The organism is Mucilaginibacter paludis DSM 18603 (assembly GCF_000166195.2).
Taxonomy (GTDB): domain Bacteria; phylum Bacteroidota; class Bacteroidia; order Sphingobacteriales; family Sphingobacteriaceae; genus Mucilaginibacter; species Mucilaginibacter paludis.
In genome coordinates this window covers 3,146,467-3,261,809 of the sequence record NZ_CM001403.1, presented here as the reverse complement: position 1 = coordinate 3,261,809, position 115,343 = coordinate 3,146,467, and the positions used below count along the sequence as shown (strand labels likewise).

The 115,343-nt window shown below is 42.4% G+C and carries 99 protein-coding genes and 1 riboswitch (2 of these 100 only partly in view); of the genes, 44 read left to right on the top strand and 55 right to left on the bottom strand.

Annotated features, from left to right (window positions below; translation table 11 throughout):
* From MUCPA_RS13665 to MUCPA_RS13645, 5 genes are all read right to left on the bottom strand, one after another.
* Nucleotides 1–524, bottom strand: partial view of a hypothetical protein gene (locus MUCPA_RS13665; protein WP_157543899.1) — the 5' portion only. The gene continues 487 nt to the left of window position 1, outside the view; the window shows 524 of its 1,011 coding nt (coding positions 1–524); its start codon is at nucleotides 522–524; its stop codon lies off the left edge, out of view.
* Nucleotides 525–670: 146 nt separating this feature from the next.
* Nucleotides 671–2,254, bottom strand: coding sequence for a hypothetical protein (locus MUCPA_RS13660; RefSeq protein ID WP_008507112.1), 1,584 nt, complete (start codon nucleotides 2,252–2,254; stop codon nucleotides 671–673).
* An 8-nt stretch (nucleotides 2,255–2,262) separates the two neighbouring features.
* Nucleotides 2,263–3,618 (bottom strand): hypothetical protein, encoded by a 1,356-nt coding sequence (locus MUCPA_RS13655; RefSeq protein ID WP_008507110.1) that lies wholly within the window; start codon nucleotides 3,616–3,618, stop codon nucleotides 2,263–2,265.
* A gap of 30 nt (nucleotides 3,619–3,648) precedes the next feature.
* Complete coding sequence (locus tag MUCPA_RS13650) at nucleotides 3,649–4,536, bottom strand: hypothetical protein (protein ID WP_008507107.1); 888 nt, start codon at nucleotides 4,534–4,536, stop codon at nucleotides 3,649–3,651.
* A 22-nt stretch (nucleotides 4,537–4,558) separates the two neighbouring features.
* Nucleotides 4,559–7,915, bottom strand: coding sequence for a hypothetical protein (locus MUCPA_RS13645; RefSeq protein WP_008507105.1), 3,357 nt, complete (start codon nucleotides 7,913–7,915; stop codon nucleotides 4,559–4,561).
* 2,207 nt (nucleotides 7,916–10,122) lie between these two features.
* Here MUCPA_RS13645 and MUCPA_RS39550 point away from each other — a divergent pair.
* The 3 genes from MUCPA_RS39550 to MUCPA_RS13635 all read left to right on the top strand — a co-directional run bounded on the left by MUCPA_RS39550 (nucleotide 10,123) and on the right by MUCPA_RS13635 (nucleotide 16,689).
* The gene (locus tag MUCPA_RS39550; RefSeq protein ID WP_083839334.1) at nucleotides 10,123–10,467 is read left to right on the top strand and encodes a transposase; all 345 of its coding nucleotides are present in this window, start codon (nucleotides 10,123–10,125) and stop codon (nucleotides 10,465–10,467) included.
* 556 nt (nucleotides 10,468–11,023) lie between these two features.
* Nucleotides 11,024–15,994, top strand: a complete 4,971-nt coding sequence (locus MUCPA_RS13640; protein WP_040625931.1) for a YCF48-related protein — start codon at nucleotides 11,024–11,026, stop codon at nucleotides 15,992–15,994.
* Nucleotides 15,991–16,689 carry a hypothetical protein gene (locus tag MUCPA_RS13635; RefSeq protein ID WP_008507101.1) on the top strand — a complete coding sequence of 233 codons (699 nt, stop codon included), beginning with the start codon at nucleotides 15,991–15,993 and terminating at the stop codon, nucleotides 16,687–16,689. The genes MUCPA_RS13640 and MUCPA_RS13635 overlap by 4 nt, the downstream gene beginning before the upstream one ends.
* Nucleotides 16,690–17,141: 452 nt before the next feature.
* Here MUCPA_RS13635 and MUCPA_RS13630 read toward each other — a convergent pair whose 3' ends face one another.
* From MUCPA_RS13630 to MUCPA_RS13540, 21 genes are all read right to left on the bottom strand, one after another.
* Nucleotides 17,142–18,716 (bottom strand): right-handed parallel beta-helix repeat-containing protein, encoded by a 1,575-nt coding sequence (locus tag MUCPA_RS13630; protein ID WP_008507098.1) that lies wholly within the window; start codon nucleotides 18,714–18,716, stop codon nucleotides 17,142–17,144.
* A gap of 159 nt (nucleotides 18,717–18,875) precedes the next feature.
* Nucleotides 18,876–19,889, bottom strand: a complete 1,014-nt coding sequence (locus tag MUCPA_RS13625) for a LacI family DNA-binding transcriptional regulator (protein ID WP_008507096.1) — start codon at nucleotides 19,887–19,889, stop codon at nucleotides 18,876–18,878.
* A gap of 139 nt (nucleotides 19,890–20,028) precedes the next feature.
* Entirely contained in the window at nucleotides 20,029–21,636 is a 1,608-nt protein-coding gene (locus tag MUCPA_RS13620; RefSeq protein ID WP_008507095.1) for a glycoside hydrolase family 31 protein, read from the bottom strand.
* A gap of 37 nt (nucleotides 21,637–21,673) precedes the next feature.
* Complete coding sequence (glmM, locus tag MUCPA_RS13615) at nucleotides 21,674–23,059, bottom strand: phosphoglucosamine mutase (protein ID WP_008507094.1); 1,386 nt, start codon at nucleotides 23,057–23,059, stop codon at nucleotides 21,674–21,676.
* 4 nt (nucleotides 23,060–23,063) lie between these two features.
* Nucleotides 23,064–24,992, bottom strand: coding sequence for a glucosamine-6-phosphate deaminase (locus tag MUCPA_RS13610; protein ID WP_040625929.1), 1,929 nt, complete (start codon nucleotides 24,990–24,992; stop codon nucleotides 23,064–23,066).
* Nucleotides 24,993–25,035: 43 nt separating this feature from the next.
* The gene (locus MUCPA_RS13605; protein WP_233276873.1) at nucleotides 25,036–26,187 is read right to left on the bottom strand and encodes a phosphotransferase enzyme family protein; all 1,152 of its coding nucleotides are present in this window, start codon (nucleotides 26,185–26,187) and stop codon (nucleotides 25,036–25,038) included.
* A gap of 140 nt (nucleotides 26,188–26,327) precedes the next feature.
* A complete protein-coding gene (locus MUCPA_RS13600) occupies nucleotides 26,328–28,340 on the bottom strand; it encodes a hypothetical protein (RefSeq protein ID WP_008507089.1) in 2,013 nt (670 codons plus the stop codon).
* Between the two features lie 11 nt (nucleotides 28,341–28,351).
* Complete coding sequence (locus MUCPA_RS39235) at nucleotides 28,352–28,477, bottom strand: hypothetical protein (protein ID WP_008507087.1); 126 nt, start codon at nucleotides 28,475–28,477, stop codon at nucleotides 28,352–28,354.
* Nucleotides 28,478–28,479: 2 nt separating this feature from the next.
* Complete coding sequence (locus MUCPA_RS13595) at nucleotides 28,480–30,006, bottom strand: DUF4832 domain-containing protein (RefSeq protein WP_157543898.1); 1,527 nt, start codon at nucleotides 30,004–30,006, stop codon at nucleotides 28,480–28,482.
* A gap of 44 nt (nucleotides 30,007–30,050) precedes the next feature.
* On the bottom strand, nucleotides 30,051–31,163 hold the full coding sequence (locus MUCPA_RS13590) for an acyltransferase family protein (RefSeq protein WP_008507083.1): 1,113 nt from the start codon (nucleotides 31,161–31,163) through the stop codon (nucleotides 30,051–30,053).
* A gap of 43 nt (nucleotides 31,164–31,206) precedes the next feature.
* Nucleotides 31,207–32,079, bottom strand: a complete 873-nt coding sequence (locus MUCPA_RS13585) for a PKD domain-containing protein (protein ID WP_008507081.1) — start codon at nucleotides 32,077–32,079, stop codon at nucleotides 31,207–31,209.
* Nucleotides 32,080–32,113: 34 nt separating this feature from the next.
* Nucleotides 32,114–33,634: a RagB/SusD family nutrient uptake outer membrane protein gene (locus tag MUCPA_RS13580; RefSeq protein WP_008507079.1), complete on the bottom strand. Its 1,521-nt coding sequence runs from the start codon at nucleotides 33,632–33,634 to the stop codon at nucleotides 32,114–32,116.
* A gap of 11 nt (nucleotides 33,635–33,645) precedes the next feature.
* Nucleotides 33,646–36,654: a SusC/RagA family TonB-linked outer membrane protein gene (locus MUCPA_RS13575; protein WP_008507077.1), complete on the bottom strand. Its 3,009-nt coding sequence runs from the start codon at nucleotides 36,652–36,654 to the stop codon at nucleotides 33,646–33,648.
* Between the two features lie 667 nt (nucleotides 36,655–37,321).
* Nucleotides 37,322–38,086, bottom strand: coding sequence for an SDR family NAD(P)-dependent oxidoreductase (locus MUCPA_RS13570; protein WP_008507075.1), 765 nt, complete (start codon nucleotides 38,084–38,086; stop codon nucleotides 37,322–37,324).
* 25 nt (nucleotides 38,087–38,111) lie between these two features.
* Nucleotides 38,112–38,261 (bottom strand): hypothetical protein, encoded by a 150-nt coding sequence (locus MUCPA_RS37725; protein ID WP_157543897.1) that lies wholly within the window; start codon nucleotides 38,259–38,261, stop codon nucleotides 38,112–38,114.
* Between the two features lie 130 nt (nucleotides 38,262–38,391).
* The gene (gene efp, locus MUCPA_RS13565) at nucleotides 38,392–38,955 is read right to left on the bottom strand and encodes an elongation factor P (RefSeq protein WP_008507072.1); all 564 of its coding nucleotides are present in this window, start codon (nucleotides 38,953–38,955) and stop codon (nucleotides 38,392–38,394) included.
* 112 nt (nucleotides 38,956–39,067) lie between these two features.
* Nucleotides 39,068–39,715, bottom strand: a complete 648-nt coding sequence (locus MUCPA_RS13560) for an ABC transporter ATP-binding protein (protein WP_008507071.1) — start codon at nucleotides 39,713–39,715, stop codon at nucleotides 39,068–39,070.
* Nucleotides 39,716–39,798: 83 nt separating this feature from the next.
* Complete coding sequence (gene lpxA, locus MUCPA_RS13555) at nucleotides 39,799–40,581, bottom strand: acyl-ACP--UDP-N-acetylglucosamine O-acyltransferase (RefSeq protein ID WP_008507070.1); 783 nt, start codon at nucleotides 40,579–40,581, stop codon at nucleotides 39,799–39,801.
* Between the two features lie 3 nt (nucleotides 40,582–40,584).
* Nucleotides 40,585–41,979: a bifunctional UDP-3-O-[3-hydroxymyristoyl] N-acetylglucosamine deacetylase/3-hydroxyacyl-ACP dehydratase gene (locus MUCPA_RS13550; RefSeq protein WP_040625927.1), complete on the bottom strand. Its 1,395-nt coding sequence runs from the start codon at nucleotides 41,977–41,979 to the stop codon at nucleotides 40,585–40,587.
* 24 nt (nucleotides 41,980–42,003) lie between these two features.
* Nucleotides 42,004–43,047 (bottom strand): UDP-3-O-(3-hydroxymyristoyl)glucosamine N-acyltransferase, encoded by a 1,044-nt coding sequence (gene lpxD, locus MUCPA_RS13545; RefSeq protein ID WP_008507068.1) that lies wholly within the window; start codon nucleotides 43,045–43,047, stop codon nucleotides 42,004–42,006.
* A 60-nt stretch (nucleotides 43,048–43,107) separates the two neighbouring features.
* Nucleotides 43,108–44,334 (bottom strand): HD domain-containing protein, encoded by a 1,227-nt coding sequence (locus tag MUCPA_RS13540; protein WP_008507067.1) that lies wholly within the window; start codon nucleotides 44,332–44,334, stop codon nucleotides 43,108–43,110.
* 134 nt (nucleotides 44,335–44,468) lie between these two features.
* Here MUCPA_RS13540 and porX point away from each other — a divergent pair, with 134 nt between their 5' ends.
* From porX to MUCPA_RS13500, 9 genes are all read left to right on the top strand, one after another.
* Entirely contained in the window at nucleotides 44,469–46,022 is a 1,554-nt protein-coding gene (porX, locus tag MUCPA_RS13535; RefSeq protein ID WP_008507066.1) for a T9SS response regulator signal transducer PorX, read from the top strand.
* A gap of 218 nt (nucleotides 46,023–46,240) precedes the next feature.
* The gene (locus MUCPA_RS37720; protein ID WP_157543896.1) at nucleotides 46,241–46,405 is read left to right on the top strand and encodes a hypothetical protein; all 165 of its coding nucleotides are present in this window, start codon (nucleotides 46,241–46,243) and stop codon (nucleotides 46,403–46,405) included.
* On the top strand, nucleotides 46,392–46,772 hold the full coding sequence (locus MUCPA_RS13530; protein WP_008507064.1) for a type II toxin-antitoxin system VapC family toxin: 381 nt from the start codon (nucleotides 46,392–46,394) through the stop codon (nucleotides 46,770–46,772). Before MUCPA_RS37720 ends, MUCPA_RS13530 begins: the two co-directional genes overlap by 14 nt.
* Nucleotide 46,773: 1 nt before the next feature.
* The gene (gene tsaE / locus MUCPA_RS13525; protein WP_008507063.1) at nucleotides 46,774–47,184 is read left to right on the top strand and encodes a tRNA (adenosine(37)-N6)-threonylcarbamoyltransferase complex ATPase subunit type 1 TsaE; all 411 of its coding nucleotides are present in this window, start codon (nucleotides 46,774–46,776) and stop codon (nucleotides 47,182–47,184) included.
* 54 nt (nucleotides 47,185–47,238) lie between these two features.
* The gene (locus MUCPA_RS13520; protein WP_008507062.1) at nucleotides 47,239–48,465 is read left to right on the top strand and encodes an alanine dehydrogenase; all 1,227 of its coding nucleotides are present in this window, start codon (nucleotides 47,239–47,241) and stop codon (nucleotides 48,463–48,465) included.
* A gap of 17 nt (nucleotides 48,466–48,482) precedes the next feature.
* The gene (locus MUCPA_RS13515; protein WP_008507061.1) at nucleotides 48,483–49,154 is read left to right on the top strand and encodes a M15 family metallopeptidase; all 672 of its coding nucleotides are present in this window, start codon (nucleotides 48,483–48,485) and stop codon (nucleotides 49,152–49,154) included.
* A gap of 100 nt (nucleotides 49,155–49,254) precedes the next feature.
* Entirely contained in the window at nucleotides 49,255–50,208 is a 954-nt protein-coding gene (locus MUCPA_RS13510; RefSeq protein WP_008507060.1) for a YihY/virulence factor BrkB family protein, read from the top strand.
* A 22-nt stretch (nucleotides 50,209–50,230) separates the two neighbouring features.
* Nucleotides 50,231–52,033 (top strand): N-acetylmuramoyl-L-alanine amidase, encoded by a 1,803-nt coding sequence (locus tag MUCPA_RS36115; RefSeq protein ID WP_008507059.1) that lies wholly within the window; start codon nucleotides 50,231–50,233, stop codon nucleotides 52,031–52,033.
* A 451-nt stretch (nucleotides 52,034–52,484) separates the two neighbouring features.
* Nucleotides 52,485–53,609, top strand: coding sequence for an aspartyl protease family protein (locus MUCPA_RS13500; RefSeq protein ID WP_169316170.1), 1,125 nt, complete (start codon nucleotides 52,485–52,487; stop codon nucleotides 53,607–53,609).
* A gap of 21 nt (nucleotides 53,610–53,630) precedes the next feature.
* Here MUCPA_RS13500 and MUCPA_RS13495 read toward each other — a convergent pair whose 3' ends face one another.
* A complete protein-coding gene (locus MUCPA_RS13495) occupies nucleotides 53,631–53,903 on the bottom strand; it encodes a hypothetical protein (protein WP_008507055.1) in 273 nt (90 codons plus the stop codon).
* A gap of 293 nt (nucleotides 53,904–54,196) precedes the next feature.
* Here MUCPA_RS13495 and MUCPA_RS36110 point away from each other — a divergent pair, with 293 nt between their 5' ends.
* Both MUCPA_RS36110 and MUCPA_RS13485 read left to right on the top strand, forming a co-directional pair.
* The gene (locus tag MUCPA_RS36110) at nucleotides 54,197–57,034 is read left to right on the top strand and encodes a TonB-dependent receptor (protein ID WP_008507053.1); all 2,838 of its coding nucleotides are present in this window, start codon (nucleotides 54,197–54,199) and stop codon (nucleotides 57,032–57,034) included.
* Nucleotides 57,035–57,114: 80 nt separating this feature from the next.
* Nucleotides 57,115–58,098 carry an alpha/beta fold hydrolase gene (locus MUCPA_RS13485; protein ID WP_040625923.1) on the top strand — a complete coding sequence of 328 codons (984 nt, stop codon included), beginning with the start codon at nucleotides 57,115–57,117 and terminating at the stop codon, nucleotides 58,096–58,098.
* Nucleotides 58,099–58,721: 623 nt separating this feature from the next.
* Here MUCPA_RS13485 and hisS read toward each other — a convergent pair.
* Nucleotides 58,722–60,098: a histidine--tRNA ligase gene (gene hisS, locus MUCPA_RS13480; protein WP_008507051.1), complete on the bottom strand. Its 1,377-nt coding sequence runs from the start codon at nucleotides 60,096–60,098 to the stop codon at nucleotides 58,722–58,724.
* Nucleotides 60,099–60,585: 487 nt separating this feature from the next.
* Between hisS and MUCPA_RS36105 the strand changes: the two genes are divergently transcribed.
* Nucleotides 60,586–61,116 (top strand): GNAT family N-acetyltransferase, encoded by a 531-nt coding sequence (locus tag MUCPA_RS36105; protein ID WP_157543895.1) that lies wholly within the window; start codon nucleotides 60,586–60,588, stop codon nucleotides 61,114–61,116.
* Nucleotides 61,117–61,121: 5 nt separating this feature from the next.
* Here MUCPA_RS36105 and MUCPA_RS13470 read toward each other — a convergent pair whose 3' ends face one another.
* The gene (locus MUCPA_RS13470; RefSeq protein WP_008507049.1) at nucleotides 61,122–61,565 is read right to left on the bottom strand and encodes a low molecular weight protein-tyrosine-phosphatase; all 444 of its coding nucleotides are present in this window, start codon (nucleotides 61,563–61,565) and stop codon (nucleotides 61,122–61,124) included.
* A gap of 28 nt (nucleotides 61,566–61,593) precedes the next feature.
* Nucleotides 61,594–63,114: a glutamate--tRNA ligase gene (gene gltX / locus MUCPA_RS13465; RefSeq protein ID WP_008507048.1), complete on the bottom strand. Its 1,521-nt coding sequence runs from the start codon at nucleotides 63,112–63,114 to the stop codon at nucleotides 61,594–61,596.
* Nucleotides 63,115–63,457: 343 nt separating this feature from the next.
* On the opposite strand from gltX, the gene MUCPA_RS13460 reads away from it, so the two are divergent.
* From MUCPA_RS13460 to MUCPA_RS13450, 3 genes are read left to right on the top strand one after another with little or no spacing between them, the layout of a single operon-like run.
* Nucleotides 63,458–64,666: a sensor histidine kinase gene (locus MUCPA_RS13460; protein WP_040625921.1), complete on the top strand. Its 1,209-nt coding sequence runs from the start codon at nucleotides 63,458–63,460 to the stop codon at nucleotides 64,664–64,666.
* On the top strand, nucleotides 64,659–65,165 hold the full coding sequence (locus tag MUCPA_RS13455) for a DinB family protein (protein WP_008507046.1): 507 nt from the start codon (nucleotides 64,659–64,661) through the stop codon (nucleotides 65,163–65,165). The genes MUCPA_RS13460 and MUCPA_RS13455 overlap by 8 nt, the downstream gene beginning before the upstream one ends.
* Nucleotides 65,165–65,593 (top strand): hotdog fold thioesterase, encoded by a 429-nt coding sequence (locus MUCPA_RS13450; protein ID WP_008507045.1) that lies wholly within the window; start codon nucleotides 65,165–65,167, stop codon nucleotides 65,591–65,593. The genes MUCPA_RS13455 and MUCPA_RS13450 overlap by 1 nt, the downstream gene beginning before the upstream one ends.
* A 276-nt stretch (nucleotides 65,594–65,869) precedes the next feature.
* Here MUCPA_RS13450 and MUCPA_RS13445 read toward each other — a convergent pair whose 3' ends face one another.
* A complete protein-coding gene (locus tag MUCPA_RS13445; protein ID WP_008507043.1) occupies nucleotides 65,870–66,235 on the bottom strand; it encodes a DUF6249 domain-containing protein in 366 nt (121 codons plus the stop codon).
* 291 nt (nucleotides 66,236–66,526) lie between these two features.
* Between MUCPA_RS13445 and MUCPA_RS13440 the strand changes: the two genes are divergently transcribed.
* The 5 genes from MUCPA_RS13440 (at nucleotide 66,527) to MUCPA_RS13420 (ending at nucleotide 71,304) form a co-directional block, all read left to right on the top strand.
* Complete coding sequence (locus MUCPA_RS13440; protein ID WP_008507042.1) at nucleotides 66,527–67,108, top strand: RNA polymerase sigma factor; 582 nt, start codon at nucleotides 66,527–66,529, stop codon at nucleotides 67,106–67,108.
* Nucleotides 67,105–67,605 (top strand): hypothetical protein, encoded by a 501-nt coding sequence (locus tag MUCPA_RS13435; protein ID WP_008507040.1) that lies wholly within the window; start codon nucleotides 67,105–67,107, stop codon nucleotides 67,603–67,605. Before MUCPA_RS13440 ends, MUCPA_RS13435 begins: the two co-directional genes overlap by 4 nt.
* Nucleotides 67,606–68,015: 410 nt before the next feature.
* The gene (locus MUCPA_RS13430; RefSeq protein ID WP_008507038.1) at nucleotides 68,016–68,630 is read left to right on the top strand and encodes a porin family protein; all 615 of its coding nucleotides are present in this window, start codon (nucleotides 68,016–68,018) and stop codon (nucleotides 68,628–68,630) included.
* 661 nt (nucleotides 68,631–69,291) lie between these two features.
* Nucleotides 69,292–70,473, top strand: coding sequence for a copper amine oxidase (locus MUCPA_RS13425; protein WP_157543894.1), 1,182 nt, complete (start codon nucleotides 69,292–69,294; stop codon nucleotides 70,471–70,473).
* Nucleotides 70,474–70,506: 33 nt separating this feature from the next.
* Complete coding sequence (locus tag MUCPA_RS13420; RefSeq protein ID WP_008507035.1) at nucleotides 70,507–71,304, top strand: alpha/beta hydrolase; 798 nt, start codon at nucleotides 70,507–70,509, stop codon at nucleotides 71,302–71,304.
* Between the two features lie 39 nt (nucleotides 71,305–71,343).
* Here MUCPA_RS13420 and MUCPA_RS13415 read toward each other — a convergent pair whose 3' ends face one another.
* Nucleotides 71,344–72,567: an ROK family transcriptional regulator gene (locus tag MUCPA_RS13415; RefSeq protein WP_008507034.1), complete on the bottom strand. Its 1,224-nt coding sequence runs from the start codon at nucleotides 72,565–72,567 to the stop codon at nucleotides 71,344–71,346.
* A gap of 222 nt (nucleotides 72,568–72,789) precedes the next feature.
* Between MUCPA_RS13415 and MUCPA_RS13410 the strand changes: the two genes are divergently transcribed.
* From MUCPA_RS13410 to MUCPA_RS13355, 12 genes are all read left to right on the top strand, one after another.
* Nucleotides 72,790–73,803, top strand: coding sequence for a phosphodiester glycosidase family protein (locus MUCPA_RS13410; RefSeq protein ID WP_008507031.1), 1,014 nt, complete (start codon nucleotides 72,790–72,792; stop codon nucleotides 73,801–73,803).
* Between the two features lie 14 nt (nucleotides 73,804–73,817).
* Nucleotides 73,818–75,686 carry an FAD-dependent oxidoreductase gene (locus MUCPA_RS13405; protein WP_008507030.1) on the top strand — a complete coding sequence of 623 codons (1,869 nt, stop codon included), beginning with the start codon at nucleotides 73,818–73,820 and terminating at the stop codon, nucleotides 75,684–75,686.
* 35 nt (nucleotides 75,687–75,721) lie between these two features.
* A complete protein-coding gene (locus tag MUCPA_RS13400; RefSeq protein WP_008507029.1) occupies nucleotides 75,722–78,877 on the top strand; it encodes a SusC/RagA family TonB-linked outer membrane protein in 3,156 nt (1,051 codons plus the stop codon).
* Nucleotides 78,878–78,894: 17 nt separating this feature from the next.
* Nucleotides 78,895–80,463, top strand: coding sequence for a RagB/SusD family nutrient uptake outer membrane protein (locus MUCPA_RS13395; RefSeq protein WP_008507028.1), 1,569 nt, complete (start codon nucleotides 78,895–78,897; stop codon nucleotides 80,461–80,463).
* Nucleotides 80,464–80,490: 27 nt separating this feature from the next.
* Nucleotides 80,491–81,402 (top strand): DUF5017 domain-containing protein, encoded by a 912-nt coding sequence (locus MUCPA_RS13390; protein ID WP_008507026.1) that lies wholly within the window; start codon nucleotides 80,491–80,493, stop codon nucleotides 81,400–81,402.
* Nucleotides 81,403–81,415: 13 nt separating this feature from the next.
* Nucleotides 81,416–82,837 carry a DUF5009 domain-containing protein gene (locus tag MUCPA_RS13385; RefSeq protein WP_008507024.1) on the top strand — a complete coding sequence of 474 codons (1,422 nt, stop codon included), beginning with the start codon at nucleotides 81,416–81,418 and terminating at the stop codon, nucleotides 82,835–82,837.
* A 37-nt stretch (nucleotides 82,838–82,874) separates the two neighbouring features.
* Nucleotides 82,875–84,707 (top strand): sodium:solute symporter family protein, encoded by a 1,833-nt coding sequence (locus tag MUCPA_RS13380; protein WP_008507022.1) that lies wholly within the window; start codon nucleotides 82,875–82,877, stop codon nucleotides 84,705–84,707.
* Complete coding sequence (locus MUCPA_RS13375) at nucleotides 84,704–85,390, top strand: GDSL-type esterase/lipase family protein (protein WP_008507020.1); 687 nt, start codon at nucleotides 84,704–84,706, stop codon at nucleotides 85,388–85,390. The genes MUCPA_RS13380 and MUCPA_RS13375 overlap by 4 nt, the downstream gene beginning before the upstream one ends.
* Nucleotides 85,391–85,392: 2 nt before the next feature.
* Nucleotides 85,393–86,076: a GDSL-type esterase/lipase family protein gene (locus tag MUCPA_RS13370; protein ID WP_008507017.1), complete on the top strand. Its 684-nt coding sequence runs from the start codon at nucleotides 85,393–85,395 to the stop codon at nucleotides 86,074–86,076.
* Nucleotides 86,073–87,005, top strand: coding sequence for a DUF4434 domain-containing protein (locus MUCPA_RS13365; RefSeq protein ID WP_008507015.1), 933 nt, complete (start codon nucleotides 86,073–86,075; stop codon nucleotides 87,003–87,005). Before MUCPA_RS13370 ends, MUCPA_RS13365 begins: the two co-directional genes overlap by 4 nt.
* Nucleotide 87,006: 1 nt before the next feature.
* A complete protein-coding gene (locus MUCPA_RS13360; RefSeq protein WP_008507014.1) occupies nucleotides 87,007–88,194 on the top strand; it encodes an AGE family epimerase/isomerase in 1,188 nt (395 codons plus the stop codon).
* Nucleotides 88,195–88,422: 228 nt separating this feature from the next.
* Nucleotides 88,423–89,256: an Rpn family recombination-promoting nuclease/putative transposase gene (locus tag MUCPA_RS13355; protein ID WP_008507013.1), complete on the top strand. Its 834-nt coding sequence runs from the start codon at nucleotides 88,423–88,425 to the stop codon at nucleotides 89,254–89,256.
* A 71-nt stretch (nucleotides 89,257–89,327) separates the two neighbouring features.
* Here MUCPA_RS13355 and MUCPA_RS37715 read toward each other — a convergent pair whose 3' ends face one another.
* Both MUCPA_RS37715 and MUCPA_RS13350 read right to left on the bottom strand, forming a co-directional pair.
* A complete protein-coding gene (locus MUCPA_RS37715; protein ID WP_008507012.1) occupies nucleotides 89,328–89,489 on the bottom strand; it encodes a hypothetical protein in 162 nt (53 codons plus the stop codon).
* Nucleotides 89,479–89,685: a hypothetical protein gene (locus MUCPA_RS13350; protein ID WP_008507011.1), complete on the bottom strand. Its 207-nt coding sequence runs from the start codon at nucleotides 89,683–89,685 to the stop codon at nucleotides 89,479–89,481. The genes MUCPA_RS37715 and MUCPA_RS13350 overlap by 11 nt, the downstream gene beginning before the upstream one ends.
* A gap of 106 nt (nucleotides 89,686–89,791) precedes the next feature.
* Between MUCPA_RS13350 and MUCPA_RS13345 the strand changes: the two genes are divergently transcribed.
* The 3 genes from MUCPA_RS13345 (at nucleotide 89,792) to MUCPA_RS13335 (ending at nucleotide 92,485) form a co-directional block, all read left to right on the top strand.
* The gene (locus tag MUCPA_RS13345) at nucleotides 89,792–90,049 is read left to right on the top strand and encodes a hypothetical protein (RefSeq protein ID WP_233276871.1); all 258 of its coding nucleotides are present in this window, start codon (nucleotides 89,792–89,794) and stop codon (nucleotides 90,047–90,049) included.
* A gap of 412 nt (nucleotides 90,050–90,461) precedes the next feature.
* Nucleotides 90,462–91,352 (top strand): universal stress protein, encoded by an 891-nt coding sequence (locus tag MUCPA_RS13340; protein WP_008507009.1) that lies wholly within the window; start codon nucleotides 90,462–90,464, stop codon nucleotides 91,350–91,352.
* Nucleotides 91,353–92,101: 749 nt separating this feature from the next.
* Nucleotides 92,102–92,485, top strand: a complete 384-nt coding sequence (locus tag MUCPA_RS13335; protein WP_008507007.1) for a single-stranded DNA-binding protein — start codon at nucleotides 92,102–92,104, stop codon at nucleotides 92,483–92,485.
* Nucleotides 92,486–92,617: 132 nt separating this feature from the next.
* Here MUCPA_RS13335 and rpiB read toward each other — a convergent pair whose 3' ends face one another.
* The 10 genes from rpiB to MUCPA_RS37015 form a co-directional block, all read right to left on the bottom strand.
* The gene (gene rpiB / locus MUCPA_RS13330; RefSeq protein WP_040625919.1) at nucleotides 92,618–93,049 is read right to left on the bottom strand and encodes a ribose 5-phosphate isomerase B; all 432 of its coding nucleotides are present in this window, start codon (nucleotides 93,047–93,049) and stop codon (nucleotides 92,618–92,620) included.
* A 13-nt stretch (nucleotides 93,050–93,062) separates the two neighbouring features.
* The gene (tatC, locus tag MUCPA_RS13325; RefSeq protein ID WP_008507005.1) at nucleotides 93,063–93,929 is read right to left on the bottom strand and encodes a twin-arginine translocase subunit TatC; all 867 of its coding nucleotides are present in this window, start codon (nucleotides 93,927–93,929) and stop codon (nucleotides 93,063–93,065) included.
* Nucleotides 93,930–94,013: 84 nt separating this feature from the next.
* The gene (gene accC / locus MUCPA_RS13320) at nucleotides 94,014–95,357 is read right to left on the bottom strand and encodes an acetyl-CoA carboxylase biotin carboxylase subunit (protein ID WP_040627453.1); all 1,344 of its coding nucleotides are present in this window, start codon (nucleotides 95,355–95,357) and stop codon (nucleotides 94,014–94,016) included.
* A gap of 139 nt (nucleotides 95,358–95,496) precedes the next feature.
* On the bottom strand, nucleotides 95,497–95,964 hold the full coding sequence (gene accB, locus MUCPA_RS13315) for an acetyl-CoA carboxylase biotin carboxyl carrier protein (RefSeq protein WP_008507003.1): 468 nt from the start codon (nucleotides 95,962–95,964) through the stop codon (nucleotides 95,497–95,499).
* A gap of 196 nt (nucleotides 95,965–96,160) precedes the next feature.
* Nucleotides 96,161–97,150 (bottom strand): beta-ketoacyl-ACP synthase III, encoded by a 990-nt coding sequence (locus MUCPA_RS13310; protein ID WP_008507002.1) that lies wholly within the window; start codon nucleotides 97,148–97,150, stop codon nucleotides 96,161–96,163.
* Between the two features lie 11 nt (nucleotides 97,151–97,161).
* Nucleotides 97,162–98,100, bottom strand: a complete 939-nt coding sequence (gene plsX, locus MUCPA_RS13305; RefSeq protein ID WP_008507001.1) for a phosphate acyltransferase PlsX — start codon at nucleotides 98,098–98,100, stop codon at nucleotides 97,162–97,164.
* Between the two features lie 14 nt (nucleotides 98,101–98,114).
* Entirely contained in the window at nucleotides 98,115–98,306 is a 192-nt protein-coding gene (gene rpmF, locus MUCPA_RS37025; RefSeq protein WP_008507000.1) for a 50S ribosomal protein L32, read from the bottom strand.
* A 21-nt stretch (nucleotides 98,307–98,327) separates the two neighbouring features.
* The gene (locus MUCPA_RS13300) at nucleotides 98,328–98,852 is read right to left on the bottom strand and encodes a YceD family protein (protein ID WP_008506999.1); all 525 of its coding nucleotides are present in this window, start codon (nucleotides 98,850–98,852) and stop codon (nucleotides 98,328–98,330) included.
* 147 nt (nucleotides 98,853–98,999) lie between these two features.
* Nucleotides 99,000–99,296, bottom strand: coding sequence for a M20/M25/M40 family metallo-hydrolase (locus MUCPA_RS37020; protein ID WP_262493007.1), 297 nt, complete (start codon nucleotides 99,294–99,296; stop codon nucleotides 99,000–99,002).
* 45 nt (nucleotides 99,297–99,341) lie between these two features.
* Nucleotides 99,342–100,148 carry a M20/M25/M40 family metallo-hydrolase gene (locus MUCPA_RS37015; protein ID WP_050982105.1) on the bottom strand — a complete coding sequence of 269 codons (807 nt, stop codon included), beginning with the start codon at nucleotides 100,146–100,148 and terminating at the stop codon, nucleotides 99,342–99,344.
* Between the two features lie 402 nt (nucleotides 100,149–100,550).
* On the opposite strand from MUCPA_RS37015, the gene MUCPA_RS13290 reads away from it, so the two are divergent.
* On the top strand, nucleotides 100,551–101,132 hold the full coding sequence (locus MUCPA_RS13290; RefSeq protein WP_008506998.1) for a 5-formyltetrahydrofolate cyclo-ligase: 582 nt from the start codon (nucleotides 100,551–100,553) through the stop codon (nucleotides 101,130–101,132).
* A 101-nt stretch (nucleotides 101,133–101,233) separates the two neighbouring features.
* Here the strand turns inward: MUCPA_RS13290 and MUCPA_RS13285 are convergent, their stop codons facing one another.
* Complete coding sequence (locus tag MUCPA_RS13285) at nucleotides 101,234–101,809, bottom strand: DUF922 domain-containing protein (RefSeq protein WP_008506997.1); 576 nt, start codon at nucleotides 101,807–101,809, stop codon at nucleotides 101,234–101,236.
* A gap of 160 nt (nucleotides 101,810–101,969) precedes the next feature.
* Nucleotides 101,970–102,911 carry an SPFH domain-containing protein gene (locus MUCPA_RS13280; RefSeq protein ID WP_008506996.1) on the bottom strand — a complete coding sequence of 314 codons (942 nt, stop codon included), beginning with the start codon at nucleotides 102,909–102,911 and terminating at the stop codon, nucleotides 101,970–101,972.
* 86 nt (nucleotides 102,912–102,997) lie between these two features.
* On the opposite strand from MUCPA_RS13280, the gene MUCPA_RS13275 reads away from it, so the two are divergent.
* Nucleotides 102,998–103,183 (top strand): hypothetical protein, encoded by a 186-nt coding sequence (locus MUCPA_RS13275; protein WP_008506995.1) that lies wholly within the window; start codon nucleotides 102,998–103,000, stop codon nucleotides 103,181–103,183.
* Nucleotides 103,184–103,460: 277 nt separating this feature from the next.
* On the opposite strand, the gene MUCPA_RS13270 is transcribed toward MUCPA_RS13275, so the two are convergent.
* The 3 genes from MUCPA_RS13270 to MUCPA_RS13260 all read right to left on the bottom strand — a co-directional run bounded on the left by MUCPA_RS13270 (nucleotide 103,461) and on the right by MUCPA_RS13260 (nucleotide 106,076).
* Nucleotides 103,461–103,628: a hypothetical protein gene (locus MUCPA_RS13270; RefSeq protein ID WP_008506994.1), complete on the bottom strand. Its 168-nt coding sequence runs from the start codon at nucleotides 103,626–103,628 to the stop codon at nucleotides 103,461–103,463.
* Nucleotides 103,629–104,322: 694 nt separating this feature from the next.
* Nucleotides 104,323–105,429 carry a CapA family protein gene (locus MUCPA_RS13265; protein ID WP_008506993.1) on the bottom strand — a complete coding sequence of 369 codons (1,107 nt, stop codon included), beginning with the start codon at nucleotides 105,427–105,429 and terminating at the stop codon, nucleotides 104,323–104,325.
* Between the two features lie 56 nt (nucleotides 105,430–105,485).
* The gene (locus tag MUCPA_RS13260) at nucleotides 105,486–106,076 is read right to left on the bottom strand and encodes a C40 family peptidase (protein WP_008506991.1); all 591 of its coding nucleotides are present in this window, start codon (nucleotides 106,074–106,076) and stop codon (nucleotides 105,486–105,488) included.
* Nucleotides 106,077–106,317: 241 nt separating this feature from the next.
* On the opposite strand from MUCPA_RS13260, the gene pdhA reads away from it, so the two are divergent.
* Together pdhA and MUCPA_RS13250 are read left to right on the top strand one after the other, a co-directional pair.
* Complete coding sequence (gene pdhA, locus MUCPA_RS13255) at nucleotides 106,318–107,313, top strand: pyruvate dehydrogenase (acetyl-transferring) E1 component subunit alpha (RefSeq protein ID WP_008506990.1); 996 nt, start codon at nucleotides 106,318–106,320, stop codon at nucleotides 107,311–107,313.
* Nucleotides 107,314–107,360: 47 nt separating this feature from the next.
* On the top strand, nucleotides 107,361–109,001 hold the full coding sequence (locus tag MUCPA_RS13250; RefSeq protein WP_008506989.1) for a pyruvate dehydrogenase complex dihydrolipoamide acetyltransferase: 1,641 nt from the start codon (nucleotides 107,361–107,363) through the stop codon (nucleotides 108,999–109,001).
* Nucleotides 109,002–109,193: 192 nt separating this feature from the next.
* Here MUCPA_RS13250 and MUCPA_RS13245 read toward each other — a convergent pair whose 3' ends face one another.
* The 6 genes from MUCPA_RS13245 to MUCPA_RS13220 form a co-directional block, all read right to left on the bottom strand.
* Nucleotides 109,194–110,006, bottom strand: coding sequence for a HipA domain-containing protein (locus MUCPA_RS13245; protein ID WP_233276870.1), 813 nt, complete (start codon nucleotides 110,004–110,006; stop codon nucleotides 109,194–109,196).
* A gap of 117 nt (nucleotides 110,007–110,123) precedes the next feature.
* Nucleotides 110,124–110,447 carry a HipA N-terminal domain-containing protein gene (locus MUCPA_RS13240; protein WP_040625915.1) on the bottom strand — a complete coding sequence of 108 codons (324 nt, stop codon included), beginning with the start codon at nucleotides 110,445–110,447 and terminating at the stop codon, nucleotides 110,124–110,126.
* Nucleotides 110,440–110,643, bottom strand: a complete 204-nt coding sequence (locus tag MUCPA_RS13235; RefSeq protein WP_008506986.1) for a helix-turn-helix transcriptional regulator — start codon at nucleotides 110,641–110,643, stop codon at nucleotides 110,440–110,442. The genes MUCPA_RS13240 and MUCPA_RS13235 overlap by 8 nt, the downstream gene beginning before the upstream one ends.
* A gap of 210 nt (nucleotides 110,644–110,853) precedes the next feature.
* Nucleotides 110,854–111,918 (bottom strand): branched-chain amino acid aminotransferase, encoded by a 1,065-nt coding sequence (locus tag MUCPA_RS13230; RefSeq protein ID WP_008506985.1) that lies wholly within the window; start codon nucleotides 111,916–111,918, stop codon nucleotides 110,854–110,856.
* Nucleotides 111,919–112,087: 169 nt separating this feature from the next.
* Nucleotides 112,088–112,624: a hypothetical protein gene (locus tag MUCPA_RS13225; RefSeq protein ID WP_008506984.1), complete on the bottom strand. Its 537-nt coding sequence runs from the start codon at nucleotides 112,622–112,624 to the stop codon at nucleotides 112,088–112,090.
* 5 nt (nucleotides 112,625–112,629) lie between these two features.
* Complete coding sequence (locus MUCPA_RS13220; protein WP_008506983.1) at nucleotides 112,630–113,583, bottom strand: tryptophan 2,3-dioxygenase family protein; 954 nt, start codon at nucleotides 113,581–113,583, stop codon at nucleotides 112,630–112,632.
* Between the two features lie 84 nt (nucleotides 113,584–113,667).
* On the opposite strand from MUCPA_RS13220, the gene MUCPA_RS13215 reads away from it, so the two are divergent.
* On the top strand, nucleotides 113,668–114,165 hold the full coding sequence (locus tag MUCPA_RS13215) for an NDR1/HIN1-like protein (protein WP_008506982.1): 498 nt from the start codon (nucleotides 113,668–113,670) through the stop codon (nucleotides 114,163–114,165).
* Nucleotides 114,166–114,184: 19 nt separating this feature from the next.
* Nucleotides 114,185–114,249, top strand: a riboswitch (Fluoride riboswitch).
* A 26-nt stretch (nucleotides 114,250–114,275) separates the two neighbouring features.
* On the top strand, nucleotides 114,276–115,343 hold the 5' portion of the coding sequence (locus MUCPA_RS13210; RefSeq protein ID WP_008506981.1) for a voltage-gated chloride channel family protein. Its footprint extends 270 nt past the window's final position; 1,068 of the gene's 1,338 nt are visible here — the first part of the coding sequence; its start codon is at nucleotides 114,276–114,278; its stop codon lies beyond the right edge, outside the window.

The following is a 115,343-nucleotide window of genomic DNA, read 5'->3' as shown; positions in this document are numbered from 1 at the left end:
AACTGATAGCAGCTTCTAAAAAAGGTAGATAGAGGCATAAATGGATAGTTATATACGATATTTTTTAGAAAAATTTCAGCATCCCTGTTTGGATTTTTTTTAACTAATTTCCGAAGTGCCTCTCTAATTGGCCAGGTCCATGCCTGCCATTGCTCCGACGGGAAATTAAACGACGATAAGCTGTAAATAAATGGCGGTGAAATTATTTCTGGATCTCGCTCTTGAGTTAATTTATATCGGCCTAAATAAAGCCGGTTATCAAACAACTGCGGGGTTTGTTTATCCGGATTGGGGACAATTGTTTTTATAAGGCTGTATTTTTCGTCATTCTCATTAACGTTCGCCTCATTCAGCGGGTGGAGGTCCTCTATATAAATGTCGCAAACAATTGCTGACCCTAAATCTACTAGATAAGGCAATTTTAGTTTAGGACGTTTACTTGTGGCTTCAAAATCAATTGGCCTGCCTGCTGGCGTAATACCGGTTACTTTGCTGACTAAAAAAAACGGCTGCTTATCTACCACTGTACTTTCAGTTTTATCGCCATTGTTAAATAAGGAAACAACACCGTGGTCGGGACTGATAATGTTTGTTCTCGAAAATGCGTAATCCTCTAAATTAATAAGGTCAGCCGCATTAAGCTTTTTGCCGGGATAAAATATAGGTTGGTTCATCCTAAAATAAAATTATTATTTAAAGCATTGGGAAAATCCAAAATAGATGAAAAACCAGATTTGACATGGGCGGAAGGCGGGAGCCACAAACGTAGCGCAAATACTTGTTTCTCGTTTAAAGCGTCATTGTAATAAACATATCCATCTTCATAAGTCAGAGATGGAGCGGGCCTTTTGGAGATTACATTTACTGTTGCAGCGATATCCAAAAAAGCAAATTTGTTCCATTCATCACAATACTCATGAGCATTGCTTTTCATTTGCCGATCTGCATATGATTGCACATATCTGAAAGGAAATTTGCATAGATTTTCGCAAAACAGGTTCAACGCCTGGTCATGGTCCGGAGGAAGGCCTCCTTGCCCGGCCGATTGGTCAAGGACTACCATTTCAATAAATTTAGATAGCAACGCTACTTCCTTATTGGTAACAGCGTCGATATCAAACTTCTTTTCTGAAAGCTTCTTGATTTCAGTCCAAAAGCCATCAACGGCGCGTGCTTTTTTACTGGTATCGTAACTATCTACCTTAATTTTATCCCACTTACCGGGAAACGCCCGCTTTGCACGGCCTATTTGGGTATACATGCCCGGAATAGCCCGCTTAATATCATTTGCTAGGGCTTCTTTAATAGCCGTAACCTCGTACGGGCCGTCTGCATCGGTATCTAAAAGATCGGCATGCCACTCTATTCTCGCAGGTTGCTTTTCTTGATTATATACCGCAATGGTAGGATAATTAAAGCAAATAAGGGTTGGCCCATCTGTTTCCTGCGCTTCAACGCTATTTTTTTTATGGGGTAATGTACCATGAAGTGATAAATAAACGCCCTCTTTTAAATATGACGCAATCACCGGATGATCTGTCATTTTCCACAATGATAGAAAAAGGTTGTCCGGTTTACCCTCTTCCACACTCTTGGCCTGCACAATTTTTCTTAATATCTCTCTAGCTTTATACCCCTGTAACTGACCATCGCTCTCATTATTCTTTGAATAATAACTTGAACTATCAGCGTCCTTGCTGCCCGGCAACGCAATGGGGAAAGTTGTCCTACCTTTAAAAAATTGATAATAGAAGGCTTCAATCTGAACTTCCTCTATGTTTTCCAATATAATAGGAGCAAAGTAAGCCTTATAGGCATCGCCGTAATCTTTATTATCGTTTATAATCGCAGTGAGTGTTTCAGGATGCACATTTGTATCATCTTGTGCGTATAAAGAGAATTCCATAAATCTTCCCGAGTACATCGGGAAATCTTTATGACTTTCAAAAAGCGAACATTTTATCCTTATACGGGTGGTTTCATTCAAAAAATACTGCCCATTAAACTGTTCCATTTTGCTTGTCGGCATACCGGTAAATACCAGAACATTACGCCTGGCAACATTATCGAAAAAAAGATTACGGTCTTCTTTCGAAACAAAATACAACGCTGGCACATCGCCGTTTCCCCGTTCAACATTGAGATATAAAGGATGATTTCTTGCCCTAAGCAGAGCTCCGTGACCAAGTTTTCTCAAAAACGCTTCATCTTCCGAGCCTATACCGGTTTCATCGTGCAGAATTAATATTTTCATAGTATCAATTATGAAATTTCCATCTTAGTACTATCCATTTTTGTTGTTACACCTTTAGTTTTCCAGGTAATGGTATCTAGCGCAGTAATATTCATGTCTTTTACCTCTTTATGCAGGCTTTGGAAATCCCATTTGGCGGCATCTTCCAATTTCCAGAAAGGGGCTTTCTCTACTACTTCTTTTGAACGGATGTTGTGCAGGAGCGTTATTGGCGCAAGCCAGTCGGCGCTTTTAAGTATCTCCACCTCTGTGTTTTTCTCAGGCACAAGGTGCAGGCCCGCATTGCCGCTATGACCGCTATATGATGATGTTATCCTTACGTCGGCTTTATCAGCGCTGCTTTCAAACCCAGGCAATTGCACTTCTATCCAAAAATTGGTGGGCGTTCTGTTAACTACGATGCCGGTGCCTACCCATACCTTGTTCTGCATTGGCACAACATCTTGCATTACACTTTTCGGCAGGACATATATACTTGTTTCCCAAGATAATATTTTGTCTTTAGTGTCAAGAAAGGTATCCCTTATAAAATACGCGTGATGATTATTATAATACGCGGGGAGTTCAATTACTTTCCATTTCTTCCATTCGTCGACATCAAATCGCCTTCGGTTTATGGTATAGCAAATGTTTTGCACCGTAACCTGCTTTTTGTAAACCAAAGGTGTTAAGGCGTCTTTAACGCCGGGTCTTACGATTGATTCAAATTCACTATAGATTGCATTGTTGAGGTTTCTTTGTTCGGGGTATTGCAGGTCCCTGCCTTTTTTTTCCTGTAGCCAGGCTAATTGATACCTGTTATCTGCCGCGGATCCTGTAACAGTCAATGCGTCTTCTGTATTTGCATTATAGTTATACCAGCTCAAAAGTTGCTGTAACATTTCGTAATCAGTTTGCTGGTACTGGATAAGATTATTTTTCTCTTTGTCTTTAAACTTTATTTTTTCCAATTCAAATTCAATGTTATCATCTATTTTTACCAGGTGCGAGAAATATTTTTGAAACATCTTTAGCAGGTTTTCCGCCTTTAACACTCTTTTCCGAGGTACAAATGGCCCCGGCTGATAATCCTCGAACATATTCTGGACGTATTTTACCATTACCCTCGTTTCCGAGGGGTGCTCTATATGTACACATTCAGACAGATCAACCATAGGAAGAATGATTTCACCGTCGAAAGACAAAGAAAACCTGTTTTTTTCCTGGCCTAATATTTTAACTATTTCCTCCAACCGTTTGTCGTTGTGATAATTAAACACCAGGGTAACACCATATTCAATAGGAAAGCCCATCCTTTTATCGCAATAAAAGGATGAGCACAGAAATGGTTCTGCAATACAATCAAATTGAACCTTCAATGACATAGTTTAAATTATTTAACTGTAAGCGCTTAACTATACCATCTCTTTTGAATGGTCAAGATACACGCCGTTACTAAATACCAATATTGCTGTTTCAATACTTGTAGTTAAGGAATTGTCAATAATGCTTTGGTTGGGGGGCGTTTCCGCATGTTCCAAATATTGAAAAGGAGTTAACGGATTATACTCGATAGCCAGCAAATCACCGTAAGATGTAGATTTCGCAACAACATCTAGGTTTGGTAAACCATATTTAAGAAAAGAACCATATGTTTCGTCAACTATTAAGGCCTGAAGTCTTTGTCGATCAATAGTGGTTTGTATTCCTTTGTATGTTACAGTTCTTGGAGTAAAGCCCGTTTTTTCTGAATCCAATTCCAGCGCTAGTTTCATAAATGAGTTTTGCTTGTTCCTGACGGTACCAAGGCGAATATATTCTTTTTCCCTTCGTTCAAATTTTGATGAAACCGATAACAACGATTCAGAAAAACCTTGTCCTTGAATGCTGTATTGATAATCGGCCGCAAATTGATTTCTAAATTCATCTGCTGCTTTACTTTGTTGATTGTTATTTAAAGTGCAAAACTGCCCAGCATCAGTTACTTTCTTGTCATATCTGAAGGTTAGTAGCCTTACTTTGCGATAGTGTGAGAAATGTATTTGATATTGGATAAGATCAATTTCACTAAAATGGTAGTCAATTTCACCAAAATTGTCTTTCAAAGACAAATTGCCTCGTTTTGTTCCTTGCGCAGGAACGCCCATATCTAATGCACTAAATTTTGTTTGCGGAGATATGACTTGTTCGATATACACGTAGAAGCTTTCTTGAATACCACTTCTTGTTTCGTAACCACAAGCTATTCTATAACCTGTGATGTTTTCATACTTAACTCCACCAAAGTCTGCTGTTATTGCCATGTTTTTTTAATTATTTGTTAACTTAATATAGCTGTAGTACTTCCGATAGATTATTAAACCATTGGATATTTTCAAATTTCTGAGCTGTTTCCGGATCTCTTCTGTTTTTAAATAAAAATACACTTTGAAGTGTCTTGTCCATAGCTACGTTGTTTGATAAAGACCAATTAGTCATGCCCTTAAATAGAGAAACATTATCAAGTAACTTGGATTGTTGATGGTTATTAGCATCATCAAAGAAAAAGAAACTATAAAAGGTTTGCCAATGTCGATCTATTAACGGCCTGCCTGCATAATTCGTAGCACTGGCTAGCAAGGCAATAATATAGAGGTAGAAATCCATGGCGTAGGCATAGTCTTGGTTTGAGCGATCTGAGCCTTCTATTAAATTTTGGATTGTTGTTGTTGCACCAAAAGCACCATTGCCAATATTTCTGAAACGCCCCTGTGGTTTGGCGTTTACCCCAAAGAAATTAAGCCGCTGTTCTATGCCATTTGTAAGCAAATGTGTGCAGAACAAATACCCCGATGACAAAACGGTTTTAAATAAGCTATCGTTAATATTATTTAATGGCAGTGAAGGACCTAAAATTAATATCGGCGAATAGCTACTGGCGCACTCCGTCTGTAACTGTGAACCTTCAAAAATCCATCGCTCGTTTTTATCGGCAGTAGATGTGGCAATACAAATAGGGGGCAATATCGCTTTATTGGCACCCTCCCTTATTGCCTCATCAAAAGAGCTAAGCTTGTTTAAAAAACTCCTTTTTTCAGAACTTGTGTCATCGCCCCCATATTTATTAAATGCCAGATCCGTCATGAAAGCCGTTACCGGAAATTGCGGCTGAGTAGCATTATTATTGGCTAGCCCCGATGGGTTGAACAAATTCATATCGACGTTGTTGATATTGTTAATCACCCATTCCAGAAATTCATCTGCGTGTGCATTTACTACAATAATTTCGCTATCCTTATTGCTTTTACTTACCATATCAAAAAGATATTTCACGCCGTGCAATTCGGAAACATATTGAACAACGTTGGTTAGGCTGGTATCGGTTTGGTTTTTTAATATTGCTTTGAGCGCTGTAAAACCCTTGCCGCCATGGCTAAAATGTTTTCTTGAAATATACTTGGTAAGACTATGTTCTGAGAAAAACTTTTTAATGTCTGGTGGCCCAGGCTGGTCAATTTTTTCAACCATATCCAACAGTAAATCGTATAGGTTGGTTCCAGGCTTATCCAGATTCAGGTCATCTTGGTGAATAAGCAACATTTGCGATAATGTCATTGCTTCCACCTTGTTTTTAAATTCGTGCAGTTGGTTAGGTTGCGCATATCGTTGGTAAATTTTACTTAAACCAAAATGATAAGTTTTTATATCTTCTTTTACAATGTTCTCGATCTCGGTTTTGATCAGAGCTTTGTTTCCGCCGTTAACAAATTTGTTTAATGCTACTAAAAGATTTTTGTTGTCGTTTTCAACAACAGCAATTTCCATGTTTTTAATAGTGGAGACATCCTTTTCACCCTCGCCCAACAATAACAGTGGGGCTATATTTTTATCCTCTTTGGCTGTTTCAAGCAGGTGTTGTATTTTTGCATTAGTTTGTGGTGTTTCCAACTCCATATCACGGTATACAGCTTTGGATTCGGTTATTATTATGTTTTTGCCATACGCGTTGCTTTCTCTATTATCATAGGGAGGCAAAAATCCTCCAATACCACCCGCCCCTAATGCTGTTTGTGTTTTGCTTGATAACTGGCGGACGATGCTGAAGTTTCTGATGGTTTGGGCGGTGCGTTGTATGCCGGCAACTACATCTTTATGCACCAAAAAATCCACCATTTTGTTTATGGCAAAAGTTAAACGATCTTCACTGTTTTCACTGCTGCCCTTTTCATCAATATCAAATATGCCTTCAACTTCTTTGTTGTCGGATACTTCCAACATGCTTGAGGCCTGGAAAAGCTCGCGCTCATAGCTTTCAAATCTTTTTGTAAGCTCTTTAAGGTCCATTCCCGGCTCCTTATACATTTTAGGTATAAGCACATCGGTAAAATGCGTTTCTATTGCAGATAGCGTCGCGTTTCTTTGTTCCGACTCCATATTCAATACCAGTTTTAGGTTTTGAACCTTAAGTGGGTCCTTTAAAATACTATTACCTATATTTTGTAAAAAATCCGGCAGCTTTAAAAAGTCGGCTTTAAATTTGGGTATTTCATCGCCCTCTATAGGAGTGTCGTAGTAATCTATATAATCCAGTATTATTGGGAAATAAGTCTTGAAGTCCGTTATCATTTCAGTAACCGGTTTATCACCTGCTTTTTCGGGTTTCGGTAAACCATCTGTTCCGTTGATAATGGCATTTGCAGCTGCTTCATCCTTGTCGTAATCACCAGTAGCGTGCCTTACCGATTCAAGATTCTTAAACGTATCCTCGATAGCCCATTGAAGCACCATTGAAAGTAACACTTTACTTTTAATGATCTGTTGCAGAATGTTATATGATTCGCGCGATAAGTTAAACTGATCGCGCAAAGGCTCATCTACAATCTTAGGCAGGCTACTTAAGTCGATCCCATCAATCCATTCTCTGTTAAGTCCTTTTGGATCTATCAAATAGTTTTTGAATGCCGTAACAACTTTAGGGAAGTTGGTGTAAAATAACTCTTTCTTAGACCCGGATATTCCAGTTTGCCAAACCGGATGAGATTCAAAATCAACTAATGAAAGTGTAAATGGTTCAACGCCTTCCTTATAAAGAAAGCTAATGAACAGAGGAATAAAATTTACCGGCAATTCTTCGCCGTCTGCATAGTTATTAGGAATCCCCCCCCGGCCACTATTAGCAGCTAACAACCGTGCAAATGCCCTTATGATATCGTAATTTCTCGCCTGAAAACTACAAAATTCTCTTAATCGCTTCCTGATTTGTTTGTAGATAGTTTCACCAGGAGTGTCGACAAGTAAATTGTCTGGCAGGCCGTTTGTTATACTGTCTTTAAAATAAGGGTGATCTGACGAACTGATTGCCCTTGTAAAAAAGTAATTGTATGGATCAATAATATAGGAAGAATCGCCTTTATTTGCGTCCATTTTTTGAGGTGAGAGCTCAAAAGAAGGAAGTGACTCACCCGGTGCTGTGGCTTCGGGCTTGAAATTCTCGGTTAAGGTAGGCCTGATTACCTCAATGAAGCTAGCGTAACTTAGGTCTTTGGAAGCTTTGTAACGGTTGTCAATCCTCCGGCTTTTTGAAAACAAATAGGCCGATACATCCTGATCAGCTGTATTAAAACGGCCCACCACAAAAACGCGTTTTTTGATATCTTGTAAGGTAGAGGTTTTTATCCCGTAGTGATTAAGGAATTCTTGCATAATTTATAGATTTAATACTTTTTTAATAAGTGAACAATGACAGCTTTACAACGTAATAGTTAATCGCGCCTATTATAGAGCACTATTAAGCTAATTAAAAATAAGTGTGAATTAATCCCTTTATAAAAAACTAATTTTTAATATTTTGTCAGACAATCTGTAGGTTTGGCTAATTGCAAGGATAATAATCCAAAATTGCCTTGGATGCATCAATGGGGACATGGTTGATAAAGTTTATGTTAGTTGAATGCTTAAAATTAAATATTAAAAACGATAAAAAAAACATGGAAATGATAATAATATTAAAATTTAGACAACCTCATTAAAATCGGATGTAGTGTGAAATCTAAAAATTGCAAATTGTATAAAATTTAATAATCGACTAATTATCAATTGTTTCTATTTTTGATAAATAATTAATAGAAAGTTTAGCTTCTAAAGCACAGGGCTTATTATTTTAACTTTTATGATTTTTTTTTTAATATTCTTTATCTTTTTGTCAAACAGGCTTATGGCCCGATCATGATCCTGTTTGACAAAAAGCAACCGAGTAATTTCAAAGTGGATAAACTATAGGTAACTGCCGCCTGTTGCCGCTTTTATACTGACCAACTTCAATGCTCATCCTAAGGTAGTTAGGCGAATAAAGCAAATTTGGCGAAGAGGGGCAACGAAACTAGTTTTTGCGTAACGCTTTATTAAGATTATATCAAAACAGACCTAATTGCGTAACGCATGAAATCATTGAGGGGAGGATTTTTTTAGCTGACGGGTATTTACTCATGAAGGTTTTCAGCAGGAGCAGGAAAAGGAGAAACCCACCAACAGGAAAGTCATTTTCAGCCCGGAAAACATGGTTTCGGATCTGCCCGTGGACCCTGACATATTTCTTCTAAAATAGAAAATATGATTCCCATCAAAGATGCTCCTGTAACAGACCTGTATTGCGGACAAATTCAGGATACTCAAAATAATGCCCCTTGTTTTTCTCCCCAGCAGTCCTCACCGAAGTATTGTTGCCCGCCTGGAACAATTGGTATCCCGATGTGAGCAATACAAGGATGGATTATAAATACCATATTTGGTGAAAAAAATTAAGCGCGGTTAAGCCTAACGTTCTCTCAAACAATTTTTTAAAAGACCTAAATCCAGAAATTAAAAGAGGCAATCTTACTCATAAAGACTTACTGAATGCAGGTGTTTCATTTATGCACACACAACGAATTTACCACATCGTAATCCTGAAATGCAGGTAGGAAAAAATCAATTTGATGAAACGAAAATAAGATATGCAAAAGCTGGTGAAATCTTATATCAAGGGAAAGATCTCTATGGTTAAAAGCGGTAAAATTCCAATTATAGAAAAATTGTTTGGACTTCAATGATATCGCTGAGTGGGAAAGAATATTTTGCGGCGCATTCTCATGGGGTTTGTGCTAAAGTTATAAGTAAAGCTGATTTATCCAATTTTGAATATATAAACACTTTGACGTTCATCTCACCAGCAGATTCACTTAGAGTAATAAGTGAAGAATATATACTCCTATCATTAAAATTGATTGTTTTATTTTTCAAACGAAGAACTATTTATTATCAATGAAAATACCATCAGTTTCAGGTTTCGGAAGAAAAGCACAAATTAGGCCTTCTGGCAGATAACATCAACCTCAATACAGATAACCGGAAATAGCGCTGAAACTTAAACGCCCGAGGGGCTCATAACAGCTATATAAAGACTTAGGATATTCCAATCACTTACTTATTTAAATTTACTGGATTGAGCAGCGCCGATCGCCGTGGTCTTACAGGGAGTTTCAGAATATAGATTAAATTACCTGCAATAGCATATTGCATCAATCGTTATTTATGCTTATCTTTAGGTAAGTCAATTACAGTCAAGGAGTTGCAAAAAAATGGTGAGCATGTGGTGAGCATTGCAAATCAAATTAAGCTAAAGTATTAATTATCAAAGATATATGGGATTAATTCATGTCCCGTCCATTCCGCCAAAATTAATGCAAAAACAACTAAAAGCCTGTAAATTAAATATTTACAGGCTTTTAGTTTGCTCAAAACACCAAATTATTCATCTTTTCGCAAAAAAATGGTGAGCAAGCACAATTCTTGTGGGTATAAAGTTTACGCATAGATATTAGCGAGTCTGAACAAGAAGAATGTAGTAGTAGTCCGGAAAGGAAAATAAAGCTATAGAGGAGGCTAAAAAGAACAAGCAAAGCTATCAGCCGGAGGTATTTACCAAGAGAGACGCTTTAAAACAATTACTGGCCAGGAGCCGCTACCTGCTCTTCAAGCATCAATCCAAATGGACGGTATCACAGAAAGAAAGAGCTGATCTGCTTTTTCCACGGTATCCATTATTGGTTAAAGCTTACAACCTGTCTATTCGTTTAGGACAGATTTTCACCGTCTGTAAAGACAAGAAACAGGGTTTCAAGAGATTGGCAATCTGGTATAATGATGTAGAATCTTCAGGAATTGATGCTTTTAAAACTGCGCAAGGTCCGTTCAAACACATTATGAATCGTTCCTGAACTTCTTTAACAATAGGAGTACAAATGCATCAGCAGAATAATTCAACGCCAAAATCAAAGCTTAATAACTCATTTTACGTTATCATATTTACTCATAGTTTACTCGGTTAGCTTATTGCATTTGTCCCTGTTGTGCTTTCAGAAGAAATGCTAAATCGCGAAAAATAATGAGTTTTTGAGAGTAATCTGGTTACGTCTACCCCCACTCCAATTAATAACAAATTTAACAGAGAGCCCAGCTTTAATTCAATATTCTTATCGCATTATTAACTTGTTAAGCACAGCGTCCCCCCAAGGAGATCGTTATCCATAAACAGAGGTCAGCCGCTTATTGAATGCGCAGTATCGTTAGCCAAATCTCAAAAAGATAGTTGGTCGCCGGTTTGAAGTAAGCTGAACACTGGCAAGAATATTTCCGTATCGTATTATTTAAAAATTTTGTGTAACGGATATTAATATCGATTAATTGTTGAAAAAATAATGTTATATCCCTTAATTGTTATATTTTTATTTCAGTAATTCACACCGAAATAAGGCTTTTTCACTTAATATATATATGATAAAAAGAATAACCTGTTTAATGGCCATTTTTTGGTGCATTGGTCTGTCTGGTTTATATGGTCAAACTTTCATCAAAAACTTTTCGGCAGCAACTTCTTTTGTGAAACTTGGCACTATGATGTATTTTGCTGGTGGTGATGTTAAGCAAGGCTATGGTTTATGGAAAACTGACGGCACCGCTGAAGGTACCGTTCTTGTCAAAAACATTGCACCAGGGCAAGTGTCTTATCCTATCGCCAATCTTTTAGTGTACAATAATAAAATATATTTTGCCGGTAATGATTCTGTAAACGGGCAGGAGTTATGGGTAAGCGATGGCACTGCTGATGGTACAAGTATGTTAAAGGATATAAATCAATACCACACTGGTGATAATGGTTCGCAGCCCAGCCAGTTCACCATTTGTAATGGCATGTTATTTTTTACGGCATCAACAGGCAGTGGCTTTATTACCTTGTGGAAAACGGATGGCACAGCATCAGGAACCGTACAGTTGACAACGCAATCTATGTCGGGTTTGGCACAGTTGACAGCTGCAGGTAATACATTATATTTTACAACAGGAAATAACCGCTCGCTTTGGAGGTCTGACGGCACTGCGGCGGGTACTAAAATGGTGAAAGTTGACGACTATGATGTAGTTGATCATTTACATGCGGTAAATGATCAACTCATTATGATCTCTGCCTATAATTATGATCACCCTAAAATCAGGCTCTATAAAATTGAGCCTGCCAATGATGCTGCTACCTTACTACAAACCTATAATGCAGTTACTTATGGCGATATTGACATTGATAACATTACGGGCGCTGCTGGGTCTACCTTTTTCTATAGTATAAGAACAGTAGATGCCAATGATAAAGCATTAGATGCCTTGTGGACAAGCGACGGCACCCCTGGCGGAACACATTTAGTTAAATCTTACGCGTGGTCTTCGCATCAAAGCAACTCATATATGCAGAACTTCACCTTTTACAACAACAAGTTCTACTTTGCTTTAACATCAAGTTTTTTAATGTATACCAGCGATGGTACAGATGCCGGTACTACAAAAATATCGACCACGCCAATGACGCCGAGCCGGTTGCCAGTATTTTCTAATCAAAAGCTATTTTTTACAGGTAACGGAGGTCTGTCGAGTTTTGATGGTAACTCCGTTAAGCAGGAAACCACCCAACCCACAAGCCCCGACCAGTTATTTGATGTTAATGGTACGCTATATTTTACATCAGCCAATCAATATTCTATAGACCTTTGGAGTAATGCCCCCATGGGGCAAATGCAAGTGACAGGGAATTACGGTTACCTGGCATCCGGTGGTAACATCAGTTTCAATTCAAAGGTAGACAGCATACTAACTACTGCTATCAATATCAAAAACATTGGCAATAAAGATCTTATTTTAAGCGAGGTAAGCGTTAGCGGTAATTCTTTTTATGTAAATGGCAAACCTACCCAAACAATACAGCCTGGTAAAACTACTACACTTAATTTACTTTACGACCCAACTAAAGAGGAGCAAAGTACTGGTGCCTTTGTTATCAAAAACAACGACAGTGCCAACGGCCTATTCAAAGTAAGCCTAAACGGCACGGCAGCAGGCACAGCAAAAAACAGGAATAATATACCGGCGGCAGGCTTGCTAAAGGCCATCGTGTTTAGTGCCGATAGTTTGCCGAAATTTGCTATCAGCAACAATTCCATTTTAGAGAATGCTCCATCGAACACGCTTATCGGATCGTTTAGTATGGGCAGCCAGGCCACCGGATATCAGTATACCTTAACCAGTGGTATCGGCGACGGTGATAATGCCAGCTTTAACATAACGAACGGGCAGCTCAAATCTCTCAGGTCATTCGATTTTGAAACTAAAAATACTTTTACCCTCAGGGTAAAGGCTACCAAGGATACATCGGTTTTTCAAAAAAACTTCGTTATTGCGGTGACAGATGTACAGGAAGACCTCGTTTCGCCGGTATGTGGAATAACCGGGCAAGATCTGGCATATACTTTAGACGATGTAGCTTATACCAATAATCGCATCATAGCTGTGGGGGCTCAAGGAAAGATCTTAACATCTGTTAATGATGGTGTAGACTGGAACCTAATCAACACCGGCACAAGCGAATCATTCGGCAACATACAAATGCTTAATGATAACACGGGATATGTATTAGGTTACTATGGCTCTATGGTTAAAACAGAAGACGGCGGCGCCAGCTGGTTCCCGATCGAATCACCTGACTTGAGTTATCCTTATCTTAACCGGTTCTATTTTTATTCGGCCCTTGTTGGTTATTGGTTCGGCGATTATAAACTATATAAAACCATCGATGGCGGTAAATCATGGAAAAAGCTCTCTTTTTCAGGTAGTAGTTTGTCGGCAGGCTGGTTCGTGGATGAGGATAATGGCTTCATATGCGGTAATGGGCAACTGCTTATGCGTACCAGTGATGGTGGTGCTACCTGGGTAAATGTTACTACACCAAGCCAAGGCTTTAATATCGGTTTTAGTTCCATTGCATTTTCAAATGCTAACAATGGTTTTATAGGTTGTTCAAACGGTGTTATTCTGCAAACAAAAGATGGTGGTGCTACCTGGACAAAGGCCGGTACTGCCCCGGGCTCGTACATAAACCGGATGAAGGTTTACGATGAAAAAACTTTTTATATTTTATTGGGCTTTAATGGCGGCGGGGTATACAAAACTATAGATGGGGGTGCCACCTGGACTACTGAATTAAATACCGCAAATTCCCTTTTAGGTATTGGCTTTAATGCGGCAAAAAACAAATATTGTTTAGTAGGCCACGCCTTAGGTTTGGGTTCTACAGCCAGCCAGGGCCGTTGTATTTATTTGAAGAATGGCTCTGATCCGTGGGCCGTTAAATCATCAATTGGCGGCGATAATTATTATACAGAGAATGTGTTAGATGCCAATACAGTTTATATATTCGGCTCGGGAAATGCTAAAACAACTGATGGGGGTATTACGTGGAAAAAGCTCAACGTTGCCAGCGATACTTACAACGCAATAAGAGCAAGCTGGTTTACCAGTAAAGATGTTGGCTACTACGGTAATTTGAACTACGTATATAAAACAATAAATGGCGGCGATACATGGACACAACTTAACGTGCCTGGTTACAACAACAACGCCCTGACTATCAAATTTATAAACGATAACGTTGGCTTTGTTTCAACCTATGCAGGTATTTTCAAAACGGTTGATGCCGGAGCCACCTGGACAAAGCCTCTTACCCTTAGCTCTTTAGGTGGTGTTAATGATATTTGTTTTGTAGATCAACAAACGGCTTATGCTGTTGGCTTTGGAAGTAATTTGTATAAAACTACTGACCAGGGAAGTACCTGGACGAGCTCAACTATAGCAGGAGATCTCTTTTTAATGTCGTGTTATTTTTTTGATAGCCAAACCGGGATTGCCGGTGGTCAGAAAGGTACTTTAATACGCACAACGGATGGGGGCAAAACCTGGACTAATATTTACACGCCTGCAATACTTACCTTTTATGGATTTACCTTTTACGATAAGATGCACGGTTATGCCACTACAAACAACAATAATAGTGGATCAAGCGAGATTTATGAGACCTTTGATGCCGGCTTAAGCTGGAGTCGGTTTCTACAAACTGGCGCAGGCATTTTCCAAACCAAAATAGCGGAAGGAGCGGCCATAGCTGTAGGTGATGGAGGGACTATTACAAAGTATAGTTCCGTTGGTTTACCACCAGTAAACGCCGGGTACATAAAGGGTGATACGGTTGTAGTATCGGGGAATACGTATGTTTATTCGTTACCTGCTGTATCAAATTCATACTATCGTTGGGCTATTCAAGGCCCGGCATCAGTCACTTATCAAAATAACAGCGTAAACGTCGCCTGGAAACAAGGAGGTACCTATACCATACAGGCAACCCCTTATAATAGTTGTAATAACGGTACGCCTCGTACCATCACGGTTGTGGTTCAGGATATTCCCGATCCGGTCATTAGCGGACCTGACACGGTGTTCAGCAAAACATCGAATATCAATTATACCGCAACTAACCATAATAGCAGCAACTATACGTGGGCGGTAACCGGCGGAACAGCAGTGTCAAACAATAATCAAACCAGCGTTAACTGGGGCAACCCTGGTGCAGGCTTGGTAACTGTTGTAGAAACCAATACAACATTAAACGTTAAAAAGTCGGCATCTAAGAGTATTTCCATCCTACCGGTACCATTCACTTTACCGGCCAATAACTTTACGGTTTCAACAACAGGTAGTAGTTGTAAAGGGACTAACAACGGTTCGATAAGTGTAAAAGCTGTACAAAAGCTTAATTATATAGCTACGCTAACAAGTCCGGATAATTCAGTGAAAACCATTGGCTTTGCCGATAGCTTAAGTGTAACTAACCTTGTACCCGGCAACTATAATATCTGTTTTACCATCACAGGCAACAACACTTACCAAAAATGTTTTAATGCTGTGATTGCCGAGCCTAAAGACCTTTCGGTTTACTCAACAGTTAGTGTAAATAAGCAAATCGCTACGCTAAATATGTCGGGTGCAGAAGTTTACTATGTTAGGGTAAATGATAGCGAATACCAAACCAACGGTACCCAGATAGACATACCCTTAAAACGGGGAATAAACCACGTTAAAGTTTATACGGATAAGCAATGCCAAGGTGTTTTTGAGAAGAGCATCAACCTGGATCTGGTGAGTTTATATCCAAATCCTGTAGTTGATAAATTAACTATTGATCTTGGCGGTAACAATGTACCGCAAGCCAATGTCGAGATCAGGAATATTTTCGGAAAGCTGATGTTTTCAAAAACATTTGTCAACAACGGAGTTCTGAATGTTGATGTAAGTAGTTTACAATCAGGGCTTTATGTAGTGAACTTGCTGCTCGGAACTACTCAAACAGATTATAAGATCATAAAGAAATGAAAAAACTGTTATTTGTTTCGCTCGTATTTATATTATTGCTAGCCGGATGTGGTAAAAAAGATGTTTCGGATAACACGCCAACCGGTTTACCCCCGTTGACATCAACCCTTGTGTTCCCTGCTCAAAACGCCCTCTGCATTTCTGGCAGTGTTATATCTGCCGGGCAAAGCAGTATAGCATTTAAATGGACAGCGGCCGAAAATGCCGATAGCTATGATATAACAATCAAAAATTTATTGACCGGTCTAATAACAACCCAAACGGTTAATCAACCCCAGGCAGATGTCGTTTTATTACGAAACACACCCTATTCCTGGTTCATTACGTCAAAATCGACTAAAAGCAGTAGCACTGCCAAAAGCGATGTATGGAAGTTTTACAATTCGGGTTCAGGAGTTATAGCTTATGCACCTTTCCCTGCAGATAATCTTATTCCAGCGTTAGGGCAAACTATAAGTTCAACAAATAACAAAGTGACGCTTAGCTGGACGGGAAGCGATATAGATAACGATATAGCGAGCTACGATGTTTATTTTGGCACTTTATCAGTACCTACTTTGTATAAAAAGGATATAACAACTGCCAGTGTAGATGTTTCGGTAACCCCGGCAACAAAATATTACTGGAAGGTGATCACTAAAGATGCGGTCGGAAATACTTCTGAGTCTGATGTGATACAATTTACAGTTAACTAAGCTGCACTATCTCCAATGTAGATAGTTATAGCGAGGTAGCAAGGTATTACGCTGGGTAACATTCAATTGAAATGGTGAGCTTTTAGTGAAGTATATAGCCGGAAACCAAATGCCTAATCAATAGAAAGTTAGATAAGGGAACAAATACTTACCCAGCATACATTAACAGAAAATACTTTGTTGCCTGTTTATTTAACAAACGGAATTCGTTTGTTATCACTTGTGGTAGCGTAGGCTGACTTGGATTTTTTCGCTCCTTTTCCGGGTAACATCTATTTCTAACACCATAAGGTTAATAGCTTGGCCAGCGAACTTAAATTTTCTGTTTAACTCAGCATTAATTGGGTATCGATACTTTTTATCAGAAATTTTAATTGATATTCTGTAAAGCGATTAAATAACCTAATCCTTGCTAACATACAAGGATTAGGTTATAACGAATAATGTAGCTGTTAATAGGCTGTTTCGTCTGCACCTATATCAACTCTTGAGTTTTGAACACGCGCCTGCGAATCAATATCAAGCTCACCAGATGCTGCTGTGTAACCCGGTAAACCACGATTTAAACAAGCCGAGGTGCTGGTTAAATGGAGATTAGGCGTTGGCAGGCTTGCAGTTATAAAGCCGGGGATATTGTAAAGGCCGTTTGCTTCTAAACCTGTTCCTGACTGGAAGTTTGCAAATGAGTAATAGCCACCTGAGTTAATTCCGCCCCAGTCAAAAGTAATTGTTCCTGATGATCCGCTTGATGTATAATAATCATCATAGTTCATGGTTAAATTTGTTGAAGTATAGCCTGATAAAGCGATAACCACCACATTGCTCCTTGACTGGATGATATTATCGAAAACATTCAAATGATCTGTATTTTGATATTCAACCTCGCCGCCATAGCCACCTTGCGAAAAGTTATTGTAAAATGTATTGCCTGACAAGGTTGAATAGGTCACCTTACTGTTCGCCTGGTTGGAACCGTATATAATGCCGGCAGTAACATTATTATAAATAAAATTATCACGTACATTGATTTGAGTAGCAGTGTAATTATTGTTTTCGCAGCCTACAGTGATACCGGCACCGTTGGCATAGCATGTATTGCCCTGTATATTAATATAAGAACCGCCATCTACATAGATACCTCCGGAGGTTGCTACTGGAGATACACAATTGTATACGGTATTGTAATTAACATTACCTCCCCTGGCAAAGTTTACGCTATCGGGCGCCGTTGTATAGCTGTAATGGCCCGACATATCAATACCAATATTGGTGATGTCGTGTACAACATTGTGTTCAATCAAGAAATCCTTTACGTTACCAGTCAGGGACAGAGCTTCGCTGTATCCTGTTGCGCAACTATAAATTGTATTGTAACCAATGTATACATTGCTGTATGCTGTCGATGAGGTACCTTCAACAAAAAGTGCATGTGCATTATTTGATGATGTTGGAACGGCCGTCATACTGGTTGTCCAGCCTACATTGTGTATGGAACAGGCATTTATTTGAACATCAGTACCGGAGCCTGTTACCGCGATACCGTTGGCAAAGGACATGATATCATTTTGAATGGTGATACCGTTTAACCGAACATGGCTTTTGCTCGCAATAGTTACCATATTAGTATTACTACCAGAATTAGTGCTGGTACCATCAAGATATACCGCTGCTCCGGAATAGTTTGTCACCGCGATTGGCGCAGCAGACGAGGCTCCCGAATGGGGGAACGATATCCGTTCTGAATAGGTACCTGCAAGTACGTTTATTGTTGCAGCTGCACCTTCGGTAGTTTTGTTTAACGCAGCCTGGATGGTTTTTAACGGGACTGATGTGGAAAGGCCGGTGTTTGTATCACTACCGGTAGCGCCGTTAACAAAATAATTGGTGCCTGGGCCGTTAGTTAAAGCCTTCGATGATTTGCCCACAGACAAAGTTGGGTTAGCTTCTGACGCAGTAGGCTGAAGAGCAGTTTTTGAACAACTACTCATGATAGCCATCGAGATCATAATTAAAGATAATTTTTTCATAATTTGTTTTTATAGATTAATTAACTCCAATTTCTACCTTTTTTAGCTACAGAACAATCTAACAGTCAAGTACATTGCTTAAATTCTGATAAAACAGCCCATTTTCGCTACGCAACCGTTTGTGTAATTTACATTTATATGAAGCAGGGGGGCGTCCCTTTAGAAAACCATTAAGCTTGACTCTATCGAAACATGCTGATAGATGACATCATTATTGTTTTTACTTTTCTCAATCAGATCCAAAGCCATTCGGATAGATGCCTTACCTTGTTCTGACGGAAATTGTTCAACTGATGCAAATGGTTTGTTTTCAGAAAAGCTCCATTGCGGTAAATTTGAAAAACCTACCAAACAAATTTCCTTTGGTGAATAGCCTTTTGATTTTAAAAAATCTCTGCAATCCAGTAGAACATAGTCATTAAAAACAATAATTGCTGTAGGGGCATTTTCTAAATTAATCAGTTTATTTAATGCAGCTATATTGGCTTTGGGGGTTAAATCTGTATGAACAACATAATCAGATATAAGTGGTAGTCCATTTTCTCTAAGACCTTTTGCATAGAGCGCTAACCTGTCTTTTGCTGCAATAAGGTTGCCCGGCCCGTTGATTAAACCGATAGAACGATGACTATTCACCACAAGTAAATCCATTGCTTTGAGAACACCTGGTGCAAGATTTGACACAACAAAATGCACATCTTTTCTATCAGGTATCCGGTCAAAAAAAACAATGGGTATATGAACATTTTCAAGCTGCTCAATACTTGAATAATTATGAGTATCCTTGGATATAGATATAATAATTGCATCCACCCTGTATTCCATCATCTTTTTGATTAAATCCAGTTCATGATCTGCATTTTCATGCGATTGACCAATCATAATATTGTAATCGCTGATAAAGGCTTCGCTTTCTATTGTATTTAACGCGTTACAGAAGAATGGTTCCGACAGGGAGGGAACGATCACACCAATTGTATAGGACCTGTTTTTATTAAAAAATATAGCCGATTTATTAGGAACATAATTTAAGGCCTTAGCTAAATCTTTAACCCTTTGTATAGTAACGCTCCCAATACTTGGATGACCTTGAAGTGCTCTTGAAACGGTTGACGCCGAGACTTTTAAATCCTTGGCAATCTCTTTTATCGTAGTAATTTTTTTTTGATTCATTTCAATTAAAAATTTATAATAAAAACAAGATTACTTCCCTCAGTGCTAATATTTTAAAACATGATTTTTTTATAAGATGGTTAATAATGGCGCCATTACATAAACGGCGGTTTGGATTTATAAAATTAGCTGTCGCTAACTAATCTAATTTATCAAAAGCCGGCAGGTCTCCAATAGATGCCTCTATCTTCACATTTAATGGCCCTTTAAATACTTTCCCATCCTGGCCCTTCCATTTTCCTTTTGGAAAATAAACCATCCTGGCAGAAGTTTTGTCGAGAACAGGAGCAACCAACAGGCGATTGCCCAACATAAATTGATCTTTAACTTCCGCAAGGGCCTGGCCCGGGAAAACGTATTCCAGGTTCCTTATTACAGGTTCACCGCTTTGTGCTGATGCTACTACGCATTGCAGAATATAAGATTTGTATTTTTTACGTAACAGCACTGCTTTTTTAACGGCCGCCAAGTGCTCTTTGTCCAGAATGCGCCACGGTGCTACCGAAAACTGCATCATGGGCATCAATGCACTGCACTCGGCAGACCGTACCACCAGGTCCTGATCAAACTTAGCCAGGCCGATAAACGAGCCGTACTCGCCACCGCCTATCATATCCGGGCAGGTAAACTGATAGCCCAACAAACCGGCGGCGGTTATATTGGGTATTAGTTTTTTAAGATCGTTCCAATTATGCTTTTTGTCGCGAAGGCGCTCGGCAATAGGTTGGCCGCCCCGTTTCCACATGGCGCGGTATTCGTTTAATTTATAACGCGTTCCAAAAACTCCCCAAAGTTCGCTTTGTTCGTTCGCATTCTTTTTTTGAAAAGTTACCATGTTCCCTGTATAAAACTCGATATCCCCGGCATCAAACTTAAACCCGTCTACGCCGTAAGCGGACATCATTCCATCAAGTTGCTGTTTATACCAGGTCTGAGCGGCATCATTGGTAAAGTCAAGGCATGCGCTATAACCGTTCCACCAGCTGATAATTGCGGGTTTGGTTGCATCCTGCCATTTCAGGGTTTTATCGCCGTTGTTATCCATGATTAACAATCGCTTATCATTCAGGTCGCGAAAGATTTGCGTATCCGGCGAGATAAACGGACTAACCCATATCATTACCCTGAAACCCAGCTGATGCAATTCTGTGATCATTTGCCTGGCATCCGGAAACCTGTCTTTCCGGAAAGCGAATTTGCCGTAATAATCGGCCCAGTTGTCATCAATCATCAAAACACCCGGCGGGAAACCGTTATCAATGATAGCGTGGGCATATTTCAGAATATCGGCTTGGTTTTGGTTGTAAACCAACTCTATCCAGGTGTTATACTGTGGTTGTGCAAACAGCAAGCTATCGGGCATCAAGGCGCTTGCCTTAAAATGCGCGCTGCTGGCGGCCTTAAAAGCCTCCGCGAGTGTTTTTCCACTATTGTGAATGTTGACGCTGTCGAGATTATCCGAAATGAGTAACTCGTTTTCAGAGAATGTAAACTTAAAGGGTTGATTGCTCCAGATATATCTGCCGGATGATGATAATAACAGCGGCGCCGATTGATTATCATTATTGTTCCCAAACAAATCGAAAGTATAGCCTGGATGGTATGGAGCCATAATACCCTCATCAACCGTACCGCCATACCATTTTTCGCCCTTTAAAATTTTAAAATGCTGCTGTGCTGCCGAAAACAATGGCAGTATAGTTAGCAAAAAGAAAACGAACTGCCTTGTTGATTTTTTAGTGGTCATGGCGATATGGCGTTTATTTTAATGGATAACCTATGGGTTAAATATTGGCAATACTTGCTATCTCTGCCATCATTTTTTTCGCCAAGTTATCGGCCTGCTCTATAGATCCGGCTTCTGCATATATCCTGATCACCGGCTCGGTATTTGATTTGCGTAGGTGTACCCATTGTTTATCAAATTCTATTTTTAAGCCATCAATGGTACTATAAGGCTGGTGCTGATATAATAATTCTACCTGCCTCAACAAACTATCAATATCAAAACCATCTGTTAAAGTGATTTTATTTTTTGAGATATGATAAGCGGGATAGCTACCTCTTAAAGCGGATACGGATATACCGGTTTTTGCCAAATGCGTTAAAAACAAGGCGATACCAACCAAAGCATCACGGCCATAATGAGAGGCTGGGTAGATGATCCCTCCGTTGCCTTCGCCACCAATTACGGCATTGGTTTCTTTCATTTTGTTCACCACGTTAACCTCGCCCACTGCCGATGCATTGTAAATGCCTTTATGCAATTCTGTAACATCGGCCAGAGCGCGGGTTGATGACAGGTTTGATACTGTGTTGCCTGGCGTATGTTGTAAAACATAATCAGCAACGGCAACAAGTGTATATTCTTCGCCAAACATGGCACCGTTCTCATCAACAAAACACAGGCGGTCTACATCCGGATCAACCGCTATGCCCAAACCGGCACCCGTTTCTATTACCCTGGCCGATAGCGCAAGCAAATTCTCGGGCAAAGGTTCCGGGTTATGCGGAAATTCGCCGTTGGGTGTACAATATAATTCTTCAACCTGGTTAACGCCAAGCGCTTTTAACAGCGGCGGTAAAAACAAGCCTCCGGTTGAGTTTACACAATCAATCACCACCTTAAAGTCAGCCTTTCTTATCGCTTCCACATCAACCAGCGGCAGAGCCAATATGCTGTCAATATGTTTTTGCAGATAACTATCATTACCGGTTAATTTTCCGATCTGATCAATTCTGGCAAATTCCAGTTCGGTATCTTCTGCTATTTCCAATACCTTTTTACCTTCTTCATCGTTAATAAACTCGCCGTAGGCATTCAATAACTTAAGCGCGTTCCACTGTTTAGGGTTATGGCTCGCGGTTATAATGATACCACCCCCGGCATGCTCCGCGGGAACGGCAATCTCCACAGTTGGCGTTGTTGATAGGCCTATATCTACCACATCAATGCCAATACTCATTAACGTGCCTACCACCAGGTTTTTAACCATCTCGCCTGATATACGGGCATCACGCCCTATTACAACTTTGCTTTTACCTGTAGTCTGAATTACCCAACGGCCATAGGCGGCCGTGTATTTAACAATATCGTTCGGGGTGAGGCCATTGCCCGGCTTGCCGCCGATAGTACCCCTGATGCCGGAAATTGATTTAATTAATGTCATTTGATCAATGGTTAAAATCCCACTTAATAAAGGCTTCCATGGCTTCATATTCTGCCAGGCCAAGCTGGTTATAAACATTAGCTGTTTCACTGGTACGGTCCTCGGCGCGTACCCAAAATTCACGGGCATCATCGCCCGGAAAAACCGGCCTGTCTTTTTGCGACTGGTGCTTGAAGATAGCCAGGCGCTTACGCTCAACTTCTTTGGGTGACAGGGGTACGCACATTTCTATCTCAAAGGTTTCAAACTCGTGCCATGCGCCACGGTATAACCATAACCAGCAGTCTTTCACCCAGGCTTCGGTTTGCGCAAGGCGTTTTAACGATTCGAGAATGATATTAAAGCAGGTTTCGTGTGTGCCATGCGGATCGGCAAAATCGCCGGCGGCATAAACCTGGTGCGGTTTTACCTGCTGTAAAAGCTGCATCGTTTGTTGTATATCATCATCGTACGATACATTTTTACTCAGCTTCCTTCTGTCGTAAAACGGCAGATCCTGAAAGTGAATGTGGTCGTCTTGCAAACCTACAAACCTCGCCCCTGCAAAAGCCTCTCCCTTACGTATCAGCCCCTTAATAGTTTGTAACTCGGCAGTATCTGTTTGGTTGGGCTGTTTGGTGTCGATAAAAGAACGGGTGGTTTTATACAGATGCTGCAATGTAGGCCGGTCTGTATTGGATGAGCCGGAAAGATCAACGGCAAACTCAATATAACGCAACGCATCATCATCCCAAACGGCACTGTTGCCCGAAGTTTGATAGGCTACGTGCACATCATGACCCTGATCGGCCAAACGGATAAACGTGCCACCCATTGATATTACATCATCATCCGGATGTGGCGAAAACACGATCACCCGTTTTTGGGCCGGTTCTGCCCGTTCAGGCCGCTGGCTGTCGTCGGCATTAGGTTTGCCGCCGGGCCAACCTGTTATGGTACGTTGCAACAGGTTAAATATGTTGATATTGATATGATAAACCGGCCCTTTCTCGGTAGCCAACTGGGCCATGCCATGGTTATTATAATCGTCTTCGGTTAATTTCAATACCGGTTTGTTAAGCGTTTTAGCCAGCCATATAACGGCCTTTTTGACCAGTTGCGGATTGCTCCAGTCACAATCCTTAACCAGCCAGGGCGTGTTAAAACGGGTAAGCTCCGAAGCTGCCGCCTGATCAACAATAAACTCTACCTGATCCGACAGTTGCAGGTAAGTTGCCGGTACATCTGCCGAAATTTCACCTTCAACAGCTTTTTTAAGTATGGGTGCCTTTTTAATTCCCCATGCCATTAAAATAATTTCGCGGGCTTTAAATATGGTGCCTATACCCATAGTAATGGCCTTTGCAGGCACGTTGCTTTTGCCGCCGAAATCATGGGCGGCATCGTTACGTGTTAAATCATCTAACGAAACAAGGCGGGTGCCTGAATTTGGAGCCGAGCCCGGTTCATTAAACCCAATGTGCCCGGTGCGGCCTATACCTAATATTTGCAGATCGAGGCCGCCTAAGGCCGAAATTTTTTGCTCGTACGCTAAACAGTATTCAGCTATTTCTTCCACATCAAGCCTGCCATCCGGAACGTGTACATTAGCCATATCAATATCCACATGGCTAAACAAATGATCAAGCATAAAGGCTTTATAGCTTTGTATAGCTGTTGGCTGCATGGGGTAATACTCATCCAGGTTAAAAGTGATCACATTTTTAAAGCTCAACCCTTCTTCCCGGTGCAGCCTTACCAGTTCCTGGTAAACAGCAATTGGCGTTACACCTGTGGCAAGGCCAAGTACGGTATTTTCACTTTTGGCGGCTTTAGCAGTAATGATAGCAGCAATGCGTTTTGCTACTATTTTGGAAGCCGTAAGCCTGTCGGCATATACGGTAACGGGTAGTTTTTCAAACCTGGTTTCCTCTAAAAGATTTAAACGTGGCATATATGATTGTTTTTTAAAGACGCGGGGAGGCAAATGGCGATCATCATTCTGTGGCAGATACTTTTTCAACACTTGGGTTTTGCTTTAATTGAGCCCATTCTGTATTAACGATATCGCTTAGTTTGTTTCTGTTTAAATCCAGCATTTTAAGGAGCTGCATTTGGGCACGCGTGCGCTGCAGGTTATGCTCTGCAAAATGTGTTTTGTAATAGAGGTCGCCATCTAAATAATCGGTTAAAAACCTAACAGACTGCATATATGGTAACAGCAACACACCTGTAATTAATGATTTTAATTCAGCTTCGGTTAAAAAGGATTGGGTTTGGCTCAGGTACCCCTTGGTAAACTCGGCAAATAGCGGAATGTTGAGCTGTATAGCATCCAGATCTTTTTCGTCCTCAACGGCGGTATTTATAATACTGCGGATAGCATCGCCAAAATCATAAGCAACATAACCCGGCATCACCGTATCCAGATCAATCACACATTGTATGTTGTTGTTTTTATCGAGCAATATATTGTTGAATTTGGTATCGTTATGGGTGATTCGCAACGGCAGTACCCCGGCTTTACCCTGTTCCAGTATATCGCTCATGGCTGTTGACCAGCTGTTTAAATACTCCACTTCGGAAACAACACCGCTAAGCCGGCTGGCTTTGTTGGCAGCAATAGCGATGTTAAAATCCTTAAGGCGTTTCTCAATATTCAAAAAATCGGGAATAACATCAACGATCAGCGCCGGATCAAGATCAGAAAGCATATATTGGAAGCGGCCGAAAGCCACTCCACCCTGGTAAGCTTGCTTTTGGGTGGTTACCAGGTCATAACTTTGGGTATCTTCTAAAAAGTAAGTCAAGCGCCAGTAATTTCCGTCTTCGTATTTATAATACTTTCCATCGTTACAGGCCACCAGGGTTAAAACTTCCTTCTCGGGATTACCTTGACTTTGCTTTGTTTTTTCTTTTAAATGATGAATAACACAAACCATATTGTTCATCAGTCCATCTATATCCTTAAAAACAAAATGGTTAATTTTTTGCAACAGGTAACAGGTGCATTCACCGATAGTACTCTTAACTAAAAAAGTATCGTTGATATGGCCCGACCCGAAAGGTGTAACCTCAAAATCGCCCCCGCGTGTATTAAAAAATGATATAATGTTTTTAAAATTATAACTCATCGGTTTGTTATTCATGTATCTTCAATAACCGTATTTGTAAGCGCGCTATATGTTTTTTGCTTTACTTATTAAGCACCTTACAAAGGTAAATAAAATTTGCGTGTCCGAACACACAGAGATTAGCATTTGCACACATTTCCCATCAGTATATTTTTTTACTGATTAGCACTCATTACTTTTACCTCAAACGGAGCCAGTTTTACAGTAAAGCTCTCGCCCTGGTAAGCCGCTTGTTCACCCCCGGTTTTAGCATTATAAAATTTATAGCTCTTGTTATAACCAGCAGGTATATCCAGCATGTTGGCAACATTCACCACAAAAGTTTGCGGCCGTGGTGATGGGTTTCGTAAGCTTAACACGCCATTTTTGTCGCTCCATCCGGCATAGCCGTAAACTTCCCCTTTGGCCGGATCGCCACCAACCCAATGAACGTCATCAAGTGCTTTGGCATTGGCTTTGGACCAGTTGGATGCATTTTTAATGCAATCCCAATCTGCTGTATTTAGCTTATGCGGATTAACATAAAGCTCTTGCAGGCTGGTGCCCGAACCAAAAAACATCCACACTTCATCGCTTATGTTTTTATCATCCATTTCAAGCTGACCCGGCAAGCCGTTATCGGCAATGCAAATACCATGGTACATTACCGAGTTTAAAGGGTACAAAGGAGCGCGTTTAACAATGTTTTTGTAGGCCTGCGCATCTTTATAAGTAATCCATTGTTGCCTTTTAGGGCCGTCTCCTTCCACACCTGTATCTTCACCAGCGCGCCAAATTGCATCGCCATATTTTAACCAATAAACCGATGGCCATGTACCAACTGTTAAACTGAGGTACAGATCAGGCTTTTCTTCTCTCAAGCCGTTGATCAGCTTTAAAAACGCTTCGATATCTTTTTGATAGGTGATATTTGCACCGCTGGCTCCATTGCCGGCTCCTACACCGTCAAATTTGAACATGCTGATGTCGTAGTTCTTGATAAAATTGGTAGTTACCGCCCTAAAACGATCGTAATAAACAGGGCCTGTTAATGAGAAACCATTCTCGTTAGTTTCAAAGGGCGGAGATTGTTTTTTGCCATAAGCTATACGCTGTTCTTTTGGCTCATTGTACCCGCCCCAGGGCGATATCCAAACACCCAATGTAGAATGAGCAGCTTTGGCGGCCGTCTTGATATTGCCGAACCCATCGGGGAAACCCGCGTTAAACTTCCACAAGGTTTTGTTATCATCCCAGCCATCATCAAACAAAAAGGCTTTTAGCTGCACCTTTCGCTTATCAATCAGGCTATCTTTAAATACTTTGATCCTGTCGAGGCAAACGCTGTCGTTCAGCTTGCGGTTGTCCCATGATATGTCAAACCATGAATTATAGTGCAGCATCTGATGATAGGGTTGTGCCCGCTCGCGCTCCACATAGTATAAAAAACCACGGCGCAACTGCCCTGTGGGTGTAGTTCCCCATACCGACGACAGGGTTAAAGGTGCATCATGGTCTACCGGGTTTAAACGTGGTAAAAAAATCGAATTATTGATTTTACCGCCGCCAGTTTGGCTCATGGGATGCTCCAAAGCAAAAAATAGGGTGTTGTGTACCAAAGGCGAGCCATCTACTGTGCCTTTCTTTATGGCATTCGCAGTTGCCGGTAATTGCACCAGCGTAATTTTGGAGACATTTACCGAATATGAGGCTACGAAAGTAAAAACCTGGCGAACATAATTTGCACCATTGAGTAAGCTGGCTTCCCAATGTACTTTTAAGCCCAGTTGTTTATTTTCCAGATCGGCAGTTATCTTTTTCCCGGGTAATTTATCGGCAGCTTTGGTAGCTTCTGTATAACCGCCGAGGGTTGAAACAACGGCGTCGCCTATCAACGTAAATTCGTTTGAGGTAATAAGCTTTTGCCCTACCGATATCGAAAACAAAACGCCCTTACCGATAGCCAAATGTTCGTGACTTTGTTTATCATCAAACCCGGTAATAGTTAAATGCTTGCCCGCTGTTGAAAAACTCATGGTTAATGCATTGTTGGTAAACACCACGCTGCCGGTAGTCTTTTTGATAAGCGCCGGGCCAGGCTCCTTGCCCGGGTAATCAACCTGGGCAACAGAGTGCGTACTCCCGGCCACTAACAAACAAATCAAACTCAACAAAAATCTTCTGTTCATTTTTATCACTATTAAAAAGGATTGTTACCAATATAATTTTCGCAGGCCCAGGCAAATGCCATCATCACATCTAAACCGTTCGTTGCTTTCCAGTACAGCTTGTTGTTGGCTTTTTCTGTAACCAATATCTTTCCCATAATTATTTTACGGTTATAGTTACTTTTAAATTATTGTAGCCGGTAGCCGTTTCCCAGGTACCGCTGTTTGCTAACTGAATACTGTAGTTGGGGTTTGCGGAGAGCGTTGCCGAATTATCCGGCATGTTCAGCAATACATCGTAAGTGCCTGCAACAACATCGGCAGGTAACGCTAACGTCTGCTGTAAGTTTATTGTGCCTGTATACCATTTGCGGATATCGGTATCAAAAGCTATGGTTGATACCTTACCGCTGCTTTGGCTGCGCAGCAGCAATTGTACAGGCCGCGGGTTAAACGGCGATGCGTACCCTGCGTTATTGATGGTAAGCGCAATATTTATTTTGTTGCCAACACTGGCAGCTGTTGGTATTTTAGCTGTTTTTAATATCAGTCGATACCCAAGCTTTAGCCTGATGCTATCCATACAGCCACCGCTAACCCACTTATTGTTCACGCTTAAGTTATACCCTGCGTTTAAAAAACTGTAATGAAAAGCAGCAAATTCAGATTTGGCTATACCTGTAGGTTCACAGGCATTTTGTGGCGTGTAGGAGTCGTCGCAGGTTTCGCCTCCCACAGCTACATATTTGGTATCAAATTTTTCAAAGTTTCTTAAAGCCGTGGTTGCATCGGCTGCCGGGCTTGATGAGTTGCCATAATCAAAATAAGTACCTTCGTCGTTGGCGCTTGCCAAAAAGCAATCGTTATGGAATCCTATCCTGGCTTTATCAGTCCCGGTAAATGCTTCGGCATCCGTTAGCGCGGCCGAATTAACATTAGCCTTAATACCGTAAACATATCTTTCTTTTAACTGGGGAATGCGTACCTGTACCATACGGTCAGTGGGTACTGCGGCCAGCATGGCTTTTAATACATCAATCCGATCCTGCCAGTTTTGATCGAGTAGTTTACCCTGCCCGTTTGATGAAGCATCGCCAAAGTAGTCGGTATAATAATTTTCGCCGTAGATGCCTATAAAGCCCAGCTGCATTACGGCAATCACATCTTCGTTAGTCTGCAAATGTGGTGCGAGCTGGCCAATATGTTGCAATACAATTGCTTTATTGGCATCGCCGTAAACAGGACAAACCGATTGTGAAGCACAGCTACCTGTATGGGTGGTATTGGTATAAATAAAACGCGGGATCAGTTTAACGCCAGCCTTGCGCGCCGTAGCGCAATCCTGATCAAATTTGGTTAAAAAATCTGCCGATATAGGCGTACTAACAAAACTATCGAGTACGTATTCTACAAATACCAAGCTACAGGCTACCGTATATGTGGCCCCGCTTATACTTTGCGTGTTACGGTAACCGGCAAGCGTAGTTAAGCTTAACGGAATATAATTGCTGGCGTGAACTTCGGCATACTGAAAGAAACCCCGTTCCGGATTTACAATATCCGCGTTATTTTCGGTGTAGCTTGTAGTGGTTGTGGTTTTATCAGTACCCTGATCAGCAGAGTTATTCTTTTTACTGCATGCCGACATTGCCAGCAATATTAAAGCGGCCATTATTGTGTTTTTCATGCTTATGAGATATCTTGATTTAATAACCGGCTATTAATGCACAGTTATATCTTAATGAATACTTTATGTTTACTCAAAAAATAGCACAGGTACCACTCGGCAAACAAAGTAACGAGTGAAGAAATAACCGCTATGATTGGCATAGGCAATGCACTAAAACCTAAAAAGCCTTTTATAAAAATACCGATTGCGCCGTTAAACCATTGCGCACCCACGGTTTCAAAAAACAGGTAAATAAATATCGAATTCATCCCCACCACCACACATACCCACGCGTACTTATTTACCTGTTTAATATCAACAAGCCAATACATAAAAGCCAATATGAGCAGTACCCATCCGCCCGAAGCCAATGCAAATGAACTGGTGCTGATACGCTTGATAATTGGAGTTATATTGGCCAGGTCGAGCCCGAAACCGGCAACCAGGGCAATTACACCAGCGATAAGCAGCAGTTTAATTTTTTTGCCCGGCGTTTGCCCGGATATCAACAACCTGCCTGCCAGTACTCCCCATATTGTATGGGCCGCGGTAGGTATTATGTTAATGGCTACCCACCCATCGGTATTGATTTTACCCATTAACAGGGTATCCATATAAGCTCCAAAGTTGTGAAACTCTACAAAAGGCTGATTAAAGCCGGGCACAAGTATGGTTCGGTACAATACATCGGTAACAATTAATAAAGCTACAGAGACCCCAACCTGGAACCAAAACGACCTGTTGATGATCAAATAGGCAATAAGCGTGGTAACTGATAGTTGTGTTAACACATTCCAAAGCTCGAACACCAGCTTACCGGCATAAATACAATGCAAGCCTGTGCCCAATACAAATAATTTTACCGAACGAATGGCGATGTGCTTAAAGTTCTGTTTCCATGTTACTCCCTTTTGCAATTTTGAATAGTAGGAGATATACATGGCCGCGCCAGCCATCAGCATAAAGCCGGGTTGCACACAATCCCAAAAGTGAAGGCCCCGCCATTGGGCATGGAAAAATTGCTCAATAAAACCATCGGCAACACCTCCTAAATGCAGTGCATGCAAGTTTTCGTACAGCAGGCAGCTTTCGCCGGCCAGCAGTATCATAATTAACCCACGCATTACATCTAAGGAGATGAGCCTGTTTGATGATTTAGGAATAACGTTTTCCATTAGTGCTTTATCATTATAGCTTTAACCTTGCTTGTCGCGATAATTACTGACTGATATTCAATGTAATTGGCGCCAGATTCTGGCCTGGCAAATAGCCTATCGGAGAATAACCCGATGTACTGACGATGATACCCAATTTCATGCCTGTACCTATTAAACCACTTATTTTGCTGCGCGATAAAGACATTTCAACAGTGGTAATTCCATTTGCTTCCTGTATGGTGCCCATGGTGTAAAATCCTGAAATACTCAGCTGGTTCCATGCCCAGGCAGCCTGGCCGCCGGTATCCAAATGCTGGAATTGCGCAAGGCTATTGGGGTCTGAAAGAATGTTACCTTCCATTAAGAAATCGTATCCGCCACCGGGTATAGATCCGGTGGTATAACCGGTTGCCGAATTATTATCACTATCCAGGTAAAAGTCGAACACGTTTGCATCGGCAACTTTTACCGCCAGCTTCATATAGATATATACATTCTGGCTATCGTAATCAAATTTAGCTTGTTTTACTACGCCTCCAAGCGCGGTGGTTGGTGTAAATACGGTTGATATGGTATCCCAATCGGCAAATGAGTTATCAGTTAACACAATTGGCGAACTTTTGGATACATTGATAATAGTTGAACCATTAATTACCTGCCCGTTAGTTAAGGTAGCATACAGGGTAACTAAAAACTTTCCCTTTTTAGTATAAGTATGCTTTGGGCTTTGTAGTGTTGAAGTTGTACCGTCGCCAAAATCCCATTTAAAAGATGATGCATCCGTTGTGGTATTGGTAAAGGTAACATCATAACTTTTTACCACATCAGTAAAAACAACATCCTTTACTTCAACATCCTTATTTTTTTTGCACGAATAAAGGGTAACCGCACCCAACAGTAACATGCTGCCCAGTATATATTTTAATTTTTTCATATCATTTCCTTTTTTAAGTGAGCTGTAACTATACTTATGGATTTTGAGTAGCTAAGGAGTTCGACAAAATCTCTTGCTGAGGTATATAATAAATAATTTTTGTGCTGGTATACGGAATAGTCATGTTGGGGTAATTAGCCGGGGCAACACTCAAATCAATATCACTTGCCTGTAAACCCTGCAAATGGTAACCCCAATAGGTTTTATCCATTGTCATTTTATTACGGTATACGGTAAAGGTACGGTCGGCCTCAAAGGCTAATTCCAATCTTCTTTCCTGCAATACGGTATTCAGCAATGTTTGTCCGGCAGGTACAACACCATTATAAAGCGCAGCGGTTAAGCCCCGGTTTTTCCTGATCATGTCTACATCGGTAAGGGCCGCAGCAGTTTGGCTAAGGTTAGCTTCTGATTCTGCCCGGTTCAAATACATTTCTGATAAACGGAACATCACCGGCGAGCTTAGGGTAGGGCTCCCTCCCTGGAAAGAAAACTTGGTTACGTAATAAATAGGGATGCCATTTTTATATTGCTGTGCACCGCTTGCATCAACCAGGTCGACGATGTATGAGGTACGTACATCTGCCGGATTCTTCGCATACAGGTCGCGTAAAGGTTGCGAAGCATATTCTTCGCCCCAACCGGAGTTACCGTCCGAATAATATTGTGACGCAATAGAACCTAATTTACCGTAATCATCAAGCGTGGTAAAAGCGATGCAAAATATAGTTTCGGGATTTGAAGGCGCGTTAGCAAATAACGAAGTGTACTGGCTTGCGGTACTTTCGGTAAATTTGCCCGAATTGATCACCATATTGGAGTAATTGATACAGTTGGTATAATCGGCCTTGTATAAATATACTCGCGAAAGCAATGCCCACGCCGCTTCTTTGGTGGCATATTGCACCCCGCGCGACTGGTTCATTAACGATGCTCCTTGTACAGCATCGGCAATGATCTGATTATAGGTATCCTGAACGGATGAGCGTGCTTTAACAGGATTATCTGTAGTTGATGTACGTAAAATAATACCGGGTGCAGATGGATTGATGGTATAAGGTTCTGCAAAAAAACGAGCCAGGTTAAAATGGCAAAATGCCCTTAAAAAGTAACACTCGCCAATAAGTTGCTGCTGTGCCGCTGTAGGATTGGATATTTTGCCGCCCTGGTCAATCACCGTATTGGCATCGCTGATTATTTTGTAGGAGATATACCAAAAATAACTTGCATTTTGCTGATTAGGAACGAAGTTTAACGAAAACGAAAGAAACAGGGGATCCGTAGTTACCTGCCCGCATACCACATCATCTGATGCAAAATCAGCCATCTGGAAATACTGGCGCAGGTACATGTTATTTAAATCTGTTGTACCCTGAAATACTTCATGATCCTTAAATAAAGCATAAGCGCCGTTTACCGCGTTCAATAAACCATCCGAAGTGGATGTTAGCGATGCCGTTGTTACCGCATTGGTCGGGTTGTCTTCAAGCTTACAACCTGAGTATATAATGGTTAGCATTGATAATGCTATGGTGGTTAATAATTTACTTTTCATCACCTGATGTGTTAAAACTTAACATTTATGTTCAATAAAAACTGGCGGTTATTAGGGTACTTAAAATCAGCCACACCTGGTGTTGCAAAGTTACCCGGGGTAATATTGGTTGAAGGATCCTGGCCAATGTAATGAGTAAAGGTATAGATGTTATCACCGCTTACAGATACATTGATATCATTCAGTTTTAACCGTTTGGCCAATGGCTTAGGGAAAGAGTAGCCCAGGGCCACGTTCCGTAAGCTGATGTAATTACCATCTTGTAAATACCGGGTTGATACGCTGGTTGAGTTGGCATTATTTTGCGGGCTCGGGTCGGTAGCTATCTCGCCGGGGTGGGTCCATATCACAGTCCCCTTAGTTGCTACCATCTGGTTGAGGTAAGGTTCGCTTCCATCGTTCTGCACCTGCGACAGATTAGCATTGTAAATTTTATTGCCAACCACATAATACATGTTTACCCGCAGCGATAGGCTTTTGTATTTAAACTCGTTATTAAAGCCGCCCTGGTATTTAGGTAAGGCCGAACCAACTTCCTGCAACGTTGCCGAGGCATAATTAGATGTTACCGAGGTTGAGGTTACATTACCCTTAGCATCTTTGGTTTGCACTTCCCACTGTGGCGCTCCGGTTTGGGCGTTTACGCCTGCCCATTTGGGCATGTAAAACTCGTACAAATCGCCGCCGTTACGGTAAATCTGTGAAACATTATCCTGACCAGTTGAGATGGTTGTTGCCGGGAAACCGCCAATTTTATTATTGTTAAAACTGATATTGAAATCGGTGTTCCACTGAAAGTTTTTACTGCGGATGTTAATACTGTTGATGGCAAACTCCAAACCGTTATTGGTTACCTGGCCGGCATTTTCCCATTTGGTTTCAAAACCTACCGATGGTGGTTGCGATACCTGCAGCAGTAAGTTTTTAGTAACGTTATGGTAGGCATCAACAGTTATATTGATACGTTTAAATAAGCCTATATCAAAACCTGCATCTGTCTGGTATTTGCTTTCCCACGTCAGGTCAGGATTTTCAAGCTGTGAAGGTGTTGCCCCTACTGACCCATTATACTGTGACGACAACGAATATAAGCCAAGGTATTTACCCGCTCCAATACTTTGCGTACCTGTTACGCCATAGCTTAAACGTAATTTGAGGGTATTGATGGTGTGATTATCTTTTAAAAATGCCTCGTTACTGGCTAACCAGGCTGCTGATACCGATGGGAATGAACCGTATTTATGCTCGGGCGAGAAAGCAGATGAACCATCTACCCTGTACGAACCGCTTAAGAAATAGGTGTTTTTGTAGCTGTAATTTACCTGCGATAAGTAAGAAGCGATAGTAGGGCTTTCAGTATAACCGTTTACGGCCTGGCTATTGGCCACAACATCAAGCACTTGCAAGCCTATAGGCAACCCTTTGCCGGAAGCTCCCATCACATTAGTCTGGCTTCCTTCAAATTCGGCACCTGCTAAACCATTAATTTCATGATCGCCCAGCTTAAAGTTGAATTTTAATAAGTTGGTTGATATGCCACCATAAACAAAAGTGCTTTGATTATTTAAATAACCGGTGCCGTGGTATACCCCTTCTACCGCGGGGCTGTAGTAAGTTGATGAGTAATTGTAACTGGCTGAAAGGCGGTTATTAGTGGTAAATGTTAACCAGTTGGTTATGGGCAGGTTTAATATTAAATCATAATTAACATCAAAGCCCTTATACGGATGGTCAGAATTATCTATGGTATTGATGGGGTTGGTTTTATCTCTGGACCACCATTTAAATTTAGAGTTCCCGTCAACATACTTAGCATTGCCGCTGGCATCATAAGGGTTATCCCAGGGCAAATTAAGGTAAGCGTAATAAATATCATTATAATCATAGCTCTTACCCTGAATGCCACTAATGTTGATATTATTGGTCAGGGTAATTTTGTCGGTAAAATGATAGGTGGAATTAGCTCTTAAATTGATCCGTTTGTAATTGGTATTTAAAAAGGTACCATCTTCGTTGTAGTAAGTAGCGCCAAAATAATAGTCATTCTTGGCTGTTTTCCCCATTGCCGAAAAGTAATAGTTTTGCATGGGTGCCGTTTTAAACATGGTTGTTAACCAGTTGGTATTGGTGTTTAATATAGACGCCGGGCGTTGCGACTGGAATTGCACCAGGTCTACCGCGTAGGTATTCCCCGTAGCACCGGGAATATAATCGCGGAAGAGTTCTTTTTGGTTTTGATACAACTGACTGCTGTTCATCATGGTCATGCTGCCAAAATCGGGAGTTCTAAAACCTGTTACAGCCTTAAACTCATATTGAGTTTGGTCGCTTTTGGCTTTTTTGGTAGTTACAATAATAACCCCGCCATTGGCCTGCGATCCGTAAATAGCCGTTGCACCCGCGTCTTTTAACACACTTATGCTTTCAACATCGTTAGGGTCGTAATTTCCGCCAATAATACCGTCAACCACAAACAAGGGGCTTTGTGTAGCGTTTACAGAAGATACCCCCCTCAACCTGATCTCGGATGAGCTACCGGGCACACCTGATGAATTAACAACATTTAAACCGGATACTTTACCTTGCAGTAACGCGCCGATATCGTTAGATGTAACATCCTTCAGCTTGTCGGCAGATACTGTTGTAATGGCGCTGGTGAGGTTACTCTTTTTTTGGTTTGAATAACCGGTTACAACAACCTCACCCAGTTGTTTGTTATCCTCGTCCAAAACAATGGTGATTTTGCTTTGACCGGCAGCTATTGTTAACTCTTTAGTAACATAACCAATGGAGTGCGCCTGGATAGTTGCCCCTCCCGCGGGGATATTTAACGAAAAGAAACCGTCCGGGCCCGATGCTACCGCACCTTTGGTAGTCCCCTTTAATTCAATAACTACTCCGGGCAGTACGGAGCCGTCTTTGGCTGTAACTTTACCTTTAAGTACCCTAACCTGGGCATAAAGGCCACTACAGCTAACTACCAAGAAAATAAACAGTAAGATTTTTTTCAAATTAAACATAGTTGATAAGTTAATAGACTGTTAGTAGATAATTGCATTGTTTTTAATGTTATTTAAGTAGAAGAGTGAAATTATTTTAGATTAATGAATAAAATTATGTGCTCGGATACGCATGGCATAAACATAACGATATGTAGATTTGTACTTATTGTTAAAGTTTGTTTATCATTAAATCAAATATAAAGAAAATTAATGCGTGCTCGAACACACGCAATCGAATTATTTTCAATAATTACTTATTTTTATAAAAACATCAATAAAACCGTCATTTCTTATTAAAATTCAAAACTAAATGCTGCAAAAAAATTCATTATTAGCAATAAATTTGAATTTTTGCTGCTTTGAGAAGCATATACACCAAACAACACACTCCAAAACAAAAAATACCTACCCTTTTTTTAAAACAGGGTAGGTATTTTCAATTAAAAAGAGAGGTAGGATGGAATAGAAAAATAAATTGTACTTAAGCCTGCTTTATTTGTGTTTTATACCCGCTTATCAGCCTGGCGTGCGGAGATAGATCAATCAGCGGGGCCGTAGGATAAAAGCAGCAATGCGCCACCTGTGATACTCCTAATTAATAGTAAAACGATGTTAAATTACAAAAAGCAGCAGCAATTTTTGTAATAAAATTGCCGCAACCTGGCTTGGTAAATTGCTTTGTTTATTATAGTGCCATCCCTCCTGCGACCTCTATTCGCTGCCCATTAACCCAACGTGCATCTTCGGTGCACAAAAAAGCAACTACGCCGCCAATATCTTCAGCCACACCAGGCCGGCCCAATGCAGTTACATTACTTATATACTTTTGCAGGTTTTCATCTGCCCTGAGGTGGCCGCCTCCAAAATCTGTCATTACAGCTCCCGGGGCAATAATATTGGCCCTTATCCCTCGCGGTCCAAGCTCTTTAGCCAGATAGCGGGTAAAGATTTCAATAGCGCCCTTCATTGATGCATAGGCAGATGATCCAGGTACCGTTACCCGGGTTAAACCGCTTGATACATTAACAATACCACCACCATCATTTATTAGCGGGATTAATTTTTGCGTTAAAAAGTAAACTCCTTTATAGTGTATGTTCAATAAATTGTCAAAAAAATCCTCTGTTACTTCGCTGATGGGTGAATACCCGCCAACACCCGCATTATTTATTAAAAAATCAATATGGCTGGTGCCGAACTTGACAATCAACATTTCCTTCAATTTGCCAATAAAGGAATCAAAGCTTTTTATATCACCAGTATCGAGTTGTAATGTAGCAGCTTGCGCACCATTTTGTTCAATTTGCGTCACTACATCCTGAGCTTCCTGTGCTTTGCTATGGTAAGTTACAACAACATCGATACCCTTTTCTGCAAGCCTTAAAGCCATGTCTTTGCCCAGCCCGCGGCTACCACCGGTAACTAAAGCTATTTTATTTTTCCCTTCCATTTTGTTTTTTTATGCAAATATAGCCTCACAAAGAAAGCGCGTGTTTGTACAAATCAATCCATTTTTTGTAGAAATCAAATATTGAACTATAGCCTATGTGATCATCGTTCTTGTTGTTACCGTCTATTTCCAGTGCGAATGTATTGATATCGCCTGGCAGCGTGATCAACATCATTGAGTTTGCCAAACCTGATATCGAAATTCAACATAAAAAAATCATGACAAGGAAATTAATTCTTAGAAATCTGGGCTTACTACCCATAAAAAAAGCCCCTTGCGGAGCTTTTTATTATAAACAATATTTTTTATCCTTTAACCCGTTCCACATAGTTTCCGGTAGAGGTATCAACCTTCACCTTATCGCCAATATTTACAAACAACGGAACTTTAATTTCGGCACCAGTTTCAACGGTAGCGTTTTTTAGGGCACCGGTTGATGTATCGCCTTTTACTGCAGGTTCGGTATAGGTTATTTCCAGTTCGGCAGAGCTTGGCATCTGGCCCATAATGGGCTCATCGCTTTCAAAAGCTACAATCACGTTGGTGCCTTCTTTTAAAAACTTCACGGCCGTGCCAAATAAGGTTTTAGGTACGTTAAACTGGTCGTAGGTGGTATTATCCATCACCACCAATTGGTCGCCATCTTCATATAAAAACTGGTAATCGTTGGTTTCAACGCGGGCAATCTCCACTTCTTCGTCCGTACGGAAACGATACTCTACCAATTTGCCACTTTTAATATTACGCATGCGGGCCTGGTAAAAGGCACGCAGATTGCCCGGTGTACGGTGAATAAATTCTTCTACCTGTATCAACTCGCCATTAAAGCGAAGTATACTACCGTTTTTAATTTCTGACGCTTTAGACATAAAATTTTTTCAAAATTCTGGACCGCAAACTTAACTACTTGAATTGAAACATACAAGCTTCAAATAGGATGTGGTAAACAAGTCGGCGTGTGCTTTACTACACGTGGCCATGTCAGCTTTTGTAATCGGCTATGTTAACTAACTGGTTGCAAAACCCATATTCGTGCTGCTGGTTTGAGCAGATGATGGTAAGCCGGTTAGCTGTAAATTGTCCGGCAAGGCTAAGGTACCAATCAATGCCTTGGTTATCCAGGTTGGATGTAGGTTCGTCAAGCATCAGCATGGGCGTATCTGCGCAAAAAGCCAAGGCTAATTTGGTACGCTGCTTCATTCCCGACGAGAAATACCTGATAGGCTTATGCCTGCTGCTATGTAAACCCAACAGCTCGGTTATGGCCTGCTTATCCAGTCCGGGCCCGTATTTTTTAAAACGGAAATGAAAATCGATCATCTCGTCCAAAGTAAACTCTTCTATCAATTCCTGGTAGGGGGCGGCAAAACTTAAATGTTTATATACCGATTCCGCATCTACCGGCCCCCCGTTCAACGAATAATTGATTTTGCCTGCCGAGGGGCTAAGACTGCCGGTGAGTATCTGCAACAAGGTTGATTTTCCCGAACCATTTGGCCCGAGTATACCATAGCTTTGATGATCGTCAAATACATAACTGAGCCCTCGGAAAATCCAATCGCGGTTAAAACGGCGGCCAATGTTTTCGAGGGAGATTTTTAAGCCGATAGTCAAAAGTCCATGGTTCATAACTGTTGATTTGAGATGATTGGATAGTTCTATTGCCATTAATGTTCAGCTATGCACTATCAACCATGGGCCATGCACTCAATTTACTGATTCCCAAATCCCTTCATAATACCCCGGTTGGAGTTACGGATAAAATCCAATATCTCGTCGCGTATTTCAGTCGGCTGGCTTTCAGCTTCGATAATATCCAGCGCTTTGGTAAAGTTATGTTTCTTGATGAAGATTGTACGATAAATATCCTGGATCTCGTTGATCTGTTCGGACGAGTAACCCCTGCGGCGCAAGCCCACAGAATTGATACCCACGTAGGATAACGGCTCGCGAGCGGCCTTAACATAGGGAGGCACATCTTTACGTACCAGCGAGCCGCCTGTTACAAAGGCATGCGAGCCTACGTGGCAAAACTGGTGGATGGCAACCATCCCTGCCAGTACCACATAATCATCAATGGTAACGTGGCCTGCTAAGGTGGTATTATTGGAGAAGATGCAATTATTACCTACAATACAATCGTGGCCAATGTGGCAGTAAGCCATAATAAGGCAATTGTTGCCTACTACGGTTTTCCAGCGGTCTTTGGTACCGCGGTTAATGGTTACGCATTCGCGGATGGTTGTATTATCTCCAATCTCAACAGTGGTATCTTCACCGGCAAATTTCAGATCCTGCGGGATACCCGATATTACAGCACCTGGAAAAATACGGCAGTTTTTACCGATGCGGGCGCCGTTCATGATAGACACATTGGGGCCTATCCAGGTACCCTCGCCTATTACAACATCCTTATCAATAGTTACAAAGGGTTCAATAACCACATTACCGGCAATTTTTGCCTGTGGATGTATATATGCCAGCGGTTGGATCATGCTTTATTTATATCTAACAATTTGCGCCATCAATTCTGCCTCAACCACTATTTTTTCTCCAACCATGCCGATACCTTTCATTTGTGCAATGCCGCGCCTGATAGGGGCCAGCAGATCACAACGGAAAATCAGGGTATCACCCGGCAGAACTTTATCTTTAAAGCGGGCATTCTCTATTTTGAGGAACAAAGTAAGCCAATTTTCCGGATCGGGAACGGTATTTAAAACCAATATTCCGCCGGTTTGCGCCATCGCTTCAATTTGCAACACACCGGGCATTACCGGGGCGCCTGGAAAATGACCGATAAAAAACGGCTCGTTCATGGTTACGCTTTTCACACCTACCACATGGGTTTTGCTCAACTCCATTATTTTATCAACCAATAACATCGGCGGCCGGTGCGGCAGAATGTTCATAATCTGCACTGTATCGTATACAGGCTTGGCATTGGGGTTGTAAACGTGGATATGTTTTCGGCTACGTTCCTTTTTAATTAACGATTTTATTTTTTTAGCAAAAGCAACATTGGCTGCATGGCCCGGGCGGGCTGCCATAATATGCCCCTTAATAGGTACGCCAACCAAGGCAAGGTCGCCTATCATGTCCAGCAGTTTATGGCGGGCCGGCTCATTCTGGTGCCTTAACTCAATATTGTTCAATATCCCCTGCGGGGCAACATCAATATCTTTACGGTTAAACAGTTTTGCTAAATGGTCAAGCTCGTCAGGGCTTACATGTTTATCAACCACCACAATGGCGTTGTTTAAATCGCCGCCTTTAATCAGGTCGTGCTTTAACAACATTTCCAGTTCGTGTAAAAAGCAAAAGGTACGGCACGAGGCTATCTCTTTTTTAAACTCGGATATGGTTGATATACTGGCATGCTGGCTGCCCAATACCGGCGAGTTATAATCAACCATGCAGGTAAAGCGGTAATCATCCAAAGGCATGGCTACCATCTCAACCTTACGGTCGGGTTCAGAGTAGTGGATGTTATAAGGGATGTGATAGTATTCGCGGTCGGCATCTTGTTCCTTAAAACCGGCCTCAATCAGCGCGTTAACAAAAAAGATAGAGCTGCCATCCATTATCGGGGTTTCGGGCCCGGTCAGGTCTATCATCAAATTATCTATCTCCAGGCCAACCAGGGCAGCTAAAACGTGCTCAACAGTGCTTACGCTTGCGCCATTTTGCGATATAGTGGTACCGCGTGACGTATCGGTTACGTTATCCACATCGGCATCAATCACTGGCGATCCTTCAAGGTCAACCCTTCTAAATTTGTATCCGTGGTTTTCCGCTGCCGGCCTAAAGGTCATGGTAACGCTTTCGCCTGTATGCAATCCTGTGCCCGAAACAGACACCTCGGTCATTATAGTTCTTTGTTTTGCGTTCATACTGTTTGTACTTGCAAGCGCCGTTTATCTAAGCCCTTTGCGTAGTTCAGCAATTATTTTTTCTAATTCGTCAATCTTTTTTTCAAGTTCGGGTAAACGTGCCAACACCACCTGCGACCGCATATGGTCCTGATAGAAACTGGCAGGCGCACCGGCCCATTTTTTTCCCTCTACCTCGATAGAACGGCTGATGCCCGATTTGGCCTGCACCTGTGAGCCTTTGGCTATATTGATATGGCCAACAATACCTACCTGCCCGCCTATAATGCAGTTCTCGCCTATTTTAGCGCTTCCCGAAATGCCGGTTTGCGCAGCAACTACGGTATCGGCGCCAATTTCAACGTTATGGGCTACCTGTATCAGGTTATCCAACTTTACCCCGCGGCGAATAATGGTTGAGCCCAGCGTGGCCCTGTCAATAGTTGTATTGGCTCCTATTTCCACATCATCTTCCAGTATCACATTCCCTATCTGGCTTACTTTGGCATAACTGCCGTTACTTTGCGGCGCAAAACCAAAACCATCGCCACCAATTACAGTACCCGAGTGGATAATTACCCGGTTGCCGATATGGCAATCGAAATAAATTTTTACACCGGCATAAAGGGTAACATTATCGCCAATAATTACGCCATCGGCGATGTAGGTATTAGGGAAAATTTTACAGTTATCGCCAATTTTTACATCCGGGCCTATGTAGGCAAATGCACCTATATAGGCATTTTGGCCAATTTGGGCGCTGGGATGGATAAAGCTTGGCTGCTCAATACCGGTTTTATTCAGCTTGATGGTATTGTATTTTTCGAGCAATACGGTAAATGCGCTGTAGGCGTTTTCAACCCGTACAAGTGTGGGCTTCACATCCTCGGTTAAAACAAGGTCGTTATTAACAATAACAACCGAGGCGTTGGTGGTGTACAAATAGTGCTCATACTTAGGATTAGCCAAAAATGACAACGAACCAGGGCGTGCCTCCTCGATTTTAGCCAGTTGATTAACCGACACATTAAGGTCACCTTCAACGGTTCCATTAAGCATTAAACTTATTTGCTGTGCGGTAAATTGCATCGGACAAATTTAAACGTTAAAATTAAAGCAACAAATTATTATCAAATAGCTTATTACGATTTACAACAAACCTTTGATACAGCATAATACATATTTTTTTACTGTTTTGGCCAATGCCTCTAAATTAGAATTATCACTTGCCGTTGTAATGTCCTGCACACTGCCGTCTTTCATTAGTATCCGGATATTTCCGTCTCCTACTTTATAAGCCTTGTTGGTAATACTATCAGTAAAAACAAAATACGATGCCTCGTCTTCGGTGATACCATATTCTTCTACAACCCTTTCTACCAGTTGATTAACAGTATCTACCGATGGCGCCACATTGGTAACTTCTACATGGTATAAATTACGGGTAATCAGGTTTTGACAAAGTGTTGATAATATAAAATCATCATGCGATGCCCAAACTTTAATGGCCGACATGATATCCGTATCATCCAGGCTGGCAAAGGTATCCAAATCATGGTTACTATTGATAAAGGCAGATATGGTAATATTATTGGTTAAAAAATAATTTAACGCCGGTGTAGCAAATAAATTTTCGCCCAGTAAAGCCAGCTCGCGGCTGCGTTCCAATATTTTCCCAAGCAATAATTCGGCGGCAATTACGGTTTTATGCAGGTACACCTGCCAGTACATTAACCTGCGCGCCACCAAAAATTTCTCTATCGAGTAAATTCCTTTTTCTTCAATCACCACGTAGTCGTCGCGCACGTTGAGCATCTTGATAATCCTGTCAAAACTAATTACCCCTTCTGATACTCCCGTAAAAAAGCTGTCGCGGGTAAGGTAGTCCATCCGGTCCATATCCAGTTGGCTGGATACTAACTGGTGCAGAAACTTTTTATGATAGGTGCCGTTAAAAACATCAATGGCTGTAGTAAGCCTGCCCTTAAACAGGATGTTGAGCCTGTCCATCAGCACCAGTGAAATATCCTCGTGCGAGATGCCCTCTACAATGGTTTGTTCTAACGCGTGCGAAAAGGGGCCATGCCCTATATCATGCAGCAATATGGCAATAGTTACGGCTTCCTGCTCTTCAGGAGTAATTTCGTGACCTTTGCTGCAGAGGGTTTCGATGGCCATTTTCATCAGGTGCATGGCGCCCAATGCATGGTGAAAACGGGTATGCAGAGCGCCGGGGTAAACCAGGTGGGTCATCCCCAATTGCTTGATATAACGCAAGCGCTGGAAGTACGGGTGCTCTATCAGATCAAATATCAGTTCTGATGATATATTAATGAACCCGTATACCGGATCATTGATGATTTTATTCTTGTTCAATGTGTATATTATGCTACAAAAATGTTAAATTATGGTTAAAAGCAACATTTTATTTTAGTTAATTTTTGTTAATAACATTTATATCGGCAACAAAACCTATGTTTATAGGTTTATAGCTATATACTAAAAACGCCATGCAAGATACTACCATTTTATGGGCCGACGATGAAATTGACCTGCTAAAACCACATATTCTTTTTTTAAAAGAAAAAGGCTACATTATAAAGACAGTAACTAACGGAAACGACGCGGTTGATCTGTTTAAAAGTGAATATTTCGACCTTGTTTTTCTGGATGAAAATATGCCCGGCTTAACCGGATTGGAAACCCTGGCTCAAATAAAAAATATTAACGCCGATGTGCCTATCGTGCTGATAACCAAGAACGAGGAAGAATACCTGATGGAGGATGCCATCGGTTCGAAAATTGATGATTACCTGATTAAGCCGGTTAACCCCAAGCAAATACTGTTAACTATTAAAAAGTTTACCGAGAACAAACGCCTGGTTACCGAAAAAACCACCATGGCCTATCAACAGGATTTCAGGACACTCGGAATGACGCTGAATGATAATTTAAGCTACCAGGAATGGGTTGATGTTTATAAAAAACTCATTTATTGGGAGTTGGAGCTGGAACAGCTGGAAGATGCTGGCATGCACGAGATTTTAACTTTGCAAAAAGCCGAAGCCAACGTACAGTTCTCTAAATTTATAGAAAAGAATTACCTCGACTGGATCAAGAACCCAGATACCGCACCCATTATCTCTCCGCAGTTATTTAAAAAGAAGGTTTTCCCTCAATTGGATGGTAAGATGCCGGTGTTTTTTATCCTGATAGATAACTTAAGGTATGACCAGTACAGGATGATCCATCCTATTATCTCGGAATATTTCCGTTTAGAAGAAGAGGATACTTATTTCAGTATCCTGCCAACGGCTACGCAATATGCACGTAATGCCATCTTCTCTGGCCTGATGCCCCTGGATATGGAAAAACGCTACCCGGATATGTGGCAGAATGATGAGGATGAAGGCGGCAAAAACCTGCACGAAGCTGATTTTATTGCCGACCAGATTAAACGGGTGGTACGCAAAGACTGCAAGTTTTCGTACACCAAGATATTGAATATTGATGAAGGCCGTGCCCTGAACGAGAGTGTAAGCAACCTGATGAAGAACGACTTAAATGTGGTTGTTTATAACTTTGTGGATATGCTGTCGCATGCCCGTACCGATATGCAGATGATCCGCGAGCTGGCCAGCGACGATGCGGCATATCGTTCTTTAACCATCTCCTGGTTTGAGCATTCGCCTTTGTATGACCTGTTGAAGTTTTTAGCACAGAAACAAGTAAAGGTAATTATCACTACCGACCATGGTACCATCCGGGTTAAAAACCCAAGCAAAATCATAGGCGACCGTAACACCAACACCAACTTGAGGTATAAACAAGGTAAAAACCTGAATTATAACCCTAAAGAGGTGTTCCACATCCGTAACCCGCACGACGCTATGTTGCCCAAATTGCACGTAAGCTCGAGCTTTGTTTTTGCCAAGGTTGATAACTACTTTGTTTACCCGAACAACTACAATCATTTTGTTAACTTTTATAACGAAACGTTTCAGCATGGGGGCATCTCGTTAGAAGAGATGATTATCCCGATTGCTACCTACGGACCGAAATAACCAATATTGATGATAAAAAATCCCGTTTTTACAATGGGATTTTTTATTTAAATTTGGGTATGGTAGTAATTAAGGTTTTCGACAGAAAAAATAGGAGCGAAAAAACTTTTTGAACGTTTTATAGGTGTAATTAAACTGAATGAAAATCCTGTTGATGTAAAGGCGATGGAGAGATGATGAGTAGTTTGTTCTTTAAAAAAGTTTCTTTAAATTTGAGTATGGTAGTTATTTTAAATAAAGATACCGACCTGCAAAACTTGAAAAAGTTATTGGCAGAAAGAAAGCCTCAAAAAAAATTTGATGCTAAAAGATTCTGTGGTGCGCTAAAAACTGAAGAAGACGGATTGAAAATACAACAGCAATTCCGGGATGAATGGCGGTGAGATCTTTTTAGATACTAATATTTGTATTTATTTACTCAATGGCGATCAAATCTTGTCTGACTTTTTACAGGACCAAAAAGTATACATATCGATAATAACGGAGATAGAATTGTATTCATTTCACGGAAATACTGATGGCTCGATAGCCGTTTTGGATGCCTTTGCCGATTCGGTTGCTATTGTGGATATCAATAAAGAAATAAAGGCTTTGACTATAGCGTTACGCAAAAAGTATAAGTTAAAAATACCTGATACGATAATAGCCGCATCGGCTTTGTCGCTTTCAATGCCTTTCATTACTGCCGATAAAGGCTTTCAAAGAATCGATAGTTTAGATTTAATTTTACACGAAAATATATCCCGATAAGATGGTTTTCGAACTTCAATCCCTCGCTGATCTGCCTCAAGCCGCAGAGCAAGTTATAGCTTCCGCTTCCAACAAAAAAATCTTCCTCTTCCACGGAGAAATGGGTGCTGGTAAAACCACGCTGATCAAAGCTTTATGCAAAGAGTTAGGCGTTACCGATAATGTGGCCAGCCCTACGTTTTCCATTGTTAACGAGTACAGGATACCCACAGGTAAAATTTATCATTTTGATTTTTACCGCCTTAAAAACCAAACCGAGGCTCTGGATATGGGCTGCGAAGAATATTTTTATTCGGGCGATTATTGTTTTATAGAATGGCCCGAAATGATACCCGACCTGTTACCCGATCAGCATATCAACATTCATATTAAAGTATTATCAGGTGATAATCGCGAAATCTGCATCGGGTGATTTTTAATATGTTTATCTTTTTGCGTACCTTCATCAACTGGATATTAGAGTAATATGAGTTCAGGGATATTAAGTGGTTTTTCCGACGTCGCCAAGCAAGCAATGATGCAGCCTCAGGAGTCGATGCTCGAAGTAAAGAATAAAAAAAACAAACTTTATATCGGTATACCCCGCGAAGTTTCTTTCCAGGAAAACCGCATCGCTTTAACCCCGCTTTCTGTTGCCCTGCTGATTAATAACGGGCACCAGGTTATTTTAGAAAGCAACGCGGGTAAAGCCGCTAACTTTTTGGATAAGGATTACAGTGAGCAGGGCGCCCTTATTGTTTATGATACCAAATCGGTTTACGAGGCCGATATCATCATTAAAATAGCCCCGCCTACGGCCGAAGAGATTGAGTTGATGAAGCCTAACCAAACGCTCATATCGGCATTGCAGCTTTCCACTTTAAGGCCCGAATATATACAGGCGCTTCAGCGTAAAAAAATAACCGCGCTTTGCTTTGAGGATATTTTAGACGAAGGCGGATCGTTAACCGTGGTAAGGGCCATGAGCGAAATTGTTGGCGCTACTTCCATTTTAATAGCCGCCGAGTATTTAAGCAATGTTTTTGAGGGCAAGGGCCTGATGCTGGGTGGCATTACCGGCGTGCCCCCTACCGAGATTGTGATATTGGGAGCCGGTACCGTGGGCGAATATGCCGCCCGTACCGCTATCTCTTTAGGGGCGCAGGTTAAAGTGTTCGATCCGTCCATCTATAAACTGCGCCGCTTGCAAAACAATATCGGCAGCCGGGTTTTTACCTCGGTGGTACAGCCCATTGTTTTAGAAAAAGCCATTACCACCTGTGATGTGGCCATTGGCGCCATGCGCGCCCAAACCGGCAGAAGCCCCTGTATAGTAAGCGAGTCTACCGTAAGTAAAATGAAGCCGAACTCGGTTATTATTGATGTAAGTATTGATCAGGGCGGTTGCTTTGAAACATCGGAGGTTACCAACCATACTCACCCGGTTTTCCGTAAATACGATGTGATCCATTATTGCGTGCCTAATATCGCTTCGCGGGTAGCCCGCACCGCTACTTACGCCTTAACCAATATTTTTGCGCCTATACTTTTAGATATTGGCGAACAGGGAGGGTTAAAAAATGTGATCTGGCAAAATACAGGGGTGCGCAACGCGGTATATATTTACCAGGGGCATTTAACCAACAAGCACATTGGCGACAGGTTTAATTTGCCCTGTAAAGATCTTGACCTGCTCATTGTTTCAAACAGGTAAAACGCTAACCAACCACAATGAGGTACCCCGCGCTGATCCTTCTTCTTTTTACTGTATGGCAGCTATCAGCCCAAAACTACCGCGATTCGTTACATGTTGCCGGTAAGGCCCAGTATCTGGCCCAGGTAAGCAAAGATCATAATAAGGCCCTTGTTGAAATAAAAAAATACATTCCCGCTATTCAGCTGGATATACGCTATGCTACCACCGATAACTTTATGCATCAGCGCATGTATACCCAGGCCAGGGCATTTACCCGCCTGCCGGTTGCCAAAGCCTTAATGCTGGTAATGGCAGATTTAAAAGAAAAAGGCCTTGGCATAAAAGTTTACGATGGCTACAGGCCTTATGCCGTAACCGAAAAGTTTTACGAAAAAGCAAGCGACAAGCATTTTGTTGCCGACCCGAAAAAGGGATCAAAGCATAATCGCGGCTGCGCGCTCGATTTGAGTTTGATTGATTTGAAAACCGGTAAAGAACTGGAGATGCCTACCTCGTTTGATAGTTTTAGCCCCAAAGCTGCCGCTGATTATACTGCTCTGCCGCAACAGGTGATTCAGAACAGGGAACTGTTAAAATCGGTAATGCAAAGCCATGGTTTTAAAGTATTGAGTAACGAGTGGTGGCACTTTGATTTTAACGGCTGGCAAAACTTTGAGTTGCTCGATGTTCCGTTTAACCAGCTTTAGAAAAAACAACGCGCCGGCAAACTTTAAGGCATTAAAATTGCTTTGGTTTAAACAAAACAAATTGTTGTTAAAATAACAACCAAACTTTAAAACATTGCCAATGAAGTATGTAACCAAAAAATCCTTACTGTCCGTTTGGAAAGTAGCAAGCGCTACCTTTAATGGGTTTTTAGATGATAAAGGCCTTAAACTTAGTGCTTCATTAGCCTATTATACTGTATTTTCAATTGCCCCGTTATTAATATTGTTAATATCGCTGGCCAGTTTTTTTTACGGTCAGGATGCTATCCAGGGCAAAGTATTTTCGCAGGTAAATGCCTTCGTGGGCAACCAGGCAGCGGCCCAAATCCAATCTATGATTAAAAGCGTATCCCTTTCGGGCAAAACAGGCGTTGCCGTAGTTACGGGTATCATCACCCTCATTTTGGGTGCCTCTGGAGTATTTTTGGAAATACAGGAATCGTTAAACATTATTTGGCGGGTAAAAGCCAAGCCTAAGCGTGGTTGGGTTAAAATGATAACCAATAGATTATTATCTTTTTCGTTAATTATCGGATTGGGTTTTTTGCTGATCGTATCCCTTATTATCAATGGGGTGATTATTGCTTTAAGTGATCATTTAACTCATTATTTCCCTAACGCTACCTTGCTGGTTCTTAATGTAATTAACCTTGGCCTAACCTTTATTGTTATCTCGGCACTTTTTGGCATCATCTTCAAATTTTTGCCCGATGTTAATATTAGCTGGAAAGAAGTACGCATGGGTGCGTTTTTTACAGCGTTGCTGTTTATGCTGGGTAAATATTTAATCGGCATCTACATCACAACCACAGGTACCGGTTCCACCTACGGCGCCGCAGGATCCTTAATCGTGATACTGGTGTGGATTTATTATACTTCGGCTATATTGTACTTCGGTGCCGAGTTTACTCAGGTTTATGCCGAGTTTACTGGCTGTAAAATACAACCGGCAGAATATGCTGTTGCTGTTATTCAAAAAGAGGTAGAAAAAGAAGTAGCCACACTACCGCCGCAAAATCCTGATCTGAAATAAATGATTTTTGTTAGATTAGGGCATGAAATTGCTCATCCTCTTTATTTCGATAGCGCTATGCTTTGTTCTTAACGCGGTAAATGCCCAGGATCAAGCCCATAATTTTATCAGGCTGGTTAATCCTGTAAAAGAAACAACGGTTGTTAACTCGCCCAAATTTTATATTACAGGGCAAACAACTGCTGGTGCCCAACTGATGCTGGATACCTTACCGGTTAAAGTTTACACTACCGGAACATTTGCCCAGCCGCTTAGCCTAAACGAAGGGAACAACACATTTAAGCTCACATCCATCCTGCAAACAGATACTCTTGTAAAAACATTTACAGTTACCTATAACAAACCTTTGCAAGCCCAGCCAACCCGGGGCTTTGCTATCGAGTATGTTAAAACCATACCAGCAATCAACCAATGGTTACAACCCGGAGACCGCCTTCAAGTGGTAATGAAGGCTACACCCAATATGAGGGCCTCGTTTTTAAAGGGCATTGAGATGACAGAAGTTGATTCGGCCGAGGTGGGAGTGAGTGGTATTTACCGCGGAGAATATTTAATTAAGCAAGGCGATACTTTGGCTGAGGCCCCCATTCAATTTAGGTTAAGTGATAACAAGAATATTCTGCATGCCGAAACAGCCAGCAAGCTTACCATACTCAGCGGCGAACGAACCATCATTGGATTAACTACCGGCGACCGCCCATATCTGGACTACGGCCTGGGAACCGACCGGCTTGGAGGGGCTAAACTTGTTTACATTGACACCCTGGTACAACTCAACATTACCGGGAAATTTGGTGATAGCTACCGCGTTAAACTCGCTGCCGACCAACAAGCCTATGTACCTAAACAAAATGTGGTTTTGCTTAGCGGCGTACACTTTGCGCCGGTATCGTTAACCGGTAACTGGACGGCAAGCGGCGACGATCAGTACGACTATTTATCAATTGGCCTGGATAAAAAGCTACCTTATTCATCATCAACTTTGTTAAACCCTAACCGCATTGTGATTAACATTTACGGCGCCACATCAAACACCAACTGGATTATCCAGAAACAAAGCCTGAAAGAGATTAAAAATACCTGGTACGAACAGGTGAGCAAAGATGTGCTACAGGTTAACATCGATTTGCAACATGCCCAGTTATGGGGATATGATATTTATTACCGGGGCAGCATTTTAATTATTAAAATAAAACATCAGCCGGAAAGTTTTAGCCTGGCTAAATTAACCATAGGGATAGATGCCGGGCATGGAGGGAGCAACCCCGGGGCGGATGGTTTAACAGGTGTGTTAGAAAAAAACATAACGCTTGCTATGGCGCTTAAACTAAAAGCCGAACTTGAAAAAGCAGGTACAAAAGTTGTGATGACCCGCACTACCGACAGTTCTTTTAACAACAGCGCCAGGATCAGGTATATGAAGGCCCAAAATCCCGATCTGCTGGTGAGCATCCACTGTAACTCGGCAGATAACCCTACTGTCCAGGGCAATTCTACGTACTACAAACATTTAGCCTTCAGGCCGCTTAGCCAGCCTATCCATGATGAAATCATCAAAATGGGCATGGCAGACTATGGTAACATAGGTAGCTTTAACTTTGTATTTAATACGCCTACCGAATATCCTAACGTATTAGTAGAAACTGCTTTTTTATCAAACCCCGAAGACGAGGAAAAGATATTGCAAGATAACTTTCAGCAAAAAATGGTTGAAGCCATTGTAAAAGGGATTAAAAACTTCTTACAAGCCCAGGCGCCGGATAGTATTCAACCGCCGCCGCCGATAGAAGAACCTTCTGGCAAAAAGAAAAAGCATTTGGGCTAATATCAGATGCCGGTGCCGGCAGGCGAAGCCCAAAAGCATCGCCTGCAGATTATTAAAGATTGGCTTCCTTCCTAAATAGTATTTTACCCCAGTACCTTAATGCCATGCGTTTTGTTTGTCAGGCACCCGTATCATTTTGAGTATCTTGCTTAAGTCTACATCCTGGAAAAAACTTTTTTTTGCAGGAATTACAAAAAACACTGCCTGTAGATAATGAGATAAAAGCATTTTAGCCCATGTAATGTTTATATTACTAAATTATGAACCCGGTGTTAAATTCATGATTTAACCCTCATTTTATTTGTAAATTTAATTAACCAATTAAACGTTACAGATGCTCCGGCTTTTCACTATAATAAAGTATATTAACATTTGTATGTTGTTGCTTTGGCTGTTTTTGCCCCAGGCAAATGCCCAACAATATTTTCGGTTGGAACAGAAACGGGTAACCATGCACTTCAATTTCATCCGGAACATGATTGTGGTACCGCTTACCATTAATGATAAAGGCCCCTATAATTTTATATTAGATACAGGTGTAGATTTAATGATTATTACCGACCCTGCACTTGTTGATTCATTGAACATTACAAACAAACGGTTGATCAGGGTGACCGGCATGGGCGAAGGCAATGACTTTGAAGCTTATTTAACCTCTGCCCTAAAAGTAAGTATGCCTAATGTGATTGGTGAACACATATCAGCAGCCATTTTAAAAAAGGATGAATTCGGCCTGTCAAACTATGCCGGCATCAATATTCACGGCTTATTGGGGTACGAGTTTTTCAGCAGTTTCTCGGTTCGTGTTAATTTTATGGACAGCACCATAACTATGGCCTCACCTCGGGATATGCGTTTGTTTAAACGTGGCGATAAGATACAAATGAGTATTGAAGATCATAAGCCCTACATCACAAGCAGGATCAGCATCAGCGGCAAAACTCCCGAAAAAGAGAATAAACTCATCCTTGACCTGGGTGCGGGCCATCCCTTATCTCTGGAAAATTTAATAGGCGAAAACAAAGGCTTGCCCGAAAAATTTATCGCTTCTAATTTAGGCATCAGTTTAACCGGACCGATTAACGGTTTTTTAAGCCGGATTGATCAAATTGAAATTGGTAAGTATCGAATAACTAATGTAATCACCTCGTTTCCGGATTATGACACTGTCAAAAAAAATTTGATTGCTGTAAAACGAAATGGCAATTTGGGGATGGAGATCCTTAAAAAATTCAACCTCATTATAGACTACCAAAATGGCATATTATATTTAAAACCCAATTTATCGTTTAAAGATCAGTTTGAGCATGATATGAGCGGCATGGAGTATTTTGCAGACGGGCCCGGCCTTACTCACATCATTATCAACAATGTTGAACGTGGTTCCGCCGCCGCCGAAATAGGCTTAAAAAAAGGAGATGAATTAGTAAAGATCAATTTTGTGCCCGTTGAGCGAATGGGAATTGAACAAATAGACCATGTATTCCGCTCGCGCGAAAACCGCTCCGTGCTCCTCGAAGTTTTTCACGACAATATATACGAAAAATTTATCCTCACTTTAAAAAGAAGAATTTAGCAGGCTCAAATTGTAGTCAGCTTAGCGTAACTCACTCAGATTTTCGTAAAATGCACTTTGCAGGTCGAGTAAAGAGCGTACCTTCATTTTCTCGCCATAGGTATCAAAACATACAAATTCTGATTTTCCGGTCGAATCCGCCTTTCGCTGTTCAATAAAATTGAAGGTTTTGAAAAAATAATGGTCAATGGTAAGGTTGTTTTTTTTAACAACGTTTGACGAATTTAATCTAAAACCCACCATCTTCATCCAGGTATGAATTTTGGAATGAAGGGATTCTCTGATATTAGCCATAAGTTAATGTTTTAAAGTTTAACAAAACCTTAAAGTCAATGTTTCAATAAATTTACAATTGAGTTTAACACAAATGTTTATAAATAAAGTGGAAAAAAGATATGATAATAAAATTAACTCCTTGTTTTTAAGATTGATAGCAATCTTCGCTGCCCAGATTTAATAATATGTAACAATCATATGATTAATAACCAATTCTCATAAAGAAAGTGAACTTTTGTAATGTTAAAATGTCTTTAGTGTAACTATAGATAAATACACCTAAACCAGCACTAAAGAGATATATATCGTATATGAAAAAGCTTTTTACATTTTTTGTTTTTTTTGCACTTGTAGTTTTTAAAGGTTACTCGCAGACGGCGCGGCAGGTACACGGTATAGTAGCCGATTCAACCGGGGTAACCATACCGGGGGCTGTTGTTAAATTAACCTCGGCCACTGATAGTTTAAATGTGGTTACCGATATTAATGGCGTATTCACCTTTGCATCAATTAAGGCAAAAAAATTCTCACTAACCATATTATCCATAGGTTTTCAAGGCTTAAAACGTAATTATACGTTTGACGACGATACCAAACCAGCCAATATCGGGATGATTAAACTCAAAGCCGAATCGAAATTGCTGAATGTGGTTAACATCACCGATGTAAACTCGGTTAAAGTAAGTGTAGATACTACCGAATATAAGGCGAGCGCTTATCCCGTAAGGGCAAATGCGCCGGTAGAGGACGTATTGAAAAAACTTCCCGGTGTTGATGTAGATAAGGACGGTAACGTAACGGCCGAAGGTAAATCGGTAACCAAAGTTAGGATTAACGGAAAAGATTTTTTTGGAGGTGATGTAAAAACAGCTACTAAAAATTTACCGGCTGATGTAATTGAAAGCATCCAGATGATTGATGATTATGGAGACCAGGCTAATTTAACCGGTTTAAAAACCGGCGAGCCAAACAAAATTATGAACATCGTGATCCGGAAGGATAAAAATTATGGCTATTCGCTATCTGCCACTGGTGGAGATGGGGCCGATGCCTTGCCATCTAAACCGGGTATATCAAATGATAACAGGTACCTGGGATCAATTAACTCCTTTAAATTTAATGGCGATCAGCAAATCGCTTTGTTGGGGACCATCAATAACACCAATGTCAACACCTTTTCGTTTGGTGGTGGCGGTGGCGGTGGTGGCGGCGGCCGTGCTGCCAGGCTTGGTGGTGGTGGTACAACCCCATCAAACGGCATAACCGATGCTAAATCAATAGGTTTGAATTTTCGCGACCAGTGGGGGCCAAACTTATCAGTTTACGGTAGCTATAGCTTTGCCGATAACTCGGTTTATACCCTAAATACATCCATTCAAAAAAACAGTAATGGCTCTTTTGTTAATAACTCAAACAGTGTTAATACAGATGGTACCCTAAATCACCGGGTAACCTGGAATATGGAATGGAAACCCGACACGGTAAATTATCTTAAATTTACGCCAACATTCTCTTACTCAAGCACCACGGCTGATGACTTCAGCCAAAACAGTATTTTAAATAGCAATGTACAGACCTTGCTTTACAACTCCAAAACGCTTGGAAATTCAAACTCCCCTAACTACGGTGGTACGTTGTTATATAATCACCACTTTCATAGCGGGCGTAACTTCAGCTTAAATTTAACAGCGAGTACCGGTCCAACCAACCAATTTTCAAACCCGATCACCACTTACATTGTGGGCAGGCCGCCTGTTGATAGCCTTGCTGTTCCGGCTAATCAATTAATTAACACCCATACTGCTACCAATACTGAGGGCATTACCGCATCATATCTTGAACCATTAAGTAAAGTATCCTTTTTAGAAGCTAATTATACGTTTAACCGAAACGCTACCAATACCAGCAGACTGAATGATACAGTAACCGTTAGCGGCCAGCAAAACTACTACGACCTGTTAAGCAATAACTATAATTCTACCTTTACAACACACCGTTTTGGCTTAAATTACCGTTTAATTGAGGCCAAATACAACCTTACCTTGGGCGCAGGCGCTCAGCCGGGTGTGTTAGACGGTAATTCGCCGGCAACAAGCACGTATCCGAGCGTTGTTACGCATGTAAATACCTTTAACTTTATACCGACCGCGCGCTTTGTTTATAATTTTTCGCGCAGCCAGGCATTGAGCTTTAATTACAATGGCGCAAGCAACCAACCTTCCTATTCGCAATTGAACCCACGTCCCGACAAATCCGACCCTACCTATATCGTAACAGGTAACCCTAATCTCGAGCCGGAGTTTAACAACAACTTTTCTATCCGTTACAATAAGTTCAGCTTTGGTACAGGCGATATTTTGTTCACCAATTTATCGTTTACCCAAACCAACAATAAAATTGTAACCAACGTAATTAATAATAATAACGGCACACAGTCTGTCGACTACCGCAACGCCGATGGTTATTACACCGCCAATGGTTTTTTTACCTTTGCTAAACCCTGGTCGCAACGCAAGTACACACTTATATTAAATGGAAATATCAATTATACCAACAATATCGGTTTTTCAAACAATATCAAAAATATCGCTAAGCAATTAACTTATACGCCAGGCGCGCGGTTCAGACTTGATATTACCGACGTGGTGGATGCGCAGGCAAGTGTAAATTACGCAGTGACCACAACCAATAATACAACCTCATCGTTAGATAATCACACGTATCAAACAACTACTTTAGGTTTAAGCGGGAAAAATTATTTTTGGAAAGATTGGACACTGAACTACGATTACAGCAAGGCCATTAACGAGGGATACAGCGGCGCCGTAACAAACCCCAATATTTTAAACGCCTATTTGGAGCGCCGTTTTCTTAAAAATAACATGGCCACCATCCGTGCTTCTGTATTCGATATCTTTAACCAGAACACGGGTTATACCAATACCACCACTGGTAACTACATCACAGAATCAACCGTTAATCGTTTAGGGCGCTATTTCCTAATGACGCTTACCATCCGCCTGCAACAATTTGCCGGCAAAACTCCGGATGATTTTCCAGGTGGTAAAAGAAGAGGCTTCGGCGGTGGTGGTCCTGGCGGCGGCGGCCCCGGCGGTGGTGGTGGCGGCTTTGGCGGCCCTCCTCAATAATAAAATTACAAGGCTCTTTTACAAGGGCCTTTTTTATGCCTTTCTTTTAAACTTTAAGTGTTTACAACTGTAGTTTAAATATGATAAAAAGACTTTTTTTGGCGATGATATTGGTAATAGCGGTTATCCGGATGAGTTTGGCCCAGGATTCGCTATCCATCACGCTCGAGAATGTCAAGTATCCTTACCCGGTTCAATTTCTGCCTTTAAAAATTGAAGGGCAGGATGTGCGTATGGCCTATATGGATGTGAAGCCAGCGGGCGTGGCCAATGGGAGAGTGGTGATCTTGTTCCACGGTAAAAACTTCGGCGGCTACTATTGGACTAACGTGATCAAAGCCTTAACCGCCAGGGGCTACCGGGTAATTGTGCCGGACCAGATTGGTTTCGGTAAATCGTCGAAGCCTTTTATTCATTATAGCTTTCATCAGTTTGCACGCAACAATCATCAACTGCTGGATAGCCTCGGCATAAAAAAGGTAACGGTATTGGGCCATTCAATGGGCGGGATGCTCGCCACGCGCTTCACACTAATGTATCCGGAAATGGTAGAGAAACTGTTGCTTGAAGACCCTATCGGCCTCGAAGATTACCGCACTTTTGTACCCTATACAAGCGCAGAGCAGGATTACCAGACAGAATTGAAAACCACCTATCAAAGCGTAAAAAAGTATTACCAAACATCCTACTTTACCCAATGGAAACCGCAGTATGATGAGCTGGTGCGCATAGGCGCCGGAGTAACAGGCAGTGCCGATTTCCCGCGATATGCCAAAGTAGCGGCCCTTACTTTCGAGATGATTTATGAACAGCCGGTTTGCTATGAGTTTGGATTGATTAAGGTACCTACGGTATTGTTCATCGGCAAGCAGGATAAAACCATTGTTGGTAAAGCCTTATTAAAACCCGAAGTGCAGGCACAGCACGGCCAATATGCCATCCTCGGTCCCGAAACGGCTAAAAAAATCCCCGGATGTAAGTTGATTGAATTTGACAATTGCGGCCATATTCCGCATTGGGAGGTGCCTGAATTGTTTTTAAAGGCTTTGGTGGATAATTTGTAGGTGAACTTCTACAATCCACAACTGTGTCATCTTGAGTAACCGATCCGGCCCATTCGAGAAAACGGAGATGATGTTTGAAAAACATCTTAAACGATGTCGCAATGGCCCTCGGTGAGGTGTGACGGTTTATCAATAATCAGCTTCTTCTCCGCCGTCATTGAGGAGGAACGACGAAGCAATCCCTAAACTGTACAGGGCGAATTTGCATGACCGCGCCGCCTCAGTAGAAATTGCTTCGTTTCATTATACTGGCGTCTTTTTAAGTTATTGATTATCAGCTGGTCTATTTTTGCTCCGATAATCAGTATTCTTAATTTACTACATCGGCCCGCTCAAACGCCGCGGGAAGGGGCTTGTCACTTTTTGTCTTGATACAAAAAGTAACCAAAAAAATCAAGACTGCCCGATCCTTCAGCCCGCGAGGCCAAACCTGGCCCGGCGTGCAGTCTGGCCATTGCCCGATTTCGCCTGTGCGGTAGTAAGATCACAAAGGTTCGAATCTCCTCCCTGCTTTTTCGGTTGGCCGATGGGTTACTCGGATGACATGATGAGGAAGTGCGGCACCGCCCAAATCGACTATTCCATAAATCAATCACTCAATAAATCGATCATTCAATCAATATTTACCCCTCTGCCAGCATCGCCACAATCATCTCTGTGGATAGTTTTTCCTGATCGCCGGTAAGCATGTTTTTGAACGACAGCAAACCGCTTTCCATTTCATCACTGCCAATCACAATCACATAAGGGATCTGTTTGGCATTGGCATAGTCCAGCTGCTTTTTCATTTTTGATCCGGCGGGATATAGCTCAGAGCGGATTTCACGACTGCGCAATTCCTGTAAAAAAGGTAAAGCATAAGTTTCACCATCGTTATCAAAACAGCAAATCAGCACCTGGGTAGTTTGGCCTGCAGCATCGGGGAAAAGTTTTAATTCTTCCAGCACATCATAGATCCTGTCGGCCCCGAAGGATATACCGGCCCCGGTAAGGCCTTTTAAGCCAAACATCCCGGTAAGATCATCATACCGGCCACCACCGCCGATGCTGCCCATGGCAACCTCGTTGGTTTTTACTTCAAAAATGGCACCTGTATAATAGTTGAGGCCACGGGCCAGGGTAATATCCAGCTCAACGGTAGCCTTTTGCAGGTTAAAGCTTTTGAGGTAGTTAAAAATGCTTTCTATCTCATCGCATCCTTTTAAACCTATGGCCGAGTTTTGAAGCGCCTGGCGTAAGCTTGCCAGCTTTTCTTCGTTCGATCCTTCCAGCAAAATAACAGGTTTCAGTTTGCTGATGTCGGTATCGGTAAAGCCCTTTTCGTTCAGTTCTTTAATTACGCCGTCTAACCCTATTTTGTCAAGTTTATCAATGGCGACGGTCAGGTCGATAATCTGATCGGGTTTATCGATCACCTCGGCTATGCCCGATAATATTTTGCGGTTATTAATTTTGATGGTAAAATCCTTTAAACCCAAATTGCTCAGGGCTTCATCATAGATGAGCACAAACTCGGCTTCGTTGAGTAGCGAGTCGGAGCCTACCACGTCGGCATCGCATTGATAAAACTCGCGGTAGCGGCCTTTCTGCGGCCTGTCGGCACGCCAAACCGGCTGCACCTGGAAGCGTTTGAATGGAAATGTGATTTCGTTTTGGTGCATCACCACGTAACGGGCGAAGGGCACGGTAAGGTCATAACGCAGGGCTTTTTCAGAGATATCAGCAATGATTTGCTGTGAGTTATGCGCACTTAGTTTTTGAGCATCCACTTTCGAAAGAAAATCCCCGCTATTCAGTATCTTAAATATCAGCTTATCGCCTTCATCGCCATACTTACCCATTAAGGTTGAAAGATTCTCCATTGCGGGAGTTTCAATTTGTTGGTAGCCGTATTTACGGAATACACTTTTAATGGTATCAAAAATATAGTTACGCTTCACCATTTCGGTGGGCGAAAAATCGCGGGTTCCGCGGGGTACTGATGGTTTGATGGATGCCATGCGGCAAAGGTAAAAAATTGACCGGATTTGAACAGGGTACAATTCTTGTTGTGTCGAATGACAAAGGCCTCCGCCTTAGTTGGTGTCCTCACCAACTGACCCGTGCTGTATTTTCGCGTACAATTTAGCTGTATTGTAAAGTTTAGTATAGAAGATCAGCACAGATTGTTGGTGAGGACACCAACAATGGCGAAAAAATTGACCGGATTTGAACAGGATACAATTCTTGTTGTGCCGAATGACAAAGTCCTCCGCCTTAGTTGGTGTCCTCACCAACTGACCCGTGCTGTATTTTTGCGTACAATTTAGCTGTATTGTAAAAGTTTAGTATAGAAGATCAGCACAGATTGTTGGTGAGGACACCAACAACGGCGAAAAAACTTACAACCTTCAAACCTTACAACTTTACAACTCATCTTTTTACCCAGGCCTTAATATTTTAGTGAAGATTAACTATCTTGTAAAGCCCGATTTAGCATATACACAAATGAAGATCATCACCCGAACGAACCGCCTCGTCATCCGTGAATTTTTACCGGAGGAGGAGCCGCTATTTATAGAGTTGTTTACAGATGAACGGCTTACCGCTTATTTGCCCAAAAGAAATGTGGACGACCTTAAAGCCCTGTTTAAAGATATTATTGCTAACTATACCGCTGGTATACAGTTAACGCGCTGGGCCGTATTTACTGGGGAGGATAATCGTTTTGTGGGCCTGTGCCTTTTAAAGTATATTGATAACGAGCCTTACAATGCCGAACTGGGTTATGTGCTGCATCATGAATTTGCAGGAAAGGGAATGGCTACCGAAATATCTGAAGCACTGCTGGCCTATGGTTTTAAAGAAAGGCACCTTGCCGAGGTTTTCGCTGTGACGGCTCCGGCTAATATCGCCTCGCAACAGGTGCTCAAAAAGGTGGGCCTGGTTCAGGGTGGCAATATATTACGCAATGGCGAAGAGCTGTCTTATTTCAGGATCAAGTCATGGGAGTGGTTAAACCTGAATAGCGCCGGATAACTTATCTATTGGCCCCTGATCAGATCTTTAATCAATTGCCTGCAGCCTGCCTCCACCATTTTATAAACCGGGTCAAACTGGCTGTCGTCATGATAAGGGTCAGGCACGTTGCGGTCGCCCAGCAATAATCTTACTTTTTTTTGATCCGCCTGGTTTCGGGCTTGTGCCAGTACATCTTTCCTGTTATTTTGGTCCATCACCACAATCAAATCAAAGTCATCAAAGTCGCGCACGCTGAACTGCCTGCAAATTTGCCCGCTGATGTCGATGCCGTGGCTGCGGGCTTCGGCTACGGAGCGGCGGTCGGGCCCCTGGCCCACGTGCCAATCGCCGGTACCGGCAGAGTCAACCGTCCAGTCTAAGCCTTCTTTTTTAACCAGGTTTTCCATTACACCATGTGCCAGGGGCGAACGGCAAATGTTGCCCAGGCAAACCATTAATATCTTCATGTTACTTTGTTGGCCGTATTTTAAATGCTTAGGCTGTAAATGCGGTTAATGCCGCTTCAATCCTTTTAACTGTTTCTTCTTTACCCAACAGTGCCGCGATATCAAACACATGCGGGCCAAATTTACCACCCACCAGCATAATGCGGAAAGGCAGCATCACATCGCCAATTTTAAGAGCCTTTTCTTCGGTAAGGTATTTAAATATAATCTCCAGTTGCATGGCTTCCCAAACTTCGGCTTCATCAAACCTGGTCATCAATTCGCTAAAAAATAAAGTTTTGGTATCGCTCCACTTCGGCTTAACAGCGTTGAGGTCGTACTCCGCCGGGATTTGGAAAAAGTACCCTGCTTGTTGATAAAAGTCGGCCAACAAAGTACACCGGTCTTTTACGGTATTAATAACGGTTACCAAATAATCGTCATCGGCTACAGTAATTCCCTTATCCTCCAATACTGCCTTAACTTCGGGCATCAGGCTTCCGGCATCGGTTTTCTTGATCCATTCGGCATTATACCATTTGGCTTTTTCAAAATCAAACTTGGCCCCCGCTTTGCTTATTCGCTCGATAGAGAAGTTTTCAATCAGCTCCTCAATGGTAAAAATCTCCTGGTCGGTACCGGCATTCCAGCCCAGCATGGCCAACAGGTTTACAAAGGCTTCGGGTAAAAAACCCAGTTCGCGAAATCCTGGGGTAAGTTCGCCGGTTTTGGCATCCAGCCAGTTCATGGCATAAACCGGGAAACCTAAGCGCGCGCCATCGCGTTTGCTGAGTTTGCCGTGCCCGTCGGGTTTTAGTATCAGCGGTAAATGTGCCCACTGCGGCATCTCGGCCTCCCAACCCAAATACTTCCACAACAAAATATGAATAGGTGCCGATGGCAACCACTCTTCGCCGCGGAAGGCGTGGGTTATCTTCATTAAATAATCGTCAACCACTACTGCCAAATGGTAGGTGGGCATACCATCCGCTTTGAGTAATACTTTATCATCAACCAGGTTGGTTTCAAAGCTCACGTCGCCACGGATCATGTCGTGAAAACGTACGCTCTCGTCGGCTGGTATTTTTATCCGGATCACATGCGGAACACCGTTATCCAGCAGGTGTTCAACCTCGGCAGTTTTAAGCGATAGCGAATTACGTAAAGTATCGCGATAAACCTGCCCGTATTGAAAGTTAGGTATTTCTTTGCGGGCATGGTCAAGCTCTTCGGGGGTATCAAAGGCATAGTAAGCATGGCCCTGGGCAACTAATCTTTCGGCATATTCGCGATAGATGGATTTGCGCTCGCTCTGGCGGTAAGGCGCGTAATGGCCGCCGACCAGTGGGCTTTCGTCGGGCGTAATGCCGCACCATTTCAGGCAGTCAAGTATATAATCTTCGGCACCTTCCACATAGCGGGTTTGGTCGGTATCTTCAATACGTAACACAAAATCGCCTTTGTGTTTTTTGGCAAACAAATAATTAAACAATGCGGTACGCACGCCGCCCAGGTGTAAACCACCGGTAGGGCTTGGTGCAAAACGGACACGGACTTTAGAACTTGACATGCGGCAAAGGTAATAATTTTGATGGCGGATATTTTGATTTAGGATAGCGGAATTTCGATTTCGGATTTGGTTGATGCCCGCGCCTTAACAGAGACTAATTATTGCAAGAGAGAACTCCGCATCATTTTAACCTTATTGCTAATTACTATATAAGGGCAGAGGAAACATTTGCCATATTATCCCGTTAAAATAAATAATTTATAAAGCGCCAAACAGCGCATCATCACTAAAAAAACAAAAAACGCCCCTTGAAGTACCCCATCTGCCTGATCATCCAGCATAAATGCGCCCCGGTGCATTCGAAATCCGAAAGGAATTACCGTAATTTGGATTGCTGATGAAGATGAATCCATACGAAAACAAACGCCGTTGGAAATATTTACTGCTCTCGTTCGCGGTAATTATAGCAAGCGGATCATTATTGTACACCAATTACCTGGTAAAGGGCATTGCAAAATCTGAGCGCACGCGTGCCGAGGTGTGGGCCCTGAGCATGCGGCAATTGTTTGAGATTGACGATAACGACTTTTACAATTACGTTACCGCCGTTAGGGATAGCCTGGCCGTGCCCGCCATTGTGGTTGACGAAACCGGCGACTTTAAGTTTGCCAGAGGATTAGATTCAACCAAAACTTTTATACAAGACCCCTCCAAGCAACCTAAAAAAAAGAACGTTAAGTTTGATATCCGCTATTTTAGAGCGCAGCTGGATTATATGAAAAGCCAGCACGAGCCTATTAAAATAACAATTTTTAGTAACGAGTACTGGCTGGTTTATTACCAGGATTCGCCTTTGCTTACCCAGCTAAAGGTATTCCCTTATATACAATTGTCGTTAATTGCGGTGTTTTTACTCGTTGCGTATACAGCATTTAATTCGTCGCGAAAATCCGAACAAAACCAGGTTTGGGTAGGTTTGGCTAAAGAGACCGCGCACCAGTTGGGTACCCCGATATCATCGTTACTGGCCTGGATTGAGTTGCTGAAAGATAAATTTAATGCCGAGTCGGATCCGCTGATTGCCGAAATGGAAAACGACGTCAAGCGGTTGGAGATTGTGGCCGACCGGTTTTCAAAGATAGGGTCGAAGCCGGTGCTTGAGGTACATTCGGTTTATGATGTGATTAAAGATTATGTGGATTATTTTAAATTTCGCGTAAGCAACAAAATACATTTCGATGTAAAAGGCGACCCGAACTTAAGAGCCGGGCTTAATGTGCCCCTGTTTGATTGGGTGTTGGAGAACTTATTGAAGAACGCCATTAACGCTATTGATAACACCGGCAGCATACTGGTTGAAATATCAACCAACCCTACCAAAAAACAGATATTGATTGATGTAACCGATACCGGGAAAGGAATACCTAAATCGAAATTTTTAACCGTTTTTCAGCCTGGTTATACAACACGTAAACGCGGCTGGGGCCTGGGGCTTTCGCTTACCAAGCGGATTATCCAGAACTATCACGAAGGGCAAATTTTTGTAAAAGACTCTGAACTGGGTAAGGGTACTACTTTCCGGATCATCTTAAAAAACCGAACCAATGGCTAAACCAATTACAGGCGAATATGCACCGGTGCATGAAACCTACATCAGCAAAGTAGGCGAAGGCGATATTATAGAGATCTTGAAAAGCCAGCAGGAGAGCACTTATGCCTTTTTTAAAAACCGGCCCACCCATAAAGCAACTTACGCTTATGCCGAAGGCAAATGGACGGTTAAGCAGGTGCTGGGCCACATGATAGATACCGAGCGGATTATGACCTACCGTGCCTTACGCATTGCCCGTAACGACGCTACGCCCTTGCCGGGTTTTGAACAGGATGATTATGTGGCCAACTCGCGCCATAACGATTTTGACTTGATGGATATGGCTGAAGAGTTTAAACTGTTGCGCCAGGTTAACCTGTATTTTTTTAAAAGCCTGAACAACGAGGAAAAACAACGCGCCGGTTTGGCCAGCAATTACAGCGTAACTGTAAATGCCTTGCTATACATTATTGCGGGGCACGAAGCACACCACCTGCAAATACTTAAAGAACGCTACTGATGAGCAGGATCTGGTTTGCTGATATAAAGGTAGATTCAATTAATGATAGCCCTAAAAATCATATCGGCGCATTGTTAGGCATTGAGTTTACCGAGATTGGCGATGACTACATTAAGGCAACTATGCCGGTTGATGCCCGTACGCACCAGCCCTTTGGCATTTTACACGGCGGCGCCTCCGTGGTATTAGCCGAAACTATGGGCAGCATTGCTTCGGCTTTAATTGTTGACCCGGAAAAATATATGGCCGTTGGGCAGGAGGTAAATGCCAATCATTTACGCCCGGTAAAATCGGGCCTGGTAACAGGGATATGTACGCCCATACACATCGGCGGCAAAACGCATGTATGGGATATTAAAATTTACGACGATCGCGGCAAAATGAACTGCATCAGCAGGCTGACGGTGGCAATAGTGCCGAGAGTGTAGCTGGGAAGAGTCCATGGTGGGAGAGTCCATGGTCGATGGTCCATAGTCCATGGTTAGAGGCCGGTTCATGGTCAGTCAATTAGTGGATTGTCGATAGTGTAGGTCCATCGTTCGTAATTTGCAACTGGTTGATGAATTATGTCAATAATGATGGCCTAATTAGGCATGATGCAATACTTCTTCGCACTAATACCTTACGGTGATCCATCCAATTAGTTTTTCTCTTTACCATCGGCCATCAGACTTTTCCATGGACTATGGACCATCGACCATGGACTATATACCATCAACTTTCTTATCAATCGTTTCCCGTTTTTCGACAAGGTATGATATCACCAGGCCGATACCTCCAAATATGCCGATCAACGAAAAATAGATCGCTTCGTTTTCATCCTGACTGTGTGTAAAAACGGTATGATCTAATAGGTAAGCTAAAAATAAGCCCAGTCCAGATCCTATCAACAGCAAGCCCCATTTTAAATTGCGGTAGGGTGCGGGCATAGGTTGGGTTTTATATGCCCGGGGGTCCATGCCGCGCTCAATCATGGCCATTTTTTCTCTTTTGTGCAGGTAAACTATCCCAAATATCAAAGCAAACATGGCTAAGGGGACAAGGATGGGTATTAATAATGCTGGATTCATGAAGTTATAAATTTAAAAAATTAATAAATGTTATTTGTTTTAATTCAATGTTGTTGTATTTGTAAGCTATGACTATGTGTTTTTTAAACAGGTTACAGCAAGTCGAAAAAAAATTAAAACAATATGCTGAGGGACGGCTATAACCTTTCCACCAGTGCCCTGCGCCGGGTTCAAAACTACTGTAATTACCTGTTATTGATCATCGCAATCAATAGCTGCCAATAAACTTTACTAAAATATTTACATTTAGCTGTAACCGCACAAAGCATTGATGCGTCATATTGGCAACTGATGCAAACAAAGCTTACAGATATTGAATTGATAGACCAATCCCTGGCGGGTAACCAGGCTGCTTACGCGGATCTGGTAAAGCGCCATCAACGCTTTGTTTTCACGTTAGCATTGCGCTTTGCAAAAGGCCGGGAAGATGCCGAGGAGATTACACAGGATTGTTTTGTAAAAGCGTACCGCTCTTTGTCGTCATTTCAGCGGCAGTCTAAATTCAGCACCTGGCTTTATAGCATTGTTTATACAACCGCCATGACATTTTTGCGGAAGAAAAGAGTTGATACCACCTCTATTGATAACGAAGAGACCTATATTCAATTAGAAAATCATACCTCGGGCATGGAAAACAATATGGCCGAAAGCAAATCCAGGTCGTTTTACTTAAACCAGGCCATTGAGCAGTTATTGCCCGACGATGCCATGATTATTACCTTGTTCTATAAAGCGGAGCAATCGCTCGAAGAAATAGCGCAGGCCATGGGCATGGAGGCCAATACAGTTAAGGTTAAACTATTTAGAGCACGCCAGCGTTTAAAAGACAAGCTGGAGCACAATTTAAAACACGAAGCGAGGGAGCTGATATGAATGAGATAGAAGAAAAACTTTGGAATTATATTGATGGTTCTTGCTCTGTTGAAGAGCAACAGGCCATTGGTATTTTAATTGAAAGCAACGAGGCTTACAAACTAAAATTCGATGAGCTTTTGAAGCTGAATGCCGAATTTGCGGCAATTGAGCTTGACGAGCCATCTATGGCCTTTACCTACAATGTAATGGAAGCCATTCGTACCGAAACGGCACAGCAGCCGTTAAAGGCTGCCATTGACAAAAGGATTATCAGGATAATAAGCGCATTTTTTGTAATTGCCATTGCCTTTATATTAATAGCAGCATTCAGTAGTGTAAATTGGTCGGCAGTTCAGGGTGGTAATTACCAATTTTCTGGGGTTAAAATACCACAGCTTCAAAATTATTTAAGCGCCACGGTAGTTAAAGGCTTTATTTGCTTTGATGTTGTATTGGGTTTAGTGCTGCTTGATTCCTATTTACGGAAAAAAATTTCCAATAAACAGTCAGCATGACAGCATAGTGTATGGCAAAAGCAACACGAAGTGTAGGGCAAAATGACTAATTGAGTTGTCGGAAAGTAAATAAAGACATAAATAGCACCCGAAATTAATTTTTGGTACAGAGTTTGTATTACATATGTCGAACCGGTAAAATTATCGGTTTAATTGTGATAAGGTTTAGGTTGAAAGTCTCCCGACGCAAGGTTGGGAGGCTTTTTATTTTTTATGGATGTTGGTAGAATTCTCCAGAAACGCCGCAGTCCGCTTATCCTGGATATTTAACAGGCGGGGCACTTTTCGGGGCATGATGTATAAAATAGCGTAAGTTTAATCCGCAAGCGTAATTTGTATCAATTCGGTATTGTTATAATATATTTTTATTACGCCATACTTTTCTATATTTATCCAAACTTTATCATCAAATGAAAAAAATTCTATCTACATTAATTATTGCTGTAACGTTCTGTACAACAGCATTTTCACAAACACAAAGCAAAGGCATTGAAGCCGGCATAAACATTGGCTACAGTTCGAGTACCGCAATAAGCAACAATGCAACCAATAGCACTTACAAAACCGGCTTTAATGCAGGGCTATCGGCAGAAAACTATTTTTCGGACCGCTGGGGACTTAAGGTTAAAGTAATATACGACCAAAAAGGTTGGAAAGAAGGTTATATAACCGATTATAACGGGCATTTGGTTTTTACCGATTATAATCTTGATTATGTTACTGTACCGGTAATGGCCAACTGGCATTTTGGCCGCACCCGCAACTGGTATCTTAACTTTGGCCCTTACATTGGCTTTTTGGTTAACGCTAAAGCACCAGGGGCAAATCTCGATTTAAAGGATTATATAAATAGTACAGATGCGGGCCTGGCGCTTGGTATAGGAATTAAATTTAAAATTGCCGAAAAAACTAAGCTATTTATTGATTATGATGCACAAGCCGGTGCTACCGATATTATCAAAAACAACACTGGTTCGTCAATTAGCCTCAGCCGGGCAAGCTTTAATGTTGGCTTAAACTTTTGACAGAGTTAAGCTAATTAACAACTTTAGCAGTTAGGCGCAGGCAGGCATTGCTTTTGGGTAGTGGCTCGACCGCGCCTAACTTATTTTATTGGCGTATGATAAGTAATCGAGTGGTTAGTGGTGTTTTAGTTTGGTATATCAAATCATAAATTAATTTCGTAGTGTTTGCCTCAATCAACTCCCTGATTGAGTGTGGATATTCCTTGGCGTCATCAGGATTAAAATAAGTTCGGTGATATTTGTCGCTGTCGAGAGCTTGATCCTTGTCAGGGTAAGGTCAATTAGATGCCAACCTCTTAAGCTACAGGTATTATACCCACAGACCGGCCATGATATCAATAGGTAATAAATCCGCCACGGCCTATATCTTTTCAATTTGCTCACTGCGCTGCCGTTCTAAATCGCCCGGATGGTTCATCGCTCTGTATTATGGTAGATACAGTAAAGAAAGTAGCCCATCATGACAAAATGAGGATCACAGCGGCTATACTATATTTCATTGTGTAGTGGTTGGCACTTGCTCCCTTGATTATCAATTGGCCCAATACTTAAGAACTGGTTGATGAATCAAACTGAACTAAAAAAACATTTTTAATAAATTTAATTTAAATTGTAAACTTTTTAAAAAAAATTAATAAGTTTGGTTTATATCATTAATCGTATGACAAAAAAGAGAATCGTCTTACTATCCGCAGTACTATTAAGCGGTATTAACCTAAAAGCTCAAACCTATAAACCGGAGTTCGATAAATTGCTGGTTAACGCTAAGCAAGGTACAATAGTAGAACTCCCTGGGTTTTTATCAGAAAAATTGCCCGAAATACCCTATGATAAAATGATTTTACCCGGGCCGCAGTTTATCATCTCGGACGATCCTGAATATATACGTGTACCCGAGGGGATCTCGCTTCGCGAAAAGGTGCAGCCTGGCGCGGTAAGGTTGTATATGTACAATGTTAATGGGGTTAAGGAGCCTCAAAAGATGGATAGGAAAATTACCGCCCTTATCCGTAATACCGGTAAATCTGTTTTGCATATACGGATGCTTAAATACTCTTCTCAAAAGCCCAGTGGCAACTACTTTCAGATCGGGAAACAGGGGTTGGCAGATTATTTTGCCTCGAAAGGCGATGAGAAGATCCGGGAGATTAAGCCAGGGCAGGCCTTGCCCATAGATGAAAAACTGGAAAAGAACATTGTTAAATACGATGAGCTGGCCCATGGTTTTTACGAGTTTACTGTGGACCAGCCTGCCGAGATAACTATTTTACAAACCGACCCGGCCACACCGGGGGTAAAAGCTTTAGAGCGCGTTACCAACATATTGCCACCTAAGGGCGAGAGTGGCGCCGGAAGGGGTATTTATGGCGTAAGTAACTATTTATTACGTAATAAAGGCGTTTTTGATACACAAAATGGTCCCTCGGCAATTACAGTGGCCGAAGGCGTGAAGGATAACTGGGTGCTTGGCTGGGAAAGCAGCCGGAACCAGCAAGCCAAACTGGTTGGCAATTACGGGGTAATGTATAACATGGAAATTAAATGGAAAAGCACCAACGGAAAGGGTTTGGCGCTGGTGACCTGGAACGGCCGGTCGGCAGACAGTAAATGGTGCAATGGGATGGCTGCCACCATGGTGGTGAGCAAGGGGCTTTTTAAAGAAGGCATTATCCAGCTTCCGTCCGATAGGTTAATTACCCGGAGCGCGCCAGAATCTATTCTGATACAGGTGTTTCCGCCTGCGGCAAACGGCGAAGAGCAAACTATTAAATTAACGTATTCGCCACCCGGGGCTTCGTGCTTGCCAACACCGCTTATTTTGATTCCGGTTGATATGAAATAAAATAGCTACATTGAATATTTACTAACCTGCTGTATGAGATACTTATTTACCCTGCTGTTGTTGTTAACCTGTAAGCAAATGTTTGCTCAGGAAACGATGGTTATCCATTCGCCTAATTTAAGGGCAAACGATACGGTATGGGTTTATAAACCTGCTGATTATAAACCCAATGAAGCCTGTCCGGTAGTTTATTTATTGCACGGGCATTCGGGCAATTATAAGTCGTGGAGCGGGTTGGTTAACTTGCAGGCCCTGGCCAATCTGTATCACTTTTTAATTGTTTGCCCCGACGGGTTGAAGAAAAGCTGGTATATTAATTCTCCAAACAAGGATAGTACGCAATACGAAGATTTTTTTATCAGGGAACTGATGCCTGCCGTTGCCAAAAAATTTGCCGTGCAGCCGCAAAATATTTTTATTACCGGGAACAGTATGGGCGGTTACGGTGCCATGTATTTGTTTCTGCGCCATCCGGATCTGTTTAAAAGCGCAGGTAGTACGTCTGGAGTACTTAATTTGCGTTACTCGGCCTTCCATAAAACTACAATTGCGTATTTGCTGGGTGCTTACAGCGAAAGTAACTCGTTGTTTGACAGCTATTCGCCGGTTAACCTGTTGCAGAATATTGCCGGGAAAAACAAAACCTTCATTTTTGATACCGGTACCGAAGATTACCTGTACATCACCAGCAAAAAGTTTCGCGAAAAGTGCGATGAGTTAAAACTCAAAGCCACCTACATAGCCCAGCCGGGTGCCCATACCGGCAGTTACTGGACAAAAAGCATCCCGCAGCATTTTAGCTTTTTTTCAAACCTCGTCAATGCAAAATAAAACAAATGCCCGCCGGTTAAGGCGGGCATTTATTTTTATTTATAAACTCATGGTATTGGTTAACAACCGGTTTCTTACCATCAGGCAGGCACCAATAATGCCGGCTTGCTCGCCAAGCTTTGATACTTTGAGCATGGTATCGTTATTAACCAAACTTAGCGAGTATTTATTGATAGCGCTTTTAATAGGCAGGCGAATGTATTCGCCGGTATCGGCTAAGCTGCCCCCTAAAATGACGAGCTCCGGATTAAAGATATTGATCAGCAGGGCAATTCCGCGTCCGAGTTTCTCGCCTATTTCGGCAATTAGTTCAATGGCCAGCACATCATCTTTCCCGGCGGCTTCAATAATATCGCTCAGCTGAATTTCGTTCAGGGGACGGTTTGATAAAATTGACGATGAGCCCTCGGTAAGTTTTTCTTTGAAAAGCCGGGTGAGCGCCCATCCCGATGCTTCGGTTTCAAGGCAGCCCTTTTTGCCGCAATGGCAAAGTATCTCGTTATTAAAAATCGGCATGTGCCCAAATTCGCCGGCGAAACCCGATTTGCCATAATAAAGCTGGCTGTTGATCATGATGCCCATCCCCAACCCATAATCCAGGTTAAGGAACAATACATTTTTTTCGTGATGTACAATGCCGGTAGTAAACTCGCCGTAAGCCATCGCGCGCGAATCGTTCTCCAAAAAAACTTTAATGCCGATATAATTTTCTACAACCTTGCTTAACGGTTCTTCATTGAAATGGAAAAAGCTATAGCTATAGCCTGTGGCATAGTTGATGCGCCCGGAGAGGTTAAGGCCGATTCCTAATATTTTATCTTTATTGATGGATGAGTTGCTGATAAAATCCTTAATCAGCTGGCAAAGTTCCTGTAACGATTCATGGCTGTTTTTTAACGAATAGGGTTGCCCTTCGGTAATTTTAACCATTTTTTTCTGCAGGTCCGTTAAACCGATGTTGATATGGTTTTGCTTGACATCCACCCCTAAAAAAAAGCCGGACTCGGGTATCAATCCGTAAATATTAGGTTTTCTCCCTCCTGTTGATTCCATTTTGCCGTAATCTTTAACAAGGCCGTCGGCAATCAAATCATTCAGTAAATTATTGACTTTGGGTGCGCTCAGGTTAAGTTCTTTACATAGGTCGGCAATGGTGCTGTTGCCTGTCATGGCAAAAAAAGCGATAACCGCCTTTTTCAGGGTGAGGTTTTTGTAAGCAACCCCCGATAAATTATCACTGTTAAACTCCTCGAAAAAGGTCATTAATAAATTTTATGTGTTACAGTTAGTTAAATATAAGCAAAAGTTAGCGGCGCTATAAAAAGCAACCGCTTATACTGCAAAAGTAGGCTTTAATAATAATATAATGAGCGTGTTGAGGCTCTGTTTGATTAAGTTAAAATTATTTTACATTTTTTTAATATTAGTTTTTAAATTTATTTAAAAAGTTTTATATTTACTTTATGTAAAATTAAGAAGTAAGGCATGGCGAAATATCTACAAAGTATACTTTATAGTTCAGCAATTGTTTGTTTGCTATTACTGTCATGTGCGAAAGATAATTCGCAGGTTAAGTTGTATCCCGATCCTGTAGTTATCGTTGTCGATACCACGCCGCTTGTAAAGCTGCCTGCCTATTGGGTTAAGGCCACAGAGCTGATGGATGGTTTGCCTACCGGGGTACAGGTTTATAAAACAACGGCCCCTTTTCAAAACAGGCCCATCAACGCATATTGTATTGTGGCCGATCCGGCTAAAGTAGAATTTAAGCCTTTGTACTCCGCTGCAAATAAAACGGTCAGTAATTTTTTTAAGGATGAGCCCGGCAGTAAATATGCCTGTATTAACGGGGGCTTTTTTGGCACCGGTGTTTCTTACAGCCTGTGCATGTATAACGGTGCCGTAGCCTCTCAAAATATTAAATCATTAAACCGGAGTTACCAGGGCAACCAGGTACCTTATTATCCCACGAGGGGCGCTTTCGGCTTATCAGCCGATCATGTAGCGGGCGTTGGTTGGGTATACGCCGTTGGGATAAATAATATTTTATATAGCTATCCATCGCCAAGCCCTAACTCGCAGGATATATCCCCGCAGCCTGTTCCTACGGCCACATTCCCGGCCAATGGTTGGGTATGGAATGCCGTGAGCGCCATTGGCGGTTCGCCGGTATTAATTAAGGATAACACGATTAGAATTACCGACACCGAAGAACTGATTGTGATTGATAATAATTCGCCCAGGGCGCGGTCGGCCATAGGTTTTACTTCCGGTAATAAAATTATTGTGCTGGCTGTTGAGGGTGGCGATACCGGCGGAATTGTTGGGCTTACCTTACCGGAGCTTGCCGCCTTAATGAAAGAGATGGGCTGTATAGGGGCGCTCAATTTAGATGGTGGCGGCTCTACATCATTGGTTGTTAATGGCAAGGCCACTGTAAAGCCATCTGATGGTGCCGAGCGCGGTGTAATGACGGCTGTAATGATTAAAAGTAAATAGCACAACAGGTTGATATGATAACAAATCCTAAAATATTTCTGTTTTTACTTGCGTTTTTTTGCTTCACCCAGGCGGCGGCGCAATCTAAAACGATACAAACAGACGTGCTGATCATCGGTGGAGGAGCAAGCGGCACTACCGCGGCTATTCAAGCATCGCGAATGGGGGTTAAAACCTTGCTGGTAGAAGAAACCGAATGGCTGGGTGGCATGCTCACATCGGCGGGTGTAAGTGCTATTGATGGCGACAATAATCTTCCATCGGGTTTGTGGGCGGAGTTTCGCCAAAAACTACGCGATTATTACGGCGGGGCCGCAGCCGTGGAAACCGGCTGGGTGAGTAATACTTTGTTTGAGCCGTCGGTAGGTAATAAAATATTAAAGCAGCTCGCGGTAAATAACAATCTTACCATTTGGTATAAAACGGTATGGCAATCAGTAAAAAAAATTGATGGAGGCTGGCAGGTGGCCGTGAAGAAAGCCGGTAAAACCAGTCTGATAAACGCCAGGCTGCTGATAGACGCCACCGAGCTTGGCGATGTGATGGCCGCTGCCGGAGTAAAATATGATGTGGGGATGGATAGCCGCTATACTACTGGCGAAGCGATGGCCCCGGAAAAAGCGAATGATATTGTCCAGGACATGACCTTTGTGATCACCCTGAAAGATTACGGCAAGGGCGCGGATAAAACGATAAAAAAACCAGCCAATTATAACCCCGATGAATTTAAATGCAGCTGCGATGTATCCGATCCCTCGGTAACCGCGCCTGCGGATAACAATTGCTACCAGATGCTGCAATATGGCCGCTTGCCCAATAACAAATACATGATCAATTGGCCCAAATGCGGCAACGATATTTATCTGAACCTAATAGAGAAAACACCTGAGGAGCGGGAGGTTTTACTGAAGGAGGCTAAATTACATGCGCTGAAATTTATTTACTATATCCAAACGGCGCTGGGTTATAAAAACCTGGGCATAGCCGATGATGAATATCCCACTGCCGACCACCTGCCGATGTTGCCCTATCACCGTGAAGCACGAAGGATGAACGGTTTGGTAAAGCTTACCTTAAATGATATTGCTAAACCCTACGATCAAAAAACGGCACTTTACCGTACTGGTATAGCCGTGGGCGATTACCCGGTAGACCACCATCACTTAAAAAATCCATCGGCTCCGGCCATTGATTTTGTACGCATTAAGGTACCCGCATACAACATACCCTTAGGCGCGTTAATTCCGCAGCAGGTGGATGGGCTTATCGTTGCCGAAAAAAGCATCAGCGTAACCAATATTGTAAATGGCACCAGCCGGTTGCAGCCGGTAGTGCTTACCATAGGGCAGGCCGCCGGTGCGTTGGCCGCTGTATGCATTAAAAACAACATTCAACCCGCGCAGGCTAATATCCGCGATGTACAGCAGGCACTACTTGATTCCAAGGCTTATTTGATGCCCTTTATTGATGTAAAGCCCGAGGACCCAAACTTTGAGGCCTTGCAGCGCATAGGTGCCACCGGCATCCTCAAAGGCACCGGCCTGCCTTATAAATGGGCCAACCAAACCTGGTTTTACCCGGAACTAAACATCAACGAATATGACCTGGTTACCGGGCTGAAGATGTATTATACCAATCTGGACGACTTGTTCCCTTCCGGCAATTTGGTAACCGGGGCTTTTATGGTGAAATTATTCGCTAAGCTGAAACCCGGCACTACGCTTTTGCAAATGAACCGCATTTTGGCCGGCGCCGCCATTAACCAGGAATTAACCGGCCAAACTGTACTGAGCCGACGAATGGTTGCCGTATTGATTGATACTTTACTGAAGCCCTTTGATATCCCCATCGGCTTTGATGGGATTGTAAAAACCACACACTAATAATTAACAGAAATTTTAACCCCTAATGGTATGCTATGCAAAAATTAATTACTAAAAATCGAAAAAGGGCAAGTTTATTGTTTGCCATGCTTTTAACATTGTGTTGTTGGAGCGCCGTGGCCCAGAACACCATTTTTAGAGGAACCGTTACTGACGGTAACGGTGAGCCCTTAGCCGGTGTAACCGTAAAATTTAAAATAGGTAACGCCAATGCCACCAATACCGATGCCGACGGACGCTTTAACATAGCCGCGGCTACCGGCAAGCCAGCGGTATTGGTTTTTAGTATTGTAGGCTTTACCACGAAGGAGGTTAGCGTTAGCGGCAGCACCCCCATCAAAGTAGTGATGCAACAATCGTCGACCCAGATGAACGAGGTGGTGGTTATTGGCTACGGTTCGGTGCAGCGTAAAGACCTTACCGGCTCGGTAAGCAGCGTAAGCATAAACGATTTACAAAAGGCTCCGGTAAAATCGTTTGATGAGGCATTGGCCGGGCGGGTAGCCGGCGTGCAGGTAAACTCATTTGAAGGGCAACCCGGATCGGCAGTGAATATCGTGATCCGTGGTTATAACTCCATTACCCAGAATAATTATCCCTTGTTTGTGATCGATGGCTTTCCGTTTGAGAATCCTACCAACAGCGCCGTCAATCCTTTGAATACCCTCGACCCTAACGATATCGAATCTATCGATGTTTTAAAGGATGCTTCTTCAACTGCCATTTATGGCGCCAGGGGGGCCAACGGCGTTATCATTGTTACAACCAAGCGCGGCAAGCTGGGTGCCCCTGTTATTGCCTATAACGGTTATTATGGCTGGCAGGAAAATAAAAAGCGCCAGCAATTATTAAGCCCTTATGAATTTGTAAAGCTGCAGTACGAAATTGATCCCATTACCACCAATTCTTTATTCCTGCAAAATGGCGCCCGTACACTGGATAGCTACAAGGATGTAGCCGGAATTAACTGGGAAGACCAGGTAACAAGAGTAGCTCCGATGCAAAACCACAATTTATCACTCAGCGGCGGCAACGATAAAACCCGGTACAGCATTTCGCTATCAACGGTCGATCAGCAGGGCATCATCATCAATAGTGCGTTTAAACGCAACCAGGGCCGCTTTACCATAGATCAGGAGGAGTCGGATAAATTGAAGGTTGGCCTTAATGCCACTTACGCTTACGTAGATAATTATGGAACGCCAACATCGGCATCATCAAGCACTAACACCCTTACCTTATTATATAATGTTTGGGCCTATCGCCCGGTAGCGCTAAGCGGTTCAGACGATCTGCTGAATTTGCCCCGCGACCCCACCGTTGACCCAACTACCGATTTCAGGTTCAACCCGGTACTCTCGGCACAAAACGAGCTGCGCAGAAATACCGGCACCAATCTGATTGCTAACGGCTATGCGGAATATGCCTTTACAAAAGAGCTTAAGCTGAAGTTAACCGGAGGTATCAGCAACGGTAGCCGCGAAGACGATGTTTTTAACGGGGCCTTGTCCAGGGTAGGATCGAGCGGAAACTACAAAGTTAGCGGCGGCGAAACCTATACCAATTCCAGCGTGTGGCAAACGGCCAATACTTTAACTTATATCAAGCGTTTTACTAAAGATCATTTAATTAACGCCGTAGCCGGCTTTACAGCCGAGAGTGGAAAAACCAATATATTCGGCGGCTACGCCGTATTGTTACCCAACGAAAGTTTGGGACTGAGCGGCCTCGACGAAGGTACGCCCAACTCCATTACTTCCATTACCTCAAACTATACCCAAACCTCATTTTTTGGCAGGTTAAACTATAATTATAAAGGCAGGTATCTGTTTACCGCTACCGGCCGAGAGGAGGGCTCATCGCGGTTTTTAAATAGTCATCGCTGGGGCTTTTTCCCTTCGGGCGCTTTTGCCTGGAAATTTGATGAAGAAAAATTTGCCAGGAGCATGAGTTTCCTCTCAACCGGTAAATTAAGAACTTCGTACGGGGTAACAGGTAATAACCAGATCGGTAATTTTGCACCCTATGCCAGCTTAAACCTGAGCTCAACCTCGGGCTACTCGTTTGGCAATGCTACTGTTCCGGGTGTATATGCGAGCAGTTTAGGTAACAGCGATTTGAAATGGGAAACCACGGCACAAACCGACATCGGCCTCGACCTGGGCTTTTTTAAGGACCGCCTGCTATTTACATTTGATGCCTATCGCAAAATAACCGACAATTTATTGCTGAACCGCGACCTGGCGCCAAGCACCGGTTATAGCAGCGCTTACCAAAATATAGGTAAAGTGCAAAACCAGGGCTTGGAGTTTACCCTTTCGGGGACTCCGGTTAAAACGAAAAATTTTTCATGGGATGCCAGTTTTAATATCTCGTTTAACAGGAATAAAGTACTGGCCCTGGCAGATAATCAAAACTACATGACATCATCCCAATATTGGGGCGATGATTGGGTAAACATCCCCGGTTATGTGGCCAAGGTGGGGCAGCCCATTGCGCAGTTTTATGGGTTAATTTATGATGGCACCTATAAGTATGATGATTTTATTAAAACCGGTAACACCTATACCTTAAAATCAAATATTACGGCCAACGGCGAGATCAGGGCCAATGTACAACCGGGCGATGCCAAGTATCGTGATTTAAACGGCGACCTGGTGATTGACGAAAAAGATAAGGTGGCCATCGGCCACCCCTACCCTGTGCACGTGGGGGGCTTCTCTAATAACTTCACTTATCGAAGTTTCGACTTAGGCGTTTTCATGCAATGGTCGTACGGTAATGATATCATTAACGCCAACAGGCTGGCTATGGAAAGTGGCTCGATATACAATACCAACCAGTTCGCGTCGTATGCTAACCGCTGGACGCCGAACAACCCTACATCGGATATTCCGGCGGTTAAAGGGCAGGTGTTGAAAGCTTATTCAACCCGTATTATAGAGGATGGCTCTTTTTTAAGATTAAAAACTGTGTCGCTGGGCTATACCCTGCCTGGCAAATTTGCCGGCAAGTTAAAATTGAAATCGTTCAGGGCATACATCACCGCTCAAAATCTGTACACCTGGACTAAATATAGCGGGTATGACCCGGAGGTATCGGTACGTAATTCGGCCTTAACGCCCGGGTTCGATTATTCCGCCTATCCGCGGGCGCGCACCATTGTATTAGGTATAAACACCACCTTTTAACCTTTAAAAATAACACAATGAGAAAAACATTGATCACCATATTAACTTGCGCTGGTTTACTGCTCAATACCTCGTGTAAAAAATTTTTGAATACCACCCCAACCGATTTTCTATCGCCGGTGAACTATTACCAAACCGACGACCAGATCAACACCGCGCTTACCGGTATTTATGATATATTGGGTAAAACAGGTACTTATGGCAGGTATTTATTTTTTGAGATGGATGTTGCCGATGATGCCTTTGTGGCGCTACCATCGTGGACGCAGGATGTTGGTTTATACAACTACGATCCATCGGATACCAAAATTAATACCTGTTGGGCATTGTTGTACCAGGGCATAAATTTATCCAACCTGGTATTGGAAAACATTGATAAATCGGCCCTTACCCAGGCTAATAAAAACGTAGCCAAGGGGCAAGCGCTTTTTCTGCGGGCTTATTTTTATTTCATTTTAACCAGCAACTGGGGCGATGTGCCTTTAAGGCTGGCATCTACAAAGTCGGTTAACGAAAACAATGTTCCGCGGACGCCTTACAAAGTCGTTTACCAACAAATTGTAGCCGATATGGAGCAAGCCGCCGACCTGGTGAACCCGATAACTGCTTACACCTATAACAGCCGGATCACCAAATCGGTAGTATGGGGGATCCTGGCCCGGGTTAACCTGAAAATGGCGGGTGCGCCATTGCGAGATGCATCGCGCTTTGCCGAAGCAAAAAAATGGGCAGGCAAAGTAATGACAGATGCGCCCCATGCCTTAAATCCTGATTATAAGCAGGTGTTTAAAAACATGTGCCAGCACATTTACGATACCAAAGAAAGCATCTGGGAGGTAGAGTTCAGCATCAAGAATGGTACGCAGGACGAAGGCGGCAGTGTCGGCGTAATTAACGGCATAGGCACCAGCAACGCAACTGTGGGTTATAGTTATGGCGCCAAGCATGCCACACAGCGCTATTACAACCTGTTTGGCACAAACGATCTGCGTCGCGATTGGTCCATCGGCCCGTATACCTATACCTCGTCTACCTCATCTGTATTGATTTACTACACCGCTGCGCAAATTTATAACCGCTGCGATGCCAAATGGAGGCGCGAGTTTGAGTCGTCTACGGTGAAATTTACCAATACATCAGCCATTAATTTTCCTTTATTGCGCTACGCGGATGTGCTGCTGATGTATGCCGAAGCCGAAAACGAAGTGAACGGTGCAACCAGCCTGGCCTATAACGCCATTAACCTGGTACGCGAACGGGCTTATGGCGTTGGCCTGGGCTTATCCACAGCTACCGCCGCCGACCTAACTGCGGGCATGGATAAAGATACCTTCAGGGAAGCCGTACGCAAAGAACGCGCGCTGGAATTGGGTTATGAGGGCTTGCGCCGTTTTGACCTGATCCGCTGGGGGATATTTGTATCTACCATGAAGAGCATCGGGAACGAGATCACTACTACCGCTCCGTCTGGCTATACGTATGGAGGTGTATCGGGCAACAATGTATCTAATCGTGATACTTTGTTCGCCATCCCGTCGAAGGAAACATCGCTCAATAGCAGTATCGTACAAAATAAAGGCTGGTAAATTATAGATCAATTAAAAAATATCGAGATGTATAAAGTAAAATATATCATAGGCTTAATGCTGCTCCCGCTGATCTTTTCGTGCAAAAAATCAGCGATCCAACTATCTGCATTTGATGTTCAAACGGCTAAAACGGAATATAAAGCAGGCGACACAGTCACTTTTAAATTTTCGGGCGATCCGGATATCATCAGTTTTTACTCCGGTGAAAAAGGTAAGGAATACAAGTTTAAAGATCGTACTACCGTTGCCGGGGTACTGGGCCTTGAAATCAAAACACAGGTTTTGTACGGCACGCAGGCCAACAACCTGAGTTTGCTGTATTCAACTGATTTTAACGGCCTGTATGATACCACCAGCGTGAGGAAGGCTACCTGGACAGACATCACCAGCCGCTTTACCTTATCAACAGCGGCCGGTGGGGCCGTGGGCACGCAAACAAGCTCGGGGGTGGTTAACATATCAGATCTGGCCGCCAGCGGCAAGCCTATTTATTTTGCGTTTAAGTACTGGGGGGATAAAGCACCCGGAACCACCAGCACGCAACGGACATGGCGCGTGTATAATTTTAACCTGACCAATACCCTGCCCGATGGAAGTGTGCTGAATGTATCTACCATCGGCACGGCATCATGGCTGGCGCTTGATTTTGCTAACCCGGCAAATAAATGGGCTATCCAAACATCAGATCCTGTTTTAGCGTTTGCGCCGGCCAGTAGTTTAATCGTGTCGGAAGATTGGGCGCTATCCAAACCCATGTTTGCTACCAATGTAAGCCCGGATGTGCCAACCGTCATTAAAACCTATTTAAACCAGCTAAGCAGCTATAAGTATGTGTTTACAACTGCCGGTACCTACACCGTAACTTTTGTAGCTACCAATGGCGGCAACGATGGTTCGGGCAGTGTGGTTAAGCAGCTAACAATCACGGTTAAGTAGTTTGAGTACTCACATGATCAATACAACTATCCAAACGCCACCCCAAAGAGCTAACAGCCTTGATGCTTTGCGCGGTACTGCCATCTTACTGATGGTGTTATCGGGCAGCATCGCTTTCGGCGGTATTTTGCCCGGCTGGATGTACCACGCACAGGTGCCGCCGCCTGCACACCAGTTTAAGCCCGACTTGCCGGGCATTACCTGGGTCGACCTGGTTTTTCCCTTTTTTCTGTTTGCCATGGGTGCTGCAATTCCGCTGGCTTTAGTCAAAAAATCGGCGGTTCAGCCGCTTTGGAAAACGTTGTTACAGATAGCACAGCGTTACGTGTTGCTGGCATTTTTTTCCGTATTCACCATGCATGCCCGGTCGTGGGTAATGAGCGCGGCACCTGGCCTTGCAGATCAGCTGCTCTCTATAGGCTGCTTTGTGCTGTTATTTTTAATGTATTCCTATAAGCAGGAGTGGCAGGGCAAGGCGGCGTTAATGGTTAAAGTTTCGGGTTTTATATTAGCCCTGGCTTTTTTGGCACTCTATCCGTTTAAAAACGGCTTCTCTTTTAATCAGAACGATATTATCATTATGGTTTTGGCTAATATGGCGCTGTTTGCTTCGTTAATATGGCTGTCTACACAAAATAAACCCTGGCTGCGCATTGGCTTGCTGCCTTTTGTAATGGCGGTTTTTTTAAGCGGTAAGGATACCACAACCTGGAACAGCGTGTTGTATAACTGGTCGCCAGCGCTGTGGGCCTATAAATTTTACTACCTCAAATATTTGTTTATTGTACTCCCCGGCACATTAGCCGGCGAATGGTTGTTAAGCTTTGTACATGAAGCTAAAACGGGCAACTCAACACCGGCTAAAGTAAAAAACCTTTGGCTGCTCTGCTTATTTTGCTGGTTATTATTGATTGGCAATTTGGTTGGCTTGTACACCCGCCTGTTAGTGCCCAACCTGTTTTTTACAGCTGCAGTATCGGCGTTGCTGGTATATGGGGTTAAGCTACAGCCGGATGGGCCTCAAAAAAATCTTTTGGAGCGATTTATCCACGCCGGTATTTACCTGCTTTTGCTCGGCCTTTTTTTTGAAGCTTACGAAGGCGGTATTAAAAAGGATTTTTCAACCTACAGCTATTATTTTGTAACCACCGGTTTGGCATTTACAACGCTGGCATCTTTTACGTTGATGGAGCAAACACCATTTTTTAAACCCTTCATCCAGTTTTTGGCTGATAACGGCAAAAACCCCATGATAGCTTATACGGCGGGAAATTTACTGCTCATCCCGGTTTTAAAAATAACAGGCGGCCAAAAGCTTTTGGATCTGATGGATCATCAGGTGGTGGGAGCGTTTTTAAGGGGCGTGATATTTACCGGCATCGTATCCCTCATTACGGTTTACTGCACCCGGAAAAAACTATACTGGAAAACCTGATTCACTGAAAAATTAAATCTGATCATAACCTATACGCATGACATTAAGTATAATCGATACCAGTATCATCCTCACTTACATTGTAGGCATCCTGTTTCTGGGGTTTTATATCTCCAAAAAAGCATCTAAAGATCTCCAGTCGTACTTTTTAGGGGGCAACACCATGAAGTGGTATTACCTGGGCCTAAGTAATGCCTCGGGTATGTTTGATACCTCGGGCACTATGTGGACGGTGAGTATTTTATTTATTTACGGGTTAAAAAGCGCCTGGATCCCCTGGCTCTGGCCGGTATGGAACCAGGTTTTTATTTTTGTGTACCTGGCCATCTGGATGCGCCGCTCGGGCGCCATGACGGGAGCGCAGTGGATCACCTTCCGCTTTGGCGATGGCAAGGGCGCCAAGCTGTCGCACATCATCATCGTTATTTTTGCTGTGATCAGCGTAATAGGTTTCATCGCCTATTTTTTTGAAGGTATCGGCAAATATTGCACCTCCATCTTACCCTGGGACCTCAGCACCAACATCGGTTCGTACCATTTAACGTCAGATCATGCTTACGCGCTTATCGTTTGCATCCTTACCACCATTTACACGGTTAAAGGCGGTATGTACAGCGTGGTAGCTACCGAGGTACTGCAATTTTTTATCATGACGATCTCTTGCTTCTGCATTGGCTACATCGCCTATACATCGGTAACCGCCGAGCAGATCCGCGCCGCCATACCCGAGGGCTGGGGCGACCTGATGTTCCACTGGAAACTGAACCTCGACTGGAGCCATACCGCCCTGCCCAATATTAACGATAAAATAAAGTCGGACGGGTTTACCATGTTTGGCGCTTTGTTTATGATGATGTTGTTTAAGGGCATCTTTGCATCTATAGCGGGGCCTGTGCCGAGTTATGATATGCAGCGGGTGCTATCGGCTCGCAAGCCGTCTGATGCCGCTAAAATGAGTTTCAGCACCATCTTCGTCATGTATATTCCAAGGTATCTGATGGTTGCTTCGTTCGCTGTGCTGGGTTTGGTTTACCTGGGCCCCGAGATGGGGAAGATGGGCAGCCATATCGATTTTGAAAAAGTATTGCCGCTATCCATCAACCGTTTTGTACCCATCGGTTTAAAGGGGCTGGTACTGGCGGGTTTCTTGTCAGCATTTATGGGTACCTTCTCGGCTTTTGTGAATGCTGCCCCGGCCTATATTGTGAATGATATTTATAAAAAGTACATCAACCCCCATGCATCTAACAGTAAATACATCAGGCTAAGTATCATATCATCGGTTATACTGGTGCTTGTGGGGATTGTTTGCGGCTTTAACGCGGCATCGTTAAACAAGTTAACGCTCTGGCTCACGTCAGCCCTGTATGGCGGCTATGTTGCCGCCAACCTTTTAAAGTGGGTATGGTGGCGCTTTAGCGGGCTTGGCTATTTCTGGGGGATGCTGTTTGGCTTAATTGCCTCAACCACCAAGCTTTTTGTTTTTCCGGATGTGGTAGATATTTATGTTTTCCCGGTTATCCTGCTGGTATCGCTCATCGGCTGTATTATTGGTACTTACCTGGAGCCGCTCTCAAATCGCGAATCCATTAAGGAGTTTTACCGCAAGACCCGCCCATGGGGATTTTGGGGGCCCATCAAGCGCGAGGTAATAGCCGAGAATCCAGATTTTATACCTAACCAGGATTTTAAGCGTGATGCATCAAATGTGCTGGTGGGTATTGTATGGCAAATGGCGCAGGTGGTCATCCCTATTTACTTCATGATCAGGCAAAATACTTATATGGTGGTGTGGTGCGGTGTACTAATTGTAACCAGCATCTGGTTAAAGAAATTTTGGTGGGATAAATTAAAGGAGGCCGATCTATGAGGCTGAGAATATTTGCCGCTATTTTATTGGCTCCGGTATTGTTTGGCACTGCTGCCAGGGCGCAGCTGTTTAATAATGTGGATAGCAACTACGTAAACTCGCATTATACCGAGCGGCTGGACTTTTTCAAAAAAATGCCCGACCAGAAACACGAGATCGTTTTTTTAGGCAACAGCATTACCGAAGGTGGCGAGTGGCAGGAAATTATACCCGGCAGGGCGGTGCTAAACCGGGGAATCAGCGGCGATGTGAGCTACGGCGTTCTGGCCCGGATGGATGACGTGCTGTCGTCCAGGCCGGATAAGATTTTTTTACTGATTGGTATTAACGATTTAAAACGCGGCACATCGGCCGAAGCCATCCTATCGGTGTACGGCCGCATCATTAAACAGGTAAGGCAGCAATCGCCCAAAACAAAATTATATATCCAAAGCATTTTGCCGGTTAACGAGCAAATGCTGCCGCAGATCTATAACAAGATCAATAACAGCATCATCAAATCACTCAACGGTCAGTTGCAGCAGCTATGTAATACACCCGAGGTGATTTATGTTGACCTGCACCCCACGTTTGAGGATGGCAGTGGCCAGCTGAAAAAGGACTGGAGTATTGATGGGTTGCACCTGCGCGCGGCAGCCTACATACAATGGGTGAACCGCTTAAAATTTTTAAAGGTGTTGTGATTATGAGAGGCTTTAAATACTTGTTTTTGATTGGGTTTTGCCTTCTGACTGCAACCACGCTAATGGCCCAGGTTGTAAAAATTGACAGCAACTATACCAATGGCCACTACCTGGAACGGATGGAGTTTTTTAATGCCATGCCGCACCACAGGCACGAAATTGTTTTTTTAGGCAACAGCATAACCGAACATGGCGAATGGCAGGAGCTGGTACCCGGCAAACCGGTGCTTAACCGGGGCATTGGGGGCGATAATACTTTTGGCGTACTGGCCCGCGTAGGCGAGATAGCAGCGGCCCATCCTGACAAGATCTTTCTGCTGATCGGTATTAACGATCTGTTCAGGAAACTGCCTTATGAGGTAACTATCCACAACTATCAACGCATTATTCAAAAAGCTAAACAGGCATCGCCCAAAACAAAATTATATATCCAGAGCATTTTGCCTATTAACGAGGACATGACAAAGGAACCCTACACCAAAGGACGTAATGTGCTGGTGCCCGAACTGAACCGCCGCATTAAGGCATTGGCTTTGGAACAAGGGCTTGTTTACATCGATTTACATCCCTTGTTTGAAGATGTTGAAGGTAAACTTAAACGGGAGCTTACTATCGATGGCATTCACCTGAAAGCCAGTGCATACATTACCTGGGTAGACTATTTAAAAAGCAAGAATTATTTATGAAGATAACAGGAACTTTTATTGATGAGATATCGCACGATATTCCGCATCAAAACTGGGGGCCGGATGAATGGGACAGGGACTTTGGCCTGATGAAGGCTGTTGGGATTGATACTGTTATTATGATCCGCAGCGGGTATCGCCGTTTTTTAACTTATCCATCAGCTTATTTGCAAAAACAGTTTGGCTGCTACCGGCCTCCGGTTGATCTGGTGGAGCTTTTTTTGCAGCTGGCCGATAAACACGGTATCAAGTTTTATTTTGGCCTGTACGATAGCGGGCACTACTGGGATACTGGCAACCTGAGCCATGAGTTGGATGCCAACCGCTACGTAATTGATGAGGTATGGCAAAAGTACGGGCACTATGCAAGCTTTGGAGGCTGGTATTTAAGTATGGAGATAAGCCGCCGCACCAAGGGCGCAACCGAGGCATTCCGGATGCTGGGCAGCCAGTGCAAGCAGGTGAGCGGTGGTTTGCCCGCTTTGATTTCACCATGGATAGACGGTAAAAAGGCCGTTATGGCGGCCTCTCCGCAGTTGACCAAAGAGGATGCCATCTCGGTGCTTGAACATGAAAAGGAGTGGAGCGAGATTTTTGAGGGGATACAGGGCGCAGTTGACGCGGTAGCTTTTCAGGACGGGCATATCGATTATGACCAGCTCGACGATTTTTTTGCAGTGAATAAAAAAATGGCCGATCAGTTTGGTCTGCAATGCTGGACAAATGCCGAAAGCTTTGACCGCGATATGCCTATTAAGTTTTTCCCCATTAAGTTTGAGAAGCTGCGCCTTAAGCTGGAAGCCGCACGCAGAGCCGGATACGATAAAGCCATCACCTTTGAATTTTCTCATTTTATGAGCCCGCAATCAGCTTATCTGCAAGCCGGGCATTTATACAACCGCTACCAGGAATACCTGAAAACATTTTGATATGAATACGAATACAACCATGCTGGGATATAGCCAGCTCTACAAAAAAGAATTAATAGAAAATATTGTCCCCTTTTGGACGGAGCATTCTATAGACAAGGAATTTGGCGGTTATTATACCTGCCTGGATCGTGAGGGTAAGGTGTTTGATACAGATAAATTTGCCTGGCTGCAAGGCAGGCAGGTATGGACTTATGCTATGCTGAACAACCGGGTAGAGCAAAATGAAGACTGGGTTAACATTGCGAAGCATGGCGCCAACTTTTTGCTGAAGAACGGAAGAGATAACGAAGGCAACTTCTATTTCTCGTTTAACCGCGCTGGCCAGCCACTGGTGCAGCCCTACAATATTTTTTCGGACTGCTTTGCCGCTATGGGCTTAGGCGCCTTATATAAAGCCGACCCGGTTGACGAGTATGGCGAAGTAGCCTATAACACTTTTCAGAATATTTTAAAACGCCGTAATAATCCAAAAGGCAAATACAGTAAAATTTATCCCGGTACCCGCGATCTGAAGAATTTTGCCTTGCCGATGATACTTTGTAACCTGTCTTTAGAATTGGAGCACCTGTTGGATAAACAATTGATTGATGATTTGGCAGCCGAGGTGATCCATGAGGTGATGGAAACCTTTTATGATGCCGGGAGCGGGTTGATACTTGAAAATGTACATGCCGACGGAAGTTTCTCTGATTCGTTTGAAGGCCGGGTACTTAACCCGGGCCACGCCATAGAAGCGATGTGGTTCATTATGGATCTGGGTGTGCGGTTAAATAATAAAGCCTTGATTGAAAAGGCGATCACCATTGCACTGCGTACCCTAAAGTTTGGCTGGGACGATGAGCACGCCGGGATAATCTATTTTAAAGATATTAAGGGACACCCTGTACAGCAGCTTGAATGGGACCAGAAACTTTGGTGGGTGCATATTGAAGCTTTAGTTTGCATGGCTAAAGCCTATCAGCTAACCGGGAACCAGGACTGTGCCGACTGGTTTATTAAACTGCATGAATATACCTGGCCACACTTTAGGGATAACCAATATGGCGAATGGTTTGGCTATTTAAACCGCCGGGGTGAAGTTTTACTGCCCTTAAAAGGCGGCAAATGGAAAGGCTGCTTCCATATCCCAAGGGGCTTATACCAGGTTTGGAAAACCCTTGAAGTTGATAAACTGGCCTTTGTTTAAAATTAAGAGTTAATAGTTTTTGTTTGATGTTGGATTGAGATGGTGCGGTATTTTACTGCACCATTTTTTATAGGATGGCTATTGAGTAATAGGCAATAATATTGACTTTAATGCCTTATGCTATGGTTTTAAAGCAACATGTAATACTAAAAATTCAAAACTATTAATTTGACGCATAGCATAACCTGTAAACATGGATTATGCCATGCAGATTTTTATATTTGGCTGATGGTGAAACAAAAAACCAAAGGCAATCAGGCCGGTCAGTACGACAAAATAATAAAGGAGAATCTGGAGGTTACGCTGCCTGTGATCATCAGAGATGTGTTGGGGTTAACGATTGTGCAAAGTGAGGAACTGCCGGATGATATACAGCATACTAAGGAAAGAAAGCCGGATGCCCTGAAAAAGGTAACCGATGCTACCGGGCAAACCTACGTATTGCAGGTAGAATTTCAGGTTGAGGATGAAAAGGAAATGGTTTACCGTATGGCCGAGTACAATGTGATGCTGATGCGAAGATATCAGCTTCCTGTAAAGCAGTATGTTATATTTCTGAAAGATGTGACGCCCAATATGCCAACCTTTATAAACACTGAAAACTTTAAGTTTAGTTATAACCTGGCACGTATCGTTGAGGCTAACTATAGTTTGTTTCTTAAATCAGACAATCCAGAGGTGAAAATGCTGGGTATTTTAGCTAACTTTGGGAAAGAGGATAGTTATGATGCCGTTAAATCCATTGTAGATCAGATCCAATCCTTTACCAAAGGTGACTTTGCAGAAAGCCGGTATTTTAAACAATTGCGTATATTTGTACAGTTGCGCAGCAGTGTTGAACAACAATTTGAAAAAGCGATGGAAACTATAACCAAGTTTTTTAAGGAAGAAAAAGATTTTCTTTACCGTAAAGGCGAAGTAAAAGGTCGTGAAGAAGGTAGGGAGGAAGGTGAATATCGTAAATCACTCGCTATTGCCGCTGAAATGAAAAAGGACGGCTTTTCTGTTGAGCAGATTAATAAATTCACCAAACTTTCTGTGGAGGAAATTGAACGGCTGTAAGGGTAGGTTCTTGAACTAATCTGTAAGTGCTCTAATGACATTTAGCGCAACCTGATTACTCCAGTGCTTGCTTATCTTTCCTCATATTCTAATAAAATCTCGTCGGTAAGCGCTATGCGGAGTTTTGCCTTCAGCAACTCTTGGTATAACCAGGGATATTTAGAACGGCTTGATATGGACACCAGCAAAACATTTGTATCAATAACAACGGTTAAATTTTTGTTATTTTCCATTCAGCCTTTGATCCATATCATCATTAGTAAGCCCTTTTTTATCCCATAAATCATCAGCTTCTTTGATTGCTTTATCGGCAAAAAATTGCGAAAGTAATTGTTTTAATTCTTGCAGGTCATTTGCTGAAAGGTTGGTGCCGAATAATTTCATCAACTCTATCTGCGCATTGGTTAGAGGGTAATTTAAAGTGCTCATGGTTGATTCTTAATAATGTATCAATACAAAAATAATGAATTCCACTACATAACATACATTACAAATTACCAAAGGTGACTTTGCAGAAAGCCGGTATTTTAAACAATTGCGTATATTTGTACAGTTGCGCAGCAGTGTTGAACAACAATTTGAAAAAGCGATGGAAACTATAACCAAGTTTTTTAAGGAAGAAAAAGATTTTCTTTACCGTAAAGGCGAAGTAAAAGGTCGTGAAGAAGGTAGGGAGGAAGGTGAATATCGTAAATCACTCGCTATTGCCGCTGAAATGAAAAAGGACGGCTTTTCTGTTGAGCAGATTAATAAATTCACCAAACTTTCTGTGGAGGAAATTGAACGGCTGTAAGGGTAGGTTCTTGAACTATCTTGCCGGGCTTTCTGTTTTAATTGTTGCTTAGCAGGACGCAACCTGTCAAAACAGGTATATCGTGTTGATCCATCATATCAAAATTCTAATTATCCTAACCTTTTTTACGTGAGTGATTGCAGCGGATACCGGCCCCGCGGTTAAGACCTGCGCGTATGAGCGTAAAGCACGGCCCGACGGAGGAGGGACACGCCCAAACCGTTATATCACCGTTGCCTAACATTTGCGCAAGTCTCTCTAATCAAATCTTCATCTACTAAAGTTATTTTATCCGGGCGGATATCTGTGCTTAACCAAGTTTCATCAAATGATAGTCATAAATAACCGTGATTAATATCATTGTTTGACAATTATTGATTTGTAAGATTTGTATAGCAATTAAAACTTGGTTATGAAAACGATTTTGGTACCCACCGATTTTTCGCCGGCAGCAGATAACGCAGCCAGGTACGCACTAAATTTAGCCAGATATATGCATGCCGATGTAAAGCTATGCAGCGCGATTAATGAAAAGGCCAAAACACGGATAACGGAACAGTTGGTTTGGCCACACGACGATTACTCGTCTGTTAAAGAAACAACAGACCAGGAATTAAGGATACTGGCAAAAAGATTATCGCTCGAGCAATCGTTAAAAAATGAGCCCGCATCTGTAGCGGTTTTTGAACCTAACCTTACCTATTGTTGCAAAGCCGGATCGGTAATGGACGCCGTTCGCGATTTGGTGACTGATGAAAAGATCACTATGGTAGTTATGGGTTTGTGGGGCGCTACCGGAATCAATAGTTTTTTTGCCGGCAGTGTTAGTCAGGATATGATTGATAAGGCAAGTTTTCCGCTATTGTTAATGCCCGGCAAGGCCCAGTTTACAAGCTTACGCAGTATTGCTTTTGCAACTGATTTAAGTGAGGAAGATATTGAAGTAATACACTCGCTGGCAAGCCTGGCACGCGAGTTTAATGCCGAAATTTTAATTGTACACGTAATGGACGGCAAGCATCATAACAAAGAGTATCAACAAAAGGTAAGCAACTTTTTAAGCGGCATTTCGGACAAAGTAGATTACCCTCACATTTATTACAGGGATGTAAAAAGCACCGATGTTGACAAGGGCCTCAGTTGGATTGTTGAGCACAGGCAAATACAAATGATAGCAATGGTGCATCGAAAACATGATTTGCTCGACCGGATATTTAAAGAAAGTTATACTAAAAATTTAGCTAAACATACCGAAATTCCGTTGTTGGTGTTTCCGTACGTGGGCAGTTCTGTAGTTTTTTAGAGGATACACCAGGTAAATTAAATAGTATAGGCAAAGGGATGGCGTTCCCTATTATGATATAGAATGTTGAATAATAAGGTTGTTTAAAGTTATCCATCTGCCACAATAGCCTGGTTAAGTTCTCAAATTTAATGAACATTGCTTTTGACGAAGTTGCTACTGAAATCTGTAACGACTATAGGTATAAATGGTGTTTGCAAAGCTGTGGCTTATTGTATAAAATTGATTTGTGGCAATTAATCAGTAGTTTCCACCGGCTGATTACGTAGTTTCCACAATTGTCGGCAATCGTTTTATTTTAAATTTGTATTAAGTTGATGGGCCCTTTATAAGCCCCAGCACTTTCCCCTCAATTAGCACAGCATCTTGGGCAGTAAACATTTAATGTATTTGTATATCAGGACTAAAAATATTGAAGATATACGCGGCTATATGGGTTTGGGGTTAAACCAGTTCAAGGAAAGAGCGGTAACTAATGGAAGCCAATGATGAAAACATGATTGATGCCCATGTATTAAATTTGAGGCTGAGTAAGGAGGATGAACATTGACATCGAATAGAAACGATGCACAAAAGGCCGGTTAAACGGCTCTATTTGAGGGTGCCCCGGTATTGAAATTTTTGAAAACTGCACCCTTGAGTTACTAATTACAATGTTTAAAGGATATCCGATCTAATAAATAGTATGAAACACGTTATCAATCCATAATTCTAACCAATAAGTACATTACTTAACTATACATAATAACATGTCTGGAATAAATAAAGCTGTTTTAGTGGGGCACTTAGGAAAGGATCCCGATTTTAGATACCTTACGGGCAATGTTGCCGTTGCAAGTTTTCCGTTGGCAACCACCGAGTTTTTTAACAAAGATGGTAAGCGGGTTGAACAAACCGAATGGCACAACGTTGTAATGTGGCGCGCCTTAGCTGATGCGGCTTCAAAATTGCTTAAAAAAGGTAAGTTAGTTTATCTGGAGGGAAAAATCCGGACAAGATCATTCGATGACAAAAACGGCATTAAAAAATACGTTACCGAAGTAGTGGCCGAAAGCTTTACCCTATTAGGAAGAAACAGCGATTTTGAAGAAGAGTTTGTTTTTGACGAAGATATCAATTCGCTTGAAAGATAATTTCCTGCCCAGTATTGATCTTCATTTTGCAGATTGGTAGCCAGTTCACCACCATCTGGAGATCTGTTTTAGTGAACTGGCTTGAGTTAACTTTATCGGCGGGCCTTGTTACATTTAAATCTCCACTGAAATTTAACACGATATTTTTCCAACCCGGTTAGCATGTCTGCCGCCTTCAAACTCGGTATTAAAAAAAGTTTCTACAATTTTTTGAGCCATATCAAAAGATACGAAGCGCTCTGGAATACATACAATGTTGGCATTGTTATGCTTGCGCGCCAGGGATGCCAGCTCTTCGTTCCAGCAAATAGCTGCGCGGATTCCCTGGTGTTTATTAGCGGTAATGGCCACACCATTGGCGCTTCCGCAGATCAAAATTCCTAAATCAAAATCACCATTTTCAACGGCGGTTGCCACCGGATGCGCAAAGTCGGGATAGTCTACCGATGCGGCATCATACGTGCCAAAATCTTTTAGCTCTTTTACGTTTAAGGATTTTAAAAAAGCTTCTTTATAGCTAAAACCGGCATGGTCTGCACCGATAGCTATCTTTAAATCGTTCATCATTTATAAGTGGTTAGGCATTAAAAAACTCTTTTTCTTTAATCAGTTTTCTTTTTTCAACACGGCCTGCAACCGATATACTTACTTCGTAAAGCCCAAATAGCGGGATGCTGATCACAATCATGGTAGTAACATCAGGAGTTGGCGTTACCAGCATAGCAATAATGAGGATGATAATGATAGCGTAGCGGCGCTTTTCGCGCATAAATTTAGCAGTAACAATACCTATAGTTGCCAGTACAAAAATAATGATGGGGAGCTGAAAAACCACACCGCTCACCAAAGTCAAGGTAGCTACCGATGTTAAATAAGAGTCAATAGTAAAAGTGTTTTGGATTTCGGGACTGATTTGGTAGTTGGTTAAAAAGTGTATAGACAGCGGGGCTACCACAAAATATCCAAACAATATGCCTAAAAAGAACAATAGCGAGGCATAAAATACAAAACCTCCGGCAGCTTTACGCTCCTTTTCTAAAAGGGCTGGTTTTACAAACGACCATATTTCCCACAGCAGATAAGGGAAGCCCAGTGTAATACCCATAATGAGCGCCGCGTTAATTTGTAACGAAAACTGACCAGCCATTTCGGTATTGATAATTTTGCCGGGAATCTCGGTAATACACATCCCATCGCTGTGCATTAACTGGCCCAGTTTACACATCATCCGGTAGGTAAAAAAGTCGGGCTTTTTGGGGCCCATAATAACGGTATCCCAAATCTGGTCGAAAAAGTAAAATGCCAGTCCACCAAAAACGAGGATAGATACCGCCGCCCGGATTAAATGCCACCTTAATACTTCCAGATGATCAAAAAACGACATCTCGCCTTCAAGGTTTTTTCCTTTGCCTCTGATGGCATTTAAAATTTTATTATCGCTCATAGTGTGTAAAACAAAAATACCATTCTTATTATAATATTATAACGTAGAATGGTACTTACGGTTTAAGTTATACTAACAGTTTCCTTAATCTTCAGAATATTCGAAAGTTTCCATGAACTTGGTAGTGAAATTACCTGCCCTGAAGTTTGGATCCTTTAAAAGTTTAAGATGGAAAGGGATGGTTGTTTTAACTCCCTCTATCACAAATTCGCTCAGGGCTCGCTCCATGGTGCTTAAAGCCTCTTCGCGGGTTTGCGCCACGCAAATTACCTTGGCTATCATCGAGTCGTAATTGGGCGGTATCACATAGCCGGTATAAACATGTGTATCGATGCGTACACCATGGCCACCCGGAGAGTGGAAATTTGTAATCTTACCTGGCGATGGCCTGAAGTTATTAAACGGATCTTCGGCGTTAATACGGCATTCTATGGCGTGCATGGTTGGCTCGTAGTTTTTACCGGAGATAGGCACCCCAGATGCTACCTTGATTTGCTCTTTAATCAGGTCGAAATTGATTACCTCTTCGGTTACCGGGTGCTCTACCTGGATCCGGGTATTCATTTCCATGAAATAGAAATTACGATCTTTATCAACCAAAAATTCTACTGTACCTGCACCTTCATATCTTACAGCTTTGGCGCCTTTAATAGCAGCCTCGCCCATTTTTTTGCGAAGCTTTTCGGTCATAAACGGCGAAGGAGATTCTTCAACCAATTTTTGGTGACGACGCTGGATAGAGCAATCGCGCTCAGATAAGTGGCAAACCTTGCCATATTGATCGCCAACTACCTGGATTTCGATGTGGCGGGGGTCAACAACATATTTTTCGAGGTAAAGGCCGTCATTGCCAAAGGCAGCGCCCGATTCGGCACGGGCAGAATCCCATGCGGCCTCAAACTCACTATCTTGCCAAACTACACGCATACCGCGGCCACCGCCACCGGCAGTTGCTTTAAGTATCACGGGATAGCCTACCTTATTAGCTATGCTGATACCTTCTTTAACATCGCTAAGTAAGCCTTTTGAACCCGGGATAGTAGGTACGCCGGCTTTTTCCATTGTGGCCTTGGCCGAAGCCTTATCGCCCATGGCGTTGATCTGATCGGCAGTGGCGCCGATAAATTTAATATTGTACTCAGCGCAAATAGCCGAGAATTTAGCATTTTCTGACAGAAAACCATAACCCGGATGGATAGCATCGGCGTTGGTTAATTCGGCAGCAGAGATAATATTGGGAATGTTTAAATAAGAATCGCGGCTTGGCGGCGGGCCTATGCATACAGCCTCATCAGCAAAGCGCACATGCAGACTGTCGCGGTCGGCAGTAGAGTATACAGCTACGGTTTTAATCCCCATTTCTTTACAGGTGCGGATAATTCGCAGAGCTATTTCACCGCGGTTGGCAATCAGTATTTTTTTAAACATCCTATCATTAGTTGATGAGTTGGTGGTCATGTTTTAGTTATTGGGTTACTGAGCTACTGTTTAATAAGTTATTGAATAATTTACAAAGCCATTTAGTAAAAAATGGCTTCATAAGCAATAACTTAATCGCTAACTCCTACTATACAGGCTCAACCAGGAATAAAGGTTGATCATATTCAACCGGCGAAGCATTATCAACCAGTATTTTAACAACACGGCCAGAAACTTCTGATTCAATTTCGTTGAAAAGCTTCATCGCTTCAATGATACAAATTACATCGCCGGGATTGATCTCGTCGCCCACGTTAACAAACAACGGTTTATCAGGGCCGGCTGAACGGTAAAAAGTACCAATCATCGGAGATTTTACCGTGATATATTTTGAAGTGTCAGCTACGGGGGCTGATGCAGCCGGAGCAATCTCAACGGCAGGAGCAGCCACGGCAGGGGCGGCAACCGGAACCTGTACAGGTACGTTGGCGTGTACGATGGTTGGCGCCTGGTTTGTTTTTATTGTGATCTTAAAATCCTGTTGCTCAATTGCAACTTCGTTTACGCCCGATTTGGCAACGAAGCGGATAAGTTCCTGAATTTGTTTGATATCCATTGATTAGGTGTATTGGTGTTGGATAAGTTGTTAGTTAATGTGCATGAATGTTGATGTGCGAATATACAAATATGCTGATATGCAAATTTTTAATAACCAGTTATTTTACATTCAACAAAATTCAGTTAATTATGTTTAAATGCACCCGGGCGCGCTCAGGGGCCTTAATCCCCGGGGCATAAGCCATTTTGCATTATTAATAGGCCCATTTTAAATAAATGGAACCCCATGTAAAGCCACCGCCAAATGCTGCCAAAATAAGCGTATCGCCTTTTTTAAGCTTGTCTTCCCATTCCCATAAACAAAGCGGGATAGTGCCGTTGGTGGTATTACCGTATTTTTGTATGTTAATCATTACCCTTTCTGTCGGGATACCTGTGCGTATGGCAGTTGCATCAATAATCCGTTTATTGGCCTGATGGGGTACCAGCCAGGCAACATCATCAGCCGCAATATCGTTACGTTCCATTACTTCGGCAGCTACCTCGGCCATGTTGGTTACGGCGAACTTAAATACGGTTCTGCCTTCCTGAAAAGCATAATGCTCTTTATTATCTACCGTTTCGTGGGTAGCAGGGTGCAGCGAGCCGCCTGCTTTTTGGTTAAGGTAGGCGCGTCCGGAGCCGTCTGTTTTACAGACGGAATCAATAATGCCGTTGCCTTCGGTATCGGGTTCAAGCAGGGCCGCTCCGGCACCATCACCAAATATGATACAGGTTGCCCTGTCTTCGTAATTAATGATAGATGACATTTTATCGGCACCAACTACCAAAACCTTGGTGTATTTTCCGCTCTCGATAAAACCGGCAGCTGTTGCCAATCCAAAGATAAAGCCCGAACAAGCAGCATTCAAATCATATCCCCATGCATTTTTGGCGCCAATCCTATCCGCTAATATGTTAGCCGTTGCCGGGAAAGGCATATCAGGAGTGGATGTGCAGAAAATAATGAGTTCGATCTCATCTGCGCCGATTTTTCTTTTTTCCAGCAGTTCCTTAACAGCAGGTACAGCCATATCGGATGTAGCGGATCCTTCACCCTTCAATATTCTGCGTTCTTTAATTCCAGTCCGGGTGGTAATCCATTCGTCGTTGGTATCAACCATGGTTTCCAGCTCCTGGTTTGTTAAAACGTAATCTGGTACGTAACCCCCAACAGCCGTTATAGCAGCATGAATTTTACTCATTTATTTGTTGTTTATTGAAAGGCCTGTTTGATTTTATCAACAAGGCCGCTCTGGGCCATGTCCCTGGATAGAAGAACCATGTTTTTTATTGCCTTCGGCGTTGAGATACCGTGGCCAACCACAACGGGGGCATTGACACCCAATATAGGGCTGCCTCCGTATTGTTCATAATTAAGCCTGTCGAAAAAGTCGTCCTTAAAATTCTTTTTAAGAGCTACTACATAAAAGGATTCGGCCATTTTAAGCACTACGTTTCCGGTAAATCCATCGCAAACGATAACATCGCTATGGTCACCAAATAAATCGCGTCCTTCCACGTTACCCACAAAATTAAATGATTGTGTTTGTTTCATGAGCGGATAGGTGGCCTGGCTTAGTATATTGCCCTTTTCCTCTTCCTCGCCAATATTCATCAGCGCCACCCTGGGGGTGGTAATGTTGTAAATTGACTCGGCAAACAAACTTCCTAAAATGCCAAACTGCAGCAAATGCTCTGGCTTACAATCGGCATTGGCACCAACATCCAGCAGGATGTTAAGGCCGCCTTTAAGCTTAGGAGCAATAGCCGTCATGGCCGGCCGCAAAACGCCCGGAATAGCCTTTACACTAAACAGTGAACCTACAAGCATAGCGCCTGTATTACCTGCCGATGCAAAGGTTTGGATATTACCTTCCTTTAGCAATTGAAACCCAACACTAATGCTGGAGTTTGGTTTTTGAACAACCGCTTTTGTAGGATGCTCGCCCATACCAATAACTTCGGTAGTATGTATATACTCGAAGTGGTCTGGATTAAAATTATTTTCCTGAAGAATACTGACAGCAATTTCTTTATCCCCGATCAGAACAAGTTGTTCTTTTTCTGATAAAGCTTCATAAGCCGCAATTGCACCTAAAACTGTTGCCTGGGGTGCGTAGTCGCCGCCCATTATATCTAAGCCAATCTTCATTTCAGAAAATTAACTTAAACTGCAGCAGTGTTCTCGATCAGAATTTTTCCGTTGAAGTAAACATTGCCATCAACAGTATAAGCTCTGTGCGGTAAGTGCACAGCACCTGTAGTTTGACAGGTAGTTAAAGTAGGAGCCACAGCTTTGTAGTGCGTTCTACGCTTGTCTCTTCTTGATTTCGATATTTTCCGTTTTGGATGTGCCATAACTTTTTTGGTATTACTATTTTATTTAATTTTTTTAAGCGCGTCCCAGCGTGGGTCTGCATCTTCACTTGGTGGTTCTTCACCGCTTGCCAATTTATCTAACCGGTCAAGCATCTCTATATCACAATATTCTGTTTTACCTTCATAGCCGCATACCGATACAAACGGAACTGCTACGTTAATATATTCATATATCAAACCTGCAATGTTGATCTCGTGATCGTTTTTGCTGAGTGTGATCATATCCTCTTCATCGTCTATATCCTCATCGGTAAACTTCGCAATGGCGCGTTCCTCAACTTCTATCTGTTGAGGGTATTCTGCCAGGCAACGATCACACGACAAGTCGATAGTTCCGCTGATCTTGAAATTCAGGATCAACATAGTTTCCTGTTTTTCCAGTTCAACCTGGCAATCAAGCTTACCTTTTTTAACTAATGAATATTCAAATTCATCAAAGAAAGCATTTGTTACCTCAAAATCAAACAAGTGCTTTCCGAGTTTAAGCCCGGTAAAGGGAATCGAATATGGTTTGAGTGATTTCAATGAGCGATAATTAGCCCGCAAATTTAGGAAAAATAATACAAGTGGAAAGGTTTTTTTGAAAAATGGAAAAATAGGGCAAAATGCTGTTGTAAGAGGCTAATTTAAAGATATAACGAAAATGTTTACAGGCAGTTAGGTAACGCCCCCTCACTTCACATCCTGCAACAATCGGTAATAAAAACCAATTCCATTTTTATATTCCTGAATGCCTACCCGCTCATTAACCCCGTGCATGCCTTTGATATCCGCCACCGGCGAAAACCGCAGTATACTGCCGGACACATTTTTAAACTGCCTGGAATCGGTGGCCCCAACGGTTAAAAAAGGCGCAACCAATGTATTGGCATAGTTCTGCCTGATCGCTTTGATCACCTTTTGAAAACCCATGCTTTCTGTAGGGCTTGCCGCTGAAGCCTCGTCGGCAAAATCATTAAGCCTGGTTATCTTTACGCGGCTATCATGTATGGCTTCGGCAGTGTGTTTTATAACTTAGGCAATGCTGGTGCCTGGCAATATCCTAAAGTTAACCGTAGCATGGGCATAGTTGGGTATCACGTTATCCTTTAACCCAGCCTGTATAATAGTTGGCGCTATAGTAGTACGAATGAGGGCGTTGCCACCTGGACTTTTATGGTAAATACGGAATAATAGATTTTTAAATAACCAGCGGTTTGCAATAGCTAATTTACTCCCGAAAGGCATTTCTGGTCCAAGATACCGGAAAAAGCCTTCTACGGGTGCAGTAAATTCGGGCTTAAAAGTGTTAGCCCTTAAATTATGTATAGCCTCGGTAAGCACATCAATGGCTGTTTCGGGTTGAGGCATTGAGGAATGGCCACCGTCGATATTCACACTTAAATCGACCGAGAGGTAACCTTTTTCGGCCGTGCCGATAATAGCTACAGGTTGCCCTTTAAGCCCCGGAATTTCGGTATTGATCTCGCCACCCTCATCTAAAACCCATTCGGCTTTAATACCCCGCGATTGAAATAATTTGGCAGCAGCAGCAACGCCTTTACCACCGGTTTCTTCATCGTGGCCAAAAACAAAGTAGATGCTTCGACTTGGCCGGTAGCCTTGCTGTAACAAACGTTCTGTTGCCTCAAGGATACTGAACAGGCAAAATTTATCATCGGCCGCACCGCGCCCCCAAATGGCATCCTGTTGAACCGCCCCTGCGAATGGGGCTTGTTTACACATCTTCATAGACGCGCCTTCAACCGGTACCACATCCTGATGCGCCATCATAATTACCGGCTTTAGGGTGGCATCATCACCTTCCCACTTAAATATCAAGGTGTATTGGCAACGGTTTCTTTTTGAAGCTTACCGTAAAAAAGCGGATACGTAGTTTGCAGGTATTGATGAAGCTGCGTAAACGTAATGCTATCGGCCGGTCTGCCAGGTTAAGATATTGTTTTAAAGCTTATGCCCTGCCTGAAATGTGCAACGGCGCTATCATTAACTACAATTGGGGCAAGTGCCTTATAACCGGGTTGTATTGATTTTAGGGTGAAAGTATTTACCAATAACACCACAGCCGTTATAAACACAATTAATAACAGGCAATACAGAATTTTTTTGAACATCTTTTTTTTGATAGGACGATGTGCTTGGTTTATAAAAATAAAAAAATTTATGATACGATAATAATCTATCCGGTGTTGTACCGTATTTTTGTTTCAGAACCTACCGAGTGTGAAAAAACAGGAACTGCGAAAACTATATCTTCAAAAACGACTGGAATTACCGCCGGAGGCTTATCAGCAACTCAACGAAAAATTGTTAAGCCAGTTCCGGAAATTAAACCTCAACCATATCAAATGCATTCATTTTTTTTTACCTATGCGGGAAAAAGTGGAACCGGATACCTGGTTAATGATCAACTGGATTAAGCAAAATCATCCTTTAATCAGGCTAACATACCCCAAAGCAGATTTTGCGACAAACCGAATGAGGCACTTTTTAGATGATAACGCCCTTGAAATAGCCAATAATAGCTTTGGCATCCCGGAGCCTGTTGCCGGAACTGAAATTAATCCCGCTGAAATTGACCTGTTGCTGGTGCCTTTATTGGCATTTGATCAACTTGGATACCGCGTTGGTTATGGCAAGGGTTTTTATGATCGTTTTATGAGCGAATGCAAACCAGGCACCCTTTTTACGGGGCTATCATTTTTTGACCCTGTAGATGCAATTGACGACATCAACTCTTTTGATATTCCCTTACATCAATGCATCACGCCGAAAAAAACATGGGCATTTACCGGTAACCTTTAAGTCAAAGAGTATATAGTATGGCGCCATGAGTCAAATTTTGACTTTCCCAGGCCTATTGTTAATGCCTTATAACCAGGCTACCTTTCGTCATCTCAATCACCTTAATATGGCAACCTGTCGCCATTGTGCCGATTATCTGCAACTTGGGCGTTATCCAATTGTTTCTCGAACCACAAATTCCACTTTTCCTGGTTTTTGACATTGGCCATGTGCTGGGTTTGGCTTTCGTAATCATCATTCAGTTGATGGTACTTGGTTTCAACCTGTTTAAACAATAATACAACCTCGGCCTGGTAATTGGCCGAATACCGGTGATGTGTAAAAACCGAATACAATTCATTCTTCATTAAATAAGCCATATTATAGTGCCCTTGCTCGTGCCTAAGCACACCCAGTAACATTTCGCGGTTATTTACCTCGTTAAACCTGATCCACGATTTATTGGTGTTGAGATACAGCTGTACACTAAAATCGATACTATAATTGCCGTTGTACCTGGATGCCCGGTACGAATAACTTACATAGCAATTGGTATAAGCAGCGTAACCGGCTTCCGTTGTGGGGCTTCCGGCAAAATCTCGGGCAGCCAAACGGTGATAAGGCTGCGCTACAGATCCATCGGAAAGAAAGAACAAAAACCCAACACTAATGGCCAGCACACTCAACTTTGTTTTCATTTAATCAGGATAACTACAAATAGACATACTAATTACTGTTTGGTTTATTATAAGTTAATTTTGTTAATGAATAATAGAGCTATGCCATTGCGGTTTTCTTCAAAAATAAAAAATCCGAAGCTTAAGGGCCTCGGATTACTATATAAAAGATCGACCAAGATTATCTGTCGTCTTTCCCTTTGGGTTGATTTTGGCTCAAAATATTGAGGCTCATCATCTCTTTCATGGTATGCTGCATAGAGTCGGCCGAGCCGTCGAGGAAAATAACATTGCCTTTGGAGTTTTCTGAGAAGTGTTTAATGGCTTCGGTCCACATGGTAAATAAAATTACCGAGGTATCCATATCAGCCTCTTTCATTTCTTTGGCGGCTACCGTCATCCCTTTGGCCACCTCTTCCCTAAATAAGGCTATACCCTGCCCGCGTAATTGGGCTGCCTGCCGCTCTGCCTCCGCAGATATTTTGATGGCATTACCTTCGGCTTCGGCAGCTTTGGTTTTGGTAATCAACAGGGCCTGGCCTTCATTCTCGGCAGCGGCCTTTAGGTTGTTCGATGCTACCACCTGGCTCATCGATTTCATGATCACATCATCAAAAGTAATATCATTCAGTTGCAGATCCTGTAAATGATAACCCCAGCTTTCCAGTATCTGGTCCAGTTGCTCTTTTACATGGTCAACAATGTCGCGCCTTAAAATTAGTACATCTGCCTGCCTTTTTGTAGCAACAAACGCACGTATGGAGCCTTCAACCGTGCGCACCAGCGCCTGCATCAGGTTACGTTCGTCAACAAATTTAAAAGCTACGTTTTTGATAGTTTCTTCGTCCTGGTTTAATACCGAATACAGCAGCATAGCCTTAAAATACACATTGGCCTGATCAACAGTAACGGCCTGGAACTCCAGCTCTACGGAACGATTCTGGATGGAGATACGCGAGGAAATCATCTCGATAAGCGGCAGTTTAAAATTTAAACCGGGAGACAAAATGCGGCTATACTTGCCAAACACGGTTACAACCGCTATAGTACCCTGTTGTACGGATACAAAAGACGAAAAAAGCAGCACTAAAATTATAAATCCAATAATAAGTGATGGTATCATGGTTTGATTAATTGTTTAACGAATATAGGAAGCTTTTTATAAATGGTTGGTTTTTTGATAAGTAATAAATATTAACGAATATAACCATGAACATGAAACGTACTTTTGGAGCCATATTAACCATATTAGGAATTATAGGCCTTATTTACTCGGGCATAACGATCATTAACCATTCCGGACAGGCAACCAGCATCGTAGTAGTTGCCATCATTGCTCTGCTCTTCTTTTTTTCGGGTATCAGCCTGGTACGTACTACTAAGGATGAGGTTTAGTTATTGAAGGTTGCCTGTCTAACGTGCAAAAACAAGGTTACACAATAAATATATCGGTAATTCAAAACGGATTAGCTTTGACAACTTTGGTAAAGTTGTCAAAGCTTTAATAGCGAACAAATAGCATTTATGAGAAGATGGCTTGTCTTTTTTTAGATTTGTTTGCCTTTAGCCGAATGTGCACTGTATGTCGGTATCCCCGCAATATATTTCTCATTCATTTAAGGCAATAGTTTTGATGACAGGATAAGAACAGTGCATCAATATTATCTTAAAGTCATCGAGCGCTTCTTCGTTCCTCAACTAAGGTTTCACTTAAAGAACCGTTAAGATTATATAGCACTTCCCTGCTTTTAAGAAATGAAAAATCAGTAGGGGCTATTTGCTTATCATCCGCGGCCTCGTTCGCAGAGGATGTGTTTTCGATGATTTTTTCTACTTGCATCCATATTTTCTCACTTTTTACTTTGAGCATTTCCTGTATAAGATGTAATTTTTTTGCCTCTGAGTACACCGTTACGATTCGATTAGGACATAAATTTAACGATTATTTTAGAATGACCTTACAACCAAAACTGATAAATTTAAATCGACTGGCGGTTACCCTACTGGAAGGACGAACAGCAACTGTAATATATAGCCTACTCCCGTTATAAACATCATTTATACAAACCTTTTGACGACGAATAAGCATGGTTGGGAACGCGCGGCACGCGTAGGGGGCTTGGGAAACTGGATATACCTTTAGTTATGTCCAGTTCAAAATTCTCCTAATTTGAATATGCTTTATTTAGCAAACAATTAAATTGGATACATTAAAAAACTTTACTTTAGCAGCTGTCGACTAAAGATTTTTTAGAAATAGCGTTCGTAAATGCTCACGAGCTTATCTCAGAGGCTTTTTTACAGTTTTTAACCTCAAATTTTGCCGACTTCTTCCCGTTTTTGGGCATCGACAGATGTCTCAAGTTTATTTGATGCTTGTTTTCTTATTGTTAATATGGTTGCTTTTGTTGTTTTTCATATATCAATATAAAAAAAGTCTTTGAATTTTAAAAGGCTTATTTGACAAACCATTCAAATAGCATAAAGAAACATTATTTTAACAGCAGTAGTGGTTTATTAAAATCTAATCAATCCTACTGAGCAACCCCTATCACCCCATCATCATTAATCGTTAAACCCGATTGCGGAAAATCGGTCTCTGTAAGGTACTTTATCCGGCTCACCACCCGGTTCAGTGTATCGCGCTGCAGGCCTTTCCAATGGTCCTGCTTAAAGGCGATGATTTTGCCGTTTAAAAATTTGCCTTTTTTATCAAGCCTTACCTGTAGCAAGGGAGCCATACCGCACACGCCGGATACACTTACACTTTTATAAGTACAAAAATTACCCAGGCTGTAGGCTATTAAATGATTATTGTATAACTCCATAGCCCTGCTAACATGCGGCCCATTACCAAACACCACGTCGGCCCCGGCATCAATGGCATTGTGTGCAAACTCATGTACATCGCCCCGGTTTTCGCCCATAAAACTTTCCTTCTGGCAAAGCACATGCTCAAACCCCACACCTTCCCCGCCGCCATGAAACGATACGATAACAATATCAACCTGTTGCTTTAAATTGCCGATAATTCGGCAGGCATTTTTATAATCGTGTAAGGATACTACATAACTGTTGGGAGCAAATGCGCAGAAACCAAATTTAACGCCCTTTACCGTAAATATGGTTACGGGCTTTACCTGCAGACCGGCGTACTGTATACCGCAGCTATCCAATACAATACCCGTGCTTTTACGCCCTAAAGCACCAAAATCGTCAATATGGTTGTTAGCAATGCTGAGCAGATCAAACCCGGCATCCTTAAAAACCTTGCCGTAAGTTACCGGCATACGGAACAAATACGGTTTAAACTTCTTTTTGCCTTCGGGCACACCACTATCCAGCAGCGTCCCTTCCAAATTGCCAAAAGCAATATCCGCCTCGCGTAAGTACTGGCGGGCTGCTTTAAAACTATTTTTGGCACTGTCGGGTGGTAAATTGTTTACATTGGGATAGGATGAACCTAACATCATATCGCCAACGGCCGCTATACTAATGGTAGAATCGGGAGGGGTAACTATAGTATGGCGTTGATGTACAATTCGCTTTTTACTGACATGAACAACTTTTGCGGGTTGTTCCTGGCATGCACAGAAAAACAGGATGCAGGTAAGCAAGGAGAATAGTGAAAGGCTTTTCATAGGCAAAAAAAAATCCTCCCGATTTACGGAAGGATCCTCATTTAGGTTTTTAATTTTTATTTTTTGTCATCCGGAGATTCTTTTTCAAGTTCCTGTTTAAACGACTCCATCAAACGGCCACCCTTGTAAAAGTAACGGCTATAATAGTCATCATCTAAATTAGATATCGCTACACCTTTTGATGAGGCATGCGCAAACTTATTGTTACCTAAATAAATACCAACGTGGGAAATGCTTGAGCTGTGAATTTTAAAGAACACCAGGTCGCCCTCTTTAAGCTCATCTTTTTGAACCGGGTTAACCATGCTGAAAATATCCCTTGAGTTACGTTCGATGGTGAGGTTGAATACTTTACTATACAATTCTTTCGTAAAAGCTGAACAGTCGATGCCTTTTCTGGACGTTCCGCCAAAGCGGTAGGGAGTGCCGATCCAGTCGTAAACAAATTGAAAAAGCTTAACATTTGAGGTTGTAGATAAAGCTACGCCCATAATTTGGGAAAGGTAATCTTTAACTAAGCTTTTATCCTGATCATCAGTACCTTTATCTGTCTCCTGAGAGGAGTTTGGTACGGCTTTTGTTTGTGCTTGTACGGTAGCAAATGAAACGCTGACAAGTAATGCAAGTACAATAGATATTTTCTTCATTTAATCTTTTTGTTGTTAGGGAAAAATGCAACAAATTGTGTATTAAATTGATAATCTAAAAATTATCAAACGCGTCATCGTTTGGTAATTTTCGTCGTATCAGGTTTCGAAGATAGCCTTAAAAATTTCTTTTCCAAAAAAAATCTAATAAAAGTTAAACAAAATCACTCCGGTTTCGCTTTTTACATGGATATAATTAGATTTGCGCATCTTAAAATTTTAAAAGGATCTTTTTTAACACATGAGTTCAGTCGCTATCACCAAAGACACTTATTTGCATTGGTATGAATCAATGCTTTTAATGCGAAAATTCGAAGAGAAAGCAGGTCAATTATACGGGCAACAAAAAATCAGGGGCTTTTGCCACCTGTATATTGGGCAAGAAGCTGTATTGGCAGGTGCCATGTCTGTAATAAGGCATGATGACAGCATGATAACCGCTTATCGCGATCATGCTCATGCGCTTGCAAAGGGTACACATCCCAATGCTGTAATGGCCGAACTTTACGGTAAAGCTACCGGTTGCTCTAAAGGCAAAGGCGGCTCGATGCACATGTTTGACAAGGAAAACCATTTTTATGGCGGACACGGTATAGTAGGCGGCCAGATCCCGATGGGTGCAGGTATTGCTTTCGCTAACAAATACAGTGGGCGCGATAATGTGAACATCTGCTATATGGGCGATGGCGCCGTACGTCAGGGAGCGTTAACCGAAACATTTAACATGGCTTCGTTATGGAAACTGCCTGTAATTTTTGTTTGCGAAAACAATGGTTATGCTATGGGTACCTCGTTAGCCCGTACCACTATACAACACGATATTTATAAGTTAGGCTTACCATACGATATCCCTTCGTCGGCAGTTGACGGGATGGACCCGGTTGCTGTACACAACGCGATGGACGAAGCCATTCAGCGTGCGCGTAAAGGCGATGGACCAACCTTCCTTGAGATGCGTACCTATCGTTATAAAGGACACTCCATGTCTGATCCACAAAAATACCGTACCAAAGACGAGGTTGAAAGCTATAAAGCTAAAGACCCTATCGAAACGGTTAAACAAACTATTGTAGCAGAAAAATATGCTGATGACAAATGGTTTGAAGAAATGGATGAAAAAATCAAAGCTATCGTAGACGAATCTGTTAAATTTTCTGAGGAATCGCCATGGCCTGAGGCTTCTGAGCTGTATACCGACGTATACGTACAAAAGGATTATCCTTACATCAAAAATTAACACTTATTCATTCTAAAAGAATATAAAACTATTCATCAAATAAATATATGGCTGAAGTAGTTAAAATGCCAAAAATGAGCGATACCATGACCGAAGGGGTATTGGCTAAATGGCATAAAAAGGTTGGCGACAAGATTAAATCGGGTGATGTTTTGGCTGAGATAGAAACAGATAAAGCCACCATGGATTTTGAATCTTTTCAGGATGGTACTTTATTGTACATCGGTGTTGAAGAGGGCAAAGCCGTGCCGGTTGACACCGTAATTGCAGTAATGGGCAAAGAGGGCGAAGATTATAAAGCCGCTTTAGCCGCAGAGGGTGGCACCAGCGCGCCAAAAGCAGAAGAAAAACCAGCGGCCCCAGCGGTGGAAGCAAAACCGGCAGCTCCTGCTGTTGATTTATCAAAAATACCGGCTACGGTTATCCGTATGCCTTTGATGAGCGATACCATGACCGAAGGAGTGATCCAGAAATGGAACTTTAAGGTTGGAGATAAAGTAAAGAGCGACGACTCGTTAGCTGACGTTGAAACCGATAAGGCAACAATGGACGTGGTTGGCTATGAGGCCGGCACACTATTATATATAGGTGTAAAAGAAGGCGAAGCCGCCAAAGTAAACGAGATTATTGCCATAGTGGGTAAAGAGGGTACTGATATTACACCTTTGCTGGCTGGCGGAAATGGCGCTCCTGCTCCTGAAGCATCTGGCGAGGCTCCTGCCGCAGAAAGCGCTACTACTGCACCGGCGGAAGCCGCTGCCGAAAGTACCGATGATAGCCGCGTTAAAGCCTCTCCATTGGCACGTAAAATAGCCAAGGATAAAGGCATTAGCTTAACCGAAATTAAAGGCAGCGCCGAAGGTGGCCGCATTGTGAAGAAAGATGTAGAAGCTTACACACCGTCTGCCAAGCCCGCCGCGGCAAACGCTCCGGCTTCAGCACCTGCTGCAACAGCTCCTGCCGCTGCTGAAAAACCCGCTGTTAAAATACCTGAGTTTGTTGGTACTGAAAAATATACGGAAAAACCGGTTACGCAAATGCGCAAAGCTATTGGCAGGCGCTTATCCGAAAGCTTGTTTACCGCACCGCATTTCTATGTAACCATGTCAATCGATATGGATCAGGCAATTGAGGCCCGCAACAAGATCAATGCCTATGCGCCAAGCAAGGTATCGTTTAACGACCTGGTATTGAAAGCTACTGCTATTGCATTAAAACAACATCCCAACATTAACTCATCCTGGTTAGGCGATAAGATCCGTTATAACGAGCATGTTAACATTGGTGTAGCTGTTGCTGTTGACGAAGGTTTACTGGTTCCGGTAATTAAATTTGCCGATGGTAAATCATTGAGCCATATTTCTGCCGAGGTAAAGGATTTTGCCGGCAAAGCAAAAGCTAAAAAATTACAGCCTAACGAAATGGAAGGCTCAACTTTCACCATATCTAACTTAGGTATGTTTGGCGTTGACGAATTTACAGCTATTATTAACACGCCTAACTCATGTATACTTGCCGTAAGCGGAATACAAGCAGTACCGGTTGTTAAAAACGGAGCTGTAGTACCAGGCAACGTTATGAAGGTTACCTTGAGCTGCGACCACCGTACGGTTGATGGCGCAACAGGTGCCGCGTTTTTACAAACATTAAAAGCTTTGTTAGAAGAGCCTGTAAGGTTGTTATTCTAAGGTTAAGCAAAATAACATATAAGCCGGGTTCAGTTAATGAGCCCGGCTTTTTTTGTTATAAATGATGGTGGCCGAAAATCTTTGCCGATGAGAGATCAAAGAGGCCTTTGCCTCGTCGAAGTAAAGCCGGAACCTGATCTACACCTATCCACAAAGCTTCGCCTATTTATTATGATAAAAACGATTTTTGATTTACAATTGCAGCATCGCTTGCTTATCTAACCAAATATTCTTGTATCGTTCCTTCTCTTCCATTCCCAAAAACGAGGCGTCTATCATACTGTTAACCTCATTATTCATGGATGCAAACTTCCTCATGCTATTGCGCCACGCTTTCTCCGGAATTTGGAGGCTGTTTCCTAAAATCTCGAAATCTTTACGGCTGATCTTCCTCTTTCGACCGTTTAGGGTTAATGCCAGTTCTTCATCGTCTGCCGGATTCAATAAGTTAACGTTTAGCAGATCATAAGCCGGGCTTAAACGAATACCTGTTTCCTGATGCATCAGCGAAAAGTTTTTAAGGTGCATGTCGTTATTTCCAGTAAGATAGGAGAATAAAACCAATTCAAAATAGCTAAGCGCATCCAGCCCTTTGTTAACGCAGTATTTCAGGATCAGTTTTCCGGCTCTTTCATAGGATCCTTTGTATTTATTCTCGGTTAATAGTTCCGATAGCTGGCAAAAATCCTCTACATGGATTTTTTTTCCTTTAACACGGTCAAACCTTTTGGCCAGATAAACCAGGCTTCCATCAGTGGCTCTCAGCAGAGTATGCTCACATACCTCTATTTTAAACAATGAGGCCAGGTGCATGGTTAAATCTTCTGTTTCGGGCATCAAAGGGTATTGTTCTTGCTGAGGCTTCAGAATATATTCTCCCCATAGCCCAACAAGGGTAAGCCTGGCCTGGCCTCCGCTTTTTTGTAACGTAACCGAAAGCTTAGGCTGTACACCCGTTACGGCTATTCGCGTGTTTATGGTTTGCTCTGCCAATTCCTTTAACAACTGTTTATCCAACTGCAATATGGGGGGGACAGTTGTTCCAAAGAACTTCTTCGAACACTTTTGGTGATAATTTGCTTCACCTGCCTCCTGATAACAAAACCAACAATTAGCCATAAATTACTCGTTTTCGGGGATGATGGTTACCGCGCCAATAGTATCCCTGCATGTTAGTAATAATAATTCAAAACGATCATTCCTTTTTACTTTCCAGTGTTCAGTAGCTAAATTCAGCAACCATCCCTCCGGAATCAATCCGTCAAAAAAAGCAAACAGTACTTTGCTGGTATACTTTTCTTTTAATAAGGGCATCGTTAAACTTATCGGCTTAGCTGTTTCTACATTCAAATAATCAGCATCATAGCTAAATTCATACCCTTCATCTGTTTCCGCTATCATGCCTGCGAGTTTATCCTGATAATATACCATTCCCCGTTTACTCATATTCGTTATGTTTGATTACTACGCCCAATTCCGAACCAAAAAGGGCCAGCACCTGGTTAACCTTATCCATCCTCAGGGTAGCTTTCCCCTGTTCCATCTCCCGTACTACCCGCAAGCCAACTCCGGCCTTATCTGCCAGTTCCTGTTGCGTCAGCTTAAATGCTTTTCTTTTAGATTTTAAAAATTGAGCTAACATTATTTTATACCCTTTAAGGTATAAATATAGTAATTTTTTAATTTTTATACCCTATCGGGATTAATTAAATGCCAGCGCTTTATTTACACCCGATAGGGTATAAATAAAGCAATATCAGCCTAAAACGATGAAAGTCAACCCCAAAAACTACCAAAAAAAAACAGGCATGAAGTTTACCCCATCCCTGTTTTTATAAATGATAAGCTTAGCTTACACCATATAATTCCATCCGTAAGGATCGGGAGTTACACCATAACGAATCTCGTCCAGTGTTTTTAATACCTTATTTGAGAATACCCTTTGCGATGGGTCAATCAAGGTGTAAAGCTGCCCTTCGTGCTCAATTTCTCCTATTGGGGCAATAGTGGCCGCGGTTCCGGCGCCAAAGGCATCGGTTAATTTGCCGTTTCTGGCACCTTCTAAAATCTCGGCAACACTTACGCGGCGCTCTTCAATTTCGTAACCCCACTCACGGGCCAGGTTTAAAACCGTATCGCGGGTAATCCCTTTTAAAATCGTATCGCGGGTTGATGGGGTAACTAATTTGCCGTCTAATATAAACATCACGTTGGCGGCACCCAATTCTTCCATATACAGGTGCTCTTTGCTATCGGTCCAAATTAATTGATCGTATCCTTGTTCAACCGCCTTGCGCGACGGCAACATCGCCCCGCCATAATTACCTGCGGCCTTGGCATAACCAAAACCACCTTCGGTAGAGCGCGAATACTCGGTTTCGATTTTTACGCGCAGTGGCTTAGAAAAATAGGGGCCGGTTGGCCCGGTAATCACCATAAACTTGTATGTTTTTGATGGCTGTACACCCAGGTAAGGGTCGGTAGCAAACATAAACGGACGGATGTACAGGGAGTGATTGGCCTGTGCCGGAATCCAGTCTTTATCGACATCAACCAGGGCGGCTATGCTTTGTACAAAAATATCTTCGGGCAAGTCTGGCATACATAAACGCTCGGCAGATTTGTTGAACCGCGCAGCATTCATGTAAGGGCGAAAAACAGACACTTTGCCATCGCCGTGCTTGTATGCTTTTAATCCTTCGAAAAACGACTGGCCATAATGAATGGCAGAAATAGCAGGACTCATCACAATATCCCCGTAAGGGACGATTTGAAAATTCTTCCATTCACCATCGGCATAATCGGCCACAAACATGTGGTTGGCAAAAGTACGTCCGAAGGGTAGGTTGCTAAAATCCGTTTGCTCCAAACGGGAATTCAAGGTTTTAGTGATGCTGATGTCAAGTGTTTCTGTCATGGCCTTTTCTTATTTGGAATAGAAAAGCGCAATTTACGGAATTTTGCTTTGAATTGATAATTACGCTTAACTCTTTCACTGCAACGCTATTAAACGAGTGTATTATACTGCGTTAAAGCTGGTTGACGCGTGTTTTTAATGAATACCTCAAAGGTATAGTTTAATTATTTCAAGGCTTTACTTGATAATGATATAAAATCTCATTATTAATTTTACGTAACCTATCCCGTACCAAATCAGTCATATCCGTAAAATACCAGGGTTCGCTACCTTTGTCGATATCATACGAAAACGGTATTCCCAGCAATTTAAAGCCCAATATATAGCCCCCTTGGTCGTGAGAATCAGGCTGACCAAAGCTGCCTGTAAAATGAAAAAGCAGCAACAGGGGGACATTAAATTTAAGTTCGCTAAAATCGCCCCGTATCGTTTTGTGGATACTTGGAATGGTGTCCACATTCGAAATTTCATCGACACGGATGGCATGATCAGTTATCACATCAGTTGCGTTACACCTGCCGATGCATTCACCCGCGAAGAACCCTGCAGTTACAGACGATGTTGGTACTCTGATTAAAGCCGCTAAAAAATAAAAGATAATGCCAGCCAATAAAATCCAGTAACGTTTTTTGAGCTTAACAGAACCAACTTTCTTAAAAAAACCAACTTTCTCAAAAAAGAACTGATAGCTTTTTAAATTGCTCATATCACTTAAATTTCATCCAACACGCTTTCAACCCAGCTTTTGCCCCACTCCTCAATTTCCGATGCCGTCCAAATAGCTGGATAAAATATCCGTTTCTGAAAACGCGGAGGCAGGTACTTTTGCCAGTTGGTTCCGCCGGTAGCTTTGATTTCTTCGGGCTCGCGATTAAGGTAACGTACGGCAGATTTATAGTGAGCCAAGGGCCAGTTAACGTTCACCAGCACATCAAAGCGGCGCAGTTCCTTTTCAAGGCTGCCGGTGTCGATGCCTTCGCGCTTAAAGCGGTGCAAAATACTATTGAAATTATGCCCAACGCATGATTGGCCCAGGGCTATAAAGGTGACAGCATACTTTTTTTCAAACTGGCGCAGGGTCAATGTCTTTTTTCCGGTAGACAGTTCGGTAGCACCAAATTTCCAGTAGATATATTCAAACTGCTCTTCGATGGTGGCGTTTTGCAATTCGTCACGCTTATCCTTCGCAACAAGGTTGATAAAATCGGTCGCGTAAATTTCAATCATGCGGTACTGGCCCGATTGGAAACCACTTGCAGGCAGTAAGGACATGCGAAACTTTAAAAACTGTTCCTTCTCCATCCCATCAACCATGATGCCGAACGAATGTGTAAGGGCCTCAAAATAGCTGTTGATCCGTTTAAGCCGGGCAACAAAAAATTGGGGCGTTAATTCCAGATGGTCAACAATCTGCTTGCACTCATGTATAGCCAGCTTAAAATAAAGCTCGGTAATCTGGTGGTACATGATGAAGATCTCCTCATCGGGTATTGGTGTTTTGGGGCTTTGCAGCGATAATAGAGTATCCAGGTGGATATAATCCCAATAGGTTAAAAAATCGGCATAGAGCAAACCGTCCAGGTACGAAGCCATATCCTGGCCCATGGCTTCATACTTTTCCTGCAGGCGTTGTATTTTATCTTCAATTTCGGGGGTAATATGCATATGCCCAAAGGTAAAAAAGAAAAGTATAGGTATAAATTAGTTTCTTTGCAATCATAACACACAATTGAACGTTTACTATTTACTATGATAAATTCACGCATTAATTTTATAAAAGGCGCTCTGTTATTATCGTCGCTATTTGTTTTGTGCAGTTGCGGTAAACCCAAGGATTTAAAATACGGGATGATTACCGATGTATCGGTTAAAAACGTGAGCTTAACTGGGGTTGATGTTGAAGCTACTATTCCTGTAGAAAACCCTAATGGTTACGAGCTTAAAGTTGACGAAGCCGCTATGGATTTATCTTTAGACAATAAAGTAATAGCGCACATTTTACAGGCCTATCCTGTTACTATTGCCGCTAAAACAAAAGGTGATTATAAAGTGGGTGCATCTATTAAACTGGCCAATGCCGGGGCACTGATGTCGATTATGAGTTTAATGAACGGCGGTAACAAAAACCTTAACCTGGATGGCACGCTAAAGATTAAATCATTTGTATTCACCAAAAATGTAAAAGTACATCAGGCCAATATTCAGGATTACCTTAAACCGGTAATGGATAAGATGAAAATGTTTTAAATATTTTATTGATATTTGCTTAAACAAAGGTGATGGTGTTCCACCTAATTGAACCGCTGCAAAGCTGATGACGCCTGCCAAATAAATTTATTTATTTACAGGGATGCGTTATGGCTAAACCAAAAATTTTTTCAGATCATTTTTCTATTTTAAAGTACCTGCTCCGGTGGACGGTGATTATTGTACCCGTTGCTGCTGCTATAGGCAGCGCCGTAGCTTTGTTTTTGTGGCTGCTAAGCGCAGCTATCCATTATCGGTTTGGGCATCCATGGTTATTGTACCTGTTGCCGGTTGCCGGTGTTGCCATTCATTTTGCCTATCGCTTGTATGGCAGTTCGGCAGAAAAAGGTAATAATCTGATTATAGACGAGATTCATGAGCCGGGGGCGGGGGTACCCAAAAGGATGGGGCCGCTTATTTTGGTTACTACGGTTATAACGCATTTATTTGGTGGCTCTGCCGGGCGCGAAGGCACGGCAGTACAAATGGGCGGCAGCATGGCCCATTTGTTTGGCACCTGGTTTAAACTGGACTCCACACAAATGCGTACCCTGTTAACTGCCGGTATTGCAGCCGGTTTTGGGGCGGTATTTGGCACGCCGCTAACCGGCACCATCTTCGCCATGGAAGTATTAACCATTGGGCAAATTAAGTACGATGCCCTGCTGCCTTGTTTAATTGCAGGCTTGGTGGGCGATGTTACCGTATCAGCCTGGGGTATCAAGCACACAGCTTACCATATTGATGATGTATCTGCGGGCTTACATGGTAATGCCGGTAATACTTTGATGATGCTGTTGCTTTTGGTGAAAATTATTGTGGCCTCGGCTGCTTTTGGCCTGGCCAGTATGGCTTTTGCCCAGGCCACCCATAGCGTAAAAAAAATCTGTACCCAATGGTTTAAGCAAGGCTGGATGATTCCTGTATGCGGTGGTATCGTTATAATCGCTTTAACATGGATTATCGGCAAGCCCGACTATTTGAGTTTGGGTGTTGAGCCTGAATATCCTGGCGCGGTAACCATCGTATCGGCCTTTACCCACAACGGCGCCTATTTTTTCAGCTGGTTCTGGAAATTGATCTACACCGCCATTACATTAGGCACCGGTTTTAAAGGTGGCGAGGTTACACCCTTGTTTTACATTGGCGCCACATTGGGCAATACACTGGCCGGTATA

What these genes read in the sequence shown, in the direction of transcription:
- MUCPA_RS13660 (WP_008507112.1), bottom strand. Translation starts at nt 2,254, where the DNA reads ATGAAAATATTAATTCTGCACGATGAAACCGGTATAGGCTCGGAAGAT.
- MUCPA_RS13655 (WP_008507110.1), bottom strand. Translation starts at nt 3,618, where the DNA reads ATGTCATTGAAGGTTCAATTTGATTGTATTGCAGAACCATTTCTGTGC.
- MUCPA_RS13650 (WP_008507107.1), bottom strand. Translation starts at nt 4,536, where the DNA reads ATGGCAATAACAGCAGACTTTGGTGGAGTTAAGTATGAAAACATCACA.
- MUCPA_RS13645 (WP_008507105.1), bottom strand. Translation starts at nt 7,915, where the DNA reads ATGCAAGAATTCCTTAATCACTACGGGATAAAAACCTCTACCTTACAA.
- MUCPA_RS13640 (WP_040625931.1), top strand. Translation starts at nt 11,024, where the DNA reads ATGATAAAAAGAATAACCTGTTTAATGGCCATTTTTTGGTGCATTGGT.
- MUCPA_RS13635 (WP_008507101.1), top strand. Translation starts at nt 15,991, where the DNA reads ATGAAAAAACTGTTATTTGTTTCGCTCGTATTTATATTATTGCTAGCC.
- MUCPA_RS13630 (WP_008507098.1), bottom strand. Translation starts at nt 18,716, where the DNA reads ATGAAAAAATTATCTTTAATTATGATCTCGATGGCTATCATGAGTAGT.
- MUCPA_RS13625 (WP_008507096.1), bottom strand. Translation starts at nt 19,889, where the DNA reads ATGAATCAAAAAAAAATTACTACGATAAAAGAGATTGCCAAGGATTTA.
- MUCPA_RS13620 (WP_008507095.1), bottom strand. Translation starts at nt 21,636, where the DNA reads ATGACCACTAAAAAATCAACAAGGCAGTTCGTTTTCTTTTTGCTAACT.
- glmM (WP_008507094.1), bottom strand. Translation starts at nt 23,059, where the DNA reads ATGACATTAATTAAATCAATTTCCGGCATCAGGGGTACTATCGGCGGC.
- MUCPA_RS13610 (WP_040625929.1), bottom strand. Translation starts at nt 24,992, where the DNA reads ATGCCACGTTTAAATCTTTTAGAGGAAACCAGGTTTGAAAAACTACCC.
- MUCPA_RS13605 (WP_233276873.1), bottom strand. Translation starts at nt 26,187, where the DNA reads ATGAATAACAAACCGATGAGTTATAATTTTAAAAACATTATATCATTT.
- MUCPA_RS13600 (WP_008507089.1), bottom strand. Translation starts at nt 28,340, where the DNA reads ATGAACAGAAGATTTTTGTTGAGTTTGATTTGTTTGTTAGTGGCCGGG.
- MUCPA_RS39235 (WP_008507087.1), bottom strand. Translation starts at nt 28,477, where the DNA reads ATGGGAAAGATATTGGTTACAGAAAAAGCCAACAACAAGCTGTACTGG.
- MUCPA_RS13595 (WP_157543898.1), bottom strand. Translation starts at nt 30,006, where the DNA reads ATGAAAAACACAATAATGGCCGCTTTAATATTGCTGGCAATGTCGGCA.
- MUCPA_RS13590 (WP_008507083.1), bottom strand. Translation starts at nt 31,163, where the DNA reads ATGGAAAACGTTATTCCTAAATCATCAAACAGGCTCATCTCCTTAGAT.
- MUCPA_RS13585 (WP_008507081.1), bottom strand. Translation starts at nt 32,079, where the DNA reads ATGAAAAAATTAAAATATATACTGGGCAGCATGTTACTGTTGGGTGCG.
- MUCPA_RS13580 (WP_008507079.1), bottom strand. Translation starts at nt 33,634, where the DNA reads ATGAAAAGTAAATTATTAACCACCATAGCATTATCAATGCTAACCATT.
- MUCPA_RS13575 (WP_008507077.1), bottom strand. Translation starts at nt 36,654, where the DNA reads ATGTTTAATTTGAAAAAAATCTTACTGTTTATTTTCTTGGTAGTTAGC.
- MUCPA_RS13570 (WP_008507075.1), bottom strand. Translation starts at nt 38,086, where the DNA reads ATGGAAGGGAAAAATAAAATAGCTTTAGTTACCGGTGGTAGCCGCGGG.
- MUCPA_RS37725 (WP_157543897.1), bottom strand. Translation starts at nt 38,261, where the DNA reads ATGATGTTGATCACGCTGCCAGGCGATATCAATACATTCGCACTGGAA.
- efp (WP_008507072.1), bottom strand. Translation starts at nt 38,955, where the DNA reads ATGTCTAAAGCGTCAGAAATTAAAAACGGTAGTATACTTCGCTTTAAT.
- MUCPA_RS13560 (WP_008507071.1), bottom strand. Translation starts at nt 39,715, where the DNA reads ATGAACCATGGACTTTTGACTATCGGCTTAAAAATCTCCCTCGAAAAC.
- lpxA (WP_008507070.1), bottom strand. Translation starts at nt 40,581, where the DNA reads ATGATCCAACCGCTGGCATATATACATCCACAGGCAAAAATTGCCGGT.
- MUCPA_RS13550 (WP_040625927.1), bottom strand. Translation starts at nt 41,979, where the DNA reads ATGAACGCAAAACAAAGAACTATAATGACCGAGGTGTCTGTTTCGGGC.
- lpxD (WP_008507068.1), bottom strand. Translation starts at nt 43,047, where the DNA reads ATGCAATTTACCGCACAGCAAATAAGTTTAATGCTTAATGGAACCGTT.
- porX (WP_008507066.1), top strand. Translation starts at nt 44,469, where the DNA reads ATGCAAGATACTACCATTTTATGGGCCGACGATGAAATTGACCTGCTA.
- MUCPA_RS37720 (WP_157543896.1), top strand. Translation starts at nt 46,241, where the DNA reads ATGGTAGTTATTTTAAATAAAGATACCGACCTGCAAAACTTGAAAAAG.
- MUCPA_RS13530 (WP_008507064.1), top strand. Translation starts at nt 46,392, where the DNA reads ATGAATGGCGGTGAGATCTTTTTAGATACTAATATTTGTATTTATTTA.
- tsaE (WP_008507063.1), top strand. Translation starts at nt 46,774, where the DNA reads ATGGTTTTCGAACTTCAATCCCTCGCTGATCTGCCTCAAGCCGCAGAG.
- MUCPA_RS13520 (WP_008507062.1), top strand. Translation starts at nt 47,239, where the DNA reads ATGAGTTCAGGGATATTAAGTGGTTTTTCCGACGTCGCCAAGCAAGCA.
- MUCPA_RS13515 (WP_008507061.1), top strand. Translation starts at nt 48,483, where the DNA reads ATGAGGTACCCCGCGCTGATCCTTCTTCTTTTTACTGTATGGCAGCTA.
- MUCPA_RS13510 (WP_008507060.1), top strand. Translation starts at nt 49,255, where the DNA reads ATGAAGTATGTAACCAAAAAATCCTTACTGTCCGTTTGGAAAGTAGCA.
- MUCPA_RS36115 (WP_008507059.1), top strand. Translation starts at nt 50,231, where the DNA reads ATGAAATTGCTCATCCTCTTTATTTCGATAGCGCTATGCTTTGTTCTT.
- MUCPA_RS13500 (WP_169316170.1), top strand. Translation starts at nt 52,485, where the DNA reads ATGCACTTCAATTTCATCCGGAACATGATTGTGGTACCGCTTACCATT.
- MUCPA_RS13495 (WP_008507055.1), bottom strand. Translation starts at nt 53,903, where the DNA reads ATGGCTAATATCAGAGAATCCCTTCATTCCAAAATTCATACCTGGATG.
- MUCPA_RS36110 (WP_008507053.1), top strand. Translation starts at nt 54,197, where the DNA reads ATGAAAAAGCTTTTTACATTTTTTGTTTTTTTTGCACTTGTAGTTTTT.
- MUCPA_RS13485 (WP_040625923.1), top strand. Translation starts at nt 57,115, where the DNA reads ATGATAAAAAGACTTTTTTTGGCGATGATATTGGTAATAGCGGTTATC.
- hisS (WP_008507051.1), bottom strand. Translation starts at nt 60,098, where the DNA reads ATGGCATCCATCAAACCATCAGTACCCCGCGGAACCCGCGATTTTTCG.
- MUCPA_RS36105 (WP_157543895.1), top strand. Translation starts at nt 60,586, where the DNA reads ATGAAGATCATCACCCGAACGAACCGCCTCGTCATCCGTGAATTTTTA.
- MUCPA_RS13470 (WP_008507049.1), bottom strand. Translation starts at nt 61,565, where the DNA reads ATGAAGATATTAATGGTTTGCCTGGGCAACATTTGCCGTTCGCCCCTG.
- gltX (WP_008507048.1), bottom strand. Translation starts at nt 63,114, where the DNA reads ATGTCAAGTTCTAAAGTCCGTGTCCGTTTTGCACCAAGCCCTACCGGT.
- MUCPA_RS13460 (WP_040625921.1), top strand. Translation starts at nt 63,458, where the DNA reads ATGAATCCATACGAAAACAAACGCCGTTGGAAATATTTACTGCTCTCG.
- MUCPA_RS13455 (WP_008507046.1), top strand. Translation starts at nt 64,659, where the DNA reads ATGGCTAAACCAATTACAGGCGAATATGCACCGGTGCATGAAACCTAC.
- MUCPA_RS13450 (WP_008507045.1), top strand. Translation starts at nt 65,165, where the DNA reads ATGAGCAGGATCTGGTTTGCTGATATAAAGGTAGATTCAATTAATGAT.
- MUCPA_RS13445 (WP_008507043.1), bottom strand. Translation starts at nt 66,235, where the DNA reads ATGAATCCAGCATTATTAATACCCATCCTTGTCCCCTTAGCCATGTTT.
- MUCPA_RS13440 (WP_008507042.1), top strand. Translation starts at nt 66,527, where the DNA reads ATGCAAACAAAGCTTACAGATATTGAATTGATAGACCAATCCCTGGCG.
- MUCPA_RS13435 (WP_008507040.1), top strand. Translation starts at nt 67,105, where the DNA reads ATGAATGAGATAGAAGAAAAACTTTGGAATTATATTGATGGTTCTTGC.
- MUCPA_RS13430 (WP_008507038.1), top strand. Translation starts at nt 68,016, where the DNA reads ATGAAAAAAATTCTATCTACATTAATTATTGCTGTAACGTTCTGTACA.
- MUCPA_RS13425 (WP_157543894.1), top strand. Translation starts at nt 69,292, where the DNA reads ATGACAAAAAAGAGAATCGTCTTACTATCCGCAGTACTATTAAGCGGT.
- MUCPA_RS13420 (WP_008507035.1), top strand. Translation starts at nt 70,507, where the DNA reads ATGAGATACTTATTTACCCTGCTGTTGTTGTTAACCTGTAAGCAAATG.
- MUCPA_RS13415 (WP_008507034.1), bottom strand. Translation starts at nt 72,567, where the DNA reads ATGACCTTTTTCGAGGAGTTTAACAGTGATAATTTATCGGGGGTTGCT.
- MUCPA_RS13410 (WP_008507031.1), top strand. Translation starts at nt 72,790, where the DNA reads ATGGCGAAATATCTACAAAGTATACTTTATAGTTCAGCAATTGTTTGT.
- MUCPA_RS13405 (WP_008507030.1), top strand. Translation starts at nt 73,818, where the DNA reads ATGATAACAAATCCTAAAATATTTCTGTTTTTACTTGCGTTTTTTTGC.
- MUCPA_RS13400 (WP_008507029.1), top strand. Translation starts at nt 75,722, where the DNA reads ATGCAAAAATTAATTACTAAAAATCGAAAAAGGGCAAGTTTATTGTTT.
- MUCPA_RS13395 (WP_008507028.1), top strand. Translation starts at nt 78,895, where the DNA reads ATGAGAAAAACATTGATCACCATATTAACTTGCGCTGGTTTACTGCTC.
- MUCPA_RS13390 (WP_008507026.1), top strand. Translation starts at nt 80,491, where the DNA reads ATGTATAAAGTAAAATATATCATAGGCTTAATGCTGCTCCCGCTGATC.
- MUCPA_RS13385 (WP_008507024.1), top strand. Translation starts at nt 81,416, where the DNA reads ATGATCAATACAACTATCCAAACGCCACCCCAAAGAGCTAACAGCCTT.
- MUCPA_RS13380 (WP_008507022.1), top strand. Translation starts at nt 82,875, where the DNA reads ATGACATTAAGTATAATCGATACCAGTATCATCCTCACTTACATTGTA.
- MUCPA_RS13375 (WP_008507020.1), top strand. Translation starts at nt 84,704, where the DNA reads ATGAGGCTGAGAATATTTGCCGCTATTTTATTGGCTCCGGTATTGTTT.
- MUCPA_RS13370 (WP_008507017.1), top strand. Translation starts at nt 85,393, where the DNA reads ATGAGAGGCTTTAAATACTTGTTTTTGATTGGGTTTTGCCTTCTGACT.
- MUCPA_RS13365 (WP_008507015.1), top strand. Translation starts at nt 86,073, where the DNA reads ATGAAGATAACAGGAACTTTTATTGATGAGATATCGCACGATATTCCG.
- MUCPA_RS13360 (WP_008507014.1), top strand. Translation starts at nt 87,007, where the DNA reads ATGAATACGAATACAACCATGCTGGGATATAGCCAGCTCTACAAAAAA.
- MUCPA_RS13355 (WP_008507013.1), top strand. Translation starts at nt 88,423, where the DNA reads ATGGTGAAACAAAAAACCAAAGGCAATCAGGCCGGTCAGTACGACAAA.
- MUCPA_RS37715 (WP_008507012.1), bottom strand. Translation starts at nt 89,489, where the DNA reads ATGGAAAATAACAAAAATTTAACCGTTGTTATTGATACAAATGTTTTG.
- MUCPA_RS13350 (WP_008507011.1), bottom strand. Translation starts at nt 89,685, where the DNA reads ATGAGCACTTTAAATTACCCTCTAACCAATGCGCAGATAGAGTTGATG.
- MUCPA_RS13340 (WP_008507009.1), top strand. Translation starts at nt 90,462, where the DNA reads ATGAAAACGATTTTGGTACCCACCGATTTTTCGCCGGCAGCAGATAAC.
- MUCPA_RS13335 (WP_008507007.1), top strand. Translation starts at nt 92,102, where the DNA reads ATGTCTGGAATAAATAAAGCTGTTTTAGTGGGGCACTTAGGAAAGGAT.
- rpiB (WP_040625919.1), bottom strand. Translation starts at nt 93,049, where the DNA reads ATGAACGATTTAAAGATAGCTATCGGTGCAGACCATGCCGGTTTTAGC.
- tatC (WP_008507005.1), bottom strand. Translation starts at nt 93,929, where the DNA reads ATGAGCGATAATAAAATTTTAAATGCCATCAGAGGCAAAGGAAAAAAC.
- accC (WP_040627453.1), bottom strand. Translation starts at nt 95,357, where the DNA reads ATGTTTAAAAAAATACTGATTGCCAACCGCGGTGAAATAGCTCTGCGA.
- accB (WP_008507003.1), bottom strand. Translation starts at nt 95,964, where the DNA reads ATGGATATCAAACAAATTCAGGAACTTATCCGCTTCGTTGCCAAATCG.
- MUCPA_RS13310 (WP_008507002.1), bottom strand. Translation starts at nt 97,150, where the DNA reads ATGAGTAAAATTCATGCTGCTATAACGGCTGTTGGGGGTTACGTACCA.
- plsX (WP_008507001.1), bottom strand. Translation starts at nt 98,100, where the DNA reads ATGAAGATTGGCTTAGATATAATGGGCGGCGACTACGCACCCCAGGCA.
- rpmF (WP_008507000.1), bottom strand. Translation starts at nt 98,306, where the DNA reads ATGGCACATCCAAAACGGAAAATATCGAAATCAAGAAGAGACAAGCGT.
- MUCPA_RS13285 (WP_008506997.1), bottom strand. Translation starts at nt 101,809, where the DNA reads ATGAAAACAAAGTTGAGTGTGCTGGCCATTAGTGTTGGGTTTTTGTTC.
- MUCPA_RS13280 (WP_008506996.1), bottom strand. Translation starts at nt 102,911, where the DNA reads ATGATACCATCACTTATTATTGGATTTATAATTTTAGTGCTGCTTTTT.
- MUCPA_RS13275 (WP_008506995.1), top strand. Translation starts at nt 102,998, where the DNA reads ATGAACATGAAACGTACTTTTGGAGCCATATTAACCATATTAGGAATT.
- MUCPA_RS13270 (WP_008506994.1), bottom strand. Translation starts at nt 103,628, where the DNA reads ATGCAAGTAGAAAAAATCATCGAAAACACATCCTCTGCGAACGAGGCC.
- MUCPA_RS13265 (WP_008506993.1), bottom strand. Translation starts at nt 105,429, where the DNA reads ATGAAAAGCCTTTCACTATTCTCCTTGCTTACCTGCATCCTGTTTTTC.
- MUCPA_RS13260 (WP_008506991.1), bottom strand. Translation starts at nt 106,076, where the DNA reads ATGAAGAAAATATCTATTGTACTTGCATTACTTGTCAGCGTTTCATTT.
- pdhA (WP_008506990.1), top strand. Translation starts at nt 106,318, where the DNA reads ATGAGTTCAGTCGCTATCACCAAAGACACTTATTTGCATTGGTATGAA.
- MUCPA_RS13250 (WP_008506989.1), top strand. Translation starts at nt 107,361, where the DNA reads ATGGCTGAAGTAGTTAAAATGCCAAAAATGAGCGATACCATGACCGAA.
- MUCPA_RS13240 (WP_040625915.1), bottom strand. Translation starts at nt 110,447, where the DNA reads ATGAGTAAACGGGGAATGGTATATTATCAGGATAAACTCGCAGGCATG.
- MUCPA_RS13235 (WP_008506986.1), bottom strand. Translation starts at nt 110,643, where the DNA reads ATGTTAGCTCAATTTTTAAAATCTAAAAGAAAAGCATTTAAGCTGACG.
- MUCPA_RS13230 (WP_008506985.1), bottom strand. Translation starts at nt 111,918, where the DNA reads ATGACAGAAACACTTGACATCAGCATCACTAAAACCTTGAATTCCCGT.
- MUCPA_RS13225 (WP_008506984.1), bottom strand. Translation starts at nt 112,624, where the DNA reads ATGAGCAATTTAAAAAGCTATCAGTTCTTTTTTGAGAAAGTTGGTTTT.
- MUCPA_RS13220 (WP_008506983.1), bottom strand. Translation starts at nt 113,583, where the DNA reads ATGCATATTACCCCCGAAATTGAAGATAAAATACAACGCCTGCAGGAA.
- MUCPA_RS13215 (WP_008506982.1), top strand. Translation starts at nt 113,668, where the DNA reads ATGATAAATTCACGCATTAATTTTATAAAAGGCGCTCTGTTATTATCG.